The organism is Ruegeria sp. AF5, assembly GCF_056541905.1.
On record NZ_JBQFYZ010000003.1, the window covers coordinates 226,291 to 337,920 of the forward strand.

Below are 111,630 nucleotides of genomic sequence, written 5' to 3' on the forward strand. Positions count from 1 at the left end.
ACATCGCCGCGTTTGGCTGGGCCAGCCAGCAGGACATGGACGACATCCTCAGCCTAGCGCTGCGCGTGAACGATTTCCTGAGCGGCGTGATGCTGGCGGTGGGTATCCGTCTGGTTGACTTCAAGATCGAAATCGGGCGCGTGTTTGAAGGCGATTATCAGCGGCTGGTTGTTGCGGATGAAATCAGCCCGGACAGCTGCCGCCTGTGGGATATCAAGACCGGTCAGAAACTGGACAAGGATGTATTCCGCCGCGATCTGGGCAGCCTGACAGATGCCTATTCCGAGGTCGCCCGAAGACTGGGTGTGCTGCCTGCCAGCAATGTCACCAAGCCGACGCTGATCAACTAAAAACTCCTTCTTAGCAGCGCCGCCCCCTCAGGGCGGCGTTTTGCCTTTGCCAAGTTATTGGCAGAGCAGGGTGTTTGCGTGTGGCCGGGCCGTTTGATCAGATGACTATTCCGAAGTTTCCAGCCGCCGTGCCAGCACAACTACTCAGGTCCATCTGACGGCGCAGGATCGTCACTCGCCTGCGGCAAACTGCGTTTGAAACAGGGTTGTCGAAACCCATCAGGCGCGCTATCCCCCGCGCAACGAAATGGGCCTTGTATGCGGCCCACAGTTGGAGTTGCCAAAATGAAAGCACGGGTTCATGTGATGCTCAAGAACGGGGTGCTGGACCCGCAGGGCGAAGCAGTACGGCACGCATTGGGTGCAATGGGCTTTGATCAGGTCGAAGGCGTACGTCAGGGCAAAGTCATCGATCTTGAGCTTGCCGATGGCGCGACCGAGGCAGACGTGACCGAGATGTGCGAAAAGCTTTTGGCCAACACCGTCATCGAACGCTACGAGATCGAACTGGTCTGATTGATGCAGGCCGCGCGTCTGATCACCTATCGTCAACCGCTTGAGGTGTCGACGATCCCCGACCCGGTTCCCACCGAAGACGGTGTTGTGGTGCGGGTGCTGGCCTGCGGCGTGTGCCGGTCCGACTGGCACGCCTGGTCGGGCTCAGACCCCGACGTTGTCCTGCCTATGACACCCGGTCACGAGTTTTGCGGTGAGGTGGTCTCGGTCGGTGCGCGCGTTAAGCGGTGGCGTGTCGGGGACCGGGTGATTGCGCCCTTTATCCTTGCCTGTGGGCATTGCCCGGACTGCGCGCAGGGTCATCAGACAATCTGTCCGAACCAGATCGTACCCGGCTTTACCTGTGACGGGGCCTTTGCTGAATATGTTGCCGTGGCTCATGCCGATGCCAACCTGACATCCTTGCCCGACAGCATCGCGCCTGAAATCGCCGCCGCATTGGGGTGCCGCGTAACCACGGCGTGGCAGGCGCTTGTTGGCCGGGCGCAGGTGCGGGGTGGTGAGTGGATCGCTGTCTTTGGCGGCGGCGGCGTCGGAATATCAACGCTTCTTCTGGGCAAGGCGCTCGGCGCGCGTGTTATCGTTGTCGATATCGCCGAGGACAAGCTGGCCTATGCCGAAACTCTGGGCGCCGATGCGGTGGTCAACGCTGCGACATGCGATGCCCCTCAGGCGGTGAAGGACATCACCGGTGGCGGCGCCGATGTTGCGATCGAGGCACTTGGCGTCCAAGCCACGACCGTTTCCGCCATGCGATCCCTGCGCAAAATGGGGCGCATGGTGCAAATCGGAATGCCCGCAGGGGACCATGCGCAGATGTCGCTGCCGATGGATGTGCTCTATTCTGGTCAGCTCTCCGTATTTGGCACCCGCGGGATGCCAAGCTGGCGCTATCCGTCGCTGTTGTCGCTGATCGCGGGTCAAGGGGTCGACCTGAGCCCGCTGGTGACCCGGAAAATAACCCTGAACCAGGTAAGCGCCGAGCTTGCCGCCTTTGACCATCCAACGCCTCCGGGTGTTGCGGTTGTCACAGATTTTGTCTCGTAGGAGGGCCCGCCATGCGTGCAGCCGTAATCGTATTCCCCGGATCCAACTGTGACCGAGATCTTGCCGTCGCCTTTGAGCAGGCCGGTTTTCAGGTCGATATGGTCTGGCACAAAGACGCGGCTTTGCCCAAAGGTATTGATATCGTGGGTGTGCCGGGCGGGTTCTCTTACGGAGATTACCTGCGTTGCGGCGCAATCGCGGCGCAATCGCCGATTTGCAAGGCCGTGGTCGAACACACGCAACGTGGCGGTTATGCCGTTGGAATTTGCAACGGTTTTCAGGTTCTGACCGAAACCGGCATTTTGCCGGGCGCCTTGCTGCGTAATGCCGGGCTGAAATACATCTGCAAGACCGTTGGCCTAAGGGTTGAAACCAGCGACAGCGTGTTTACCAGCGGTTACAACGCAGGCGATGTGATCGGTATTCCGATTGCGCACCACGATGGCAACTATTTTGCGGATGACACGACACTGGCCGCTTTGAAAGATCAGGACCGGATCGCGTTCACCTATGCCGAAAACCCGAACGGCTCGGTCGGGGATATCGCCGGGATCCTGTCGGAAAACCGCCGCGTGCTTGGAATGATGCCGCACCCCGAACGCGCAGCAGATCAGGGCCATGGCGGCACAGATGGGGTGGCGTTGTTCCGCGCATTGTCAGGTGTGTTTGAAGCGGCGTGACTTGAGGTCTCGCCCGCCGGGGCGTAACCTTTCGCCATGAACCCCGAAGTTCGATCTGGCTGGTCAAATATGTTGAAACCGTTTCGTGGTGCACCGCTGGGCTGGCGGTTGCGGCTGGCGGTTCTTGTTCTGCTGGTCGCGACAATTGCAACGGTGTGGGTCACGAACCGGCTGTTGACCGACAGGTTCACCGAATCCACGCGCAACCGGGCGGAACTGCGGCTGACGCTGTATTCGGGCAACTTGCTGAGTGAACTGCGCCGCAACTCGATTGTTCCGCAATTGCTTGCCCGCGACCCGACGTTGATTTCGGCATTGCAGTCAGGCGATTACACCCTGTCGACACAGCGCCTTATTTCATTCGTGGAAGAGATCGGCGCGGCCTCACTGGTATTGCTGGACAGCGACGGGCGCACAGTTGCCGCGACCGACCGGAACAGGTTGGGCGAGGGGCACCGGAACACACCCTATTTTGTGGATGCGATCCGCTCGAACGCGACGATATTTTCCGTTATTCCCAAGGATGCAGGCGGATACAGCTTTGTGTATTCGCGCCGGTTGGAGAACGGGGCGGAGTTTCTGGGGGTGATCGTCGTCGAGGTTGACCTGCAGAAGTTCGAACGCGCCTGGGCCGGTATCTCGGATGCAGTGATGGTTACCGACAGCACCGGCAACATCATTCTGTCTACTGAACCCCGGTGGCGCGGGCTGGATGAGAACACGGCGATGCTGCGCCAACCGCCACAAGGTGCGATCCAGCGCGCCATCCGGGCAACAACCGATTGGACCGCGCTGCCGCCTGATGCCTATCTTCAGGGCGAAGCGGTGATGCGGATCGAGACGCGTATTCCTTTCCGCGGCTGGCAGATGACCTCGTTCACGACCTATGCCTCGATCCGGGAAAAGGTGAACAGTGTTCTGGCGCTGGAAATCATGGGGTTTGCGATTCTTCTGGCGCTTGCGTTCTATGCGTTGAGCCGCCGTGCCACGTTGCGCATGACCCTGTTCCAGCGCGAGTCGGCAGAGCTTCGCGCATTGAATGCACGGCTACAGCGGGAAATCGCTGAACGTGAACGGGTTGAAAAGACGCTGGATTTGGCCGAACAGACGCTTGCGCAAAGCTCGAAACTGGCCGCCCTGGGCGAGATGTCGGCGGCGGTCAGTCACGAGTTGAACCAGCCTCTGGCGGCAATGAAAACCTATCTGGCCGGGGCCCGTCTGCTGCTGCGCCGCAACCGGCCGGAAGAGGCCCTTGCCAGCTTTGGTCGCATCGATGGTCTGATCGAACGGATGGGCGCAATTACCCGGCAGCTCAAGTCTTATGCACGCAAGGGCGCGGATGCGTTTTCACCAGTAAATCTTGGTGAAGCGCTGGCCTCGTCCCTGTCGATGATGGAGCCTCAGCTGCGTCAGCGTCACGTCAAAATCACGCAGATCGTGCCAGAGGAACCCGTGATCGTGATGGGGGATCGAATGCGCATCGAGCAGGTCATGGTCAACCTCTTGCGAAACGCGCTGGACGCCACCAAATCAGTGGCGGAGCCGGATGTGGAAATCATCCTGGCAGCTGGTGACACGGCTGTGCTGACCGTACGCGACAACGGGCACGGAATCGAGGATATCGAAAACCTGTTCGAGCCGTTCTACACAACCAAACAGCCCGGAGACGGTGTTGGTCTGGGGCTTGCCATCTCGTCGGGGATCGTGAACGACCATGGGGGACGGCTGACTGCACGCAACGGCCAATATGGCGGTGCGGTGTTTGAAATGCAGTTGCCTGCACTGGGAAGCGACGGCCTTGAAGCCGCGGAATAACGAGGAATGACTATGGCACAAGCCATGAAAATTGCCATTGTTGACGATGAACAGGACATGCGCCAATCGATCAGCCAGTGGCTCGCTTTGTCCGGCTATGACACGGAAACCTTCGCCAGCGCGGAAGATGCGCTCAAGGTGTTGGGTCCGGATTATCCGGGGATAGTGATTTCGGACATCAAGATGCCCGGAATGGACGGCATTCAGCTTCTCAAAAAGCTGATGGGCGCTGACAGCACCTTGCCCGTGATCATGATCACCGGTCACGGCGATGTTCCGATGGCTGTCGAGGCGATGCGTGTCGGTGCATTCGATTTCCTTGAAAAACCCTTCAACCCCGACCGCATGTCTGAACTGGCCAAACGGGCCAGCAATGCGCGGCGTCTGACGCTGGACAACCGCGCGCTGCGCCGGGAATTGTCCGGCGGCACCCAGATCATGAACAAACTGATCGGTGCCAGCCCGGTTATGGAACGCCTGCGCGAGGATATCCTCGATCTGGGCCAGGCGGATGGCCATGTGCTGATCGACGGAGAGACAGGGACCGGAAAGACGCTTGTCGCACACGCCCTGCATGCGGTTGGAAGCCGTGCCGGCAAGAAATTCGTGCTGGTGTCCTGCGCGGCGCACGAGGAAGACGCGTTGGCCAAACGTCTGTTTGGGCCGATGATGCCTGAAGACGCCCAATTGCCCGCCATCGAAGAGGCGCGGGGCGGAACGCTGGTTCTGGAAGATGTCGAAGCGCTCAACGATTCCCTGCAAGCCAAGCTGCTCAGCGTGATGAACGAGCAGGGCACGCCGGCCGAGACACGCATCGTTGCGATCTCGAACCTGCAAGAGGCGGGAAAAACCTCCGAAGATGTCTTACGGCCGGACCTGTTCTACCGACTGGCCGCCTTGCGCATCACCATGCCGCCCCTGCGCCAGAGGGGCGAGGATATTCTGACCCTGTTTACCCGTCTGAGCGAGCAGTTCGCCGAAGAATACGGCTGTGATGCGCCTCAGGTAAGTGCTCAGGAAGCGGCGCAGCTATTACAGGCACCCTGGCCGGGGAACGTACGTCAGTTGATCAATATTGCCGAACGCGCGGTGCTGCAATCGCGCCGCGGGTCCGGAACAATCGCCTCGCTGTTGATGTCAGATCACGAGGAAATGCAGCCGGTCATGACCACCGAAGGCAAGCCGCTGAAGGAATATGTCGAAGCCTTTGAACGGATGCTGATCGACAACACGATGCGGCGGCACAAAGGCTCGATCGCGTCTGTGATGGATGAGCTGTGCCTGCCGCGCCGGACGCTGAATGAAAAGATGGCCAAATACGGCCTCCAGCGGTCGGACTATCTGTAAACTTTGTGGCGGGGGCTCTGCCCCCGTCGCCTTTGGCGACTCCCCCGGGATATTTTTGGCCAGATGAAGGCGATCCCGCACGCCGTCGCAGGGGCGGTGCAGTTTGCCCATTGTCTTTTCCACAGGACTGCTTTTATTGTGTCCGGACGGGCCGGGCCAGTTTTGTGTCCATAAGCCCCGAATCATTGAGTTTCGCTGCTTTGCTGATGGTGATGACGGATTGTTCGCCGCAAAGCAGACCGATTGTGCCTCATTTGGGGCAATGTAGTACCTGAGTCCGACATGTCGGGCGAAAGGAATAATGGGCAGGCTGCGGCTAACGCGCCTGTCGGAGAAGAACCGCGATGACGCGCGCGCAACGATTGAGTGACCGGGCAGGGGGCCACAGCGCCAGACCCTGCCGCGCGCCGTCCAATATCGCCCTGACAAGACACCTCCCCAAATGTGCCTGTCCACCTGGACGGGTCAGGACAACGCGTTTGGCGCGGTGCACCAAGGACACATGGCTAAGAAAATGCTTATCGATGCCACCCACGCGGAGGAAACCCGCGTCGTGGTGGTCGACGGAAACAAGGTCGAGGAGTTCGATTTTGAATCCGAAAACAAGCGCCAGCTTGCTGGCAACATCTATCTTGCAAAAGTAACACGGGTTGAGCCGTCGCTTCAGGCGGCCTTTGTGGATTATGGCGGGAACCGGCACGGCTTCCTGGCGTTTTCGGAAATTCACCCGGACTATTACCAGATCCCCATCGCCGACCGCGAGGCGTTGATGGAGGAAGAGCGCGCTTATGCCGAGGCCATGAAGGCGCGGGATGAGGCCGACGAGGGCAAGCCGAAAAAGCGGCGTTCTCGGTCCCGATCAAAGGCCGCGGATCTGAAGTCGGACGATTTGGTCGAAACGATGGAAGTTTCGACCGAGCCGACCGGTATGGAAACCATCGATTTTGACGACAGTGACGAAGCGGACATGGAGGTGCCCGAGGGGACATCGCCAATGGAAGTCGTCGCTGAGACCCCTGTTGAGGAGCCTGAGGACAACGAAGCGCCGGAAGCTGTGTCAGATGAAACTGTAGAGGGAACGGCTTCGGAAGACGAGGCAGAGGCTGAAACAGTTGAGTCTTCACAAGACGACGCAGCAGGGGATTCTGATGACGCGGCGGATGTTTCAAGCGCTGACGATGGCGATGAAGCGTCTGAATTGTCTGAAGATGACCAGGACGCAGATGATGGCGACGCGGATGAAGAACACGCTGACGCTGCCGCGAAAGATGACACGATTGAATCCGTGGCCGAGGAAGACGACAGCGAAGACATCCGCCCTCCGCGCAAGCCACGCCCGCGCCGGTACAAGATTCAGGAAGTGATCAAAGTACGCCAGGTGTTGCTGGTGCAGGTCGTCAAGGAAGAGCGCGGCAACAAAGGGGCGGCCCTGACGACATATCTGTCGCTGGCCGGTCGCTATTGTGTTCTGATGCCAAACACCGCGCGTGGCGGTGGGATCAGCCGCAAGATCACCAACGCGGTTGACCGCAAGAAACTGAAGGAAATCGCCGCGGATATTGATGTGCCCACGGGGGCGGGTTTGATTATCCGGACTGCGGGCGCCAAGCGCACCAAATCGGAAATCAAGCGCGACTATGAATACCTGCAACGCCTGTGGGAGCAGATCCGGGCATTGACCCTGGAATCCATCGCACCTGCGAAGATCTATGAAGAAGGCGATCTGATCAAACGGTCGATCCGGGACCTTTATAACCGCGATATCGATGAGGTTTTGGTCGAGGGCGAGGGCGGATACCGCATCGCCAAAGACTTCATGAAGATGATCATGCCGTCGCACGCCAAGAATGTGAAACGGTACGAGGACGCGCTGCCGCTGTTTGCACGCTATCAGGTGGAAAGCTACCTGGCGGGGATGTTCAACCCGACTGTTCAGCTGAAATCTGGCGGGTATATCGTGATCGGCGTGACCGAAGCGCTGGTGGCGATCGACGTGAACTCGGGCCGGGCCACGAAAGAAGGCTCGATCGAGGAAACGGCGCTGAAAACCAACCTGGAGGCTGCGGAAGAAGTGGCCCGCCAGTTGCGTCTGCGTGACCTTGCCGGTCTGATTGTCATCGATTTCATCGACATGGACGAGCGCAAGAACAATGCGTCCGTTGAAAAGCGTCTGAAGGACAAGTTGAAAACCGACCGTGCCCGCATTCAGGTCGGCCGGATTTCAGGTTTTGGCCTGCTCGAGATGAGCCGTCAGAGGCTGCGCCCCGGTATGATCGAGGCGACCACGCAGCCATGCCCGGCATGCCACGGCACCGGCCTGATCCGTTCGGACGACAACATGGCACTGTCGATCCTGCGTCAGATCGAAGAGGAAGGCACCCGCCGCCGCTCACGCGAGGTTCTGGTGCGCTGCCCGGTCAGTATCGCGAACTTCCTGATGAACCAGAAGCGCGAGCATATTGCACAGATCGAATCGCGCTATGGCCTGTCTGTACGGATCGAAGGCGATGTGCATCTGGTCAGCCCGGATTTCTCGATGGAGAAATTCAAGACCGCCAGCCGCATCGTTCCCGAAGCGACAGCACCTGTCGTGTCGGTCGATGCCTCGCTGATGGATCTGGTCGATTCTTCGGAAGATGACGAAACCGAAGAGGATATCGCGCCGACCGAAGATGACACCAAACCCAAGCGCAAGCGCCGCCGTCGTCGTCGCAAGAAGGGCGGGGGCAATGGTGACGCGCCGGAACAGGGCGCGGATGACGGTGAAGGGGCAGAGCAGGAGGATGCCGCAGGCGAATCCGCTGAAACCGAGACCGCTGTCGAGGCAACCGAAGCCGAAGCGACGGAAGAGGAAAAACCCGCCAAGCCCAAACGCAAGCGCGCTCCGCGCCGTCGTAAGAAAGATGCGGTGGCAGAAGAGGCTTCGGAACAGACAGAAGCAACTGATGCCGATGCCGGGGCTGATGCACCGACGGTTGAAGAGGCGGCCTCAGACGCTGAATCCGAACCTGCCGAGGCGACTGTCGCCGAGCAAAGCGAAGCCGCTGAGGCCGCTGATGCTGCGCCTGAAGCAACAGAGGTTGCCGAGCAGACTGAGGAAGTCGCCCAAGCTGAAGCGATCGTTGCGGTGGAAGAACCTGAAGTTCAATCTGCCGATGAGCCGGTCGAAGACGCGCCCGTGGAAGAAACACCCGTGGCAGCAGAACCTGAACCGGTGCTTGAAACTGTGGCAGATGAACCTGAGCCAGAATCCGACAGGCCCAAACGGCGCGGATGGTGGTCGTTGGGCAACTGATGAAAGGGCGGGCAGATTTGCCCGCCTTTCTTATTTCATTAAGTCAGTCGGATTTTCGGATCAGATAGACCTGATGTTCACCATCCAAATCCTGAGACAGCAATGTGTGGCCAGCTTCGGCGCAAAAATGCGGGACATCGATGATGGCTGCCGGGTCATCAGCCAGTACACGCAACACAGAACCTTGCGGCATGGATTTCAGCCGTTTGCGGGCCTTGAGGACGGGCAGGGGGCAAAGAAGGCCCAGCGCATCCAGCGTATCTGTAATCTCTGACATGATTTTCGGGATAGGGCGTAGTTGTAATATTGTCCAGATTCCAAGCACGAGGATGTGACTCATTGGCCCCGTGACGGACCGCCAATCATCACTTATGTGCTTAGACATGTTCGGAATAGAAATCATAGACGCGGGGCTGCTGCCCGCCATGTTTGTTGCCCTGCTGGGTGGCCTGATCAGCTTTCTGTCGCCTTGTGTGCTGCCCATCGTGCCGCCCTATCTGGCATATATGAGCGGCGTCACGATCAACGAAATGCAGGATGAGACCCGCGCCCGGCGCAAGGCAACCATGTCAGCGCTGTTCTTTGTGCTGGGCCTGTCGACGGTTTTTCTGCTGTTGGGCTTTACCGCATCTGCTTTTGGAGTGTTCGTGCTGCAAAATCAGGTACTTTTTGCCAAGCTGTCGGGGGCCGTTGTCATTGTCTTTGGCCTGCATTTCCTGAATGTCTTCCGCATCCCCTTTCTGGACCGCGAAGCCCGGATCGAAACCGGTGATTCCGGTGGCTCGGTCTTTGGTGCTTATATTCTTGGATTGGCCTTCGCATTCGGCTGGACGCCCTGTATCGGGCCCCAACTGGGCGCGATCCTGTCCCTTGCGGCGACCGAAGCCTCGGTGGCGCGGGGCACGCTGTTGCTGGGTGTCTATGCGGCTGGATTGGGTATTCCGTTCCTGCTCGCAGCCATGTTCCTAAACCGCTCTATGACGGTGATGAACCGGATCAAGCCCTATATGGGTGTGATCGAAAAGGTCATGGGCGGGCTGCTTCTGTTCGTGGGCATCATGCTGGTGACAGGCCTGTTCACCCGCTTCAGCTGGTGGTTGCTGGAAACCTTCCCGGCACTTGCGAATTTCGGCTGAGCGTCTGCCCCCCTTACCTTGACCTAAAGCCTGCGTTAACCTGCGCGGCAGAAGGTAAAGGCATGAGCAGTCAGAGAAATCAGTCACAGGTGCGCAAACGCCGGGTGTTCTACATCCCCGGTTATGACCCGATGCCGCCGCGACGATATCGCGAGCTTTACCGAACCGAGTCGCAAGCGCAGGCCCGGATTTCGGGATATGAGATCGCCATGGCTCCCAAGTCCGCGGAGGGTCTGTTCGGCTGGTCCGTGACGTCCATTCAGGACGGTGCGTCCGTCGAGACGGAGATCGAAGTTCTGGTCTGGTCAGACATCGTGCGCGACAGCATGTCCGCGTCGATCCCTGCAACCTATGCGCAATTGGCCCACACGGCGTGGATATACATTTCGACCGGCGCTTTATGGCGCCTGATGCGGTTGCGCAAAGGCCCGGTGATTGCGGCGCTCTATCCGGTGGCGATGTTGGTGTCTCAGCTGCTGGTTGCGTTTGCAGTCGTGTGGGCATGTGTGGCGATGGCTGGCAGGTGGGGTCTGTTTCCGGGTATCGCCGTTGGGGTTGCGCTGATGCTGTGGTTCCGCAAGATCGACAACCGGTTGTTTGCCTACTACCTGATGCATGATTACGCCTATTCCGCACAGTTAAAGGGGGAAACTCCGCTAAAACTGAAGGACAGGCTGGCCGCATTCCGCAAAGCGATTGAAGCCGCGCTGATATCCGGTGTGGATGAGGTTCTGGTGGTGGGCCACAGTTCGGGTGCGCATCTGGGGGTGTCTGTTCTGGCCGACCTGATCCGCGACAGGGCCGTGCCGCAACAGGGGGCAGAGTTGTCGTTCCTCAGCCTGGGGCAGGTGATGCCTATGGTGTCCTTTCTGCCAAATGCGCATGGCCTTCGGTCCGACCTTCAACTCCTGTCTTCCAGTCCGGACATCACGTGGGTCGATGTCTCGGCCCCCGGGGATGGCTGCGCATTTGCGCTGTGTGATCCGGTGGCCGTTACAGGGGTGGCCGGGCCGGACAAACGCTGGCCCCTTGTCCTGTCGGCGGCCTTTACGCAAACTCTGGCGCCTGAACGTTGGAAAGCCCTGCGCTGGCGGTTCTTCCGGCTGCATTTTCAGTACCTTTGCGTATTCGATACGCCGGGTGTTTACGACTATTTCCGAATTACGGCAGGCCCTTTGACGCTGAAACAGCGGTTCCTTGGGCGCACACCTTCGCGCAGCCGGATTGAGACGCCTGTGTCCAAATACACGTCGGTTCGCCCATGAACCCGCCCAAGCCCCAGCCGCGCGCAGACAAGGTTTCCCTATTGCGTTACCTGAAACTGTTTCGTCAGGATCTGCTGTCTGCACAGCCAGCGCGCCTTTATCGCGCGTGGATGGCCGAATTCAGGACACCCTTCTTCCGGTCCTTCCTGGTCAATGAACCGGACCTGATTGACATCGTCCTCAGGAAAAGCCCCGAAGATTTTCCTAAATCGGGCCGGATCAGCGAAGGCCTGCGCCCCTTGCTTGGAAATTCGGTGTTTCTAACCAATGGAGAGACGTGGAAACGTCAGCGACGCATCATTGACCCGGCATTTGAGGGCGGGCGGCTGAAAGACACGTTTCCCGCCATGCTGGCCGCAGCAGACGCTTGTGTTGAGCGGTTGCGCCCCCATGTCGGCAAACAGATCGAAGTCGAAGAACAGACAAGCCACGCCGCAGCAGATGTGATTTTTCGCACCTTGTTTTCGGTGCCGATCGACCACGCCATAGCCAGCAAGGTGTTTGAAAAGTTCCGCAACTACCAGCGCGAACAACCTCTGCTGAACCTTGCAGCTTTCGTTCCGCTGCCCAAATGGATGCCTCGGTTCCACTCCCGGACGACACGGAAAAACGCCGAAGACATTCGTAACCTGATCACTGACCTGACCCATGAGCGGGCAGAGGCGATCAAGGCCGGAACCGCCCCCGATGATCTGGCAACCAAGATCATGACAACCGCTGACCCTGAAACCGGTCAGTTTTTCGGGCCCAAAGAAATGGTTGATCAGGTCGCGATCTTCTTTCTGGCAGGCCATGAAACCAGCGCATCGGCCCTGGCGTGGACATTGTATCTGCTGGCGCTTTATCCCGAATGGCAGGAAAGGATTACTGACGAAGCTGCCGCTCTGGACGACCCGACCTTTGCCTCGGTTTCCAAACTCAAGATCAGCCGCGACGTGTTTCGCGAGGCACTGCGCCTGTACCCACCGGTTCCCATGATGGTGCGAGAGGCCAAGTGCCCACACCAGTTCCGAAACAGAGACGTTCCCAACGGGTCACAAATCGTAATCAGCCCCTGGCACCTGCACCGTCACGAACGGTTATGGGACAATCCCGATGGCTTTGACCCGACCCGCTGGAACAGTGAAAACGGCAGAACATGCCAGCGTAAGGCATATATCCCGTTTTCCGCAGGTCCCCGCGTCTGTACCGGGGCCGGGTTTGCCATGGTCGAAGGGCCGCTGATCCTGTCGATGCTGGTGCGGAATTTCAAATTCGAAACAATCAGCGGCAAAACGCCGGTTCCGGTGGCCCATCTGACCGTTCGATCCAGGGATGGCATATGGTTGCGGCTGGTTGAGCGCTAACAAACTACCATCGGTCCTGACTGTGATGTATGCGGGGGAAGACATCGGAATCATCATTGAACGGGAAAACATTATGGCCAAAGCAGAACAGCGCGCGCAGATGATCAACGGCGCAGGCTTTATCGCGGCATTGGATCAAAGCGGCGGCTCGACCCCGAAAGCTCTGGCGTTGTACGGCGTTGACGCGTCGACCTACGGCTCGGACGCTGAGATGTTCGGCGAAATTCAAAAGATGCGCGCGCGGATCATTCTGGCAAATGACTTCACCAAAGACAAAGTCATCGGTGCGATCCTGTTCGAACGCACCCTTGGTGAAGAGATCGAGGGCCGCAAAGTCGCTGATTACCTCTGGTCGGTCAAAGGAATCGTGCCATTCCTGAAAATCGACAAGGGCCTTGAGGATCAGGCCAACGGTGTTCAGTTGATGAAACCGATCCCCGGTCTGGCCGACACGCTGGCTAAGGCAGAAGGCGTGTTCGGTACCAAAGAACGTTCGGTCATCCACGAGGCCAATGCCGAAGGCATCGCGGCCGTGGTTGCCCAGCAATTCGACGTTGCCCGTGAAGTGACTGACGCCGGAATGGTTCCGATCGTCGAGCCTGAGGTCAACATTCATTCAGAAACCAAGGCTGAGGCCGAGGAGATTCTGAAAGCTGAAATCCTGAAGAACCTCGACCAGCTGGGTGAGGGGCAGGAGGTCATGCTGAAGCTGACGATCCCGACACAGGCAAACCTGTATGACGAACTGGCCGACCATCCGCGTGTTCTGCGCGTTGTCGCGCTGTCAGGCGGGTATTCGACCGAAGAGGCCTGCAACCTGTTGGAACAGAACGGCAAAATGATCGCGTCTTTCTCGCGCGCACTGACCGAAGGTCTGTCGAAACAGCAATCGGACGCCGAATTCAACACCGCTTTGGGCGGCAATATCGACAAGATATTCAAAGCCTCTGTCTGATCCTCAGACAGGTTTCGTGAAAGAGCGGCGCAACTGTGCCGCTTTTTTTCTGCTGATACAGCCTTCGGCATGGTCATTGACCAGCCCCATGGCCTGCATGAACGCAAACACCGTCGTGGGACCAACAAATTTCCAGCCCCGTTTCTTGAGGTCCTTCGACATTGCCACCGACTCGGGCGATGTGGATGTCGATTGTGGCGGCGGCGGGGTTTCCGCCTCATACCGCCAGACAAAAGCCGCCAGCGATCCTTCCGATGCCACCAGTTCCTGCACGCGGCGGGCGTTGTTGATCACCGCCTCGATCTTGCCCCGGTGGCGAATGATCCCATCATTTTGCAGCAGACGTTCAACATCGGCTTCAGAGAACTCGGCCATCTTGTTGAAATCAAACCCGTAAAACGCTTCTCGGAAATTCTCGCGCTTGTTCAGGATCGTGCGCCAGCTAAGACCCGACTGAAAGCTTTCCAGGCACAGTTTCTCGAACAGTCGCTGGTCATCCGAGACCGGAAAGCCCCATTCGGTGTCATGATAGTCAAAAAATTCCGGCGCCGCCTGGCACCAGGAACACCGAGGTTGACCGTCAGGTCCCAATACCGTGTTTCCCATGAGTGTACCCCTTTTGTTCCTTGGGGACGTTACACCCAACAGCCAAGATCTGACAAGCGTTAAACCTTGTCTCGGTACCAGTTCAGAATAAACACGCGAATAGCCGAGGCCAATCCGGTTTCCGGGTCGCGGTCAACATCAATTTGCGCGGCCAGTGCATTGATTGGCTGATCTTTTTCTTTCGCAATGTCGCGAAATGCCCGCCAAAACTCATCTTCAAGCGAGACAGATGTCCGGTGTCCTTTGAGGGTCAATGAACGTTTTACCGGGCGGCCGCTCATTCATCCATCTCGTGATTGTCAAGGTCACGCCTCTGCTTGTCCTGCTGAAGCCTGACGATTGTTTTCTCGGACTTGGTGCGCCCAAAGGCGACGGCATTCTGGTCTGCGCGGGCCTTCTTTTCGGCCCGCGCCTTTTCTTTTCGATACCGGTTCAGGTTGACCGGCTTGCCCATCAGTCTTTCGGGCCGATCATCTGTTCGGGGCGCACAACGGCATCAAAGGTTGCCTCGTCCACAAACCCCAGCGCAATGGCTTCTTCCTTGAGGGTTGTGCCGTTCTTATGCGCGGTCTTGGCGACCGTGGTGGCGTTGTCATAGCCGATGGTCGGGGCCAGCGCCGTCACCAGCATCAGCGATTCCTTCATCAGCTTGTCGATGCGCGGCTCATTGGCCTTGATGCCCAGCAACATCCGCTCGGTAAAGCTGTCGGCAGCGTCGCCCAGCAACTGGATGGATTGCAACAGGTTGTAGGACATCATCGGGTTATAGACGTTCAGCTCGAAATGGCCCTGACTGCCTGCAAAATTCATCGCGGCGTTGTTGCCCATCACGTGCGCAGCAACCTGTGTCAGAGCCTCGGCCTGGGTCGGGTTCACCTTGCCGGGCATGATGGACGAGCCGGGCTCGTTCTCGGGCAGGATCAGTTCTCCAAGCCCCGAACGCGGGCCAGAGCCCAGGAAACGGATGTCGTTGGCGATCTTATAGCAGCTGCCCGCGATGGTCGCCAAAGCCCCGGACATAAAGACCATGGCGTCATGGGCGGCCAGCGCTTCGAACTTGTTCGGCGCGGTCACGAAGGGCAGGCCGGTGATCTGCGCCATATGGCCCGCAACCGCTTCGCCCCAACCGTTTTGGGTGTTCAGGCCGGTGCCTACGGCGGTGCCGCCTTGCGCCAGTTCGTAGATGCCGGGCAGCGCTGCGTGAACGCGTGCAATCCCCTGACGAATCTGGTGGGCATAACCGCTGAATTCCTGCCCCAGTGTCAGAGGCGTTGCATCCTGCGTATGAGTCCGGCCGATCTTGATGATGTCCTTGAACTCATCAGCCTTCTGCTCAAGACCAGAGGCCAGTTTTTCAAGCCCAGGCAAAAGGACGTCACGAACACTCATCGCTGTGGCGATGTGCATCGCGGTGGGAAAGGTGTCATTCGACGACTGACCCATGTTGCAGTGATCGTTCGGATGCACGGGGTCTTTTGAACCGATGACACCGCCCAGAATTTCGATGGCGCGGTTCGCGATGACCTCGTTCGAGTTCATGTTCGACTGGGTGCCGGAACCCGTCTGCCAGACGACCAGCGGAAAGTTGTCGTCAAACTTGCCTTCGATCACCTCACCCGCGGCCTGAATGATGGCATCGGCAATCCTGGCATCCAGTTTTCCGGTCGCCTTGTTCTCCATCGCGCAGGCTTGCTTGATCACGCCCAGCGCACGCACAATGGCAATGGGTTGTTTCTCCCAACCGATCGGGAAGTTCATGATCGAACGCTGCGTTTGCGCGCCCCAATACTTGTCGACAGGAACCTCGAGCGGGCCAAAGCTGTCGGATTCGGTGCGGGTCTGAGACATCTGTCACTCCGTCTGGTATGCTGTTGTATGCCGTTTAGCCGCAGCCAAGCTGTGACGCAATCGGCCAGTTGCGCGCACCTTAAACCCAAGGGCGTCAAAGGTATAGGCGCGGGGTGCGTCACTTTTATTGTTATCGTCGGGGAATGTGCCATTGTGCGCGGCCCCCTCTCAGCTACAATAGGTTCGTAGCCGCCTTGGAGGACAAGATGTCGAATTTCCATCGCATTACGCTTGAAAAAGCGATCGTGTTATTTGCTGTCTGTGCTTTGTGGCTGTCTGTTCTGGGCGCATCTGCGCGCGCCGCGGACATTACCCCGTTCCTGGGGGATTATGTGGGCTCGGCAAATGTCGTGGATGCGGACGGAACCTCAACCCCGCGGGATATGAGCGTTTCCATTTTCGAGACCAAAAACGGGTTCAACGTCAGCTGGCAAACCACGACCTACAAGCTGGACGGGCGGGTAAAAGAACAGCAGTTTTCCATCGACTTCGTGCCCTCGGACCGCCCGGATGTATTTTCGGCCGCAATGAAACGCAACGTGTTCGGTCATGAGGTTCCGCTGGATCCGATGAAAGGTGAACCCTTCGTCTGGGGGCGTATCGAAGGCGAAACGCTGACGGTGTTTTCATTGTTCATTGACGTGGACGGCGGATATGAATTGCAGCAGTTCGACCGAACCCTGGCCGAAGACGGGCTGAACCTGTCATTCTCGCGCTTCATAGACGGTCAGAAATCCCGATCTGTCGAAACATTTCTGATGAAACGCTGAACCCCGCGCAGGGCGGGGCTCAAAGACTTATTTGCGGAAGCTGTCCAGCGACACGACATCGGCGTCGTGATGCGCCTGTTCTTCCTCTTCGACTTCGATCAAGTCCTCTGCAACATAATCGTCCTCATCTTCGTCGTCCGGGCTTTCGAACCGCAGTCCAAATTCCACCGATGGATCGACAAAGGTCTTGATCGCGCCATAGGGGATGTAAAGCGGTTCCGGCGCGTCTCCGAAATTAAGGGTAATGGCGAATCCGTTCTCTCCGACCTCGAGGTTTTCAAACCAGTGCTGCATGACGATTGTCATTTCTTCCGGATACCGGTCGCGCAGCCAATCGGCGATATCCACGCCAACTTCGCGTGTGTCGAAGGTAATGAAAAAGTGATGCGCTCCGGGCAGACCGGATTTCGATACATCCGTCAGCACAGTCTTGATAAGCCCGCGCATGGCGGTGTGCATCAGGTTGCCATAGTCGATGCCTTGCGACATGTGTCATCCTCAAAAGTGGTTAAGCTCAGCATAGGGGTTTTGTTCGGAAACGAAAGGGCGGGTATGATCGGATTGATCAGATATTATGCGCAACCAGCCCTGCCAGTGACATCAGAACAAACACTGTTCCGATCCCCAATTTTAGTCGAAATATCAATATGCCAGCGATAAAGGTTAATGCAAGAGCCGGAATGTTCAGCGAAGACACTTGGGGCACGGGTATTGCCGCCGGACCCAAATTCATGTCTGGCACCGATTCGAAAAGAACGTTCAGGGCAAACCACACGGAAAGGTTGAGAATCACTCCGACAACAGCGGCGGTAATGCCGTGAAGGGCGGCAGACAGGCGGGGACGTGTGGCCAGACGGTCAAGGTAAGGGGCCGTCAGGAAAATCCACAGAAAGCAGGGCACAAACGTTGCCCATAGCGCAACAGCGCCCGCAGCAAGCGCCAGTGAGAATCCACCGTTGATCTGTCCTGCCAGCATGGCGACAAACTGTGTAACCAGTATCAATGGCCCAGGGGTGGTTTCAGCGAGCCCCAATCCATCGATCATCTGGTCTGCACTGATCCAGTGATACTGATCCACAACGGTTTGCGACATATAGGCCAGAACGGCATAGGCGCCGCCAAAGGTCACAACAGCCAGACGGGCAAAGAACCACCCCAGATCGCTGAGCAATTGATGGCCGCTGAGTGTTAACGCAACAAGCGGCCCCAGCCAAAGCGGCAACCAGACCGCTATCGTCCGGGTCGAACGGGCAAGGTGCGGCGTGTCCTGAACAGCGGTTGCCCCAATGGATCCATTATAACGCAAATACCCCCACAGGGCCGCGATCAGAATGATCAGCGGGAAGGGCAGGTTGAACAGAAAGATTGACAGAAACGACAGGCCTGCGATGACACGATGTTCCGTATCCGTCAGCGCCTTACCTGACAGCTTGCGCAGGGCTTGCAGGACGATCACGATGACGGTCGCCTTGATGCCAGTAAATGCGGATTGCACCAGTGGAATGTCGCCAAATGCTGAATAAAGCGCGACCAGAACAGTAATGACAAACGCCCCTGGCAAAACGAACAGGCTGCCCGCAATCAGCCCGCCCGCGACACCGCGCAAGCGCCAGCCTGCGTAGGTTGCCAATTGCATTGCCTCGGGACCGGGCAGCAACATGCACAAGGAAAGCGCGCGCAGATAGGTCTGTTCATCCAGCCAGGGCCTGCGCTCGACCAGTTCCTGATGCATCAGCGAGATCTGGGCAGCCGGGCCCCCAAATGACAACAGGCTGATCCGTCCGAATACCTTGAAAAGGTCCAGTGCCGTAGGTCTCATGCGCCATGACCCGATGGCCAGTCATGCTTTTCATCAAACCCGTTGCGTGCCCAGCGGAACAGGGCATCATAAAGGTGCAACCCGGCTTCAAGCTGAGCATGATCATCGCGATACTGGCGGGACAAACCGACCGAGAACGCCAGCAACCCAGCGGCTTCCGGGGCCAGATCATGCTGGTCGGTATCTGCAGCGCGAATGATCCGGGCCATACGCTCAAGCGCCTCGGTTCGCAGGTCAAATGCCCGGATCATCGTGTCAAATGTGCAGCCGCTGTCCTGATGCGTCCAAAATGTATCCGGAACGTCAAAGGGGGTGGCACCAAAGTGATCAACGACTCCCTGAACTTCTTCCGACGCGACGAAAAGGAACCGTGCATTGCGATCGACAAACCGGCGGATCAGCCAGGGGCAGGCGATACGGTCAATTTTGGGCCTTTGACGCGTAACCCACAATGTGCTGCCGTCAATGCGCGCCGGCAGAATCGACTGTGGGACCAACGGCGCCTCGCGCTGTTCGTGCCACCCTTCAAACCCGCCTTCCAGATGTTCGGTGTTTTTGCCCATCCCGCGCAGCCAGGACGCCACCCCTTGGCTGAGCTTTTTGCCCTTGTGGCAGATAATTACACAAGGGTCGTCGCCAATCAGACGACTCATCGCGTCAAGTTCCGTGTGCGGGCAGCGAGTTGATCCCGGTATCAGCCGCGGATCCTCACTGAAATCCGCGTCGGTGCGTATGTCGATCAGAACCGGCGCCCGAGGCGTTCCGATCAATCGGCTCAATTGGGTTGGTGTGATGGCGTTAAGAGCAGCCATAGCATGTCTCCTTTAGTCAGTCGGATCCATGCGAAGCTTGGGCTGACGCCTCACGGGGTGTTCGCAAGCTGACCCCCTGCGTCAGTGCTACCGCGCAAGAACGTAGGGGGTCAAGTTTGCGGTTTGAACCGTCAGGCCCAGTCGAGCCGCTGACCGGTCATGCACACGGGAAGGGTGTCGGCGGGAAACTGACCCATCTCTTCAAAAAACGAGATGAAATCGAAATGATTATATGCCTCGACCATCTTGTTGTTTTTGAACCGGGCCATGACCTGACCGGTCACCTCCAAAGGGGCACCATTATCGGCCCGGCACGTCTGCACATGCAGGATTGCGGATACCCAATCGCCATTCTCGATGATCTTGGGCAAATCCACCTTGATATCCCCCAAGACATGGCGAAACGCCGTGACGAGATCCCGAAAATCGTCCGCACCCACCTGCATTTCGGGGATCAGCCCCTCGGCCATGGTTTCTGGCGCAAAGAACTGATCGATTGCCTCGGTGTTTCCGTTTTCCCAAACCTCAGAATACCAGGATCTGAGTATCTCTGAATTCGTCATCCCAACGCTCCTGTCCAACTGCGAACACGATGGCAAAAAGGAATGAACAAACTCTGAATCTGCGCAAAGGCGGCGTAAATCTCAGACATATTGGGGGGAAGTGCAGGTTTCTGTTGCCAGGTACCTGCGAACCCCGCCTTACGCGGCTAGGCGCAAGGACTTAAGTTTCGGTCTTGTTACTGCTTACGCAGCAACTGCAACCGGAGCACGATTGTCGTTTGCAATTGTACTGTTTTCGCCGGTAACGGTGGCAGACAGCCGAGACAAAGCTTACCCCTTTAGACGTTCGTCGATCCTGTTTCGGCCCCGTGATCCTCAAACGAAGGATTTTGGTGGAGCCGCCGGGTACCGCCCCCGGGTCCGATCCGCTTATTACGAGCGCGTTTATGTCCATAGTCCCGAAGGACACCTCATATATAGGTGAGGAGAGCTGCGGATGCAAACCCGGATTACACATCTTTGTTGGCTTTAATTACAGAGCGTTACGCGGCCCTATTGAAGTTTGCGGCGATCAACCATATCGCCAGAACCAGTTCGATTCCTCCAAAAGTCGCTGCCTTCAAAAAAGGCGGGTTATCCAGCGCCAGTGACAGGAAGCGGCCCAGTGCGGCACCGGCATAGGCAATGCCCAGCATCGTGTAGGCCATCGGAGCATTCAGCCAGATGACAGCAATGCCCGAGACGACAAACAGCCCTCCGACCGAAGCGCGCAGTTCGCTCAGACCCATGGTGCTGTTGGTGGGTGCCAGATCCAGCGCGTTGGCGGTATGAACTGGCGCCAGAAAGCCGAACAGGCCAAAACCGATTGTCAGCAACGCGGCAATGACATTCAGGGTCGTGATCATCCGGGCCTCATTGAATTGTAATATCAGCACCTAAAGATAGTGTGTTACGGCCCAAAGGAAAGCGATTAAACCGCCGACCACAGCCCCAAAAGACCAACCAAAACAAGGCTGAGAGCCCAGATGAGTTCAAGGTTGAACCAGCTGCGGGACAGGAAACGCAGCCCCAGCCAACGATAAACAGCGAAGGCCAGAAACCCTCCGCCCAGAACCATGGCGGCGGTGTGCAAGGCCGCAACTCCCAGAACCAGCAGACCGTTTGTTGTCATGATTTTGGAGATCGCCTGATGACCGGCATCCAGTTCATCCAACTGGCACAGACCAAGATAGATCGGAACCAGCATAAGGGCGGCCCCGTGGGCAAGCGCCACGAGAAACGACCACAGCGCCAGTTTGCTGGGTGGTATGCGCGACAGAAAACGGGGGTGACGGCGGGTGATCGCACCGTAAAGCCCCATCGCGATGACAATCAACGCAGCCCCGATGCGGATTTCCCGTTGATTGTCGACCAGAACGGCCATCAGCGCAAAAGGCAGAAGGACACCCAGCATGGCAACAAAATGCCCGCCGGCCAAAGCCGCCAGCGCGCGCCAGAGAGCGGATTGGCGCTGCTCCATCAGGGCCGAGGAAACCGCCAGCGGCCAGCCCATCCCGGGGTTCAGCCCGTGATACGCGCCGCTCAGAACAACGGCCAGCCAAAGGCCAGCCGTTGATGTCATCAGAATCTCCAATTCAGACCGAGGGGTAGCAGAAACTGTCGGTTGAACAATCTCCGCCCTCCAGCCGGATTTGGTGGCTGCGATATCCTTTGGGGAAATCGACCCAGAACTTCGGGTCCAAAACCAGCCCGCCATTGTCGCCGACATCCGCCTTGACCATGGCCGCGCCGCCTTCTTCGGGATAGAACTGATCATCCCACGTGGAATAAAGCGAATTGGTCCAATAGACGCGTTTACCATCGCGGCTGATCTCGACCATTTGCGGGCCATAGCCAAAGGTCTGACCGTTCGGATGTTTGGTCTTTTTGACAATCCCTCCGATTTCGACCTTCCCGGCAAGGGTCGGGTTCATCGGATCGGACACATCATATTGATGCATCTCACCGGTGCCCCAGCAGGCGACATAAAGGTATTTGTCATCCAGGCTCAGGTCGATATCGGTGACCAGTGGCGGTACAGCGGCAAACCCCTTGAGAAGATCAGGAAGATCATCAGGATCAGCGGGTTGCGGGTCGATGGTGATCGTTTTCTTGGCTTCGAACGTGCCATCGTCGTTGCGCCACCACGTAAAGATTGCGCCTTGCAGGTTGGTTGTATCAACGACAACGCCGCAGAACCCGTATTGTTTAACCGGGTCATGCGCGGGCCGGATTTCCAGCGCCATCTGGTGGTTTTCGCCCAGATCGATGGTCTGAATATTGGTCCGGTTGCGCAGGTTCCAGAAATGGATTCGATGACCGTATTTGTTCGAAAGCAGATCCTCGGCCACCAGCCCGTTTTCAAATTGCGGGGGAAGGCCCCATTCGGAACTGACCATGTAATCGCGCGGCAGATTCCACCAGAAATCATAGTGCTTGTCCTGCACGCCGCGCTCGATCTCATAGCGCCCGATGATCTCGAAGGTTTCACAATCCATGATGAAAATACCTGGAGGGCCATCGGTGCCGTCCGCGCCGCCGCCGCCCAGCGTGCTGACATAGATGCCTTCCGGCCCGCAATGAATCGTGTGCGGTCGTGAATACCCGGTTTTGTCAAAGACTTCCTCGGGCTCGATGATCTTATGAATCTTCGCCTCAAGCGGGTTCTTTACATCGATGATATATATCCGGCTGGAACGGATGCCGGGGATAATCAGATAGCGTCGTTCCAGAAAGGCATGACCGCTGAGCGGAGACAGCGACGAGGAACAGGCATTCCAACCGAAATGGTGAAACTCGTCGCCTTTTTCGGGCATGATCACCTGGTGCACGATCTTCCCGAAATCGGCCGAGGTCGGATCGACATTCACAACTGCCAGCCCGTCAGGTTGCGAAAAATCGGGGCTGAGCATCAGCGTGAATGCAAGCGTTTCAGCGGGGCCTTCCATCGCCAGCTTGGCCGACGGATAAAAGGTTGGGTCCGGTCTTTTGTTCATAACGTCCTCCCGTAAATCATTGTCATTCAATTCTTATTGAGAGTTCCGGTCTTGGCGCCGGATGACATTCTGCCTGCTCGTACCTCTGCCTTTGAAAGTATGTTTCCGTCTAAGCCTTCAGGCCGGTTTGCGTTTGCGTTCGGCCACATCGTGGGCCAGTTGCTGTGTGTAATGCTCCAGGTCGACCAACGCCGTGTCGACAATATCTGCGTCTCTGGCTTCAAGCGCGTCCGCAATTCTGGTGTGCAATGCGATGATTTCTTCGCGCGACCGAGCTGTGAAGGTAATCATGTTCATCAAAGGTTGCATCGCCTCGACCGCGCCAGCCAGTTGATAGGACAGGACCGGGTTGTCGGCCCCGTCTACCAGGGCCCTGTGAAAGGTGACGTCTGAGGCACAAAACGCCTCATCCGTCAGACCGGGCTGGGACTGGCGAAAGATTTCCGCCCGCATCGTGGCAAGCTGATCCGCCGTTCGTCTTTGGGCAGACAGGGGGGCACAGGCCCGTTCCAGCGCATAGCGGGCCTCGCAGGCCGTATCAAAGCTGACCGCGTTCATCGACAGCAGCAGGGTCGAGGTCGTGATCTGCTGCGAATAGGCATCTTCGAAACTCAGACGGTTTACGAACGCACCTCCGGTTGCGCCACGCTGCGTGCGGATCAGGGATTGCGCCGCCAGTCGTTTCAAAGCCTCACGCACAGTTGGGCGCGAGACTTGAAATTGCTCGGAAAGTTCCGCTTCCGAGGGTAGGCGCGCATCCACGATCAACTCGCCTGAGACAATCGCGTCCCGGATGGCTTGTGCAATCTGGGCAGACAGGTCGGCGGTTTTCCGAGGCGCTATTTTCATATTCAGAAGACCCTGAGTAAATTTTTATTTGTCTGACATTTAAAAGTCTGACATTTGAAAAGCAAGAGAGTTGAGTCGGGAGGCCGAAGTGAGTCGTACTTGGCTGCGCAGCGGAATGTGGCTGGGCTTTTATGTCCTGATCCTGTGGGCATGGTGGGTCATGTTCGCGATGGGCCGCGACATGGACTTGGACCTGATCGGTCGTCCGGGGCCTATGGGGCAGGCGATGGCTGCGATGGACCCGCGCATGGACATGTACATGCCGATGGCCGAGTTTGGCACGCTGTTCTGGATGTGGGCGATCATGATGGCCGCCATGATGCTGCCGACGCTTGTGCCAACCCTGCGCAGTTATGACGACCTGATCCGCAGTGCCAATGGCACCCGTGCCGGGTGGCTGGGTGTGCTTGCAGGGTATTCCTTGGTTTGGGTCGGGTTTGCGGCTGTGATCGCGGGAACGCAACTGGCTTTGCTGTTTGGTGGCGTGATCGACATGCTGGGCATTGCCAGATCCGGCTGGGTTGCGGGCGGGTTGATGATCGCGGTTGGCGCGTTTCAGTTCTCGCGCGCCAAAGAGGTCTGCCATGGCGTGTGCCACGCCCCGATGACCTATTTCCTGGGCCATTGGAAAACCGGATTTGCGGGCGGCGTTCGCATGGGACTGGGCCTTGGTACCTTCTGCGTCGGATGCTGCTGGGGTTTCATGGCGCTGGGTTTTGTAGGCGGCGTCATGAGCCTGTTGTGGATGGGTCTTGCGACCCTGTTCATGGTTTTGGAAAAACTTCCCCAGATCGGGCATGCTGTAACCCGACCGGTGGGAGTTGCATTGATTGCGGGCGGTCTTTTCCTGCTCGTCTACCCTATTAGCTACGGAGGATAAGCCAATGGCTAAGAACAGAAAACCAGATGCCGACCGGTTGCCCGTCAGCCAGCGTATCGACAGCCGGATGCCCAATCCCAAGCGGCGCGAGATGAGCCCGACGGACTGGGCCATCAAGGGGGAGTTGATCCTGAACTGCTCGTGCGATGTGTTCTGTCCCTGCGTCGTTTCACTGGGCGCGCACCCTCCGACCGAAGGGCATTGTCATGCCTGGATGGGTATTATCGTTGATGAGGGCCATTACGAGGGCGAGGACCTGTCGGGTCTGAATGTCGGCCTGCTGGTCGATATTCCCGGCCGGATGGGTGAAGGCCAGTGGAAAGTGGCGGCTTACGTAGATGAACGCGCCAGCGGCAAAGCCTATAACGGGCTGCTGCAAATCTTCAGCGGGCAGGCGGGCGGCACCACCGGTCTGTTCACCATGCTCGTCAGTGAAATCATCGGGGCCGAACGGGCGCCGGTTCAGATCGAGCGTGACGGCACCAAACGTCGCATCATGATAGGTCGCAAGATTCAGGGTGAGATCGAGATGCTGGCAGGCAAAGACCCCGAGCATCCCGTGATGGTTTCAAACTCAAAATACTGGATGGGTCCTGACATCATCGTGGCGCGTGGCACCAAGTCGAAAGTGCGCGACTACGGGCGCGTTTGGGATTTTGGCGGCAAGTCCGCTGAGATTTGCCCGATTGATTGGCACGGGCCCAAATGATGATCACAGGCGCGTTTGCGCAAGATGTGGCGCGCCAAAAACACTGGCAAAACTCGCAGTTGGCCGAGTTTCTGCATTAGCTGTCGCATCAGGAACTGACCTGTTTATCGGGCCAATCTCCTGTTGCTTAGTCGTAAAAGAGGTCGATGTCACAATGCCTTACGAAAACTATGTGATCCATTTCTTCAACCATCAGACCCACCACCGGGGTCAAATGCGCAAGATGCTGACCGAAGTTGGGTCGCAAGCGCCCGTCAGCGATATCGTCTTTATGCCCAAGGAGGTTTGAATGCCGCAGATTTCCGCCTCTCGCCGCTTGCGGCGCACACCGTTTTCAGAAGGGGTCGAGGCCGCAGGGGTCAAAGGATACACGGTTTATAACCGTATGCTGTTGCCCACGGTCTTCGAAAGCGTCGAAGCCGATTACCGGCATCTGAAATCCCATGTGCAGGTCTGGGATGTCGCGTGCGAGCGGCAGATCGAGCTGCGCGGACCGGACGCCGCGCGCCTGATGCAGATGCTGACCCCGCGCGATTTGCGGGGAATGCTGCCGGGGCAATGTTTCTATGTCCCCATCGTGGATGAAACCGGCGGTATGCTGAATGACCCGGTTGCGGTAAAACTGTCCGAAGACCGCTGGTGGATTTCAATCGCTGACAGCGATCTGTTGTTGTGGGTCAAGGGAATCGCCGTTGGATATCGTCTGGATGTGCTGGTGGACGAACCGGATGTGTCACCTCTTGCTGTTCAGGGTCCCAAAGCTGACGATCTGATGGCGCGTGTCTTTGGCGACCGGGTGCGCGACATCCGGTTCTTCAAATTCGATATGTTCCAGTTTGAAGGTCGCGATCTGGCTGTGGCGCGATCCGGTTATTCCAAACAGGGCGGGTTCGAGATTTATGTGGAAGGCAGCGATATCGGCATGCCCCTGTGGAACGCTCTGTTTGCGGCAGGGGAAGATTTGCAGGTGCGCGCCGGATGCCCGAACCTGATCGAACGGATTGAAGGCGGTCTGCTGTCCTATGGCAATGACATGACCGACGACAACACCCCGCATGAGTGCGGTCTGGGCAAGTTCTGCAACACACATACCGCGATTGGCTGTATCGGCAGGGACGCGTTGCTGCGTGTGGCCAAGGAGGGGCCCGTTCAGCAAATCCGCCCCATCGCCATTGCGGGCGATCCGGTGCCTGGCTGCGACCGTCCATGGGACCTTTACGGCGACGGCAAGCGTGTGGGGCAGGTGACCTCGGCCGCGTGGTCACCCGATTTCAACACCAACGTAGCCATTGGCATGGTACGCCTGAGCCATTGGGATGCGGGAACGGAGCTGGACGTGGAAACGCCAGATGGGATGCGCCGCGCGACCGTGCAGTCGCATTTCTGGATTTAAAGGGGGGTTTTGGGGGCGCTGCCCCCGTCGCTGCGCGACTCCCCCGGGATATTTGGGGCCAGGTGAAGCAGCGGGCCGGTTACAGAAACACGAAAGGAATTGAGAGATGTTCAATGCACTTGTGATGGACAAGGACGAAGAAAGCGGTTTGGCGAGCGCGTCGGTCAGGCAGCTTACGCTGGATGATCTGCCGCATGGCGACGTCACGGTCGCGGTTGAATATTCCACAGTGAACTACAAGGACGGTCTGTGTCTGTCCCCCAAGGGGGGCGGTTTGGTGCGGGCGTATCCGCATGTCCCCGGAATTGATTATGCCGGTACTGTCGAGGCATCGACCGATGCGCGTTACAAGCCGGGTGACAAGGTTGTTCTGACCGGGTGGCGGGTAGGCGAGGCGCATTGGGGTGGTTATTCGCAGAAAGCCAGTGCCAAGGCGGACTGGCTGGTTCCTCTGCCGGATGGGCTTGATACCCGGCAGGCGATGGCTGTTGGTACCGCCGGGTTTACCGCGATGCTGTCCGTGATGGCGTTGGAGGATCACGGGCTGACCCCCGATCGCGGCCCGGTTCTGGTAACCGGGGCGGCCGGTGGTGTCGGGTCGGTGGCCACTGCCATTCTGGGTCATCTCGGCTATCAGGTGGCTGCCGTGACCGGGCGACCCGAAACCGGAGATTATCTGAAATCGCTGGGTGCAACGACAATAGTGCCCCGTGATGAGCTGAATGAGACTACCAAGCGCCCGTTGGAAAGTGAAACCTGGGCAGGCTGCGTGGATGCCGTGGGCGGTGCGATGCTGGCGCGTGTGCTTGGGCAAATGAAATACGGCTGCTCGGTCGCGGCCGTGGGTCTGGCGGGCGGTGCGGCGTTGCCTGCAACGGTGATTCCCTTCCTGCTGCGCGGTGTGAATCTTTTGGGCATCGACAGCGTGATGCAGCCCTATGAAAACCGGGTTCGTGCCTGGAAAAGAATCGCCACCGACCTGCCCATGGACAAGCTTGAGTCGATGGTTCAACCGGCGGCCTTGTCTGATCTTCCGCAACTGGGTGCCGATATCCTGAAAGGGCAGGTCAAAGGGCGCGTTGTTGTCGATGTGAATGCCTGAGCGCAGATGACAGCCTAAACCCGATACGATGCCGTGTCGGGTTTTGCGAAGGCGTGTTTGGTACAAAATGATCGCAACACCTCTGGCCATTGGTACAAAACCGCCTCATGATTGCTATACATCCCAAATGTGATGGCGTAAGACCCATCCAAAGAGTACCTGAATACGGGGAGTGAGCAGCATGTCTGACGACTTCGAACTGGACACCGATGACCTGAAACGCCGTATGGATGGCGCAATGGCCAATCTGAGAACCGAATTTGCCTCGCTGAGAACCGGGCGCGCCTCGGCCTCGATGCTGGAACCTGTCATGGTCGACGCGTATGGCTCGATGACACCGATCAACCAGGTGGGCACCGTCAACGTGCCAGAGCCGCGCATGGTCACTATAAATGTGTGGGATAAGTCATTGGTAGGAAAGGTTGAAAAGGCCATTCGCGAAAGCGGATTGGGCATCAACCCACAGCTGAACGGCACAATCATAATGCTGCCGATTCCCGAGTTGAACGAAGAGCGTCGCCGTGAACTGGGCAAGGTCGCTGGCCAATATGCGGAAAGCGCCCGGATCGCGATCCGCAATGTGCGCCGGGACGGCATGGATCAGATCAAGAAGGCAAAAGCGGATGGTATGTCTGAAGACGACCAGAAGCTTTGGGAAAGCGAAGTGCAGGATCTCACGGATGCGATGATCAAGGCGGTCGATGCGGCGCTTGAAACCAAGCAAACTGAAATCATGCAGGTCTGATCTGGTCTGATGCCGAAAGATCCCCAAACCGATCCGGTCTGCGGCCCGCGCCATGTCGCTATCATCATGGATGGCAATGGCCGTTGGGCGCAGGCGCGTGGTCGCCCCAGGTTGTTTGGGCACCATGCCGGTGCGCGGCGTGTTCGCGAGGTTGTCGAGGCCTGCCCGCATCTGGGGATCAAGTATCTGACAGTGTTTGCATTCTCGACCGAGAACTGGAAACGAACGCAGGTTGAGGTAGCCGGGTTGATGAGCCTGTTTCGGCGCTACATCATCAAGGAGACACGGACCCTGGCGGACAATGGCATCCGGGTTCGGTTCATAGGTGATCGGGTACGGTTGGATTCGAAACTGATCGAATTGATGGATTCACTGGAAGAGGAAACCAAGGACAACGACCTTGTTCATCTGACGGTCGCCCTGAACTATGGCGGTCGGGACGAGGTGGCGCGCGCCACCAAACGTCTCGCGCGGGATGTGGCCGACGGGCGGCTTAAACCCGAGGATGTGGATGAAGAAACGTTACCTAAGTACCTGGACACGCGCGTTCTTCCGGATCCTGACCTTGTCATTCGCACCAGTGGAGAAGCACGGATTTCGAACTTTCTGCTGTGGCAGTCCGCCTATTCCGAGTACGAATTCATAGATACCTTGTGGCCGGATTTCACTGCCGCAGAACTCGAAAGGCTTTGTCGCAACTATGGGGCCAGAGAGCGTCGGTACGGGGCGGTTCTGGCATGAGTGATGGCCGGTGGTCTGATCTGACGAGCCGGGTCCTTTCTGCCGCCGTTCTGGTTGCAATAGGGGCCATCGAAGTCTGGCTTGGCGGTCTCTGGTTCGAGGTCTTCATTGCGGCTGCTTGTGGCCTGATGACCTGGGAACTGGTTCGGATGATTGACCCTGAAAGCCAGGGTGTGGCCGTCCAGTTGGGCGTTCTGACTGCGTTTGCCGTTATCCTCAGCTACCACCTGCCAGCGCTGTACACGCTCCCGGTCGTGCTTGCGCCGGCTTTGGTGGGTATGGGACAGATCAGCCGCTCGAAACCCCTGTACGGAATGTTCGCGGTCTGGATTGTTGCGGCTGGTCTGGGTTTCATTTCCATTCGCGAAAACTCGGGTTTTGGCTGGATGGTCTGGCTGATCGCGGTGGTGGTTGCCACCGATGTGGCGGGCTATTTTGTGGGTAAAATGGTCGGTGGACCCAAGTTCTGGCCAAAGGTCAGCCCCAAGAAAACATGGTCGGGAACGGCAGGCGGATGGGCTGCCGCGGCCTGTGTCGGTATCGTCTTCGCAAGCCACGCGGGTTTCGGGTTTGCCTTTGTTGTTGTTTCCGTTCTCGCATCAATGGCCAGTCAGGCGGGTGACATAATCGAAAGCGCGATCAAACGTAAATTCGGGGTCAAGGACAGTTCAAATCTGATCCCCGGCCATGGCGGCTTTCTGGATCGGTTCGACGGCATGATGGGGGCTGCGGTGTTTGTTCTGATCGCAGGGCTTTTGTACACGCCGGGTGAGATGTAATGCGACGGATTTCCGTTCTTGGGGCCACGGGTTCGATCGGGCAAAACACGCTTGATCTGATTTCGCGTAAACCCGAAGACTATGATGTGGTGGCCCTTACAGGCGGCGCAAATATTCGACAACTTGCCGATGACGCTCGTCGGTTGCGCGCTGATCTGGCTGTCACGGCACACGAAGACAGGTTGGAGGATTTGCGTGCCGCACTGGCCGGAAGTGGGGTCGAAGCGGCGGCCGGGCCGCGTGCGATCGCCGAGGCCGCAGCGCGCCCGGCGGACTGGGTCATGTCAGCCATCGTCGGAGCAGCGGGCCTTGCGCCTGGGATCGAAGCCCTGAAACAAGGAACAACACTGGCCTTGGCCAACAAGGAAACATTGGTCTGCGCAGGATCATTGGTTCTGGACACTGCAAAAAACCATGGCGCGCGTTTGCTTCCTGTCGACAGTGAACATTCGGCGGTGTTTCAGGCATTGGTTGGTGAAGATATCGACGCTGTCGAGAGGGTGATTATCACCGCAAGTGGCGGAGCGTTCCGCGATTGGCCGCTGAAGGATTTGGCAAACGCCACCGTCGAACAAGCGTCCAGCCATCCGAATTGGGATATGGGCCAGCGGATCACAATCGACAGTGCCTCGATGTTCAACAAGGCGCTGGAAGTCATAGAAACAAAAGAATATTTCGGAGTTTCCCCGGATCAGATCGAAGTTTTGGTTCATCCCGAATCCATTGTCCATGCAATGGTCGGGTTTCGGGATGGCGCGATGATGGCACATATGGGCGCCCCCGATATGCGCCACGCCATTGGGTATGCGTTGCACTGGCCCGACAGGCAGGAGCTGCCGGTTCAGCGGCTGGACCTCGCAAAGCTGGGACAGCTGCGCTTTAACGAACCGGATCTGACACGCTATCCAGCCCTGAAACTCGCCTGGGACGTGATGCAGCGTGGTGGGCTGGCTGGCGCAGTATTCAATGCCGCCAAGGAACGCGCGCTGGATCACTTCATTGCGGGCCGGATCGGCTTTCTTGATATGGCGGATACCGTTTCTGCCGTATTGGACAGGTTTGACGCAACGGGTGGCCTTATTGATGCCCCGATGACACTTGATAACGTGCAGCAAACCGACCATCTGGCACGTCAGTGGGTCGATAACACTGTGATGGAACGAGCAGGATAGAAATTTGGACGTACTTTCGCTGATCCCGCAATTCGGCAATCTGCTGTGGACGATTGTTGCCTTTGTTATTGCGCTGTCGGTCATTGTGGCCGTGCATGAATATGGCCATTACATTGTGGGCCGGTGGTCTGGTATCCATGCCGAAGTCTTTTCACTCGGGTTTGGGCCGGTGCTCTGGAGCCGCAAAGATAAACGCGGAACCAAGTGGCAGATCGCAGCGTTGCCTTTTGGTGGATACGTGAAATTTCTGGGCGATGCCAATGCGGCCTCGGGCAAGGATGAAGAGGCGATGGAAGACATCGCGACCCAAAATCCTGAGGAGTTGCGCCGCACCATGCACGGCGCCCCGCTATGGGCACGGGCAGCAACTGTCGCGGCTGGCCCGGTCTTTAATTTCGCCATGTCCATTCTGGTTTTTGGCCTGATCTTCTGGTCACAGGGCGTGTCGCGTGAACCCCTGACCGTTGGCGCGTTGCAGCCTTTGCCAGGCACCGTGCAGGAATTGCGCGAGGGAGATGTGATTACGGCTATCGCCGGTCGTCCGACACCGGACTATGACGAAGAAGTCGCATGGAAGGAGTTCATCGATCAGCTGCCTGTTCAACCGGTTCTGGATTATTCCGTGATCCGCGATGGCCAACCCCTTGAGGTTCAGGCCCCCTGGATGCTTCCGCCGCTGATCCGTCAGGTTGCTCCGCGTAGCGCGGCTATGGATATCCAACTGAAGCAAGGGGATGTCATCACCTCGGTCAATGGTGAACCGATCTTTGCCTTCGAACAGCTAAAGGATCATGTCGAAGGATCGGACGGCCGCGTCTTGCTGCTTGAAGTCTGGCGGGATGGGTCCGAGTTGGAATTTGCCCTGGCGCCCCGGCGCACGGATGAACCGCAGCCTGATGGTGGTTTTGTCACCCATTGGCGCATCGGAATCGTCGGCGGCATGATGCTTGAGCCTGCAACCGTACCGGCTGGTCTTTTCGATTCCCTAAAGGGCGGTGTCATCCAGACTGGACGCATCATCGAAGGGTCCTTATCCGGCATGTGGCACATGGTGACGGGTGCAATCAGCACCTGCAACATCTCGGGGCCAATCGGAATTGCCGAAACCTCGGGGGCGATGGCCAGCCAGGGGGCACAGAATTTTATCTTCTTCATTGCTGTCCTGTCGACGGCGGTCGGGTTGTTGAACCTGTTTCCCATTCCGGCGCTGGATGGCGGACATCTCGTCTTCTACGCCTACGAGGCCATTGCCGGGAAACCGCCCAGCGACCGGGCGATGCGCATACTCATGGGCATTGGAATTTCGATCATTCTGACCCTGATGCTGTTTTCGGTCAGCAACGACCTGTTCTGCTGAATGTGGCGGCTGGAGCAGATTCCAGCCGCATTACCGCCATATTTCAGCGCTACAATATTCCCGTCTAAAGGGAACAGTCATGTCCAAAACGCTGAAAAAATCGTATCAAAGCTTTAGCTTCCTCTTCATGTTGAATTGGGATGTTATGTTGAGTTTTGCCGTTACAGCGTTGGCGATGGCTGGGGCCGCCTATCTGGCGGGAATGTGATTCTCGGGAAAATCGTAGGTCTGTTGTCGCGAAGCCGTCTGCCTAACTGCTTCGATATCGCCTTTTGACAAGCTCATTCAATCCCGTTACTCAGCATTAAAGTCTCAAAATTCTGGGTAGAGCATAAAATGACTGACAGGCGAGACGCAGGCACATCCTGCGGGGGGCATATGCCGACAAACAATATTTTGTGGCAGGCGCTAACGGTTTTTTTCCTTTTTGTTGCGGTAAGTTTACTGGCGTTTCCGCATGCGGCATCGGCGCAAAACTACACAATCAACTCGTTCGATGTTGAGGGGAACCGCCGGATCGAAACCGGAACAATTATCGCTCGGACCGGAATCGAACCGGGCCAGACTGTAACTGCCGGGCAGCTTAATGATGCCTATCAGCGTTTGCTTGACAGTGGTGTATTTGAGACAGTTGAACTGACGCCGCGCGGCACGACTCTGGTCATTCAGGTCCAGGAATATCCAACGATCAACCAGATCAGCATCGAAGGGAACGCTCGCGTCAAAGACGACGTTCTTCTGGACGTGATCTCGTCGCAACCCCGCCGGGTCTTTACGCCACAGGCGGCCGAAGCAGACGCCGACACCATTGCCGAAGTGTATTCCGCCCAGGGTCGCGTCGCGGCAACCGTTATTCCTCGCATTATCCGTCGCAGCGACAACCGGGTTGATCTGGTCTTTGAAGTGGCAGAAGGCACGACCATTGAGGTCGAGCGCGTCAGCTTTGTCGGCAACCGCGCCTATTCGGACCGCCGGTTGCGCCGGGTTCTGGAAACCAAGCAGGCAACCTTCCTGCGGACATTCTTCCGCAACGACACGTTTATCGGCGACCGCATTGAATTCGACAAACAGGTCATTCGCGATTTCTACCTTTCGCGGGGCTATATCGATTTCCGTGTGAACAGCGCCAACGTCGAATTTACCCGCGAACGGGATGCGTTCTTTCTGGTGATGAACGTCACCGAAGGTCAGAAGTTCTCGTTTGGAAAGATCACGACGGTTAGTGAAATCGCCGGCGTTGATGCAGCGCCTTATCAGGATGTGCTGAAAATCAAACCGGGCGTGACGTATACGCCGACGCTGGTGGAAAACTCGATCGCGCGGCAAGAACGCCTTGGGTTGAAACAGGGTGTCGATTTCCTGCGGGTTGAACCGCGTGTGACGCGCAATGACCGTGATCTTACCCTGGACATTGAATTTGTTCTGACGAAAGGTCCGCGGATTTTTGTTGAACGGATCGATATCGAAGGCAACACCACCACGCTGGACCGTGTGATCCGCCGCCAGTTTGACACTGTAGAAGGTGACCCCTTCAACCCGCGTGAAATCCGTCAGGCCGCGGAACGCATCAATGCGCTTGGGTTCTTTGCAGTTGCGGAGGTCGAGCCTCGGGAAGGATCGTCACCCAGCCAGGTCATTCTGGATGTGGATGTCGAGGAACAGCCTACAGGTTCGCTGAGCCTTGGCGGCAGCTACTCGGTCACAGACGGCTTCGGGATTGCAATCGGCCTGAACGAGGCAAACTTCCTGGGACGCGGTCAGAATCTTGGTGTTTCGATCTCGACAGCACAGGATTCAGAACAGTACACGATTAACTTTACCGAACCCTATTTGCTGGGCCGAAAGCTGCGTTTCGATCTTGGACTGGGACTGTCGGCAACCAATTCCGGCTTTGCCAGCTACGACACGAGCTCGTTGTTCTTCACACCTCAGCTGACCTATGCAATCGGTGAACTGTCCGCTCTTCGTCTGCGCTATGGCTGGGACCGCAGCGAGATGACGCAACAAAGCAATCAGACCAATGGCGCAGTGATCGCATCCGAGATCGCACAAGGCAAACGGACGTCCAGTTCACTGGGACTGTCCTACATTTATGACAGCCGGATTGGTGGTCTGGACCCGAATTCTGGTGTTCTGTTCGAGGTAGGCGTCGACGCGGCGGGCCTTGGCGGTGATAACAAGTATTTCAAAACCACTGCGCGCGGTATCGCTCAAACGCGGGTCTGGAATGAAGAAGTGGTACTACGGGCCACATTGGAGCTGGGTGCGTTGAATTGGAGTGGAAATGACTTCAGCCGCACCGTCGACCGTTTTGTGTTGGGGCCTCGTACTTTCCGCGGTTTTGAGCCTGCGGGTCTTGGCCCGCGTGATTTGTCCAATGGTCAGGACGATGCCATCGGCGGCAACTATTACTGGGTCGCGCGTTTTGAAACCGATTTCCCCTTGGGTCTGCCCGAGGAACTGGGCCTGCGGGGCGGTCTGTTCTATGACGTTGGAAACCTTTACAACATCAACGATGTGAACACCGCTGGCGCAAATATCGTTGGTGCAGACGGGTCCATTCGTCACGTAATCGGCATCTCGGTCTTGTGGGAAACGCCGTTTGGACCTTTGCAGTTCAACTTCTCGAAGGCTCTGAAAAAGGAGACGTTCGACAAGGAACAGAACTTTGACCTGACCATTCAGGCCCGGTTCTGATCTGCGATGACGAACAGGTTCTTTACCTTGATACAGGGCCCGCTTTGGGCCCTGTGTGCATTTATGATGCTGTTTCAGGCCCCTTCGGCTGATGCGCAGCAGCTAGGTGTTCCGCAAGCCAGCGTGGTTACGTTGTCCGGTGAGCAGCTGTTCAAGAATTCCGCATTTGGGCAACGTGTATTGCGCGAGATCGAAAAAGAAAGCGCGATGCTTGCGGAAGAAAATGAACGGATTGTCGCGGAACTCAGCCGAGAAGAAAAAGACCTGACCGAAAAGCGTGCGACCATGCCAGCGGAGGAGTTTCGCCCGCTGGCCGAAGCGTTCGATGTCAAGGTTCAGTCCCATCGAGACGGACAAAGGGCAAAGCTGGACGCGCTGGCACGTCGTAGCGAGGAAGCGCAGCAAACGTTTTTTGAAATTGTTCGCCCGATCCTTGTTGATTTGCTACGCGAATTCGGGGCCAGCGTGATCATCGAACGCTCCAATGTCGTTGTAAGCACGTCAGATATCACCGAGGCCGCGATAATCCGCGTGAACACGGCAATTGGCGATGGCAGCGGGTTGCAAAAGGACACAAGCGAATAGGTTCGCTTGCCCTTGCGAGGCTGTATTGCTAACCACGCTGAAAAAGAAACATTCAGAACGGGATACCTGAATCATGACAACGGAACCCAAAAGCGCCGATATTCAGTTGATCCAAAGGATCCTGCCGCATCGTTATCCGTTTTTGCTGGTCGACAAGGTGGTGGACATCTCTGGCTATCAATCAGCCCGAGGTATCAAGAACGTCACCATGAACGAGCCGCATTTCCAGGGCCACTTCCCGGGAACACCGATCATGCCGGGTGTTACCATCGTCGAGGCGATGGCGCAGACAGCAGGCGTAATGCTGGGCGTGGGTATGGATGTCATCGACACCGAGTTGCTGATCTATTTCATGAGCATCGACAAATGCAAATTCCGCAGGAAAGTTGTTCCTGGCGACGTCCTGGAAATGCATGTCGAAACGGTTCGCGGCAAGAAAGGTGGCAAGCTTTTCAAATTCAACGGCCGCGCAACTGTTGAAGGTGAAGTGGCCGCCGAGGCAGAATTCTCGGCCTATGTCGATTGGGATATGGAAAAAACAACATGAGCGGTATCCACCCCAGCGCGATTATCGAAGACGGGGCGCAGATCGGGCAGGATTGCGTCATCGGTCCTTTTAGCTATGTGGGCGCCAATGTAAAACTGGCTGATCGGGTCGAACTGAAGTCTCATGTCGTTGTGACCGGTGACACATCGATTGGCGAAGACACCGTGATCTTTAATTTTTCGGTGATCGGTGAGATTCCGCAGGACCTGAAATTTGGCGGTGAAAACACGCGCCTTGAAATCGGTCAGCGCAACCGCATTCGCGAGCACGTGACGATCAATACCGGGACCGAAGGTGGCGGCGGTGTAACCCGGATCGGGGATGATTGCCTGCTGATGGCAGGTGTTCATGTGGCCCATGACGTGCAGATCGGCAACCGGGTTATCATGGTGAACCACGCAGGGGCAGCTGGTCACTGCATCGTCGAGGATGATGTGATCGTCGGTGGCATTTCGGGCCTGCACCAGTGGGTGCGTGTTGGTCGCGGGGCGATCATCGGTGCGCTCACCATGGTGCCAAAGGACGTCATTCCCTACGGTTTGGTACAAGCCTCCCGGGGTGAGCTTGAAGGTCTGAACCTCGTGGGTCTCAAGCGTAAAGGTGTTTCGCGCGAAGACATCTCGGCGTTGCGTGCCGCGTTCAAGGAGCTGTCTGAAGGCGATGGAACATTCATGGATCGCGCCTACCGTCTTGGTCAGGGTAACGACAGCGACTATGTGCAGCGGATCGTTGATTTTGTCACCGGACACAGCGATCGGTCGTTCCTGACACCGAGGAAATAGGAACATGCTTGCGTTGATTGCGGGAACCGGGGCACTGCCGACCGAATTGGTTGCCCAACTGGCGGAACGTCCGCTGATCTGCGCGATGGAAGGGTTCCTGCCGGATGATCTGGTCGCAGATATCGTGTTTCCGCTTGAACAGCTTGGCAGTTTTATTGCCGGGCTTCAGGCGAAGGGCGTGACCGAGATTTGTATGGCCGGCGCAGTTCGGCGCCCGAAGGTTGATCCTAAACGTATTGACGCGGCGACGATGCCATTGGTTCCGGTGATCCAGCAGGCCATGCTGTCGGGTGATGACGGAGCATTGCGGGCTGTCATTGGCCTGTTGGAAGGCGCAGGATTGCGGGTGTGCGCCGCGCATGAAATCGCCCCTGGCCTGTTGCCGCCTTTGGGCTGTCTGACTGATGTGCACCCATCCGAGAGTGATATGGCAGATGCAGACCGCGCTGCCGGAATTCTGCGGGCCATGGGGGCTGTGGATATTGGTCAGGCCTGTGCAGTCTCAAAAGGGCAGGTGTTGGCAATCGAAGGCATCTTTGGAACCGCCTGGATGCTTCAATCCCTGACGCAACGCCCGGACGCGGGGGGCGGCATACTGTTCAAAGGCCCAAAGCCCGATCAAGATCGGCGTGCTGATCTGCCGGCCATCGGGCCAGATACCGTCACGGATGCGGTCGCGGCAGGCTTGTCTGGCATCGTTCTGGAAAAGGGCGGTGTGTTGGTTTTGGACAAAGAACAGGTCATCGCCGAATGTAACCGCCTTGGGCTGTTCCTGTATATTCGCGAGCGGGCGGTCTGATGCGCGTCTTTCTGGTCGCCGGTGAACCTTCGGGCGACCGGCTGGGCGGCGCGTTGATGGAGGGGCTGAAAACACTGATCCCCGATATTGAATTCGACGGCGTGGGCGGACCATTGATGGCGGCTCAGGGGCTGACCAGCCGGTTTCCGATGTCGGAACTTTCGGTGATGGGTTTGATCGAGGTTCTGCCGAAGTTTTTCCACCTCAAGCGTCGAATCTCGGAGACCGCGCAAGCAGTGTTGGACACGCGGCCGGACGTTCTGATCACCATCGACAGCCCCGATTTCAGCCTGCGTGTCGCCAAAATCGTCAAAGTCGCCAGTGATATCCGCACCGTGCATTACGTCGCGCCCAGTGTCTGGGCCTGGCGTCCGGGGCGAGCGGACAAAATGGCAAAGGTCATCGACCATGTGCTGGCACTGCTTCCGTTTGAGCCGCCATACATGGAGCGGGCAGGGATGGAGTGCGACTTTGTCGGCCACCCTGTTGCCAGCGAACCGACGGCAACACAGGCCGAGATTGCGGCCTTCCGGAGCAGGTACGACCTAGGGGATGCACCTGTCCTGCTGGCTCTGCCCGGATCGCGCCGGGGTGAGATCGAACGTCTGGCAGACACGTTCGGTGAGGCATTGCGGCTGTTTTTGACGGACCATCCCAGTTATCGTGTCGTGGTTCCAACCGTGGGTGCGACAACTGACCTGGTCAACGCTCTGACGCAAAGCTGGCCGGGCGCACCAATAGTGCTCGACCCGCGACAAATGGGGGCCGGGCAAGCCACGGTCGAAAAACGCGCGGCTTTTGGCACGGCATGTATCGCGCTGGCCGCTTCGGGTACGGTTTCTTTGGAACTGGCGGCGCAGAATACACCTATGGTGATCGCCTACAAACTCAATTGGCTGACCCAGAAAATGGCCGAACGCATGGTCAAGCTGGACACTGTTACATTGGTCAATCTGGTATCTGAAACACGCGCCGTGCCTGAATGCCTGCTGAACGATTGCCAGCCAGACAAGATCGCCAAAGCCCTGCATGATGTGACCAATGCCCCTGACGCTCAGCAACTCGCGATGAACCTGACAATGGAACGGTTGGGGCGCGGAGGAGAAGCTCCGGGGTTGCGGGCGGCACGAGCTGTGCTGGACAGAATGCAGATTAAGCATGCTTGATCACACGCTGTTCGCCGCTTCAGCCGGGGTTGCCATGATATCCACCAATCTGGACAATTTCGCCGTCCTACTGGGTTTGATATTGGTGATTGAGCAACGCCGCGCCATCATTGGCTTTGCCGTCGCGCAGACAATTGTTCTGACATTGGCCATGACTGTCGCATTGGGTGTTGACCAGAGCGGCGCACCGTTTTGGATCGGGTTTCTGGGTCTTGTACCACTGGCCTTTGGTTCGCGCGGAATCTGGCGGCAGTTTTTCGGGGCCAATTCTGAAGGAACCGAGGTAAAAGGGGCCGTAACATCGGTGGTTACCCTGTTCCTGAGCCTGTCGATTGACAGTTTCGCAGTCATGACACCGCTATTGGCGGAGTCTGCCCCTTCATACCGTGTTGCCGCCTTGATCGGCGCAGCACTGGCCGCTTCAGTTCTGGTCGTAGTTGCCGCCTGGGGCGCACCTCGGGCTAAAAGCCTTGGGCCACGCGTCGCCCGTATGGATCGGATCGCCCCATATATCATGGTCTGCGTCGGGCTTTACATCCTCTTCAATTCGCCCACGGATGCCCTGTAACAGGCCTGTTTCGGCATTCCGTCTCGGGTTTGTTATCCGAGACCGTCTGTTGCAGCGGTGCGGACTTAAGATATCCTCGCTGAAAAGGAGATTTCATCATGACCCGCATCCCCCCTTTGTCAGACCCTGAGATGGCAGACGAGACACGCGCGTCACATGCGGCTTTGGGTGCTTATGGCCCGTTCGACAATTGGGCCCGGGTTGCCGCACATTGCCCACCGGTTCTGGAACATGTCGCAGGGATGTTGACGGCGTTGCGGGAGCAGCAAACCTTGCCGCGTCGGGCGCTGGAACTAGCCATGGTGACGGTTTCCAAACTAAACGCCTGTGAATACTGTGTCTCGCATCATACTCCGCTGTTGACGGTTGCAGGTCTCAGCCCCGAAGGCGCGGCGCGCCTGCCAGATGTCGAAAACCACCCCGAACTGGACGCGTGCGACAAGGCTGTCGTGCGATACGCCGAGGCGGTGACGACACGATCAGGCCGCATGCGCGACGCTGAGGTTTCCGACCTGCGGGACTGGTTCAGCGATGCCCAGATTGTCGAGTTAACCTGGCGCATCGCATTGTGCGGTGCATTCAACCGGTTCAACGATGCGCTTCAGATCCAGATCGAACCCGAGGTTGAACCTGTTTCAGCCTAGTACCCGCGCCAGATCCAGCCACCGCCAAAGATGCGGCTGCCTTCCGAGGCATAGAAGACGCAGGCCTGACCGGGCGAGATGCCTTCTTCGGGTGTCAGCAATTCCACCTCAGCAGTGGTGTCGGACAGCGGTCGAATAATGGCCTCGCGCGGGGGGCGGGTCGAACGGACCTTGACTGACAGGTGCCATTCTTCGCGCGATGTGAAGGCTTCATCGCCCAGCCAGTTGATCTCACGCACGGGAACGACACGCGTTGCCAGCATCTCTTTGGGGCCGACAACGACCTGTTTTTTGTCCACGTCCAGCTTGACCACATAAAGCGGCTCGCTCAGGCCGCCGATGCCCAAGCCGCGCCTTTGGCCGATCGTGTAATGGATCACCCCGTTATGCTGTGCCAGAACGCGGCCATCGGCATGAACAATCTCACCCGGTTCCGCAGCACCGGGGCGCAGCTTTTCAATGACGCTGGCATAATTGCCGTCGGGCACAAAGCAGATGTCCTGACTGTCGGGTTTGTCCGCCACAGACAACCCATATTGAGCCGCCATTTCGCGGGTCGCGTCTTTTGAGGGCAGGTGACCCAACGGGAAGCGCAGGAAATCAAGCTGTTCCGGCGTCGTCGAAAACAGGAAATAGGATTGGTCCCGGTTGGCATCTTCGGCGCTGTGCAGTTCCGGGCCGTTTGGCCCCATCTTGCGTTGGATATAGTGCCCGGTGGCCATACAGTCGGCCTCAAGATCCTTGGCGGTTTCCAGAAGGTCCTTGAATTTTACGCGCTCGTTGCAGCGAATGCAGGGGACGGGTGTTGCGCCTGCCAGATAGCTTTCCGCAAATTCATCGATCACCGCGTCCTTGAAGATGTTTTCATAGTCCAGAACATAATGGGGAAATCCACGCTCTTCCGCTACGCGGCGCGCATCGTGGATATCGATCCCGGCACAGCACGCCCCTTTCTTGGCCAAAGCCGCGCCATGGTCATAGAGTTGCAGTGTCACCCCCACCACATCATAGCCCTGATCGGCCAAGTAAGCCGCGACGACGGAGCTATCGACGCCCCCTGACATGGCCACAACCACCCGCGTTTCCGAGGGCGGTTTGGCAAAGCCAAGCGAGTTCAGCGGGGTCTCGGTGTCGAGGGCCATTGGCGGTTCCTGTCCGGGTTAAGAAAGACCGGCAGAATATAGGAAAATTCTACACACTCTCAAGGGGCGGTTTCATACGACCTTAAGTAGGCTGGTGCCAGCTTTGATGCAGCAAAAAGGGTAAAGCGATGTATTTGCACAAAGTGGAAGGGCCAAGGTCTGTTTCTCTGCCGGATGGATCCATACTGACGCGCGCCGATCTGCCGCCGACAAGCACTAGGCGGTGGGTAGCTTCACGCAAGATTCTGGTCGTGCGTGGGGTACTTTACGGGCTGATCAGCCTGTCTGAGGCAAAACAGAAATACGGCATCAGCGACGAAGAATTCAACGGCTGGGTTTCCCTGGTCGCGGAACACGGTGCCGAGGCTTTGAAAGCCACGGCCTTAAAAAAGTATCGACAACCTAAAGGCGAGCGAGAATAAATGATTCAACGGTAACGTCAGATTAACCATTCTTGGTCAGGTTTGATTTTAATTGGAATTATTGACCCGAATTGGAGCAGTGAAAATGCGTATACTTCTTGTCGAGGATGATCCGACCACGTCTAAAAGCATCGAACTGATGCTGACGCATGCGAACCTAAACGTTTATGCAACGGATCTTGGCGAAGAAGGTATCGATCTGGCAAAGCTCTACGATTACGACCTGATCTTGCTGGACCTGAACCTGCCGGACATGAACGGGCATGAAGTGTTGCGCCAGCTACGGATTGCCCGTGTGGAAACACCGATCCTGATCCTTTCGGGCGCAGATGATACGGACAGCAAGATCAAAGGTTTCGGGTTTGGCGCGGATGACTATCTGACCAAACCCTTCCACCGCGAAGAACTGGTGGCCCGCATTCATGCCATAATTCGCCGGTCGAAAGGGCATTCGCAGTCCATCATCCACACAGGTCGCGTGGCTGTAAATCTGGACGCCAAGACCGTTGAGGTGGACGGAAAAACCGTGCACCTGACAGGAAAAGAATACCAGATGCTGGAATTGCTCAGCTTGCGTAAGGGTACGACTCTGACCAAGGAAATGTTTCTGAATCACTTATACGGCGGCATGGATGAACCCGAGCTGAAAATCATCGACGTCTTCATCTGCAAACTGCGCAAAAAGCTCAGCAATGCAACCGGTGGCGAGAATTATATCGAAACCGTTTGGGGGCGGGGCTACGTGTTGCGCGACCCGCAAAGCAACACTCTGGACGAGACGCGAATGGCGGTCGGCCTCTGATTTGAACCGTTTGTGTTGCTGGTGGTCCACGGCGGCACATTGCACTCACGGCTCAGCACATCTGGACCTGGCCATGGCCTCGCCCTATCACTGAGGTCCAAGAACGCGTGACAGGGCGAGGCCATGAGCAATTCCATTCCCATATCAGACCTGACCGATGATGAGGCGCGTGCCGAACTGGCGCGGTTGGCGGACATACTGTCCCGAGCCAACACGCTGTATCACGCAGAAGATGCGCCCGAGTTGTCGGATGCGGATTATGATGCCCTCAAACGCAGAAATGCCGAGATCGAGGCGCTTTTTCCCCACCTGAAACGTGCTGACAGCCCAACAGAACAAGTCGGGGCCAAACCGTCGGACGGGTTTTCAAAAGTTACTCATGCCGTCCGAATGATGTCACTGGGAAATGCGTTCGACGATGGGGACATTGCCGATTTCGACAGCTCGATTCGCAAATATCTGGGCCTTGATGCAGGCGCGCCGCTGGCTTTCACAGCTGAACCCAAGATTGATGGCCTGTCTTTGTCCTTGCGTTATGAGAACGGACAGCTGGTTCAGGCCGCAACGCGGGGCGACGGTGAAGTTGGCGAGAACGTAACGGCCAACGCCTGCACAGTCTCTGATATTCCACAGCAGATTGAAAACGCGCCTGACGTTCTTGAGGTTCGGGGTGAGATTTACATGTCCCACTCTGATTTCGAAGCCTTGAACACGCGACAAGGCGAACGGGGGGGCAAACCCTTTGCCAACCCGCGCAATGCAGCGGCAGGGTCACTGCGTCAGCTGGATTCGGAAATTACCCGATCCCGCCCATTGCGTTTCTTCGCCTATACCTGGGGTGAACTGTCAGAGCCTTTGGCGGATACCCAGATGGGAGCGATTGAGCGTCTTGCGACGCTTGGGTTCCCCACGAATTCCTTGACGCGCCTATGTGCCACGACTGAGGACATGATTGCTCATTACCGGGATATCGAAGCGCAGCGTGCGACTTTGGGGTATGATATCGATGGGGTCGTCTACAAGGTAAACGATCTGTCATTGCAGGCACGTTTGGGTTTCCGTTCGACGACGCCAAGATGGGCAATCGCACATAAGTTCCCAGCCGAACTGGCCTGGACCAGATTGGAGGCGATTGACATTCAGGTTGGTCGTACAGGGGCGCTCAGCCCTGTGGCACGGTTGCATCCTGTAACGGTTGGCGGGGTGGTCGTCTCCAATGCCACTTTGCACAACGAGGATTATATCGCTGGGCGCGACGCCAAAGGCGGCACGATCCGTGATGGAAAAGATATCCGAGTGGGCGATTGGGTTCAGGTCTATCGCGCGGGCGACGTGATCCCCAAACTGTCGGATGTCGACTTGTCCAAACGCCCCGCCGATGCACGCCCCTTTGCCTTTCCGACACATTGCCCCGAATGCGAGAGCGATGCGATCCGCGAAGAAGGCGACGCGGTTCGACGGTGCACCGGCGGCCTGATCTGTCCTGCGCAGGCCGTTGAAAAGCTGAAACATTTCGTGTCGCGCAAAGCCTTTGATATAGAAGGGCTGGGTGCAAAACAGATTGAAATGTTCTATGGTGATCCAACCCTTCCGATCAATGCGCCAGCTGATATCTTCACGCTGGAACAGCGGGACTCAGCTAGTCTGACGCGGTTGAAAAACCGGGACGGGTGGGGCGAAACATCCGCCAGGAACCTGTTCGAAGCCATTGATGAAAAACGGAAGATTCCCTTTGCGCGCTTGTTGTTCGCACTGGGCATTCGACATGTTGGTGAAGTGGGCGCGCGTGATCTGGCACTTTTTTACCGCGACTGGGATGCAATGGCGCTGGCGTTAGACACTGCACGCCCGGCTGCGCTGGCCCAAAGGCGGGCGGATGAGGCGGAAGATGCCGAGCGTGCGGCAGCGCAGCTTGAAGGGCGTCGCGCACGCGTGAAAGAAGTGCGGGACGCAGCCATCGCGGATGCCAATGTCGGTGCCGATGCCAATGCCGCCTGGACAGAGCTGATCGGCATCGACGGTATTGGCGCAACACTTGGCCTTTCATTGTCGGACGCATTTGCCAATGAAGAGGAAAGACGGGCTTTCGACACGCTGCGCAGCGAATTGACGGTTATCGCCCCCGACGCGCCAGCCTCGGACAGTCCGGTCGCGGGTAAAACCGTAGTGTTCACCGGAACGCTGGAAAAGATGACCCGCGCCGAGGCGAAAGCGCGGGCCGAGGCGTTGGGCGCCAAGGTTTCCGGCTCTGTCAGCAAGAAAACCGATATTCTGGTCGCGGGTCCCGGGGCCGGGTCAAAGGCGAAAAAGGCAGCGGAACTTGGGATCGAAACTTTGGACGAGGATGGCTGGCTTCAGCTGATAGAAGGCGCATGAGCGGACGGCCCGAACAGCTTTTCCCGCTATTTGCGGGGCTGGAAACGTTGGATGGCGTCGGCCCCAAGACCGCACAAGCCATGGCGCAGACCGGGGTGGAATCCCCGCGCGATGTTCTGTTCAGCCTGCCTTATGCCGTGGTGGATCGGCGCAGGCGGGATTCAATACAGGGGGTGGACCTGCCGGCCACTCTGACCGTGGAAGTGACAGTTGGCCCGCACAGACCGCCCCGCAGCAAGGGGGGGGCCTACCGCGTTCATGTCGAAGACAGTCAGGCCGATTTCCAGCTGGTCTTCTTCCACGCACGTGGTGAGTATCTGAAGAAAGTGTTGCCACAAGGATCACGCCGCGTGGTTTCCGGCAAGTTGGAACTGTTCGACGGTATGGCGCAGATGGTGCATCCGGACCACATGCTGCCCGTTGAACAAGCAGGAGATATCCCGGAATTCGAACCGGTTTACCACCTGACGCAAGGGCTGACGCAGAAAACAGCGTTCAAGGCCAGCCGCAGCGCATTGGCACGCGCACCCGAACTTGAGGAATGGATCGATCCGGCGCAGGTGTCGCAGCAAAACTGGCCGAACTGGTCCGCGGCCATTCACGCCGGTCACAATCCGCGCGGCGCGGATGATGTAGCGCCGTTTGCCCCTGCACGTCAGAGGTTGGCGTATGACGAGTTGTTTGCGCATCAGCTGACGCTCGCTCTGGCCCGGCAGCGAGAGCGCAAGTCGCGGGGGATCGTCAGCGTGGGAACCGGGGTACTGCAATCGAAAGTGCTGACAAGCCTTCCATATCGCCCGACTGGCGCACAAACGCGCGCCATTGATGAGATTTCAGCTGATATGGCGTCTGACGCCCGAATGAACCGGCTGTTACAGGGCGACGTCGGCGCCGGTAAGACGCTGGTGGCCTTCATGGCCCTTCTGATCGCGGTTGAGGCAGGCGGGCAGGGCGTGATGATGGCCCCAACCGAAATTCTGGCGCGCCAGCATCTGGAAGGATTGCGCCCCCTGGCCGAACAGGCCGGAGTGGTTCTGGAACTGCTCACCGGGCGTGATAAGGGCGCGGAGCGGCGTGCCAAGCTTGAGGCGCTTAAACAAGGCGATATTCACATTCTGGTTGGCACACATGCAGTGTTTCAAAGCGATGTTGAATTCAAGGCGCTGAGATTGGCCATCGTCGACGAACAGCACCGGTTTGGCGTGCGGCAGAGGATGGAGTTGTCGGAAAAAGGCAAGGGGGCAGATGTTCTGGTAATGACTGCCACCCCCATCCCGCGCAGTCTGGCGCTGGCGCAATATGGCGACATGGATGTTTCGGTGCTGGATGAAAAGCCTCCGGGGCGAAAACCGATCAAAACGGCGATTGTCAACACACAGCGCATGGACGAAGTCATAGCCCACCTGCGGCGTGCGATTGATGAGGGGCGACAGTGTTACTGGGTGTGCCCTCTGGTCGACGAATCCGAAGTTTCGGACCTGACAGCGGCCGAGGAACGCTTCAAACGCCTGCGGGCCATTTTGGGTGAGGGCGTTGTGGGGCTGGTTCATGGTCAGATGCCACCAGCCGACAAAGACGCCGCGATGAGCGCATTTCATAATGGGAAAACAAAGGTCCTTGTTGCCACGACGGTGATCGAGGTTGGCGTGAACGTACCCAACGCAACGATCATGGTCATTGAACGGGCCGAGATCTTTGGGCTGGCGCAATTGCACCAGTTGCGGGGGCGCGTCGGGCGCGGGGATGCGGAATCCACCTGTTTGCTGATGTATCAACCACCGCTCAGCGAGGGAGGGCGCAAGCGGCTGGAGGTTCTGCGCGAGACAGAGGATGGCTTCCGAATCTCGGAAACTGACCTTGAGATGCGAGGCGCGGGCGATCTGATCGGAACTGCGCAATCCGGGTTGCCAAAATTCCATATCGCGGATCTGGAACGTCAGGCAGGATTGATGGCCGTCGCCCAATCCGATGCGCGGGCGCTGCTAACGACCGATCCCAAACTGACTTCGGACAGGGGACGGGCCGCACGTGTACTTTTGTGGCTGATGAAACAGGATCAGGCGATCCGTTTGATTTCAGTGGGTTAGCTGTAACGCTCCCTAAAGTTCACAAATGTTCTCAAAAAGTTCTTTACCTGTGCTTGGAAATATGAGAACAAAAGGTCAACAAAGGATTAAAACTCTGACTGGAGGTGACCCTATGCTGACCCAGATCAAGACCGCTTTCAGCCGCGCGCAATCGACCATCCTGCAGGATGCCGTTGGCGTGTTGTCTTTGGTCGTGATGCTGATGGTGGCCCTTCACCTGCCGGTTGGTTTCTAAGCCTTTCTGCCTGCGATCTCGTGCCGAAAAATCCGCGCTGTCATCCCCATTTCAGTCAAGGGTGACCTGCCTGTCCCAAACCCCTTGAGGGGCCATGCCTCGGCCCCGCGCGGTACACCGGACCCCACACGAGACACGCAATACCTGCCGCCGCCCTTTCGCCCGGAAAGCGCGGCGGCTTTTTTTACAATTGGCCGGTTTTGAAGATTTCCAACAGCGCGGACAGGACTGAGTTGGCAGCAACCGAGGCCAAGATCATGCCCATGACACGGCTGATGATTGCCGCGCCTGAATGACCGATCAGCCGGATGATGGGCTCGGCCAAAAGCATCAGTACAAACGCAACCAGCAATACGGAAAGCATGACAAGCGCTGTGATACCCTGATCCGCGATGCTGTAACGGTGGTTGTCAGTCAGGATAACGATTGCCAGCATTGCGCCGGGGGATGCCAGTGAAGGCACGGCAAGCGGGAAAATCGCCGGGTTCTGCTGGTGATACGCGTCTTCACGATCTTCTTCGGCTTGCCGTTGTTCGATCTCTTGTTTGCTTTCACCAAAGATCATCGTCAGGGCAAACAGAAACAGGATAATGCCGCCAGCGACCTGAAACGAATTCAACCCGATATCCAGCGCTTCGATCAGCACCTGACCAAATACAAGGAAGAACAGCAATACGGCAGCACTTATCACGGCTGCTAACATCGCTGTCCGCCGCCGGCCTGCCGCGTCCAATCCGGCCGTAACTGCAATGAAAACGGGAATTGTTCCAATCGGGTCGATAACGACCCAAAGCGTCACGAAATGCTCGAGCAAATTATTCAAACCCATCCCTCCTGAAATCTGGGCAGAGGGTAAACGGGTTTACGCCAAATAGCTATAATCAGGCGCAGTTTGCCTGTTCAGCCTGCGCCATGGCCTCAGCCGTGGCATCCAGAACCAGCAGGATCGACGCGTGGCGGTTTTTATAATCCCGTGCGGGCATAAGCACCTCAAGCCCATCAAACGGCGCATCAGGTGCAGGGCCGCCAGTCTTGAGCATGGCCGCCAACTGATCGCGCGCAGCTTCGACCTGCGCCCGCGACGCGCCAATTATCGCTTCCCCAACGACCGAGGCGGACGCTTGCCCCAAAGCGCAGGCTTTGACGTCCTGACCAAAGGCACTGATCTGACCATCGCGAACCTTGATGTCCACAGTTACAGTCGATCCGCATAAAGGTGAGCGTTTCTTGACGGTTGCATCGGGATCTTCCAGTCGCTCAAGATGCGGAATATCCGCAGCCAGCGCCAGAATGCGCCCAGAGTACAGCTTAATCAGGTCGTTCTCGCCGCTCATGGCTTTCCCTCGTCGTGTGTTACCCATACATAGTGGCGAGCCCACCGGATGCAAAAGGTTTTTGAGATGTCTGACCCAGTCGTGTTTGATCCTTCTACTTTGAGATTTAATGAGGCGGGTCTGATCCCGGCGATTGCGCAGGATGAAACATCAGGCGAGGTTCTGATGATGGCATGGATGAATGTACAGGCGGTTGAAAAGACCCTCGAAACCGGGCGGGTGACCTATTGGTCACGCTCGCGGCAGGCTTTCTGGATCAAGGGCGAAACCTCGGGCCATGTGCAGGAATTGGTGGATTTCCGGATCGATTGCGACCGGGACTGCCTATTGGTTCTCGTCCGTCAAACCGGAGCAGCCTGTCATACCAACCGACGAACCTGTTTTTTTACCGCCGTTCGGGGTGGGGTGGAAACTGAACTGATGGCGCCAATGGAATAGGGGGTCAAAGCCCAACCATTCGGCGTATGTCATCTGGGCTAGCTCCGTCGGCCCGGTACTTTGCAATTGCGCGGGCATCGTCGCGTTTGGCCAGCCGTTTGCCGGCATCATCGCGGATCAGATCATGATGGAAATACTCGGGTGTCGGTAGGTTCAACAACGCCTGCAAAAGAACGTGGATGCGGGTTGCTTCGAACAAGTCCCGCCCTCGAACCACCTGTGTTACGCCCTGAGCGGCATCGTCAAGCACAACGGACAAGTGATACGACGTCCCCATGTCGCGGCGGGACAGAACTACATCACCTATGGTGGTAACTACCTCATCAGGCGTGAAAGTGATAATGCCGGTTTCGCCGTCCGGACCCGATCCCAACTCAAGAAATTGGTACCTGTCCAGGTTGCAGACCGCCTGACACGCCTTGACCACGTCCAATCGCAAGGGGTCCTGAGTTGGACGAGGAAGGTTCGATAAATCTTTGCCAGCAAACCTTTTTCGACAGGTCCCGGGATAAACAAGCCCGTCGGGTCCAAGCATGGGTGCGCCTTCCTGCGGCGCACCGGCTGCTGCTGCGATATCTTTGCGATTACACGTGCACGGATACAAAAGCCCCTGCGCCCATAGCTGGTCCAGCGCCTTATGGTAAACGACCATACGATCAGATTGGCGCATCACGGGTTCTGGCCATGTCAGCCCCAGCCATCTGAGGTCTCTGTATATCTGATCCTCCCATAGCTGTCGTGAGCGGGATCGATCGATATCCTCAATTCGCAGCAGGAACCGGCCGCTTTCAGAAGCAGCCCGATCGCTGGCAACCAGCGCAGAATATGCGTGCCCAAGGTGAAGGGGGCCTGTTGGGGATGGCGCGAAGCGCGTTACGAGAGTCACGCTTTTTCTAATACATACACGTCAGAGTTAAGGTTGATACCGGGCAGGTGGGGGCCGTGTTCACGAAATAACAAACGTGCGGCCCCCATGTCGACCCAATCCGTCAGACGGCAGGTGAATTTATGGTCCGCCAACGCATGATCGTTCAGCGAAAAGCCAAGCAAACCACCCTTGGGCAACGCGTGCATCAACAAATCCAGTGTCTCGGGCGGGGCAGCACCTTTTCCGATCACTCCTATGGCTGTGATCATCGTGTACTCCCCACGCTTCAACGGCGCGGGCTTGGCGATATCGAATCCGGTCAGTGTTCGATAAACGCCCTTGCTGGCGGCTTCCTGAAGCATGTTCTCTGTTGGGTCCATCCCATCGATGACCTCGAAGCCAACAGCGCGCAGGGCAAGCCCCGACAACCCGGTGCCGCAGCCGTAGTCCAGAATTGGGGTCTGCGGCTTCGGTGCGAAAGACCACAAAGCCGCTGCTACACGGCCCGGCGTGGCGTAACCGTGTTCACCGACTTCCTTTTCATAGGTTGCAGCCCAGTTCTGATAGTGCGCTTCAGTCGCTTCAGGCGTGCCGAGGTTGTATGTGCTGTTCAGAAACGTGTCGTTCATTCCAGCATGCTAGGCCGAGTCCGCATTACGCGTCCAGTCAGCAATGTTCCAACCAGGTACTCCATTCAGCTTTGGCCCGGTCGGTATAGGCCTTGTACCGGTCTTTACGACCCCGACGCCCGCCTTTCAGGCCATCCACGGGGCGAAACAGGCCGAAATTCACGTTCATCGGCTGAAAGGTCTTAGCCTCGGCACCACCCGTAATGTGGTGAATCAAAGCACCCATTGCGCTGTCTTGCGGAACAGCGGGCAGGTCACGCCCCAAAATCTGAGCAGCGGCAAACCGACCAGCCAGCAACCCCATCGCGGCGCTTTCTACATAGCCTTCCACACCCGTGATCTGTCCAGCAAACCGAATGTTGGGTTTGGATTTCAACCGCATTTGCGAATCCAGAAGCGTGGGAGAGTTGATGAACGTATTGCGGTGAATGCCGCCCAACCGGGCAAAGCTGGCATTTTCCAAGCCAGGGATCATACGGAACACGTCGGTCTGGGCGCCGTATTTCATCTTTGTCTGGAAACCCACGATGTTAAACAAGGTGCCCAATGCGTTATCGCGGCGCAACTGCACCACTGCATGTGGTTTCACGCCGGGCTCATGCGGGTTGGTCAGCCCGACCGGTTTCATCGGACCATGGCGCAGCGTTTCGCGACCGCGTTCGGCCATAACCTCGATGGGTAGACAGCCGTCGAAGTAACCTGTTGTCTCTCCTTCGTGAAATTCAGTTTTTTCTGCTGCCAGAAGCGCGTCTATGAAGGCTTCATACTGATCCCGGTCCATCGGACAGTTCAGATAGGCTGTGCGTTCTTCTTCGGTCTCGCCCTTGTCGTAGCGTGATTGCATCCACGCTTTGCTCATGTCGATGCTCTCGGCATAGACGATCGGTGCGATGGCGTCGAAAAAGGCAAGTGCGTCAGACCCTGTCTCGGTCTGGATGGCCTGGCCCAGCGCGGGCGACGTCAGGGGGCCGGTCGCAAAGATCCACTGGCCTTCGTCGGGCAGGGTCGTCACTTCTTCGTCGGTTACCGTCACGCGCGGGTGGGCGCGAAGTTTTGCGGTCACGCTTTCTGCAAACGGGTCACGATCCACAGCCAGCGCTCCACCGGCTGGCAGGCGGTGTTCATCGGCCGTTGTCATGATCAACCCATTGGCGGCGCGCATTTCCCAATGCAGCAGGCCCACGGCATTCTGCTCATCATCATCCGAGCGGAACGAGTTCGAACACACCATTTCCGCCAGATTGCCGGTCTGGTGTGCAAAGGTGCCGATGGTCGGACGCATTTCGTGGATCACAACATCCACGTCCATTTCAGCAGCTTGCCAGGCCGCTTCTGACCCGGCCATGCCGCCGCCTACAATATGCAAAACTTGTGTCATGCGATGCCACATAGGGCAGACCACAATCGGGCGCAACTGAGGCAAAGCGGTTTCGCGAATTTTATGAAAGGGGTCTTGGGGTCGCCGCTGCGGGATTGTCAGCGCTGGTGAGAGAGACCAGCTGGAGGGACCTTCCGCCCACGGCGACCCAAAAGTGTCCTGAGGCCTTGGCCTCGACCCAGCTTTGCCACAGTGTCGCCCTTTTGAAAAGTGCAAAATTCAAAACAGTGGCGAAAAATGTGCAAAACAATTGCATTATTGGGACCAATTTGGGGGACGTTTTTCGATAAAAGCTGAAATGCCTTCTTCTGTATCCCGGTACAGCATGTTTTGCGCCATTACGTCGCCGGTATAGGCATAGGCCTGATCCAGCGGCATCAGAAGCTGTTGATAAAAAGCCTCTTTACCGATTTTGACAGCGACTCCCAGCTTGGAGGCAACCTGTTCTGCAAGCGCATTGGCTTCGTGTTCAAGCCGCGTCTCGGGGACAACGCGGTTGACCAAACCCAAATCGGCAGCACGTTCGGCTGATATGAAGTCTCCTGTTGTCAGCATCTCAAATGCCTGCTTTCTGGGGATATTGCGGCTGAGGGCCACCATTGGGGTGGAGCAGAATAAGCCGATATTAACCCCGTTCACTCCAAACCGCGTGTCTTCGGCGGCGACGGCCATGTCACAGGTTGCCACCAACTGACACCCGGCGGCGGTTGCAATGCCGTGGACCTGTGCGATGACGGGCTGGGGCAGGGACTGGATTGACATCATCACCTTCGCGCAGCGCGAAAACAGGTCATTGAAATAAGCTTTGCCGCCATCTTCGGACTGGCGTCCGGCCGTCATCTGTTTCAGATCGTGGCCAGCGCAAAATGCCTTGCCCTGACCCGCCAGGATCACTGCCCGGATCGATGTGTCTTCACGCAACGTGTCCAGTTCAGCCTGAAGCGCCGACAGCATCTCGTCACTCAGCGCGTTCAGCCGCTCTGGGGCGTTCATTGTAAGCCGCGCAACAGCGCCGGTGTCGTTACGTTCCAGAATTGCCATCTTGCCCTCCGATCCCATGTTGGGCCAACTCTAGGTCGGTATGAGCAGGAGGGAAAGCATGGCTTTGGCAATGAACCGGGACGAACTGTCACAATACCTTAAGCAGGTTTTCCCGCAGGTGCACAAAGACTTTGTTGTCGAGGACCTGACCGAAGATACAATCACAATGCGCCTTGTTGTGCAGGATCAGCATTTGCGGCCGGGGGGCACGGTTTCGGGGCCATCCATGTTTGGGTTGGCCGATGTTTGTGTATACGCAATGGTTCTGGCGCGAAAAGGGCGTCAATCCCTGGCGGTCACAACGAACAGTTCCTTGGATTTTTTGCGCAAACCAGAAGGCAACACGGACATGATCGCCAAATGTCGCCTGCTGAAACTGGGCCGGACTTTGGCCGTCGGTGACGTGCTTATGTATTCCGATGGCGCAGAAGACCCAGTTGCCAGAGCGACGATGACCTATTCCCTGCCACCTGCAGGGTCTGCAGCCGCGAAATTCGGATAAAAAAGACCGGGGACAAGCCCCGGCCCAGGAAGAGGTCCCAATAATGGGACTGGGGATCAGTTAAATCTGCCAAAAATGGCGCTTTACTTCGCGGCGCGCATCATGACGGGTCAGACCGACGTCTTTCAGCAAGCGGTCATCCAGATAACTAAGATTGACGCGGCTGCGGCGACGACGCTCCCATTGAGTGACCGCTGCCGCAAACCGCACGGCCAGTGCAGCGGCCAGAGGCAGCCGGGGGCTGTCGGTCAGCAGCAGAAGGGCGGGGGTGTGCATTGTGCGTGTCATCTCGGAATTCCTTTCAAATTGTATTGACACAAATTAGCTGTACTTGGTACACATGACTGATACATTCGAAATTGTGTCAAAAGCAAAGGAAGAATTGTAATGGATACAATTTGGCCAGAGGCGCTGTCAAAAGCTAAAGGACCGAAATACACTCTGGTTGCCGACACAATTCGAAAAGCCATAGATAACAAATCTTTGGAAGTCGGTGTCAAACTCCCTCCGGTGCGCGAACTGGCGTATCGACTGCAAATAACACCAGGTACAGTCGCGCGCGCCTATACAATCCTGACAGATGAGGGGTTGTTACAAGCCGAAGTCGGACGTGGTACATTTGTTGCGCCGCCGAAATCGCCCATTCTTGACGACGTTTGGGCGCGGCAACTGCATCTTCGCGACGACAAGTACAACGCCAATGTAAGCCTGTTTAGCCCAAGGTTGGCGGATATGGGGCAGGTGTCCCTGATCCGTGAATGTTTGAAAAAAGTGTCGCAAGCCGATCCGGGTTTGTTTCTGAATTACCCGACGCGCGATGCGTACCAGCCCGTACGACAGGCGGTTGTGGACTGGTTGTCAGATCTTCCGCTGGGTGCACTGACCCATGATGATATTGTGTTGACACATGGTGGCCAGAACGGGCTTTGCGTTGTGTTTCAGACGATCCTGCGCGGGCCCAAACCTATCGTTCTGGTCGAGGACCTGTCGTATGCCGGGTTCCGTCGCGCAGGCGAACTGATGCGCGCGGAAGTGGTCGGTGTGAAGATGGACAAATGGGGTGTCGATCCCGCAGCGTTGGAGCATGTTCTGCGCCAGACCACAGCGCAGGCCGTCTGTGTGTCACCAGAAGTTCAGAACCCAACGGGCGCGCACACACCGTTGGAGCGGAGGAAAGAGATCGTTGAGATTGCCCGTCGCTTTGATTTGCAGATCATTGAAGATGACTGCTATCGCATGGGCGACGCCCGAGAGCCCAGCTTTCGGGCGCTGGCGCCTGAACGGGGATGGCATGTGTCATCAATCTCAAAGATTCTGACACCGGCATTGCGTGTGGGTTTTGCTATCGCCCCCAGAGAAAGAAGTGTGGATTTGCGCCGGTCCGCTGAATACGGATATTTCGGACTGGCCCAACCGTTGGCGGAATTAACCCGTCATTTGCTGTCCGATCCGCGGACGCGTCAGATCGCCAAGGATGTGCGCACGCGGATGGGGGATTATCTACGCGTCGCCGTCAACACCCTGGGTGGGTTTGATTTGAACTGGGGCCCGGACGTTCCCTTTGTCTGGCTGAGCCTTCCGTCTGGCTGGCGGTCGGCTGCATTCAGTCGCGCGGCCGAGCGGGAAGGGATACAGCTCCGATCCGCCGACGAATTCGCGCTACGCGATGGGCGCGCGCCGAACGCTGTACGTATTGCCATGAATGGCCATGTGTCGCTGGAACGGTTCGAGGACGCGATGCAACGCCTGCGCGTACTATTGGACAATCCACCTGAACAAATCAGCGTTTGAAGATGGGGTAAAATAATACCTATTTTTTAAGTCTTTGTTTTTACGTATATAAATAAGACAAGTGTTGCTTGACCTGCGTGCAGGCACCTCATAAAACCCGTCCATCGAATTCGGGCCGCTCCGCTGGGGCGGTCTTTCACATCAAACAGGACTATCCTGCCATGAAAACCTTTTCTGCAACACCTGCAGACATCGACAAGAAGTGGATCCTGATCGACGCCGAAGGCGTTGTTCTGGGCCGTCTTGCTTCGATCGTCGCCATGCGCCTGCGTGGCAAGCACAAAGCGTCGTTCACCCCGAACATGGACATGGGCGACAACGTCATCGTGATCAACGCTGACAAAATCCAGATGACCGGCAAGAAGCGCGAAGAAAACTTCTATTGGCACACTGGCCACCCGGGCGGCATCAAGTCGCGCACCAAACAGCAGATTTTGGAAGGTGCGCACCCCGAGCGCGTGGTCTTCCAGGCCGTCAAGCGCATGCTGCCAGGCAACCGCCTGTCGCGCCAGCAGATGACCAACCTGCGTATCTATGCCGGTGCCGAGCACCCGCACGAGGCCCAGGCCCCCGAAGTTCTGGACGTCAAGTCCATGAACAAGAAAAACACCCGGAGCTAATGACCGATGGTTGATCAGATCAATACTCTCGAAGAGCTGAGCGCCGTCGCAGGCGTTGAAACCGTGGCCGAAGAAGTCATCGTGCGTGAACCCGTACGTGACGAGCTGGGCCGCTCCTATGCCACCGGCAAGCGTAAAGACGCTGTTGCCCGCGTCTGGATCAAGCCGGGTTCCGGCAAGGTCACCGTGAACGGCAAAGATCAGGACGTCTATTTTGCACGCCCCGTTCTGCAGCTGATCCTGCGCCAGCCGTTCCAGGTTGCCGGCGTAGAAGGTGAATTCGACGTTGTTGCAACCGTCAAAGGCGGTGGCCTGACCGGTCAGGCCGGTGCGGTTAAGCACGGCATCTCGAAAGCGCTGCAACTCTATGATCCGAACCTGCGTGGCGCACTGAAAGCCGCTGGCTTCCTGACCCGCGACAGCCGCGTTGTGGAACGTAAGAAATTCGGTAAGCGCAAAGCCCGCCGTTCGTTCCAGTTCTCGAAGCGTTAATTCGCCGGGAATACCAAAAAGAAAGGGCTCGCACTTGCGAGCCCTTTTGCTTTGCGCGGGTCAGGGATTCATTCTTCGTGAACGAGTTTCCACGCACCGTTTTCAACAACGTTGACGAACACAGTATCCGCGCCCTGATGATCCTCAGGACCATAGGTGATGTGGTTGCCAACCAGATCGTCCTGATAATCCAGCGTTTCCATCGCTGCGATGAAACTGTCCTGCGTCAGATCAGGGCCTGCGGCCTCCAACGCCTTAACCATCATTTCAGCCGCCGAATAACCCAGCATGGCAAATCCGACCGGATCTTCGCCTGTGGCTGCCTTGTATTCCTCGATAAATGCGGCCGGGGCAGGTTGATCCGCACGCGCCCAAAGATCCTGCCACGAAGCTGCCGCGTAGAATCCATCAGTCACGCCACCGGGCACCTGCGCCACGACCGTTAGGAAACTGGCCGAGGTGCCGAGAAATTTCATATCAGTCAGGCCCATTTTCTTTGCGGTGCCCACGACGGTGATTGCCTGCCGCACCCCAAGCGCCATGGTGACGATATCGCAACCCTCTTCCTTGAGCTTGCTCAGCGATCCGACAAAGTCCGTTTCATCCGGTTTATGGGTGGTTTCTGATCCAAAAGTGATCCCGGCCTCTTCGGCTCCGGCCTTGCTGCCTTCTAGAATTTCCTCACCAAAATCTGTCGGCAGGTACATGGTGCAGACCGTCTTTGAGCCAAACTCGCCTGCCAGATAGTTCACGCCAACGCGCGCCTGATCGAAATAGGTCGAGAAGGAGGTGAACTTGTTCCGCATGGGTTCCTGCAACATCTGACGCGCAGCTGTAAGAGGCGCTACGTTGGGAATGCCTTTGGGATCCAACAGCTTGAACCCTGCCATGTTCATCGGCGTGCCAAGCGATTGCAGCATGGCGAATACTTTGTCGCGATTCAGCAGTTTGTTATAGCCCTGCATGGCTCGCGGCATCTGATAGCCGTTGTCTTCGACCACGTAACGAATTTTGCGCCCGTGCACGCCGCCAGCCGCATTCACCCGATCAAAGACGACATTTGCACCTTTGGTTGCCGGAACACCAACCGCGGCAAAAATCCCGCTCAGGTCGTTGACCGAACCAATGACAATCTCATCATCGGTCACGCCCTGTGTTTGCGCCCAACCAAGTGTTGCCGATGCTGTCAGCAGTGATGCAGCCACCAGCCTGTTGCGTAATTTCTTCATCTCTTTCCTCCCGTTAATCTTTTGGTCAAGTGTACATGTCTTCGATCAGATGCCCGTGTTTCTTTTCAACCAATCCGCGTTTCAGTTTCATCGTGGCTGTAAGCTCGTCGTCTTCAGCGGTCAGCAGGACATCAATCAGACGGAAATCCTTGATCTGCTCGACCCGCGCAAATTCTGCATTCACAGCGGCAATTTCCGAACTGATCAACTGCCTGATTTCCGGTGCCGCGCATAGCGAGGCAAAATTCGAGAAGGGGATTTTATGGCCCTGCGCGTATTTTTCGACATTTTCCTGATCAATCATGATCAGTGCCGTCAGAAATTTACGCCTGTCCCCGATGATGATTGCGTCCGCGACATAATGACTGAACTTAAGGCGGCTTTCGATCTCGGCTGGGGTGATGTTCTTACCACCTGCGGTGATGATAATGTCCTTCAGGCGGCCCGTGATGGTGACATAGCCATCCTTATCTAATGTCCCCATATCTCCGGTACGCAGCCAGCCGTCGGCGGTAAAGGTTTCTGCCGTTTTCGCGTTGTTGCGCCAGTATCCCTGAAAAATGTTCAGGCCCTTCAGTTGGATTTCGCCATCGCCCGAGATACGGATGTCGCACCCTTCGACGGCTTTGCCTATGGTTCCGATCTTATTACTGTCTGTGGTGTTGAGTGTGGCAAGGCCCGAAGTTTCGGTCATCCCGAACCCTTCCACCAACGGCACGCCGATGGACCAGTACCATTTCAGCAGATCAGTCGAGATTGGGGCGGCACCTGTTCCGCCTCGTCGCAGTTTGTCCAGACCCAGCATCCGGCGCAGGTTTTTCAAAACCAGCTGATCCCAGAACCAGAATCTGGTGGCGACGCCGGATGGAACTGGTTGGCCTGCGCTCAGATATCCGGCACGGCGCGCACCAGCTTTCAATGCCAAACCGAATGCCAGCCGCCCCAAAGGCGTGGCTTCCTGTGTTAGGATCTGGACATGTGAGTAGATCTTTTCCCAAACCCTTGGCACCGCTGTGAAGGTTGTCGGCGAAACCTCCTGAAGGTTTGCAAAAACAGTTTCAGGGCTTTCGGCAAAATTGACAGTGCAGCGGGCCGCCAATGGAAAATAGACCGAGACATTACGTTCCAGAATGTGACACAGAGGCAGGAAACACAGCTGTTCATCGCTGGGCAGCGCTGGCAGCGCCCGTGCCGCGGATTCGATGGCCGCCAGAATATTTTCATGGCTAAGCATTGCGCCTTTCGGCTGACCCGTTGTTCCCGACGTATAGACCAGCAAGGCAGTGTCCTGCGGTTTGGCCAATGCAATTTCCGCTTCGAAGCGCCCGGGCTCGGCCAACTCGGCCTTGTGGCCCAAGGCGAACAGCTCGTCGATCATCATGCAGCGCGGATGGTTCAGGTCATGCAATCCTTCGTCCTCAAGGATGATTACCTTGATCAGATCGGGAACCTCGGTCTCAATTCCCAGAAACTTGTCCAGATGTTCTTCATCCTCGACAATCAGAAACCGGCTGCCGCTGTCGTTGATCAGATACTGCAACTGACTGGCGGAATCCGTGGTGTAGACGCCGGAAGCGATACCGCCAACGCCCTGAATACCCATGTCGAGCCAGGCCCATTCCTTGCGATCTTCGGACAGGATTGAAACCACATCGCCGCGTTCCAGTCCCAGCTTGCGCAAGGCCAGCCCGATCCATTTGGCATGCTGCCAGTAATCGGCCCAGGAATAGGATTTCCAGATACCCAGGTCCTTTTCGCGATGCGCCGTTCGGCTGCCCAGTTCGGCACATCGGCTTTGGAACAACTCGGCAATGGTGATGCAGCCATCAACTCGTACCGGGCGCTGTCCTGCTGTTGCGTTGAACTGAACGCCGTTTATCACGACCTGAGGGGGGAGGGGCGTGGCGTCCATCCGTTTTACCTCCACGTCTTTTTCCGCTTCCAGCGGCGGCTTTCGCGCGCGCCTTCTTCTTGTTTTCCAAGATAGAAGCTTTGAATATCCTCGGATCGCAAAAGCGCATCCGCGGCCCCGTCCATGACGATGCGACCCACCTCCATGACATAGCCGTGATGCGCCAGTTCCAGCGCCGCATTGGCATTCTGTTCAACCAGCAACATCGTCATATTCTGTTCTTCGTTCAGACGTTTGAGAATGCCAAAGATCTCTTGCACCAGCAGAGGGGACAGGCCCAATGACGGCTCATCCAGCAACATGATACGAGGTCTGGCCATCAATCCGCGCCCTATGGCCAGCATCTGTTGCTGCCCACCCGAAAGGGTTCCGGCCTCTTGCGACCGACGGCTTTTCAGAACCGGAAAATAACGAAAGACCAGCTCACGATCCTGTTCGATCTGGTCTTTGTCTTTGCGGGTGTAGGCGCCGAGGCTCAGGTTATCATCAACCGTCAGAAGTGGAAAAACTTCGCGCCCTTCCGGGATGTGAACCACCCCGCGCTGGACAACCTTGTGCGGTTCCCAGCCCTGAATGTCACCGCCGTCAAAGGTGATCGTTCCCTTTTCCGGGTCCATCACGCCAGAGATGGTTTTCATCAAGGTGGTCTTGCCCGCGCCGTTTGCGCCAAGGATCGACACGATTTTTCCTTCGTGAACATCCAGCGAAACGCCCCGAATGGCCATGATTGGGCCATAGAAACTTTCGATATTGCGGACTTGCAAGATCGGAGCGTTCATGAGGCTTTCCCCAGATAGGCCTCGATCACGGCCGGGTGCGATTGCACGTCTGCCGGTGGCCCGAGGGCCAGCTTTGCCCCATCTGCCATGGCCAGGACCCGGTCGGACACGCCCGATACCAATCCCATGTCGTGTTCGACCATCAGCACGGTAATGCCCATTTGCCGCCGGATATCGTCGATCCACCAACGCATATCGGTCGTCTCTTCCACTGACAGTCCCGAGGCCGGTTCATCCAGCAGCAGCAACTTGGGATCGGTCGCCAGGGCACGTGCAACTTCGACCACTTTGCGCACGCCGTAAGGCAGCCCGGAAATCAACTTGTCGCGATAGGCCTGCAGGTCGAGGAAATCGATGATCTGTTCAACTTTTTCCCGGTTCTCCAGCTCTTGCCGTCGGACTGAAGGGGTGAACAAAAGTTCCGAAATCAGGTTCGTCTTGCGGTGCCGATGCCGTCCAACCAAAAGGTTTTGCAGGACAGTTGCGTGTTCGAAGAGCTCAATGTTCTGGAAGGTCCGCGCCACACCAAAGGCCGCCACGCCTGACGGTTTGACCCGAAGCAGATCGTGACCATCAAACCGAATCGACCCTGAAAACGGTTCGTAAAAGCGCGAGATCAGATTGAAGACCGTCGATTTGCCCGCGCCATTCGGCCCGACTATGGCAAAGACTTCGCCCTGCTGAACTTCGAAGGACAAATTGTCCACGGCCGTCAGGCCACCAAATTTCAGGGTAACGTTTTCAAATTCAAGCAAGCTCATCTCAGACGCTCCGTCTTGAGATAGGATTTCTGCCGTTTGAACATGTCCTTGCGATAGAAGGGAAACAGTTCGAACCAGGTGCGGATTTTCAGCCAGCGGCCATAGATGCCCATGGGTTCGAAAAGGATGAAGCCGATCAGGATCATGCCAAAGATGCCGAACTCCAGCCCCGGAATGGCAACGGTGTTTCCGCCGATGATCGCGCCGACATATTCCTTTGAAATCGATAGAAACTGCGGCAAAAAACCGATGACAATCGCGCCCAGAAACGCGCCGTGGATCGAGCCCAGCCCGCCGATAACGATCATCATCAGCAATTGGATCGAGATCAGGACGCTGAAGGTTTCATTGTTAAACGCACCAGCAAACAGACCCATCAACGCGCCGGCCCAACCTGTAACCGCACAGGACAAGGCGAATGAAATCATCTTTGTTCGCGCGATATCGACACCCATCGCCTGCGCCGAAACCTCGGAGTCGCGAACGGCGATGAAGCTACGTCCTAGCGGGGCCCGCAGCAGGTTTATATATCCCAACGTGACCAGAACGGTGACGAACAAAACCAGCCAGTAAAAAAGATCAGGCGTCCCCCAGCGGTCAACCGTAAGGCCAAAGATCTCGACCCCGCCGATATATTTACCCGCGACACCACCAGTGATCGGCTCGGACAATACGATGATGTCATCCATCAGGATGGAAAGCGCCATGGTAAAGATCGCCAGGTAGATACCGTGAAGCCTCAGGGCAGGGACTGCGACGGTCACGCCCGCGATCCCGGTCAGAATTCCGGCCAGCGGAAACGCGACCAGAAACGGCACGCCTGCCTCAATCAGGGCCACGTTGGCGTAACAGCCAAAGGCCAGAAAGGCCGCATGACCCAGACTGACTTGCCCTGTATGTCCGGTCAGGATCATCAGACCCAGCCCGGCGATGGCCCAGATCAGAACGTTTGTCAGTTCACCCAGATAGAAATCGTCCAGTGCGAAAGGCGCGGCCGCGACGACAAACAGTAGAAGCAGATAAAGGCGCAGCTGGAACCCGTCTTTCCAGGGGCGGATATCCTGCATGTAGTCGGTTTTGAAAACGATCCGCATGGCTCAGACCTTCTTGACCCGGACCTGACTGAACAGCCCGTTTGGTCGGAAGATCAGGACGGCAAGCAGCAAAGCGTATGGCGCGACCTGGCTGTAACCTGCCGCAATGTACCGGCTGGCGAAGGGTTCGATAATGCCGACAATCAGCCCTCCGGCCAATGCACCCGGCAAACTGCCGAATCCGCCGATAACGGCGGCGGCAAACGCCTTGATGCCCAGCAGTCCGGTTGTCGGATCCACAGCGCCTTTTGCAGCAAAGAGAATTCCGGCAATTCCTGCAACGCCTCCGGCCAAAGCCCAGACCCATCCCTGAACACGCCTGACGGGAATGCCCATGTAATAAGCTGCCAGCTGGTTTTGCGAGGCACCCTGCATCGCCAGACCCAGCTTGGTGCGGCTGAAGAAAACATAGAGTGCCCATGTCAGCAGCACCGTAACAACGATTATCGCGACATCCTCCATCCCCAGTACAAGACCGCCCATTCGCACTTCTTTGCCCGCAAGCGGGTTTTGCAGCGTTTGCGGCTCGTGCCCCCAGATCAGACCGGCAACGAAACGGATCACAAAGCCCAAAGCAATGGTCAGTATGACAACGGCGGTCTGGCTTTCACCGAACAAGCGGCGAATGATCAGGCGATCCAGAAGAAAACCGAGCGCGCCCATTATTCCCAATGAAACAGGCAGAGCGAGCCAGAACGGCAACCCCATGTATTCGGTATTTGTCAGGCCGATGGTCACAAATGCGCCCAGCATCATGAAATCGCCCTGCGCAAAGTTCACCGCTTCGGTAGCCTTGTAGATCAGTACAAAGCCAAGCGCGATCAGGCCGTAGACACACCCGTTCGCCAGCCCGCTAATCAGCAGCTGCGCGTTATCCACACTGTCCTCCCTCCACCGGTTTTCCAGCGTCTTCGTCCGCCCGCGTGTATCCTCCGGTAACGCAGGTGAGTTCTACTATGGGGTGATAATCACCTTTCCGTCACTCTTTTTCAGCGCATCGGCAAGATTCGACACAAGATTTTCGAGAGTAAGGTGTTCGGAAACATCCGTTTTCCAGCGTCCATCGGCAAAGCGGGCCTGAACTTCGGCCACAACCCGCATTTGGTCAGCGGGCGGTGTCGACATCATCCATTGCGTCAGCCAGAAACCTTCGATCCGTTTGCCCATGAAGATCAGCTGGCCGGTCTGAGAAAGCGTTGGCGCTTCGGTCGAAAGTTTGCCGTAGCTGACCCAGCGCGCCCGGTTGGGCATGGTGCAGAACAGTTTCTCGGACAGTTGATCCGTCAACGCATCAAGGAAGACCCGAGGTTTCAGCGTGGTGCTTATCGCGGCAAATTTCTCGACAATTTCAGGATCGGAAGTCACAAGCACTTCGGCTGCTCCAAGACTTTTCAGCGTATCGACTGTCTCGGCCCGGCGCACCAGCGCGATGGGTTTCAACCCCAGATCACGCCCGAGGCTGCACATCAGTTTTCCCAATTGGCTGGACGCAGCGGATATCACAAATGCGTCACCGTCTTCCCTTGCCATGTCCACCATCGCCATCGCGGTGAGAGGGTTGACGATTTGCGCGGCACCGTCATCATCTGAAATATCCGGACGCAAGGGAATACACATTTGCATCTGCGTCACGATGTATTCCGCCCAGGCGCCGGAACCTGCGGCCACGAAAGCGACGCGCTGTCCCTTCAGAGCCTCGGCACCTTTTCCGGTTGCAACGACGTCGCCACAGCCTTCGAATCCGGCCGCCGCACCTTTGACGCGCGGCTGGCCGTATTCACCCTTGATGAAGTGGAGGTCGGACGGATTGACCGACGACGTGCGCAGGCGGATCAAAACCTGACCGGGGCCGGGTTTGGGAACGGGCAGTTCTGCTGCTTCAAGCCAGTCTGCTGCATCCTCGATAACCGGTCCGGTCGAAGTGGCCGAGTACCCGCCGTGTTTCAGGATGGCAGCTTTCATTGTTTGGGGCAGGTCAGTCATGGGATCATCCTCAAGATGGCTTGTTCAATGCGCACACCCCCTTAAACAGGAGATTGCCAACGGGCGACCCCGGGGCGAGGATGTGTTGTCGGGGCAGCCAATCAAAAGCCGCACACTGGGTCAATTCAGAGAAACGATAACGTAAGGGCACGACTGGAAAATTGGCGTGCGGGGTAGGGGCCGGGAACGGGCTACCGGCCCCTTTTTTGTTATTGCTGCGTCAACAGCGCGGTCAGTTCTTGAATCTTCAAGGCGATGGTTTCAGGCGACTCTTTAATGTCATTTACGATCTTGATCGCCTGTTCTTTCAGATCCGTGGCCAATGTGCTGTCCTGAATCGAGGTCATGATACCTTCATAGTCGAAATTGGTGGGGTCCAGCTTGCCTTCCTGAATCCAGGAGCTCAGCAATTCCTGTCCCTGACCCGCCAGCGCCGCCACCTGATCACCGGCTTGCTGTGCTGCCTCGGATGCTTGCTCCGCGACAGACGAAGCTGCCTCACTGGCTTGATCGGCAACCGACGATGCGGCTTCCTGCGCCTGTTCGGTCAAGGATGAAGCTGCCTCGCTGGCCTGTTCTGTTGCGTCTTCAAGCGCGTCAGTCGCAGCTTCCTGAGCAGTTGACGCGGCATCAGCCACTGCATCGCCCGCCTCCTGCGCTGCGGATTGCACTTGTTCAGCCGGAGTTTGTTCGGACTGGTTGAGATAGTAGTAACCACCAACACCGACAGCGGCGATGATGATCAGGATAAGAATACGCGACATGTGTGTCTCCTTTGGAAAATGTGTCGCCGGGATGCGTTAAATGTAGCGGAGATACAAAGGGGAATTCCTGTGAATTCTCAGCAGAATACAGGTTTGGGCCGTGCTACGCTGATTGCACCAGATTTCACGGCAAGAACACGCCGGGTGACCCAGGCCACTATAGTTTCTGACAGCGGACCACTTGCAATTTTGTTGAGAACCCAAATCAGACCGGAAGACGTTTTCTGACAGCCTTCGATATTGGGAATGTGGCGGAGAGACAGGGATTCGAACCCTGGGTGGGCTTGCACCCACAACGGTTTTCGAGACCGCCCCGTTCGACCACTCCGGCACCTCTCCGCGGGGGTCTGTGAGGGGGGGATTTAGTCAGGAACGAACGGGGGCGCAAGCAGAAAATTCCGGAAATCGTGATTGCCGGGATTTTCCGTTGCCTGCCGGCGCAAAACACCTACTCTGAAAGGTATGACACAGTTTGCACACCGCATCGCCTTTTGGTTTCTCGCCCCGTTTCTGGCGCTGGTTCTGGTTCCTCTGGAGCTTTCTGCGGCGAACCGGGATCGGATTGAGGCTTTTCTGACGACGACCGGTTTTGACGTAGCTCTTGAAAGCATCGCCCTGAGCTCACGGTCCGCGCCGCAGATGTTAGGTGTTGACCCAGAGGGTTTCGGCTCGGACTGGACCCGTTTGACGGACGAGGTTTTTGAAGTCGGTGCAATGCACGACACCGCAGTTTCCATTCTGGAACAGACCCTAAGTGACGAAGCCCTGGCACACGCGGTGGAGTTTTATGCGTCTGACCTTGGTCAACGTCTGGTCGTGGCCGAAAATGCCTCACACATGCAGGAGGACGATGACGTCAAGCAATTGGCTGGTCAAAGGATTATCTCTGACCTGATCAAGAGCGGATCGAAACGGGTCGAAAGTTTTAAACGCATGAACAACGCGATTGATTCCACAGGCACGGCACTGCGTGCCTTGCAGGAAATTCAGGTGCGTTTCCTTCTGGCGGCCAGCGCATCGGGGGTCATCGAGCTGCAGTTGGGCGGGGATGAACTGCGCGAATTGATGAAGCAAAATGAACCGGCAATGCGCCAGTCGCTGCAACTGTCTAATCTGGCCGGTGCGGCTTACACCTATCAAGGTTTTTCCGACGCCGATGTGGATACATATGTTGACGCGCTGGAACAGCCGCTGATGCAGGAAGTCTACGAGTTGTTGAACGCCATCCAATATGAGATCATGGCCATGAGGTTCGAGGTTCTGGCCGCGCGGATGGCCGAGTTGCACCCGGCACAGGACATTTGATGCAGCGCGCTATTCTGGCATTTGTGGTCGCCCTGTGTTGGGCACTGCCGCTGTATGCCGATGGAAAAGTCGATCGGCTGGCACAAGCCATGCGTCTGACACAGGTGATGGAAATCCTTGTTTACGAGGGGCAGGGCCATCGCGAGACTCTTGACGATACTTTTTTGGATAACAAGGGTGGCGCTTTTTTCGAGTCGCAGGTCAATCGTATCTACGATCCCCTTTGGATGCGGGAACATCTGACGGACGCCTTCAAAGAAGGTATGTCCGATGTTCAGCTTGATCAGGCCATCTTGTTTTTTGAAAGCGATCTTGGCCAGACCATCGTAACACTGGAAAACTCGGCCCGGCGCGCCATGTCGGATCAGGCAATCGAAGACATGGCCCGAGAAGCCTACAAATCCGCAGAACGCAGCACCGCTCAGTTTGCTTTGGTCAAGGAATATATCGAGGCAAATGACCTGATCGAAAAGAATGTTCAGGGGGCATTGACGTCTGACTACAGCTTCTTTCAGGGGCTTGATGTTGATGCGCGGACCGATGATCAGGAACTTCTGGCCGAGCTTTTATTGCAGAAAGATAGCCGGGCCGAGGACACTGAGGAGTGGCTTTTCTCGTTTCTTCTTATGGCCTACCGCCCGTTGGACGAGGCTCAGATGCGCGAAAATATCGCGTTTTCCAGAACCGAGACGGGACAGGCCTTGAATGAGGCCGTGTTTGACGGCTTTGATCGCATGTTCAATGATATTTCCTATCGCTTGGGGCAGGCGGTTGGACAGGCGCTGAGGGCGTCCGATCTTTGACGCCGCTTTGGTGTTGACTTTTACCTGTAATCTATGGATAAGCGCGCATCCCGGCAGGTTTTCCGCGCCGGGTATCGTTATTATTTGGCCCTCATGACGTTGTCAGGGGCCATTCACACAGCCCGAAAAGGGGCGCGCTGTTCGAGGTGGCTTTCAAGTTTCTTGGGGCCAAAACACCCAGCCGGGGACCACAGAACGCGGGTTAGAAAAGGAAAGACGCATGTTTGCGGTCCTCAAGACTGGCGGCAAGCAGTACAAGGTTCAGGCGGGCGATATCCTCCGCGTTGAAAAACTGGCTGCCGACGCAGGTGAAAAAGTTCAATTCAACGATGTTCTGATGCTGGGCGGTGACGCTCCGGTCGTTGGCGCACCTTTCGTTGCAGGCGCAGGCGTTCAGGCCGAAGTGATCGAACAGATCAAAGGTGACAAGGTCATCAAGTTCGTCAAACGCCGTCGTAAGCACAGCTCGAAGCGTACCGTTGGCCACCGTCAGAAACTGACACTGGTCAAAATCACCGACATTCTTGCGTCGGGCGCCGACAAATCGGGCATCAAAGCTGCAACCGGTTCCGCTCCGGCTGGCGAGGCGGCACCCGCTGCAAAGCCTGCCAAGAAAGCCGAAGCCAAGGCTGAAGCACCCGCTGCTGCCGCTGCTGACGATCTGACCCAACTGAACGGTGTCGGCCCTGCCGCCGCCAAGAAGCTGGTTGAGGCCGGTATCGAGAGCTTTGCCGCTCTGGCCGCCTTGTCGGATGAGCAGATTGCTGCTATCGAAACGGTCAAAGTGAAACCCGAATGGGTTGAGCAAGCCAAAGAATTGGCTAAAGGCTAAGGAGAGAGAGAATGGCACATAAAAAAGCTGGCGGTTCCTCCCGTAACGGTCGCGACTCAGCTGGTCGTCGCCTTGGCGTAAAACTGTATGGTGGCCAGGCCGCTATCGCAGGCAACATCATCGTGCGTCAGCGCGGCACCAAGTTCTGGCCGGGTGAAGGCGTAGGCATTGGCAAAGATCACACCATCTTTGCAACTGTCGATGGCGCCGTGAAGTTCCACAAGGGACTTAAAAACCGCACCTTTATTTCGGTCCTGCCAGTGGCGGAGGCCGCAGAGTAAGCCGAGACCCAGAAGGTTTAAGAAAAATTCATGGGGGACCGGCACAAAGTGCCGGTCCCCTTTCTCGTTTTAACGCAGTCGTGACCGAAAGAACCGATGACAGTCGCAACCACCAGTTTCCTGATCTTTGCCGCCTCTCAGGTCGGTACGCCGGGGCCGGCCAACATGGTCCTGCTGGGAACGGGTGCGCGCTATGGGTTTCGTGCCGCATTACCTTTTGTGGCCGGTGTCGTGCTTGGTAAGCAGCTGATTATCTGGCCCGTGGGCTTTGGCTTGCTGCAACTGGCGGAACAGGTTCCGACGGCCTTTGCGGCGCTGAAATATGCTTCGGCTGCATATATTTGCTGGCTGGCGTGGAAGATCGCGAATTTGCGATTGTCGCGCGAAAATGCGGTCGGTGATGTTCCGGGATTCTGGGCGGGGTTGATCGTGCATCCGCTGAACCCAAAAGCCTGGGCCATGATTGTTGCGGGTTTTACCGGCTTTGTCGCGGCGGGGACGTCCAGCTTTGATGCAACGCTCACGATCGCTCTTAGTTTGTTGATCTGCCAGATCGTTTTGCACCCGATTTGGACTTTTGCCGGGGATAGAATCGCGCATGCGGTTGAAGGTCGCCCGGCGGAAAAATATCTGATGTGGACGTTGGCGGGTCTTACGGTCGCGTCCGTACTATTCGTGTTGTTCGGAGGAGGAACACACCAATGAAGCTTGAGACAATAATTAATCAGCCGGTCATTGAAACCGAGCGGTTCGATCTGCGCCCCCTGCGCCGGTCGGACATGGGCCTTATCGAGCATTATGCAGGTGATGAGCGCGTGGCGCGGATGACCACCAGTATCGCACATCCACTGGCCCCCGGATCGATCGAAGCCTTTGTAACCCGTTCGATGGCCGACAACCGGGATGAAGACGTCTGGGTCATGGATGCCACCAAGGACGGAGGTCCGGAACTGATCGGTGTGATTTCGCTGAAACGACTTGACCGGAATCAGTCCGAAGTCGGCTATTGGGTCGCGCCGATCTATTGGAACACGGGCATTGCCTCGATGGCTGTCGAAGCACTTGTTAACGCCAACCCGCTGGAGAACGCGACGATGTTCGCCAGTGTGTTTCAGGATAATCCGGCCTCGGCCCGGGTCCTGACCCATTGTGGGTTCCAGTATCTGGGCGATGCGGAAAGCTATTCGGTGGCACGCGATGCGAATGTGCCCACCTGGACTTACAGTAAAAAACTCTGACTTGTGGCCGATGGGGCCTTTGCAGTAGGGGACACACATGAAATTTCTCGATCTCGCAAAGGTCTACATCCGGTCCGGGGCCGGCGGTAGCGGCTGCGTCAGCTTCAGACGCGAAAAGTTTATAGAATACGGCGGCCCCGATGGCGGGGACGGCGGCAAAGGCGGGTCTGTCTGGGCCGAAGTTGTGGATGGGCTAAACACCCTGATCGACTTCCGCTATCAGCAGCACTTCTTCGCCAAAAACGGGCAACCGGGCCGGGGGCAGCAACGCACCGGCAAGGATGGGGACGATATCGTTCTGCGTGTGCCGGTTGGCACTGAAATCCTGGACGAAGACGAAGAAACCGTCATCTGCGACCTGACCGAAGTCGGGCAACGTGTTCTGCTGGCCAAGGGCGGCAATGGCGGGTTTGGCAACCTGCATTTCAAATCTGCCACAAATCAGGCCCCGCGCCGCGCCAATTCGGGGCAGGCGGGGATTGACCGCACAATCTGGCTGCGGCTCAAGCTGATCGCCGATGTGGGTCTTTTGGGTATGCCGAATGCAGGCAAGTCGACCTTTCTGGCGGCCACGTCGAATGCGCGGCCCAAGATTGCCGACTATCCGTTTACCACGCTGCACCCCAATCTTGGCGTTGTCGGCGTGGACAACGTCGAATTTGTTGTGGCCGATATCCCGGGCCTGATCGAAGGTGCTCATGAAGGCCGTGGCATTGGTGACCGTTTTCTGGGTCACGTGGAACGCTGTGCCGTGTTGTTGCATCTGGTCGACGGCACCTCTGCGACGGTCGCCGATGATTACCGCACGATCATTCACGAGTTGGAAGCCTATGGCGGCGAGCTGGCTGAAAAGCCCCGGATCACTGTTCTGAACAAGATCGACGCGCTGGATGACGAAGAACGTGCCCTTGCCGTCGCAGAGCTTGAGGAGGCCGTGGGCGGCCCCGTCATGACGATGTCCGGTGTGGCGCATCTGGGTGTAACCGAAGTTCTGCGGGCGCTGCGCAGCCAGATTGACGACAACCGTGTGCGTCAGAAACCCGCTGAGGAGGCACAGCCTTGGCAACCCTGACCTCGGCACGCCGTCTGGTGGTAAAAATCGGGTCGGCTTTGCTGGTTGATCGCGACACTGGCCTGCTGCGGTCTGACTGGCTGCTGTCGTTGGCGCAAGATGTTTCCTGGCTCAAGGGGCAGGGGAAAGATGTGATCCTTGTTTCATCCGGTTCGATTGCACTTGGCCGCGGAGTATTGGGCCTGCCGATGGCGGCACTGCCTTTGGAACAGTCGCAGGCTGCTGCTGCGGTTGGGCAAATCCGGCTTGCACGCGCCTACGAAGAGGCGTTGGCACCCCATGGGATCACTACAGCGCAGGTTCTGGTGACGCTTGAAGACAGCGAAGATCGCCGCAGGTATCTGAACTCACGCGCAACCTTGGAAACTCTGCTTGGGTTGGGCGTCGTTCCGATCGTCAATGAAAACGACACGGTTGCAACGGACGAAATCCGGTATGGCGACAATGACCGTCTGGCCGCGCAAATCGCCGTGACAGTAGGGGCCGACCAACTGATTCTGCTGTCGGATGTGGATGGCTTCTATTCGGGCAATCCTAAGGAAGACACTTCGGCGAAGCGCTTCGAGACAATCGACAGGATCACACCCCAGATTGAAGCCATGGCCGGTGATGCGGGCTCGGGCCTGTCAAAAGGCGGGATGAAAACAAAACTGTTGGCGGCCAAGATGGCAACCGCGGGCGGTTGCGCCATGGCGATTACCGAAGGGTCGGTTCTGAACCCTCTGAAAACGCTTGAAAACGGTGCCAATTCCACATGGTTTACCGCGACATTGGATCCACACGCAGCCCGCAAACGATGGATTTCGGCGATGAAACCTCGGGGTGAGATTACCGTGGACGAGGGGGCGGCCAAGGCACTGGCCAATGGCAAAAGCCTGCTCCCTGCCGGGATTGTGGAAGTGACCGGAGATTTCGGTCGCGGCGATCCTGTCGCCGTCCTTGATCTGGAATCCCGCCGTCTGGCTCAGGGGATAAGCCGGTATACGGCGCAGGAAGCCGATGCGATCAAGGGGCGTAAGTCTTCTGAGATTGAAGCGACGCTGGGCTATCCCGGCCGCGCAGCCCTCATCCACCGGGACGACCTCGCCCTTTAACCTTCAATAAGATGATCTGAAAGGCACGCGATATGAAAGACTTCGATAGCATTCCTGCTCTGATGGAAGATCTTGGGAAACGTGCCAAAGCCGCTTCGCGTGAACTGGCTTTCGCAACAGCTGAACGAAAGCACGCAGCGCTGATTGCAGCCGCAGACGCGGTTTGGGCCAATCGGGCACGGATCATCGAAGCCAATCAAAAAGATCTGGAATTCGGCCGCGACAAGGGACTGAGCCCCGCAATGATGGATCGCCTGATGCTGGATGAGGCGCGTGTTCAGGACATGGTGGACGGGCTGAGAACCGTCGCGGAGCAGGCCGACCCGGTAGGTGAGGTTCTGTCTGAATGGAATATGCCCACGGGCCTTAACATCCAGCGCGTCCGGACACCGTTGGGGGTTATTGGCGTGATCTACGAAAGCCGACCCAACGTGACTGCGGATGCCGGGGCGCTGTGCCTGAAATCGGGCAATGCGGTAATCCTGCGTGGCGGATCCGAAGGCTTTCATTCCTCAACCGCGATCCATGCCTGTCTGGTCGAAGGGCTGAAGGCCGCGAACCTGCCCGAAGACGCCATTCAACTTGTGCCCACACGCGACCGCGCCGCGGTGCAGGAGCTGCTGACGCTGACCGACTATGTCGACGTCATCGTTCCACGCGGAGGCAAGGGACTGGTAGGCCTTGTACAACGAGAGGCCCGTGTGCCGGTCTTTGCCCATCTCGAAGGCATCGTGCACATTTACATCGACAAGGCTGCTGATCCGCAGAAAACGCTGGAAGTTGTGCTGAATGCCAAGACCCGCCGCACTGGTATTTGCGGAGCCGCTGAATGCTTGCTGGTTCATCAGGATATCGCCGACACACTGGGGCGTGACGTGGTTGCGGCACTGGTCCAGTCAGGCGTCGAGGTTCACGCCGACGGTGTCCTCGCTGGGGAGGGTACAGTTGCTGCTACGGCGGAAGACTGGGGAAAAGAGTTCCTCGACAGCGTGATCGCGGCGAAGCCCGTTGCCGATATTGATGCCGCGATTGCTCATATTCAGCAATACGGCTCGAACCACACCGATTGCATCATGACCGAGAATGACACGGCTGCGGCCCGTTTCTTTGAGCGTCTGGACAGCGCAATCCTGATGCACAATGCCTCGACTCAGTTTGCGGATGGTGGCGAGTTTGGCATGGGGGCAGAAATCGGAATCGCGACGGGCAAGATGCACGCGCGCGGACCGGTTGGGGCGGCGCAATTGACCAGTTTCAAATATCTCGTGCGCGGGAACGGAACGATCCGGGCTTAAAACCGAAGTGACACGCGGGTTGCCGAGGTTTCAACGGCAATCCGCCGGCCCATCGCAGCTGCCGTTTCAGGCAACAACGCGAACTGAACGTGCGCGGGCGTGATCTTGGTGGGAAACCGACCTGTCACGACGTTCTTCCAAAGATCACTATCGACATTCAACCGGTCTGCAACCCCGGTCACTATCCAATTGTTGCCCTGATTGACGATCTCGACTGCGCCGCCCAGCGGCATGGCACTTTCGCAGCACATAAGCGCCAGAAAGGCCAGTTTGACCTGATTACGCGGCACAGGCCCGGTCAGGTTCCAGTTGACCCGTATCCGCCCGGCACGCTCGATATCTTTCAGCAGTTCGGTTACTTCGGTCCGACCAAGCGGCTGATCACTGGCCGAGCCAAAGGCAACGCGGAAAAAGCGTATACGTGCCCCGGCACTTCCGACACTGCCCGAGATCAGTTCCATCTCGGGGCCCTGTACGGCGCCCACCATATCCAACAGCTCAAGCCCGTTGGTGATCGCGCCGATCGGGCTGATCAGATCATGGCAAATCCGCGAACCGATCAATTCGGCCAGGTTGACGTTGCTCTCGCCCATGCGTACCTCCGACTGTATCTGCCGCACGTCCCGGAGGCCCCTATGACAGACATGAATGCTATACTTGCACCGGGCATGTTTGTCCGCCACCCGGATTTTCCCGAATGGGGCGTCGGACAGGTTCAGTCCAACATTGCAGGCAAGATCACCGTGAACTTTCGCGAGCAGGGAAAAGTGGTGATCGACGGAACGCGCATCGCCCTGATGCCGGTCTTTGATCTGTGAAAGTGGTTTAGGAAAGGTTAACAACGCTGACCGAAGCGGGGCTTGTTGCCTTTGGCTGAAAAACTGCGGTATCAGCAGCCAAAAGAACACGGATCACCCCATATGCCGGATACTGGCCCTTCTTTCACCGTAAAACTGGCCGAGACCGAAGCCGACCTGCAAGCAGCTCAACGCCTGCGCTATGACGTCTTCGTGCGTGAGTTGGGGGGCGGCGGAGAGATGGTTGATCACGATGCTGGCCTCGAGAAAGATCGTTTCGACCCGTATTTCGATCATATGTTGGCCTATGATGATCACACCGGCGAAATTATTGGCGTCTACAGGATGTTACCGGGCGAACGTGCTGCGGAACTGGGACAATTCTATTCCGAAGATGAATATGACCTGACCGTTCTCAAGAACAGTGGGCGCAAACTGCTGGAGTTGGGACGGTCGTGCCTACACCCCGACTACCGTGGGGGTACGGCAATGTACCACCTGTGGAACGGTTTGGCCGCTTATGTAGCGGAACGTGACATTGAGGTGCTGTTCGGCGTTGCGAGTTTTCACGGAACAGACGTGGCCACATTGGCGCAGCCCTTGTCGATGCTTCACCACAACCATCTGGCTCCGCCAGAGTTGCGCGTACGGGCGCAGCCCGATGTTTTTCAGTCGATGGACCTTGTGAAACCAGAGGCTTTGGACCGCCGCGCCGCCATGGTTCAGGTGCCAGCATTGATCAAAGCCTACCTTCGCTTGGGTGGTTTCGTGGGCGAGGGCGCCTTTATCGACCACACCTTCAACACAACGGATGTGTGCCTGATCCTCGACACGACGCGCATGAATGAACGGCAGCGTCGAATTTATGGCGGGGCGTGACGCTGTGAACGACCCGCTCTGGAATAGTGAAGACGCGCCCGATCCGATCGAGCTGGGCGTTACCGGATGGGTTCTGGTCATTCTGCGCGGAGTCCCGCTGGCGGCCCTTGTCTTTGGTGGCCTGATCATCCTTCTGGCCGTTCGCCTGATCGAGTATCCGATTTTCGGCGTCCGGCGACCTGTGACGCCGTTCATCACACAGTTTGTCTGCCGCAACGCGTTTCGAATTCTTGGCATCGGATTCCGCACATCAGGCGCGCTGATGAAAGAGAGGGGGGCGGTGGTGGCAAACCACACGTCCTGGCTGGATATCTTTGCTCTGAACGCGCGCAAGCGGGTCTATTTTGTCTCCAAGGCAGAAGTTGCCAAATGGCCCGGTATCGGCTGGCTGGCCCGTGCGACCGGGACGCTGTTCATCGAACGGGATCGCAAGAAAGCCAAGGAACAAACCAAGCTGTTTGAAACCCGCCTGAAAGTGGGTCACAAACTGTTGTTTTTCCCCGAAGGCACCTCAACCGACGGGCTTCGCATTTTACCTTTCAAAACAACGCTTTTCGCCGCGTTCTTTGCAGATGAGTTGCGTGATTTCATGTATATCCAACCCGTTTCTGTGGTGTTTCACGCGCCCAAAGGCCAGCCAAAACGCTTTTATGGCTGGTGGGGGGATATGGAGTTCGGGCCGCATTTGCTGAAGACCCTTGGCGCACGTCGGCAAGGAACTGTTGAACTAATATATCATGCGCCAGCGCGGGTCAGCGACTTTGAAAACCGCAAGGCTCTGGCCGCCCATTGTGAAGACGCCGTCAGGCATGCGCACGCATTGGCGCAGCTTGAAAAATAGGGGCGATTGGCCCTTGCGTAGCGCGCAAACCTGCCTTATACGCGCGCCATTCAAACCCGCAGGCGGGGTTTGGCCTTTTTGAGGGAGACATCCTCATCAAGACCGCCGGTTGGAGCGTCCGCTTCTTTCACCCCCGCCCAGGCGTAAACCGGAAAAGGAAAATTGCATGGCTCTTCCCGAGTTCACCATGCGTCAGCTGCTGGAAGCTGGCGTTCACTTTGGTCACCAGACACAGCGTTGGAACCCCCGCATGGGCCCGTTCATCTACGGCTCGCGCAATGGCATCCACATCATGGACCTGACCCAGACCGTTCCGATGCTGGATCAGGCTCTGCAGGCTGTTCGTGACACCGTCGCAAAAGGTGGCCGCATTCTGTTCGTTGGTACTAAGCGCCAGGCAGCTGGCCCGATCGCTGAAGCGGCTGAAAAGTCGGCTCAGTACTACATGAACCACCGCTGGCTGGGCGGCACGCTGACCAACTGGAAAACCGTTTCCCAGTCGATCAACCGTCTGAACCAGATCGACGAAGCCATGGAATCGGGCGCAGAAGGCCTGACCAAGAAAGAGCGTCTGGGCATGGAACGTGACCAAGGCAAACTTCAGGCGTCGCTGGGTGGTATCCGCGAAATGGGCGGCGTTCCGGACCTGCTGTTCGTCATCGACGTCAAGAAAGAAGCACTGGCCATCGCAGAAGCCAACAAACTGGGTATCCCGGTTGTGGCTGTAGTCGACACCAACTGCTCGCCCGATGGCGTTGACTACATCATTCCCGGCAACGACGACGCGGCACGCGCAATCGCTCTGTACTGTGATCTGGCCGCACGCGCCGCTCTGGACGGTATGACCGCGCAGATGGGCGCAGCAGGCGTTGATCTGGGCGCATTCGAAGAAGCTCCGGTTGAAGAAGCTCTTGCGGAAGAAGCCGCAGAAGCCCCTGCCGAAGCGTAAGCTGCCCGTCACGTAAATGACATATGGGGCAGGGTATGACCTGCCCCAATTCCGTTTGAATTGAGGAGAGCCAAAAGATGGCAATCACAGCAGCAATGGTTAAAGAACTGCGCGACTCGACCGGCGCAGGCATGATGGACGCAAAAAAAGCGCTGACCGAAACCGGCGGCAACATGGACGACGCCGTTGACTGGCTGCGTACCAAAGGCCTGGCCAAAGCGGCCAAGAAATCAGGCCGTACCGCAGCAGAAGGTCTGGTTGCTGTTCACGTCAACGGTGGCAACGGTGTTGCTGTCGAAGTGAACTCGGAAACCGATTTCGTTGCGAAAAACGCTGAGTTCCAGGAAATGGTCAGCAAGATTGCAAACGCTGCTGAAGGTGTGGACGACATCGAAGCACTGCTGGCCGCTGATCTGGGCGGAAAAAGCGTTGCCGACACGCTGACCGACAAGATCGCCACCATTGGCGAAAACATGTCGGTGCGCCGCATGGCCAAACTGTCAGGTGAAACAGTTGTGTCTTATGTGCACAACGCTGCGACCAGCGGCATGGGCAAAATCGGTGTGCTGGTTGCACTGTCGGGTGGTGATGAAGCTATCGGCAAGCAGGTTGCGATGCACATCGCCGCTGTGAACCCGGCTGCCCTATCCGAGGCCGACATGGACCCGGCAATTGTCGAGAAGGAAAAGCAGGTTCAGATGGACATCGCCCGCGAATCCGGCAAGCCGGAGCAGGTGATCGAAAAGATGATCGAAGGTCGCATGAAAAAATTCGTCGCCGAATCGACATTGCTGAGCCAGCAATTCGTTGTGAACCCTGATCTGACCGTTGAAGCCGCTGCAAAAGAAGCCGGCGCAACCATCACCGGCTTTGTTCGCCTGGAAGTTGGCGAAGGAATCGTTGTGGAAAAAGAAGACTTCGCTGCCGAAGTCGCAAAAGCTGCTCAGGGCTAAAGAAAGGCTCCGACAGGGGCCTTGCTGAACAAAGTGAAAGGGTTACGCGTCGCGTAGCCCTTTTTTGTTGGTGGCACATCAGAGAATTGGCAAAGAAGTGAAGGATTGGAGGGCCCCGCATGATGGGGATGGTCGAGGCCCCCCAAAATTCCGACACAGGTACGCGGACGAATAGGCGCCCCCTTGTCAGAGTGATTGGAGAGCTTTGAAATCGCAAAGATCCAACCGAATGTTCCCTGGCTAAAGCCACCACTCACGGAACACTCTCACTTTGCAACTTTTAGGTTAGATTTGAAAAGTAGTGATTTCCTTACCTAGGGTAAACTGACGCGGGATGGCGTCATAAAAACACTCCTAAACTTCCATAATGAACATCTGATTATGCAAAGATGCCTTCAAAACAGCCTGAGCCGTCGTTTCAACCGACAACGCCTCACGGGCGAGTCGAAGATGCTTTTCGACAGTTGCCGCTGTCAGGCCCATCAGCAAGGCTATGTCCTGCGTGGTTTTTCCGTCACCAACCCATTGCAACGCCTCGCGCTGACGCTTTGTCAGGGCCCGGTTCGGTGGGTTGAAAGGCAATGTCAGGATCTTCAGATGCGCAACGTTGTTCATCAAAAGAATGTCTTCACCATGCTCTTGCCAGATCGCGTCAATGTCTTCCTGGCTCATCCCTTCCTTGGCGGATAGGGAAATCGCCCCTTTCGAGCGCACAGAGACCGAGTTGAAACTGATGGTGTAACCAGAAACGACGCCCATGGACTTGTTGAACTCGAAAACCTCACGCTCTTTATCGGTCATCGACCCGCGAGAATGCATGTCCAGCAACATTTTCCAGCTGGCGGCACCTTCATTGTCCAGCGCCCATTTCAACATGGGGGCGTGAAAATACAAACCGTCCTTGATGAAGCCATCCACATAGGCACGGTTATGGTTAGTCAGAATGACAAAGTCCTCTGGATCACCCAATGAGGTTGCCGTCCTGTATTGCGTGTGGCCGTAGATAAGACGATCGAACCCGAATTCCGCCATCTGTCGGCAATGCGCATCCCACAGGTCTTCCAGGGTCTTGGCATAGCTGACAAACCGCAGATATTCCCTGAGGGTCATGCCGTGCCACCTGCTTTCAAATGCGCGGCCAGCGCGTCCAGAGCAAGAACATAGCTTTGGGCGCCAAAGCCACAGATCTGCCCCAGAGCAACAGGCGCAATATAGGACTTGTGCCGGAATGCTTCCCTTGCATGGATGTTGGACAGGTGAACTTCGACAACCGGCAGGTCAACTGACGCGATGGCATCCATCAGCGCAACCGACGTGTGTGTGAACGCCCCCGCATTGATCACAAGGCCATCTTGCACACCGCGTGCGCCGTGGATCGCATCAATTAACACACCCTCATGGTTGGATTGCAGATGCGAGACTTCAAGGCCAATGGACGCGCCATGGCGCTGGCACTCCTCCTCGATCATCTTCAGAGTGGTGCTGCCGTAAACCTCGGGCTGCCGTGTGCCAAGCAGGTTGAGGTTTGGGCCGTTCAATACCAAAACGTTGTGCATGTCTTCACGATCCCCATTAATGGTACATAGACGCCTAAAGGTTGGGTTGTCTACCTGCCTTTGCCGGATCGAGTACAGTCGAAAAACCGGTGTACGAAGCGGGTCGCTATTTTGTTAAGGGCTTCAACTTTCCGCCATGGTGACAACGATTTTTCCGAGAACGGATCGCTGCGACAATTGTTCAAGCGCCTCGTGCGCGCGGGCAAGCGGGAACCGGGCGCTAATTCGGGGTTTGATTTTGCCGGCTGTGTACAGATCGAACAGGTTCTTGACGTTGTCAGCATGGCCGATTGGATCGCGGAAAACTGACGCGCCCCAAAACACACCAACGATCTGACATCCTTTCAAAAGGGCCAAATTCAAGGGAATCCGCGGAATGCCCGCTGGAAAACCGACGACAAGGTAACGACCTTTCCAGGCCATGCTGCGCAGGGACGGTTCGGCCAGCGTACCGCCAACAGCGTCGTAGACGATGTCTACGCCTTCAGGACCGGCAAGTTTCTTAACTTCGGCTGAGAAGGCTTTTTGCGCATCCTTGTCCATGTCGCGCGGGTAAATCACCACGTCATCGGCACCAATCTGGCTACAGAATTCGGCCTTTTCAGGTGATGAAACGGCTGCGATCACCCTGGCACCCATGGCTTTGCCCAGTTCAATGGCGGCTGACCCCACACCTCCGGCGGCACCCAGTACCAACAGGGTTTCACCGGGTTGAATCTCCGCCCGATCCTTCAACGCGTGGCAGGACGTGCCGTAGGTGAAAATGAAACAGGCGGCATCTTCATAGGGCATCGCATCAGGAATTCGGATTGCAGTGTCCGCCTTGAGCGTGACATGGGTCGAAAACCCACCATGCCCGGTTAGGGCCAAAACACGGTCGCCTGGCTTCAATCCATTGACGCCTTCGCCCACAGCCAGAACTTCACCCGCAATTTCACCGCCCGGAGCAAAGGGCCGTGGCGGCTTCATCTGGTACAGATCGCGGATAATCAACGTGTCCGGAAAATTCACACCCGCTGCTTTCACACCGATCAAAAGTTGGCCTTTGCCCGGCTGCGGATCTGGTAGGGTCGTAAGCTCCAGGGTTTCGGGACCGCCCGGTGCGACGCTGAGTAATGCTTGCATACCGCCTCTGATCTGCCTGTACTTTGTGTCGAGGAAGTTTTGGTGCAGCATGGTTTTTTGTCAACGCTACGGTCCAACGCCTGCCGCGACGGCAAGAGGAACGCAATTTGTATCACGATGAACTGGTGACAAAGAAACTGAGGAGCACAAAATGACCCCCGACACCCTCTTTTCGCTTCACGGCAAAACCGCTTTGGTAACAGGTGGGGCGACAGGTATTGGCCGCATGGCAGCCGAGGCGCTGGTTCGTGCGGGCGCGCGCGTGCTCATTGCCTCAAGAAAAGGAGACGCCTGTGCCACGGTCGCCGCAGAACTGAACGCGCTGGACGCGCCGGGCAGCGCCGAAGGCTTTGCCGGTGACATTGGCAGCGCAGCCGGTATAGGCAAGCTGGTCTCTGACATTCAGGCGCGTACGGACAAACTAGACATCTTGATGAACAATTCGGGGGTGTCCTGGGGTGCTCCCATGGGGCAGTTTCCCTACAATGCATGGGAAAAGGTCATGTCTGTCAACGTGACAGGGATATTTGAACTGACCCAGCGGCTTTTGCCAATGCTAATGAAATCAGGCACCGCCGAAGACCCGGCGCGCATTGTCAATGTGGGGTCAGTCATGGGTGAAGTCCCAATGGGCGATGGGGCCTACAGCTATTCGGCCTCAAAGGCTGCTGTTTTGCACCTGACCAAGGTCTTGGCCAAGGAACTTTCGCCGCACCACATTACGGTTAACGCACTCGCTCCGGGGCCGTTTGTGTCGCGCATGACTGCCTTTGCGACAGCCGATGAGGATATCAGAGAACGGGTTGGCAAGTCTGTACCTCTGGGTCGCGTCGGACGGGACGAGGATATTGCAGGCTGTATGTTGTTCCTGTGCGGTCGCGGCGGCAGCTATGTGACAGGCGCAGTGATCCCGGTTTCGGGTGGGATCAACGTGGTGACCGCCGGAAACATCTTTGCCGAGGCCCTGTGACGGGAAGACAGCCGATGAAAACCGAAACCAATCTGGATCTGGCGGCGGTAGATGCGTATCTGAGCGCGCATCTTTCCGGCTACAACGGGCCATTGGAGGCGAGGAAATTTGATGTCGGGCAATCCAACCCGACGTTTGAGTTACGCACACCAGAGAAGGAATACGTACTGCGCCGAAAACCCGCCGGAATATTGCTGAAATCGGCACATGCCGTTGATCGCGAATTTCGGGTTCAAAGCGCCCTTGCCGGGAGCGAGGTTCCGGTGCCCACGATGTATCTGCTGTGTGAAGACGACAGCGTCATCGGCTCGGCCTTCTATGTGATGAAACGCTTGCAGGGCAGGGTGTTTCCGGACCCAACCCTGCCCAAAGAAAGCAACGAAACCCGCGCCGCCATCATTGACGAAATGAACAGGGTTCTTGCCCAATTGCACATGGTGGATATCGATGCCGTTGGCCTGTCTGACTATGGGCCGATTGGCAACTATTACGAGCGTCAGATCGCGCGCTGGACCAAGCAATACCGCGCGTCCGAGACCTCGGCCATTGCGGATATGGATGCGCTGGCTTCAGCGCTAGAGACCTCGGTACCGGCCGATGACGGACAGCGCACGCTGGTGCATGGGGATTACCGCATCGACAACCTGATGTTTGCGCCGAACCGGGCGGAATGTATCGGGGTGTTGGATTGGGAACTGTCGACGATCGGTCACCCTTATGCGGATCTGGCCGCAGTAATCATGCAATGGCAGTTGCCGCCGGGAAAACAGGGCCGGGGGCTGGCGGGTGTGGATCGAAACAGCCTGGGCCTGCCCAGCGATGAGGCATTCATTGCCCAATACTGCAAACGTCGAGGCCTGGATGGCATAGACAATTTCGGCTTTTATTTGGGCTTCAATTTCTTTCGCATGGCGGGCATTCTACAGGGTGTCTACAAACGCGCGCTGAATGGGAACGCGTCAGACCCCGACCGCGCAAAGGCTTTTGGCGCATATGTTCCTATATTCGCCCAGCACGGCCTGAAAGCTCTTGAGTCCACATTAGAGTGACGACCTATCAAGCTGTTTTTATGTCACTATCTTGCCTTGAAAGTTCAACTTCAAGATTTGGCAGACTGTTCTTTCCAAAAAACAGCTCAGCCCCGGTGAACATGCTGGGAACCCCAAACACACCTCGCCGAACCGACGACTTGGTTATCTCTTTCAGTTTCAGTTTAACGTCGGGGCTCGACATGGCTTCGCGAATTTTGCGAACGGGCAAGTCGTTTTCATGCAGGATATCCGTTAAGACACCGATCTCGTCCGCCTTCTGACCATGCACCCAAATTGCATCAAAAATCGCGTTTATATATTTGACTTCCCAAGGTTTTCCATTGGCAAAGCACGCACCGCGCATGGCAAGTTTGGTATTGATCGGAAAATGCGGGCTCATATGAAAGCTCAGCCCACGACGGCGGGCAAACCTATGCAGATCATGCGTCAAATAGGCCGTTTTCTGGCGGTTTTCGGAGTATGCCTGAAACGGGCTTTGGTTATGCGTCGCCTTGAACACCGCAGGTAGAAGGACAGGCACATATGTAATGCTTGCGTTATGGCGCTCGGCAAGTTGGGGAAGGATCTTATGGGCGAGAAACGCGTTCGGGCTGCAAAAATCGTAAATGAAGTCTATGGTCTGCGTCATAGGGTTCCTCCGTTTCGGTCCCTTGAAATCTTGTTCATTGAACTTCAGGCGAATCTGCGTCGAAATCAGTCTAACATTTCATTGTGAGACACGCTGATGAAGTCTGTTCACGAATTTCTCTGCAACACGCAGCTTTTTGCTGTTATTTCAGGTCACAAGCTTAAACAGTCGCAATTCAGAACCTCACGGAAGCTCGCGAATGTCCCACAGGCAATCCATGTTTGATCAAACCCGGCTGGATCGGCTTAGCCATTGGATGGAGAGCTATGTTGAGCAGCGCAAATATGCTGGATCATCCTTTTTGCTGCGCCAAAAAGGGAATGAGGCCTTTTTTCATGCCTGTGGTCTCAGCAGCCTGGAGACTGGCCGGCCCTTCCAACGGGACACGTTGGTGCGCATTTATTCCATGACCAAACCGGTCACATCGGTCGCGTTGATGACATTGGTCGAACGCGGGCTTGTTCACCTGAACGTGCCTGTGTCTGAGTTTCTGCCTGAATTCAAAGATATGCACGCGCTGGTCCCAGGGGCGGAGAGACTGGATCAGACCGAGGCTGCACCGCCTCCCACTCTGCATCAGTTACTGACGCATACCAGTGGGCTAAGCTATCCGTTCAACTCCGGGCTTTTGCCCCAAGCGATGGATGAACGGGACCTTATTTTCAAACCTAATCAGGGACTTCTGGAACACCTTGTGCGCGATCTGGCAGGGCTGCCACTGGCGTTCCGACCCGGTGCACGCTGGGAATACTCGGTCGGGATTGACGTGCTGGGTCGAGTGATCGAGGTGGTCTCGGGCCAGTCATTGGAGCAGTTCTTTCGAAGCGAAATCCTTGAGCCGCTGGACATGCGCGAAACAGGTTTTTCCGCACCCGCTGGGGCAGGGGATCGTTTCGCATCGCTCTATACCCCATTGGCTGGCGACGCGATGGCGCTGAATTCCGCGGATCACGGTAGCGAAAGCCTGCGACTGTTCGATTCCCACATAGGATCCCCGTTCGAAAACACGACGACCTTTTCCGGCGGTGGCGGTCTGATCTCGACAATCGATGATTATGCCAAATTTGCGGACATGCTTCGAAATCGGGGGGCCGGGAACGGGTGCCGCATACTTGGTCCGAAAACAGTCGATTTCATGATGCGCAATCACCTTCCCGGCGACATTGCGTCAATGGGTCCGCAGAGTTTTGCAGAGCAACCGATGGACGGAATGGGCTTTGGGCTGGCCGGAGCCGTCGTCCTGAACCCCGGTCTGGTAAAAGTTCCCGGCTCAATCGGAGATTTCAGCTGGGGTGGCATGGCCTCGACTTATTTCTGGATTGACTGGCAGAATGACCTGACGGCGATTTTCTTTACCCAATTGTCCCCGTCAAGTTCGTACCCATCCCGTGCCGAACTCAAGGCGCTGGTCCATGCGGCCATGATTGAATGATTTCCCCTGTACTGATACCCGGTGCCGGACGACACAACTTGCGAGCAGACGATGACCGAAGCGGAACGTATCTTACTGGATCTTCTGGATATTGAACGTCTTGAGGTCGATCTGTTTCGCGGGACAGGGTCGGGCGGTGAAACGCCCACACGCATCTTTGGCGGACAGGTCATCGCGCAGGCGCTGGCTGCGGCGTATCGGACTGTTGAAGAACGGTTATGCCATTCGCTACACGCCTATTTCATTCGCCCGGGCGATCCGGAGAAACCCGTTATTTATCAAGTTGATCGCGCGCGAGACGGAGGTTCTTTCACAACCCGCCGCGTGGTTGCGATTCAGCACGGAAAGCAAATCCTGAACATGTCTGCATCGTTTCATGTCCAAGATGAAGGCTGGGACCATCAGCATCCGATGCCCGTCGTGAACGCACCGGAAGCATACCCGTCCCGATCTGAATTGCGTAAAACATACGTTGAACGTGTTCCAGAAAGGTTGAGGGGCGAATTGCTGCGCGAACGCCCGATCGAGGTTCGGGAAGTCGATCATCTGGACCCATTCACACCGAAAGTCTCTGATGATCGAAACCAGACTTGGTTCCGTATGCCTGCAGCCGCTTCCGTTGACGCCAGAACGCAGCACTTACTGCTGGCTTATGCGTCTGACATGAACCTGATGTCCTCTGGATTGCGGCCACACGGTCTGAGCTGGTTTAGCGGAGAGTTCAACGGCGCAAGTCTGGACCACGCGCTATGGTTTCACGCACCGGTAAATTTTCAGAACTGGCATCTGTACGTAATGGACTCGCCGTGGACGGGGCAGGGACGCAGTTTTAACCGTGGATCGATCTATTCCGAGGACGGTACCCTTGTTGCATCTGTCGCACAGGAAGGATTGATGCGCAGAATTCGCGCACGACCTTAAGTATTGCCAATAAACTTTTGATTTAACTTCTGCATTCCGCTAAGCCACCGATCGTAATCAGCCGCTTTGAATTGCAAATAATCAGCGACTTGTGGATGAGGCAGAATCAAAAACCGTTCATTTCGAATAGCTTGCACACAGGATTCAGCCACATCTCTGGGCTCAAGCATCCCATCAATCGAAGCTACTGAGATTTCATGGCCTTCGGTCATTTTCGAACGTACCGCCTGCGGACACAGGACCGAGACTTTCAATCCTTCAGCGCCATATGTCAGCGAAAGCCATTCGGCAAATCCTACAGCCGCGTGTTTGGTAACCCCATATGGGGCTGCACCAGGTTGGTTCAGCAAACCTGCCGCAGACGCAGTTATCATTATATATCCGCCGCCGCGACGAACCATGCGTGGAACCAGATGGCGAGCAGTCCAGACATGGGACATGACATTGATCTTCCAGATCCGATCCCAATCTTCGTCCGCAACATCGAGACCGCCAAGCGTCAGAATTCCGGCATTTGCGCAAAACAGGTCAATTGGACCGACAGTTTCTTCAACAAAATCAATCAGAGCCTTGATCTGCGCTTCGCTGGAAACGTCGCAGGGATACGCCTGACCACCAATTTGCTCTGCGACCAAATTTGCGCCAGCGATGTCGACATCCGAGCAGATTACACGTGCACCTTCTTGGGAACACCGTTCTGCAAGACCACGACCAATACCTTGGGCAGCGCCGGTGACAACGACAGTTTTGTTCTTAAGCTCCATGCGTATTCCGGACAGGTTCGTTACAGTGTTTTCAATGTGTTGGCTTGCGTTCTGTAATACAAGCACCCATAATTAATCATAATACCAATTATACGTTATATGGCATGGCGGAGAAATACTCAGATACAACCGCAATCAGCGATCAGATAAATGCGATCAACACAGGTCTGATGCGTGTTATCCCAACGCGTAACCGGCACCTCGGACTGTGCGGACCGGGTCTTCGCCGCCATGTTGCGTCAAGGCTTTGCGCAGGCGTCCAATGTGAACATCAACCGTACGCGTATCGACATAGATATCGCGTCCCCAAACCCGATCAAGCAATTGTTCACGGCTCCAGACCCTGCCCGGCTTTTCCATGAACGTGCTAAGAAGCCGGAATTCGGTTGGACCCAGTTTCAAGGGCTTGCTGTCGCGGCTGACCTTGTGGGTTTCCGAATCCAGAATGATGTCATCGTACTCCAGTCGCAAGCCAACAGTTGCCGGTCGGACGCGGCGTAGTTGTGTTCGGACACGCGCCATCAGTTCGACGATCGAATATGGCTTGACCACATAATCGTCGGCACCAGTTTCCAGCCCGCGAACCTTGTCTACCTCTTCTGATCGGGCCGACAGCATGATTATCGGGATCGAGCGTGTGTCCGGACGGCTTTTGAGCCGGCGGCAAACCTCAATCCCGCTGAGGTTGGGCATCATCCAGTCCAGAACAATGATATCCGGGCAGTCTTCGTCGACCAGCAGCATAGCTTCGTCACCGTTGGCCGCCTTTGAGACGCGAAAACCTTCGGCTTCAAGGTTGTAGGCCAGCACCTCGCGTTGGGCCAACTCATCCTCGACCACCAGAACCGTCGGTTGATCTGCGGACATCTCAAGCCTCTCCTACGCTGTTTGCGACGTTATATCGGCCTTGGGCCGAGCCTCGGTCGGGCGGTCGCCTGTAACCAGATACACCACCTGCTCGGCAATCGAGGTTACATGGTCGCCCATACGCTCGATGTTCTTGGCGATGAAATGCAGGTGCATACAGGCCGAAATATTGCGCGGATCTTCAGCCATGAAGGTCAGGAATTCGCGGAACAGGCCGTTATACATCTGGTCGACCTCTTCATCGCGGTTGATGACGTCGGTGGCCAGTTCCGCGTCGCGTTGAATATAGGCGTCCAACGCGTCGCGCAGCATACGTTCAACCTCGCGCGCCATGCGGCGCAAGGCAGCTGCGCTGCCGCTGATCTCGCCTGCATTAGCCAGAACGGTCGTACGCTTGGCGATGTTCTTCGCGTAATCGCCAATCCGCTCGAGATTACCGGATACTTTCAGGACTGAAAGAACCAGTCGCAGGTCACTGGCCGTGGGCGCGCGCAATGCAATCAGACGCGCGGTTTCCTCGTCAATCAGGTCTTCCAACGCGTCGATGGCCTTGTCACCTTGTCGTACTTCCTGGGCCAGCTCAACGTCACGGCTTTCAAGCGAGCGCGCCGCGCCCATGATAGCGGCCTCAACCAGACCGCCCATCTTCATGATATGCGCCTGGATTGTTTCGAGGTCGCGGTCAAAAGCAGATGCAATATGTTGTTCGCTCATTGTTTGATACCTGTGCTCAGCCGATACGGCCTGTAATGTAGCTTTCCGTGCGCGGATCGACCGGATTGGTAAAAATCTGACCGGTTTCACCGAATTCCACCAGATTACCCAGGTGGAAAAAGGCCGTTTTCTGACTGACGCGCGCGGCCTGCTGCATCGAGTGTGTGACGATCACAACCGAATATCGGGAACGCAATTCGTCGATCAACTCTTCGACCTGTGCGGTTGCAATCGGGTCCAGCGCCGAGCACGGCTCGTCCATCAACAGGACTTCCGGTTCGGTTGCCACGGCGCGCGCGATACACAAACGTTGCTGTTGCCCCCCTGACAAACCCGTGCCAGGCGCATCCAGACGGTCCTTGACCTCATCCCAGATTGCGCCTCGACGCAGGGATTTCTCAACGATCTCATCCAGTTCCGCCTTATTCTTGGCCAAGCCGTGGATGCGCGGACCATAGGCCACGTTGTCGTAGATCGACTTGGGGAACGGGTTCGGTTTTTGGAACACCATGCCGACTTTGGCGCGCAACTGAACGGGGTCGACCCGCTTGTCATAAATGTCTTCGCCGTCCAACAGGATATCACCTTCGACACGGCAGATATCGATGGTGTCGTTCATCCGGTTCAGACACCGCAGGAAGGTCGATTTTCCACAACCCGAAGGGCCGATAAAGGCCGTGACGGTCTTGTCTTCGATCTCAACACTCACGTCCTTGATGGCGTGGGTATCACCGTAATAAACCTGAACCTTCTTCGCGTTGATCTTGATGTCTTTGGAGTCCACGGTTCTCTCCACTCGTGTCATGTCATTCATTGTTGCCCCCAATTACCAGCGGCGTTCAAAGCGGCGGCGCAGGATGATAGCGATGATATTCATGGTCAGCAGGAACATCAAAAGGATGATGATTCCGCCCCAGGCCTTTTCGTAGAACCCGACATCAGCGCGTGCGGCCCAAGTGTAAATCTGGGCGGGCATTGCCGAGTTCGGCTCGGTAAAGCCGGCAAGGAACCCGTCGGGATATCCCCGCGCCACAAAGCCTACCATGCCGATCAGCAACAACGGTGCAGTTTCACCCAAGGCTTGTGCCAGACCGATGATGGTGCCGGTCAGAATGCCCGGCGCGGCCAAAGGCAGCACGTGGTGGAACACAGCCTGCATTTTCGAGGCCCCTACCCCCAACGCTGCATCACGGATCGACGGTGGAACCGCTTTCAGCGAGGCGCGGGTCGAGATGATGATCGTCGGCAATGTCATGAGGGTCAGAACCAGACCACCTACCAGCGGTGCCGATTGTGGCAGGTGCATGAACTGGATGAACACGGCCAGACCCAGAATACCGAACACAATCGACGGCACGGCTGCAAGGTTCGAGATGTTCACTTCAATCAGGTCGGTGAACCTGTTCTGCGGGGCGAATTCTTCAAGATAGATCGACGCTGCCACACCAATGGGCAGTGACAGGCCCAAAACCACCAGCATCATGAAAAACGACCCAATGACCGAGGCGCCGATGCCAGCACCGCCCGGGTTGTCAACGCCAGAATCCGCGCCGGTGATGAACGGCCAGTTGAAAGCCTGCTTGATGATGCCCGCCTGTTCCAGCGCATCAACCAGATCCAGATCGCTTAGCTGTAGAAACCGGCTGTCCTGCAAGGTGTCACGGGACACGCGGCCTTTGAAATACCCGTCGACCCGGCTGGAGGCGGCCAGATCAAACTTGACCGGATCACCCAGCTTGCCGGGGTTGTCGGCATAGTAAGTTCGGATTGTACCGCCGATTTTGCCAAGAAGACGTTCGATGGCCGCTTCGTCGAAATCAACGCTGATCCCTTGGTCCTCCAGTTCTTTGCTCAGCTGAGCGATGAACAGGTTGGAATAGGCCTTGGTCTTGAACAACGTACTTTCCGCCTCGTCTCGCTGCGCAGCGGACAAGGTGAAATCCACGCTGACAACAGTGCGCTGAAAGGCCGGAATACCTTGCGACAGGATCGAGGCGAACAGAACGATCAGGAAGAACAGGCCCGTTGCAATAGCGACAATCCCGTAGGCCCGAAATCGTTTCTCTGCATTTGCACGTTTTTTGGTATGTGCATCCGCTACAGTCAGAGAGACAGAGCGATGACCTGTTTCAGGGCTTTGCATACTGGCGTCGGTCATTCGTATTGCTCCCGATACTTACGCACGATGTAGAGGGCAAAGATGTTCAGCCCAAGCGTGAGGGTGAAAAGGGTCATGCCCAGTGCAAAGGCCACAAGCGCTTCGGGCGAAGCGAAATCCGCGTCTCCGGTTAGCTGGCTCACGATTTTTGCGGTGACCGTCGTCATGGCTTCAAACGGGTTCAGGCTCAGCCGTGCTGCCGCCCCTGCCCCAAGAACCACGATCATAGTCTCACCGATGGCGCGCGATGCGGCCAGCAGGATCGCCCCCACGATACCCGGAAGCGCAGCTGGCAGAACGACCTGACGGATGGTTTCCGATTGCGTTGCGCCCAATCCGTAAGAGCCGTCGCGCATGGCCTGCGGCACCGCATTGATGATGTCATCGGACAAAGAGGACACAAACGGGATCAGCATGATGCCCATGACCAACCCAGCGGTCATGACTGCCGTGCCAGCTTTCATCCAGCCAAGCCCCTCATCCCCGAACAGGCCAAGCAAAAGCGGACCAACGGTCAGCAGCGCAAATAGGCCGTAAACGATGGTCGGGATACCGGCCAGAATCTCGAGCAGCGGTTTTGCTACGGCGCGGACACGGGGGGAGGCGTATTCGCTGAGGTAAATCGCGGCGAACAAACCGATCGGGACGGCCACCAGCAGCGCAACGAGCGAGATATAGAATGTCCCCCACAACAAGGGAATAATACCAAGCTCAGACGACCCGCCGCGCCCCGAAAAGCTGGGGGCCCATGTCGTGCCGAAAAAGAAATCGGTAGCAGGGTAGAGCTTGAAGAATTCCCAAGTGTTGAAAACCAGGGACAGGACAATCCCGACAGTGGTCAGAATTGCGATGGATGCGGCCGCCAGCAACAGGATACGCACCCCCTGCTCGACCACATTACGCGCGCGGTATTCCGCGCGAGTTTGAAACCAGCTGACCGCAGCACCGGCGAGTGCGGTCAGTATGACGGCGACTGCCATGATCGAATAGCCGGTCGCATTCATGATCCGATAGGTTTGCGCCGCGCGCAGCACAGGTTGCGTGATATCCGACGTCACCACCTGCCCGGCATCCTTCAGACGCTGGGTCATGTCGATTACATCCGCGCGCGCGTTGCGCGCCAGTTCCTCGGGTATCTGCCCGGCGGCAACCGCGTTATCCAGACCGTAAGCGGTGCGACGGACCTCGGCCATGACCAGATTTAGGGACGAGCCGTCTTGGATGGCGGAACCCGAGATCGTTTCAGAAACCTGAGAGTTCACGTAAAGCGGTTGTACCAGCAACCAGAGGATCATAAGGCCAAATGCGGGTACGATCGTCTTGAGAGCGACATTTGCGCCATAATACGACGGCAGCGAGTGCAAAGCCCGGATATCTCCTGTGACGCTTTGCAGGGCGCGTGTGCGCCCCAACACGTAACCGACTGAAGCAATCGCAAGCACGATCAGAACGAGCCATACTATCGGCATGAAACCCCCATTTGGTCTTGGCCGGGAAAGCTGAAAAATGTGGGGGCGACATAAATGCCGCCCCCGGTATTTCGAACCAAAGGCGGGATTAGCTGCCCGAACCCATGGTTACTTCGTTGGCGATTGCATCCTGAGTTTTTGCCAGCTCAGGGTCCGCAACCAGACCATAGTTTGCCAGAGGACCCGAAGCGCCTGCGATTTCGTCGTGGGTAAAGAACTGGGCGTATTCTTTCAGGCCGGGGATCACGCCAATATGGGCTTTCTTCACGTAGAAGAACAGCGGGCGCGAAACCGGATATTCACCGGTCGAGATGGTTTCGGTCGAAGGAGCGATACCCGACATGGTTGCCACTTTCAGCTTGTCGGTGTTGTTCTCGTAGAACGCCAGGCCGAAGATGCCGATGCCATTGGGGTTGGTGTCGATACGCGCCAGCGTTTCGGTGTAGTCACCATCGATGTCGACCGCCTTGCCGTCGGTACGTACAGCCAGACATGCATCTTCTGCGTCGTCTTCGCTCATGCCGCCAGCAATCATGGCTTCCATCGCGCCGGTCGCTTCACAACCGATCAGCAGAACTTTTTCTTCGAACACTTCACGGGTGCCGTGTTTTGTACCCGGAATAAAGCCCGCGATTTCTACATCAGGCAGTTCGGGGTTGAATTCAGCCCAGGTGGTGTAAGGGTTATCAACCACTTCACCGTCTTTCAGAACTTTTGCGCCCAAAGCGTTAAAGATGTCGGCAGGTTCAAAAGCGGTGAAGGCAGGACCGGTCTGCTGGCTTGCAAAAACGATACCATCATAACCGATGCGGACTTCCATGATGTCAGTCACACCGTTTTCGGCGCAGGCTTTGATTTCTTTTTCACGGATCGCGCGCGATGCGTTTGCAATGTCGATGGTGTTTTCACCAACACCTTCACAGAAACGCTTCAGACCAGCTGACGAACCGCCCGATTCAACAACCGGGGTCGGGAAATCGGTGTTCTCACCAAACAGTTCCGCAACGATCGAGGCATATGGCAGAACGGTCGACGAACCGGCAACCTGAACGTTGTCACGGGCAGCAGCGGTGGTTGCCGAGACGGCGGCGATTGCCAGCGCAGAAGCCGACAGTTTCACAAAGGACATTTCAGTCTCCTTGAAAAGGTATGATTGATCACCCCCATGATGATCCTGCGTGCACCCCTAGGGGTCGTGCGTAAGCCTTTTGTGACAAGTGTGTAACGCTTTTATGACAACTCTCGAATATCCTGAGATTTCGAGTCAGAAAATCGTAACGAGGCAGATTTCGTAGGGTGGTAATGCGGGAAGGGCTACCGTGGTAAGATGACCGTAAACACGGAACCTTTTCCCAACTCACTTTCCACGCGCAACCGTCCGCGGTGGCGATTGACGATGTGCTTGACGATGGCCAGCCCCAGCCCCGTTCCACCCAACTGGCGGGACCTGTGGTTGTCGGCGCGATAGAATCGCTCGGTCAGGCGTGGCAGGTGTACGGAATCAATTCCTGGCCCCTTGTCGATGACCTTCACCCGCACCCCTGGCCCACGCATCGCCGCGTCACGCTCTGATGACAGAACGCGGACTGTGACGCTACCACCGCTGGCACCGTATTTTATTCCGTTTTCGATCAGGTTGGTGAATACCTGCCGTAACTGATCGCTGTCTCCGGTAACGGAAAGCGGGCCGTCCTGTGCGTCAAGCGTCAGCGTCACGCCCGCCTCTTCCGCAAGGGGGCGCAACGAGTTCATGGTGGATTGCAGCAGCCCTGTCAGCTCCAGCTGTTTATTTGGGCGAACTCTTTCTTCGCTTTCCACGCGGTTCAGGGACAAAAGATCGCCAACCAGCCGGTTCATCCTGTTGGCTTCATCGGCCATGATTTGCAGGAACCGGTCACGCGCAGCCGGATCGTTACGTGCAGGGCCGCGCAAGGTTTCAATGAAGCCCATCAGCGCCGTCAAAGGCGTCCGCAACTCGTGACTGACATTGGCAACAAAGTCGCGGCGCATCTGACTTGCCTGCTCCAGATGCGTGACATCTTGAAAAGTGGTCAGAACGGCCCCGCCCGACACAGCTCCGACCCCGTTCATATACCGGCATTGCACATCAAATGTTGTGTCCTGCGCGCCATCATTGGAAAGATGACGCGCTGCCTTGCTTCCTTTGGACTGGAGGCTTTGCTCAATCGCTTCAAGAACCTGTGGCTGCCGCAGGATGGTCGCGAAATGCCGCCCCTCGATATTCTGCCCCAGAAGGGTTTTCGCATCCGTATTGGCGGCAATGATCCGTTCGGTCTGATCCACTATCAGCGCGGGCATTGGGATGGCCTGAACAAATCCGTCTAGAAGGTCATCTGACATGCTTCAAACCCCGATCAATCCGCGCGCTTTATTGAACAGGTCTCAGAGTGTCCCGAAACCTGCGCATGTTTTCCTGATAATGCAGCGCGCTTAGGGTAATCCGTTTTGCTGCGGCCTCGTCCAGTTGGCGCACCACTTTGCCCGGAGCCCCCATCACAAGGGAGTTATCCGGAATCTCCTTGCCTTCCGTGATCAGGGCCCCTGCCCCGATCAGGCAATTCCGTCCGATCCGGGCACCATTCAGAACAATCGCGCCCATTCCGATCAGAGTATTTTGTCCGATCGTACATCCGTGCAGCATCACTTTGTGTCCGATGGTGCAATTCGGACCAATCCACAAAGGATACCCGGCATCGATGTGCATGACGCAGTTTTCCTGAACGTTGCTACCTGCACCAACGCGGATTTCCTCGTGATCTGCGCGTATCGTGCAGCCGAACCAAACCGAGGCACCCTTTTCCAGCACAACCTTGCCGATCAGGTTGGCATCGGGCGCAACCCACGTGTCCTCGTGAATATCCGGCATGTGCTCACCTAAAGCGTAGATCGTCATGACAGCCCCTCGAATTCGTTTTGAAGTTTGCGCACGTGTTGTTGCAGATTTGGCTGTTGAATACGGCGCATCCGTTCGGCGCTGACGATGGTCTTGAGCTTCTTTTCGGTCGCCTCAAGATCGTCATTGATCAGGACATAATCGTAATAGCCCCAGTGGCTGATCTCATCCCAGCTTTTGAGCATCCGCCTTGCGATAACTTCATCGCTATCTTGTCCACGCGATTCCAGACGGCGGCGCAGTTCAGGGATCGATGGCGGCAGGATGAAGATCGACAACGCATGCTTACCCAGATCCGAGTTGCGGATCTGAACCTCGCCTTGCCAGTCCACGTCGAACAGCACGTCCTTACCCGCGTGGATCGAACTACGCACCGGATCAGCGGGTGAGCCATAGAAATTACCGAAGACATGCGCATGTTCCAACATCTGGCCATCGGCGACCTTCTGCTTGAACTCGTCTTCAGAAAGAAAATAGTAATCCCGCCCATGTTCTTCCCCCGGACGCGGGGCACGGGTTGTGGCCGAGACCGAAAACTCAAGGTCCTTGTCCCAGTCCATCAGCCGCTTTGCCAGGGTAGATTTGCCTGCCCCGGACGGGGAAGACAGGATGATTAAAAGGCCTCGGCGATCCGCCATATCAGTCGTTCCCATCGTTATTCCACGTTTTGCACTTGTTCGCGCATCTGATCGATCACCGCCTTCAATTCCAGCCCGACAGCCGTCAGATCCGTACTCTGAGCCTTGGAACACAGCGTGTTGGTTTCGCGGTTGAACTCTTGCATCAGGAAATCAAGCTTGCGTCCGACAGCCCCTTCCTGCCCAAGCAACTCTCGCGCTGCGGCCACATGTGCAGACAGGCGGTCGATCTCTTCGGTAATGTCGGCTTTGACCGCGATCAAAGCCAGTTCCTGCGCGACGCGATCCGGGTCCGCGCCCTGCGCATTGTCCAGTACGTGCGCCAGATTGTCCCGAAGTGCCGCGGCCATCTTGTCCTTGCGTTGCACGGCCAGATCGGCTGCCTGCGCTGTCAGCGCCGCAACTTGGTCCAGCTGAGTGTTCAGCACGGCCGCCAACGCTTCGCCTTCGGTCTGGCGCATTCCGACAAAAGCGGCCAACAGGTCGTTGAAATCTTCGGTCAGGCGCGCCACCAGCGGAGCGGGATCATCCGCATCTGCGGTTGCATCCAACATGCCTTTCAGTGCCAAAAGGTCCGAGGCGCGCGCCGGTTCCAGAGCAATACCGCGCGCAGCTGCCATCTTGTGTGTTTGTTCCAAAGCGCTCAGGGCAGCGGCCATAGCGACCTCGTTCAATGCCAGTTCCGAGGCAGAGTCCTCGCGGGTCAGACGCATTGAAAGGGTCACATTCCCACGGCTCAGGGATTTTGACAGCGTGGCCCTAAGGACCACCTCAAGCCCGGTCAGCCAATCAGGGACGCGCAAGCGCATATCAAGGCCTTTGCCGTTGACACTGCGCAACTCCCACGTCCAGCTGTGCGGTCCGTATTCCCCCTTCCCCGAGGCAAACCCGGTCATGGATCTGATCATGACTGTCCTTTCCTGTGACCTCACCCATTTGGATGTGTGCCGCACCTAATGCGATTGGCCGGTGCAGAGCAAGAGTTTGCTGAGGCCGCATTTGTTTGGCGTAAGTTAACCATTCGTTAAAGAATTGCTCCAAAATTGAATAAACCCGAGTCAAACTACCCCTGGTAATGGCTTGCAGGCCACAAATGCTCCGGTTGTGTTGCATTTTATGAAAATGGCGGCCAATTGACGTAAGGGTGAAGAAAATGAAAACCTTTTTCGGGACTGGTTCCGGGTCAGAATTTGGAAAGATCGTCGCAATGGATCGCTTTGACAGTGGGCGCAGCCTTACGCCGATCCGCCAGGCCGAGGCGTATTGGACTGCATTGCTGAGCGGTGACGGTGTTCCGATGCGGTCTCAGGTCGACCCGCGTGGACTGGAAAACATACTTGAATATACTTTCATTCTTGAACGGATCGCCCCCGGACTGGCCCGGTTTCGCCTTGCCGGAAGCCACTTGAACGCGCTTGCGGGGATGGAGGTTCGCGGCATGCCTGTGACGGCCTTTTTTCAACCTGATGACCGCGCCAGTCTTAAGGACGTTCTGGAGCAGGTTTTCGCAGCACCCGCCGTTGCCGAACTGGGGTTGGATTCGAGCGGGATACTGGGACGTACCCGGATGCAGGCCTGCATGATCCTTTTGCCGCTCAAAAGCGATCTGGGCGACGTCAGCCGGGTTCTGGGCGTCATGGTTGCGGATGGTGCGATTGGTAAAACCCCACGCAGATTTTCGATTACGGATACGCGGATCAAATCGTTTTCGGAAGTTCAGGCACCAGTTCCTGCTGTGCCTCAAACCGTTGACGGTTTTGCCGAAGACCAAACGGATTTCAAACGCGCGGCCAAACACCTTCGTCTGGTCGTGTCGCGCGATGACTGAACCAGTTTGAACACCCGGAACAAAAAAAACAGCGGACCGTTGGCCCGCTGTTTTTCCTTCTTTTCGCACGCTTAACTTGCGGCGCGTTTTGATCCGTTACGGCGCAGGTTGGTCAGTTCTTCCGCCACAAGGAACGCCAGTTCCAGTGACTGAGACGCGTTCAGGCGTGGGTCGCAGGCGGTGTGGTAACGATCCGACAGATCCTCTTCGGTCACGGCCCGCACACCACCGGTGCATTCGGTAACGTCGAGACCGGTCATCTCGAAATGGACACCGCCAGGGATCGTGCCCTCGGATTGATGCACACCAAAGAAATCGCGCACCTCACGCAGGACAGAATCGAACGGGCGGGTTTTGTAGCCCGTGGCCGATTTGATCGTATTGCCGTGCATCGGGTCGCAGACCCAAGTAACCTTAGCGCCTTCTTCCTTCACGGCCTTGACCAGACGCGGAAGGTGTTCACCCGCCTTACCCGCACCAAAGCGCGCGATCAGGGTCAGGCGGCCCTCTTCATTTTCAGGGTTCAGCTTCGACATGAGAACCTTGAGGTCTTCTGCCGTCGTCGTCGGACCACATTTCAATCCGATCGGGTTCAGAACGCCACGACAAAACTCGACATGTGCGCCGTCAGGCTGGCGTGTACGGTCGCCAATCCAGATCATATGGCCAGACCCGGCCAGCCAGTTGCCCGAGGTCGAATCCAGACGGGTCAGCGCCTCTTCATATTCCAGTAACAGACCTTCGTGACTGGTGTAGAATTCAACGGTCGAGAATTCGTGCGTCGTGTCTGCCGTGATACCAGCCGCTTCCATGAAGTCGATGGTGTCCTGAATGCGGTCCGCAACTTCGGAATACTTCTGAACGTCCTGTTCGTCGGTAAAGCCCAGCGTCCACGAATGAACACGGCTCATGTCGGCGAAGCCACCGGTTGAGAAGGCACGCAGCAGGTTCAACGTGGCCGCCGCCTGCGTGTAGGCCTGCAACATCTTTCCGGGATTCGGAATCCGCGCTTCGGGCGTGAACGCCAGTTCGTTGATGATGTCACCCCGGTAGCTGGGCAGTTCTACACCATTCACAACCTCTGTCGGGGCGCTGCGCGGCTTTGCAAATTGACCGGCCATGCGACCGACCTTTACCACGGGCACCTTGGCACCGTAGGTCAGAACCATCGCCATTTGCAGCATCACCTTGAAGGTGTCACGGATCGCATCGGCGCTGAATTGTTCAAAGCTTTCAGCACAATCCCCGCCCTGAAGCAGGAAGGCCTCGCCGCGACCGGCGGCACCAAGATGTTGCTTGAGGCGCCGCGCTTCACCGGCAAAGACCAGCGGGGGATACTGCGAAAGCTGGGCCTCGACCTTGGCCAATGCGGCCGCGTCGGTATAGTCTGGCATCTGAACCCGGGGCTTGTTGCGCCAGTTCGACTTTTGCCATTCGGTCATAGCTTTGATCTCCGCTGAAGTGTTCAGGTCGCCTCTATACAAAAAGCAATGAAGAGTGACCATATCCCATTTGCGCCTCTTGACGCCGCAAACAAGCTTTGATCATGGTGACTGCCAAATACGTCGCCGGATACCAGGTTTTCCCGCGCAGAATTAAGGACATTTTGTCATGCAAGTGCAACGCCAAGCAGTCACGGTGGAAAATGCTGGGGCCACACCCCGCCATTTCGTTTTTGTCCTGCTGGACAAGTTTTCGCTGCTGTCTTTTGCGTCGGCGCTCGACAGCCTGCGCATCGCAAACCGCATGGCCGACAAACAACTTTATACATGGACGCTTTCAGGTGAAGGCGGAGATTCGATTTCATGTTCAGCCGGAACCGAATTCAAACTGGATCGTGACCTGGACGAACTGCAACGCGACGATGTCGTTCTGATTTGCGGGGGCGTTGACGTACAAGCCGCGACCACCAAACGCATTCTGAACTGGTTGCGGCGCGAGGCACGGCGCGGATTGCGGATCGGCGGTCTGTGCACGGCTGCTTATACCTTGGCCAAGGCCGGTCTGCTGGACAACAAGCGGGCGACGATACATTGGGAAAACTCCGACAGTTTCATCGAAGAATTCGATGAGGTCGAGTTGACGAAAGCAGTCTTTCAGATTGACGGCAGTCGTATGACGACGGCTGGGGGGACCTCTTCTATCGATCTGATGCTCAAGTTGATTGCAGACGATTTCGGCGAAGACCTGGCAAATGCGGTGGCGGATCAGATGATCTATTCGTCTATCCGGACAGATCAGGACACGCAGCGCCTGTCTACACCGACGCGTATTGGCGTACGTCACCCCAAGTTGAGTCAGGTCATCCTGATGATGGAAAAGAACATAGAAGAGCCGATCTCACCTTCGATTCTGGCCAAGGAAGTCGGCATGTCGACCCGCCAACTTGAGCGACTGTTCCGGCGTTATCTCAGCCGCTCGCCCAAGCGGTACTATATGGAGCTTCGTTTGCACAAGGCGCGGAACCTGCTGATGCAAACCGATATGAGCGTCATCAACGTAGCCCTGGCCTGTGGGTTCGCCTCGCCTAGCCATTTCTCGAAATGCTACCGCGCGCATTACAACACCACGCCCTATCGCGAGCGTGGTGCGCAGAGCGGGCGGCTATCGGTCTGAGCGCCTAGAATTTCTCCAGAATGGGCGTAACATTGGTGTTGAGGGAAAAACTGAGAACCATCAGACCGTCGTCACGTTCGTGCAATACCGTGTAGATGAAAACATAGCTGTTCTTGTCATTCCAATACACCCGCATCTCCTGCGTGAAGCCGTTTTCAAGCTCGACCCGCTTGGCCACGTTGGCGTGGGTCAGGTAATATGGAACAAGGTCGCGCAGTTGGCCCTGAAGAACCTCCATCTCCTGCGGCGTGTATTCATCAGCGCCTCCCAACCGTTTGACGACGTTCGAAAATTCGCGGTTCTTCATCTTGGTATCGACGAAGGTTTCATAATCGGCATAGGTCGGAAAAACCTCGTCCGCCGCAGCGGGAACCGCCAAAAGGCACAAGATTATCGTTGCGAGAATGCGGAACATATCAATCCTCTATGAAGTGCATTCCGACACTCCTAGGACGAACGGGCGAGCCTGTAAACCGCCCCTTTCCCGACCGAGATGAACCAGATTGCCCCATCAGGGGCCTGCACGATGTCGCGGACCCGTTCGGTTTCGGGTCCCCTGATCTGCTCGACCTCGCGCAGTGGATCCCCAGACAGCCGCGCGATATAGTCGAATTTCAGCGAGCCCACGAAAATGTCGCCCCGCCATTCGGGAAACATGCCGCCGGAATAGACCATCAACCCCGACGGCGCGATGGACGGGTCCCAGTACAGGCGCGGCTGCTCCATGCCAGGCTTGCTGGTGCCCTCGCCGATTTTTTCACCCGAATAATGTGTGCCGTACGAGATAACAGGCCAGCCGTAATTGGCACCTGCGCGGGGTTGGTTGATTTCATCTCCACCCCGCGCCCCGTGTTCCGAGATCCAAAGTCGGCCAAGCGCGTCCAAATCCGCGCCCTGTGGATTTCGATGACCGTATGACCATATCTCGGGTTCGATATTCGATTGCCCGACAAAGGGGTTATCTGCCGGAACCGTCCCATCGCGGTTGATATGAATGACCGAGCCCAAAGGATTGGACCGATCCTGTGCATTCTCCGCCTGTCCCCGCTCGCCCAAGGTCACGAACAATGTCTCATCATGCGCTTCGACCACACGGCTGCCAAAATGCCGACCACCCGTACCACCTGGCGATGCCTCGAAAATTACTCGAAGGTTCTGAAGGTTTTTGCCAGTCTCGGACAGGCGCGCAACCGCAACCGCAGTCCCTGCACCGTCGCCCTGAGGTTTTGCGAAGGTCAGAAAGACCTCTCGACTTTGATTGAAATCGCGTGAGATCGTGACGTCCAGCAATCCGCCCTGCCCCAAAGCCGCAACCATTGGAACGCCTGAAACATCCCCAACTTGTCCATTTCGCACATACAGCAACCTTCCATCCCGTTCCGTGACGAGGAAGCTTTCATCGGGTAAAATGCCAACCGCCCATGGGGTCTCCAACCCGCCGACCATTTCTTCCAGCTGGACCATCCCGGCTGAAACCGACAACGTTTGGGCTGCGGCATTCCAGGCGCAGAGTGAGAAAGACAGAATCATCGCCGTTCTGAGCATTCTGGTCCCTTTCGGTGACAATCAGGGGTGAGTCCCAACAAAACAGATAGGATTTCAAACGAAAAAGACAGGTTTGCGTTAGGACTTTTCTTTTCCGAACAGCTTGCCTAGGGTCGTCGCCAGAACGAATACGTTCACAACTGGGAGTAACCATATGAAAAAGCTGCTTACTGCAACTGCAGCAACTGCATTGCTGGCCGGCGCAGCCATGGCCGAAGATGTCAAACTGGGGATTTTGATCGGCTTTACCGGCCCGATTGAATCGCTGGCCCCTGCCATGGGATCGGGCGCGGAACTGGCAATCGCCGAAGTCAACGAATCCGGCAAGTTCATGAACGGTGCCAGCGTGGCTGGTGTACGTGCTGATACCGGCTGTATCGACAATGGTCTGTCCACCTCGAACGGCGAGCGTATGATCGCTGACGGCGTTGCAGGCATCATCGGCGGCGACTGTTCGGGTGTAACCGGCGCGATTCTGCAAAACGTTGCCATTCCAAACGGCATGGTCATGATCTCGCCTTCGGCGACCTCGCCCGGCCTGTCGACCATGGAGGACAACGGCCTTTTCTTCCGCACCGCACCGTCGGATGCGCGCGAAGGTCAGGTTATGGCTGATATCCTCAAGGATCGCGGCATCAACTCGATCGCGCTGACCTATACCAACAACGACTATGGCAAAGGTCTGGCCGATGCGATCCAGACGTCCTTCGAAGCGGTTGGCGGTGAAGTGACCATCGTTACGGCGCATGAAGACGGCAAGGCCGACTATTCGGCTGAAGTTGGCGCGCTGGCCTCGGCCGGTGGAGACATTCTGGTTGTCGCGGGTTATCTGGACCAGGGTGGTCTGGGCATCATCCAGTCGTCGCTGGACAGCGGTGCGTTTGACACCTTTGGTCTGCCCGGTGGCATGATTGGCGACTCACTGCCCGCAAATGTCGGCCCCGACCTGAACGGCTCGTTCGGTCAGATCGCCGGGTCGGGTGGTGAAGGTGCAGAAAAGTACTTTGCACTGGCCGAAGCAGCCGGATTTGACGGTTCGTCGCCCTATTCGCCCGAATCCTATGACGCGGCAGCGCTGTTCATGTTCGCCATGCAAGCCGCCGGTTCGACCAATCCGGCAGATTACGCGGGCAAAGTAATGGACGTCGCCAATGCGCCGGGTGAAAAGATTTATCCCGGTGAACTGGCGAAAGGTCTGGAACTGCTGGCCGCCGGTCAGGACATCGACTATGTCGGCGCGTCCGGTGTCGAGTTGATCGGCCCCGGCGAAAGCGCAGGGTCTTACCGCGAGATCGAAGTGACCGACGGCGAAAACAAGACCGTCAACTTCCGTTGATCCCGCATATCAAACCATAAAATCAAACAGCCCGGGCCTTGTGCCCGGGCTGTTTCAATGACAAAAGGCTGCACCTCGTTTCACGGGGACAAGGCAAGGGGATACCATGATCGTCGTCGAGGACGTGCATAAGCATTTCGGCGGGTTTCACGCGGTGGACGGGGCGTCGCTGGAAATCCAAAAAGGGTCGATCACCGGCCTGATCGGGCCCAACGGGGCCGGAAAAACCACTCTGTTCAATGTAATCGCCGGTGTTTTGCCCCCGACCAGCGGCAAGGTGGTTATGGATGGTGAAGATATCACCGGCCTGCCCCCGCATGAGCTGTTTCACAAGGGTTTGCTGCGCACGTTCCAGATCGCGCATGAGTTTTCGTCGATGACCTGCCGCGAAAACCTGATGATGGTGCCCGGTGCGCAATCGGGTGAGGCGCTATGGAATACCTGGTTCGGACGCAAGCGCATCGCTGATGAAGAACGCGCGCTGAAAGCCAAGGCAGACGAGGTGCTGGAGTTTCTGACCATCGAACATCTGGCCGATCACAAGGCCGGTCAGGTTTCGGGCGGTCAAAAGAAACTGCTGGAACTTGGTCGTACCATGATGGTGGACGCCAAGATCGTATTTCTGGACGAGGTCGGAGCAGGCGTGAACCGCACCCTGCTGATGACCATCGCTGATACGATCCTGCGCCTGAACAAAGAGCGTGGTTATACATTTGTTGTCATCGAGCACGACATGGATTTCATCGGCAAGATCTGCGACCCGGTCATCTGCATGGCCGAGGGCAAGGTTTTGGCCGAGGGTACTCTGGATGAGATCAAGGCAAACGAGCACGTGATCGAAGCCTATCTTGGCACCGGCCTCAAAAACAAAGACAAGCTGGAGGCCCAGACATGACCGCTGGCATGAGCGACAACCCCTATCAGGACGACAAGGGCAACAAGGACGCATCGATTACCAACACGCAAGGTATCGGAACAATGACGCCTGCCCATCGTAAAAGCGGGACGACTCATCGCGTTGAAGGCGGCCCGTTTCTGATCGGCGACACCATGACCGGCGGTTATGGCAAAGGCCCGGATATCCTGCATGACTGCACCATTGCCGTGGACAAGGGTGAGATCGCCGTTATCGTCGGCCCCAACGGTGCGGGCAAGTCAACGGCGATGAAGGCCGTGTTTGGGATGCTGGATGTGCGCGCCGGCTCTGTACGTCTAGACGGCGAGGATATCACCAGCCTCACCCCACAAGATCGCGTGATCCGCGGTATGGGCTTTGTTCCTCAGACATCGAACATTTTCACCTCGATGACTGTCGAGGAAAATCTGGAAATGGGTGCCTTTATCCGTCACGACGATTTCTCGGACACGATGGAGCAGGTCTATGATCTGTTCCCAATTCTGCGTGACAAACGCAACCAACCTGCCGGCGAACTGTCTGGCGGTCAGCGCCAACAGGTTGCCGTGGGTCGCGCGCTGATGACGCAACCCAAGGTCCTGATGCTGGACGAGCCCACCGCAGGTGTCTCACCCATCGTGATGGATGAGCTTTTTGACCGCATCATCGAGGTCGCACGCACCGGCCTGCCGATCCTGATGGTTGAACAAAACGCCCGCCAGGCACTGGAGATTGCCGATAAGGGATATGTGCTGGTTCAGGGGCGAAACGCCTATACCGGTACGGGCAAGGAATTGCTGGCTGATCCGGAAGTGAGAAAGAGTTTCTTGGGCGGTTGAGGATGAGACGGCGCACAAACTCCCATTTGGTGCGCACCGTCCTCCTCATTCTAGCAGTGGGTTCGCAGAAACACGTTGCTTCAAGGAAAACAGTGTAGAAAATCACTGCATAACTAAGTGCAACCGCCTTCCTAATTCTCACCCCGCCGGATTGCTACAATATCCGGAGTCATTCGCGGCATGTGGACCTTTGACCGACATGTCATAGTGCAGGTTATCGAAATCCACCACAAAGGTCACCACGTCCTGATCCATGATATGCAGGAAGGTGAGCGAGTTCAGACCGGGAATAATCTGCGCCTCGCCCTTGATGTTTTCGGCCACGATGAACCCCTTGTCCGTCTCACCCGACCGCGCCAGAGTCACCGATCCCCCGTTTTTGTCGGAGAGGCAATTGACGACAAAATCCGCGCCATTCAGCGGGTCGTCGATTGCAGCTTGTACGAATGTGGGCATCAACAGGCCAGCCGTGATCAGCGCGGTAAATCTCATGAGTTTCTTCCTTCGGTTACTTATGCCTGCCCTCGCGCGCTATTACGCTCGCGAGATCAGCCTTATATTTCGGTACTGGCTGCGCTCGACAATCACATCTTCCGCAGCTCAACGAAGTGAACTTAGGAAAAACCCTTTCGTATCATAGACCTGAACCAGCTATTTCACCGGAACTTGAGGCCAGGTGAGGTGGTGTGCGCTCAGCTTGAGACAAAAACAATCTGGGGCCCTAGATTGGCAGACAAAACGGCCCGGCGCGGGTCACTTTGAACCTGAATCGCTCAACCCATGTCTGATTGTGTTTTCAATATGTCAGGATAATGGTGCGTTAAATTTGAGGACGTTAAACATGACTATTATTTATTTGTTTTAATGGCTCTTTCACGAGACCAAATCGGTTATTTTCACGCGTGATTCAAAGGGCAAAAAACACGCTTAAGTTCAATTTGTGACATAATGGAGCTTTAGGCGGGCCATCCACGCCGGTCGGGCCATATTACTGAACCAATGGCTCGACAGTTCGAAGGCGAATGCAAAATCGAAGACAAGGACCCGCAGACTATGAAACTCTGGATCGCTTTGCCGCTTGCCCTATTTTCGGCCACTCAGGCAGTAGCCGAAGAACGCCACCTATTGTGCACCTCCGACCGCGACGGCAGCGAAATCCGCCTTAGCCGTGCCGCGGACGGTGACAAAGGTAACATTGAAACCCCAATAGCCGCAGGCGATGCTGTGATCCTCAAAGGCGTGGGAAGCATGACGTTCATGTATATCGAAGGTCAGAACGTGATGACGCTGGTGGTTCAACTTGACGACATGTCCTATGATCTGTCTGTCAAAGGTCCCCATGCCGACGAAGATTTCGGCAAATGCCAAGACGTTCAGGCGTGACTTTGCATCCAAGCAATACTGCCGGGTGGCCACGCTGACCTCAAAAGTCGCGCGGCTTCACCTGCGCGTTTGGTTCTCGGAAACTCACAAGCCTTGCTGGTTCCGCGTTACCCTGGCAAAAAACGTTCGCCCAATTCGTTGAAAACCATAGCCGTGTGTTGAATTACCAATGGTACACATGCCATAAAGCCGCACCCGGACAGTGAGAAGAATTCATGGATTTACTGAACGCGTTGGTCACACTGGCCAACTTTGTCATCGTGCCTGCGATTGCCTATGGCAGCCAGCTGGCATTGGGAGCGCTTGGCGTGACCCTGATCTACGGCATCCTGCGGTTTTCGAACTTTGCCCATGGTGACACCATGGCCTTTGGGGCGATGATCGCTGTGCTTGTCACTTGGGGCTTACAGGCCGCTGGTGTCAGCTTTGGGCCGTTGCCGACTGCCCTGCTCGCCCTGCCCTTTGCCATCCTTGGCTGCATCCTGCTGGTGTTGGTCACGGACAGGCTGGTCTACCGCTTTTACCGCGAACAAAAGGCCAAGCCGGTTATCCTTGTGATCGTATCAATGGGTGTAATGTTCATCATGAACGGTTTGGTGCGCTTTATCATCGGGCCGGATGACCAAAAGTTTTCGGACGGTGCAAGATTCCTGATATCCGCGCGGGACTTCAAATCCATGACAGGCCTACAAGAGGGGCTGGCTATCAAGACCTCGCAAGGGATTACACTGATAGTGGCCGTTATTGCCGTGGCCTTGTTGTTCTGGTTCCTCAATAAAACACGAACCGGGAAATCGATGCGCGCCTATTCCGACAACGAGGATCTGGCGCTTTTGTCCGGCATCAACCCTGAACGTGTTGTGATGATCACCTGGATCATCGTGGCCGCCTTGGCGACCACAGCGGGTGTTCTTTACGGGTTGGACAAGAGCTTTAAACCCTTCGTCTATTTCCAGCTTCTGCTGCCGATATTCGCTTCGGCCATCGTGGGTGGCCTTGGTAACCCACTGGGCGCAATTGCCGGCGGGTTCATCATCGCGTTTTCCGAGGTGACGATCACCTATGCCTGGAAAAAAGTACTGACCTATGTGGCCCCCGAAAACCTGGAGCCGTCCGGATTGGTCCAGCTCCTGTCCACCGATTACAAATTCGCTGTCAGCTTTGTCATCCTGCTGATCGTGCTTCTGTTTAAGCCCACGGGCCTGTTCAAGGGAAAAGCAGTATGACCGAATCTGTCAAAAACACTCTGCTTTTCATAGCTGTTGGCAGTCTGATTCTGCTGACCGGTTTCACGCAAAGTTGGAACACTGCCGTTCTGATCCTGAACATGGGGCTGATCTCGGCCATCATGGCGATCGGTGTGAACCTGCAGTGGGGCTTTGCGGGCCTGTTTAACGTAGGGGTTATGGGCTTCGTCGCGCTGGGTGGTCTGGCCGTGGTTCTGGTTTCGACAGAGCCTACTCCGGGCGCCTGGGGCGCAGGCGGTTATGGTATCGTTCTGTCCTTGCTACTGGGGGCTGCCACCGTTGTTGCAGCCGTACTGGTGGCAACAAGAATACCCAAAGGCCGGGTGCAAACGCTCACAATAATCACTGTCCTTATCGTCGGCTTCTTCCTCTACCGGGCCGTGTTCGACCCCAATGTTGCTGCGGTCGAGGCCATTGACCCGGCGATTGCCGGTAACATCGGTGGACTGAACCTGCCCGTTCTGCTGGCCTGGCCTGCCGGAGGTCTGCTGGCTGCCGGGGCGGCGTGGCTGATTGGCAAAACCGCGCTAGGGCTGCGGTCAGATTATCTGGCAATTGCCACACTGGGTATCGCCGAGATTATCATCGCCGTCATGAAGAACGAGGACTGGTTGGCCCGCGGCGTGAAGAACGTCTATGGCATCCCGCGTCCCTCCCCGGTTGTCGGGTATGAAGTTGACTTGCAGCAAGATCCGGCTTTTCTTGCCCGCGCCGAATGGCTGGGGCTGGATCCGGTCACTGCATCCACCCTCTCGGTGAAACTTGGGTATTCGCTGCTGTTCATGCTGGTTCTTCTGGTGCTGCTCTGGATGGCGCAAATGGCGCTGAAAAGCCCGTGGGGCCGTATGATGCGCGCAATCCGCGACAATGAAATTGCAGCCGAAGCGATGGGCAAGGACGTCACCCGTCGCCACTTGCAGATTTTCGTATTAGGGTCGGCCATTTGCGGCATCGCAGGCGCGATGATGACCACTCTGGACGGACAGCTGACGCCGGGCACTTACAATCCGCTGCGCTTTACCTTCCTGGTTTGGGTCATGGTGATCGTTGGCGGTTCGGGCAACAACTTCGGGGCCGTTTTGGGTGCGTTCCTGATATGGTTCTTGTGGGTTCAGGTCGAACCGATTGGCTTGTGGTTGATGAGTGTTATCACTGCAGGCTTGCCGGATGGCAGCGCGCTGAAGGCACATCTTATTGATAGTGCCGCACATATGCGCCTGTTCACGATGGGCCTGATCCTGTTGATTGTTCTCAGATTCAGCCCAAGGGGTCTGATCCCCGAGAAATAGGTCCGCGCCACGTTCCAATGCGCAAAACCGCGCCACTTATCTGGCGCGGTTTCTTGATTCTTAAGGTTTTTCTGAATAAACGAACCCACCACAGTGTTTTCGATTTGCGGCAGGTTGCTGGCACTCACCCTCGCCTATGCCGTTTCAATCGATCAACAAGACGAGTAGACAAGAGTAGAAAATGAAAGCACCACATCTGAAATCACTCATTCTGTTTCCGGCTATTGCGGTTGCGGTATCCGCTTGTGTCCCCAGCCCCGAAGATCTTGAGACGACGCCCGTCAAGGTTCAGACACCTAAAGGTGTCGTGACCTGTCAGTTGTATCGTCAGGATCGCGTGACCTGGGACCGTGCAATCGACTTCCCAGCCACGAAGATGTCTGTTCCCGAGGCTGACGCCTATTGTCGCCAGGAAGGCCAACGCCGACTGAAGTAAACGCTGTAGCGCCCACCAAGGACGCTACGTTTTTACCTGTTGCGAAACAATCCGCCGAGGATACCGCGCACGATCCGGCGCCCGGTTGTGCCCTTAAGCTCTTTGATCACCGCTTCGGTCATTGCCGTGGCAAACGTGTCCTGCTTGCGCTCAACCCGGGAGGAGGACCGGCCGACCCGGCTGCCCGAATATCTGCGGGCCGAAGAATATTCGCGTTCGATCGGCGATTGCGCTTCAAGAACTTCGTCGGATTCGGCCAGTTCTGCGGCATTGGCCGCAGCTTGGGCCCGCGCCTGAAGAATCTCGAAGGCAGATTTTCGATCTACGCTCTTGTCGTATTTTCCTGCCATCGCCGAGGCGGCAAGGATATCCCGGCGTTCGGCATCTGAAATTGGCCCCAGCTGAGATCCCGGCGGACGAATAAGCGTACGCTCGACCACGCCCGGAACACCTTTCTTTTGCAGCATTGAGGTGACGGCCTCCCCCACACCGACTTCGCGAATTGCCGTTTCCGTGTTAAAAGTCGGGTTCTCGCGATAGGTTTCAGCGGCCAGCCGCAGGTTCTTTCGGTCCCGCGCCGTGAATGCCCTTAATGCGTGCTGAATACGGTTGCCCAGCTGTCCAAGAATATCTTCCGGGATATCGGCGGGGCTTTGAGTAATGAAGTATACACCCACACCCTTTGAACGGATCAGGCGGGCGACCTGTTCGACCTTGTCCACCAGAACCTTTGGCGCATCGTCGAACAACAGATGGGCTTCGTCAAAAAAGAACACCAGCTTTGGTTTTTCGGGGTCTCCGACCTCTGGCAGCTCTTCGAACAGTTCACTCAACAGCCACAACAGGAACGTTGCATATAGCCGTGGGGCTGCCATCAGCTGGTCTGATGCCAGAATGTTCACCATTCCGTGCCCGTTTTCGTCAGTTCGCATCAGATCGGCCAGATCCAGTGCAGGCTCGCCAAACAGCTTTGTACCACCCTGATTCTCGAGGACCAGCAGACGTCGCTGAATCGCCCCAATCGAGGACGTGGATACATTGCCGTATCGCAATGACAGTCGCGCCCGATTCTCTCCGATCCAGACCAGCAGCGCCTGTAGGTCCTTAAGGTCCAGCAACGGCATCCCTTCTTCGTCGGCCACGCGGAATGCGATATTCAGGATACCTTCCTGCGCCTCGCTCAACTCCAGTAACCGCGACAGCAACAGCGGACCCATTTCCGTCACCGTCGTGCGCACTGGATGGCCCTGTTCACCGAACAGATCCCAGAATGTCACCGGGCAGGCAGAATAGGCAAATTCCTCGAACCCGATCCGACTGGCCCGGTCCTGAAAGGCCTGATGCAGTTTGTGGGCCTCGCTTCCGGGAAGGGCCAGACCAGACAGATCCCCTTTCACATCCGAGAGGAATACCGGGACACCCGCCTGAGAAAAACCTTCTGCAAGAATCTGCAACGTCACGGTTTTGCCGGTACCGGTTGCCCCGGCAATCAACCCGTGGCGGTTGGCATATTTCAACGCCAGTTCCTGCGGCTGGCCATAGTTTTCACCGCCACCGCCCAAAAAGATATTCGTGCCCATTAACATTGCCTTATTGTTCACCGATCTGCCGCCAGCATACAAAGTTAACCTTTGACTGCGATAGTCTATTTGCCTTGCATTGCGAGGCAGACTTCCTCCCTGTCGACTGGCCGTGCCTGCTGGCACGGCCTTTTTGGTTTGGCCATCGGATTATTATTCTGGCGCATAGATTAAAAAATGAGGATAGCTGTTGACCCGTGTGCGCCCCTTCCGTAGGGTTTGCGCATAAATAAGTCGGCCAGTCCGACGGGGAGAAACTTATGGGGAAGGGAGCTGGTCGAACAGCTCCCTTTTTCTAATCTCCGAAGGTGCGGTTCCAGGCCTCAGGCAAGAATCCGTTCACGTTCGCAAAGGCTGTTCTGTTAGTGCCTGACACTGGTTCAGAAGAGTGTTAAACGAAGCAAAAAGATCAATCATCAACCCGAGGCATTCATGTTCAAGAAAATCCTCTCGTTCAACACGGTCGCCGCTGTTCTGCTATCCGGCGCAGCGTATGCACAAGACACAACCACAACCGCGCCAGACGCCGGTCTGGACCTTGGTCAGGAAGGCCCCCGGGTCGGAGAACAGTTCGTAAAGGAAGAATTCGGCGATTGGGACGTATCCTGTATCAAGGCACAGGAAGGCGAGGATCCTTGCGCCATCGTTCAGGTTCTGGAGGGCAAAAATGGTGATCCGATCGCAGAAGTATCCATCGGGAAACTGCCAGAAGGTGGGGCAGCCGTTGCTTGGGCAAATGTGATCGTACCCCTCGAAACTCTGCTGCAAGCGCAACTGGCCCTGTCAATCGATGGCGCGCCGCGTAAATTGTACAACTATCACCAATGCGTTCCCGTGGGCTGCATCGCGCAACTGGGTCTTAGCCAAGGGGATATCGACGCGATGAAAGCTGGAACCAAAGCGACGTTTTCACTGGTTCCCGCCCGTTTCCCGGATCAGGTTCTTGAAATGGACATGTCGCTCTCCGGCTTCACATCGGGCTTTGACGCTCTGAACGTCAACACAAACTAAGAAAAAACATCCGTGGAAGCCGCCGTTTTATTAACGGCGGCTTTTTCACTAAACCCGCTTCAGGGCCAGTACGGCATTCAACCCACCAAAGGCGAATGCGTTGCTAAGCGCGACGTCGACCTTTGCTTCGCGTGCTTCGTTCGGTACCACGTCCAACGCGCATTCCGGGTCCGGTTCCTCATATCCAATCGTCGGTGCAATGACACCGTCCCGCAGTGCCATGATGCAGGCCAGCAGCTCAACAGCTCCGGTCCCGCCTATCAGGTGGCCGTGCATGGACTTCGTGGACGATATCATCAGATCGTCTGCGTGCGGCCCAAACACGTCGGCCACGGCTGCGCATTCGGTCTTGTCATTTGCAGCTGTTCCGGTGCCATGCGCGTTGATATAACCCACATCTTTTGCGTTCAACTTCGCATCGGCCAAGGCACCGGCCATGGCACGCGCGGCCCCTTGTTTGCTGGGCATCACAATGTCCGAGGCATCCGATGACATGGCAAAGCCGACAACTTCGCACAGTATTTCGGCCCCTCGGTCGCGGGCGTGTTCGTATTCCTCAAAGACAAAGACGCCAGCCCCTTCGCCCTGCACCATTCCGTTGCGGTTGGCACTGAACGGGCGGCACGCGTCTTTCGACATCACGCGCAGACCTTCCCAGGCTTTTACACCGCCGAAACACAACATCGATTCGGACCCGCCCGTAACCATGACCGGAGCCGCGCCGCTGCGCACCATCTGA

General features: G+C 56.7%; 120 protein-coding genes, 1 tRNA gene and 1 other RNA gene (2 of these 122 cut by a window edge). 69 read left to right on the forward strand and 53 right to left on the reverse strand.

The window, feature by feature from the left end; genetic code table 11:
* The 7 genes from purC to ACR0DS_RS07345 form a co-directional block, all read left to right on the forward strand.
* Positions 1-350 carry the 3' portion of a phosphoribosylaminoimidazolesuccinocarboxamide synthase gene (purC, locus tag ACR0DS_RS07315; RefSeq protein WP_209504015.1) on the forward strand. The gene continues 406 nt to the left of window position 1, outside the view, so only the last 350 of its 756 coding nucleotides appear in the window; its start codon lies off the left edge, out of view; the stop codon is at positions 348-350.
* Positions 351-635: 285 nt separating this feature from the next.
* Positions 636-866 (forward strand): phosphoribosylformylglycinamidine synthase subunit PurS, encoded by a 231-nt coding sequence (gene purS, locus ACR0DS_RS07320; protein WP_117872765.1) that lies wholly within the window; start codon positions 636-638, stop codon positions 864-866.
* 3 nt (positions 867-869) lie between these two features.
* Positions 870-1,913, forward strand: a complete 1,044-nt coding sequence (locus ACR0DS_RS07325; protein ID WP_480558473.1) for a zinc-dependent alcohol dehydrogenase family protein — start codon at positions 870-872, stop codon at positions 1,911-1,913.
* 11 nt (positions 1,914-1,924) lie between these two features.
* Positions 1,925-2,593 (forward strand): phosphoribosylformylglycinamidine synthase subunit PurQ, encoded by a 669-nt coding sequence (purQ, locus tag ACR0DS_RS07330; RefSeq protein ID WP_480558471.1) that lies wholly within the window; start codon positions 1,925-1,927, stop codon positions 2,591-2,593.
* A 69-nt stretch (positions 2,594-2,662) separates the two neighbouring features.
* The gene (locus tag ACR0DS_RS07335) at positions 2,663-4,408 is read left to right on the forward strand and encodes a sensor histidine kinase (protein ID WP_480481076.1); all 1,746 of its coding nucleotides are present in this window, start codon (positions 2,663-2,665) and stop codon (positions 4,406-4,408) included.
* A 12-nt stretch (positions 4,409-4,420) separates the two neighbouring features.
* Positions 4,421-5,755 (forward strand): sigma-54-dependent transcriptional regulator, encoded by a 1,335-nt coding sequence (locus tag ACR0DS_RS07340; RefSeq protein WP_480476731.1) that lies wholly within the window; start codon positions 4,421-4,423, stop codon positions 5,753-5,755.
* A gap of 502 nt (positions 5,756-6,257) precedes the next feature.
* Complete coding sequence (locus ACR0DS_RS07345; protein WP_480558469.1) at positions 6,258-9,050, forward strand: Rne/Rng family ribonuclease; 2,793 nt, start codon at positions 6,258-6,260, stop codon at positions 9,048-9,050.
* Between the two features lie 43 nt (positions 9,051-9,093).
* Here the strand turns inward: ACR0DS_RS07345 and ACR0DS_RS07350 are convergent, their stop codons facing one another.
* Positions 9,094-9,327 (reverse strand): sulfurtransferase TusA family protein, encoded by a 234-nt coding sequence (locus tag ACR0DS_RS07350; RefSeq protein WP_480558467.1) that lies wholly within the window; start codon positions 9,325-9,327, stop codon positions 9,094-9,096.
* A gap of 106 nt (positions 9,328-9,433) precedes the next feature.
* On the opposite strand from ACR0DS_RS07350, the gene ACR0DS_RS07355 reads away from it, so the two are divergent.
* The 4 genes from ACR0DS_RS07355 to ACR0DS_RS07370 all read left to right on the forward strand — a co-directional run bounded on the left by ACR0DS_RS07355 (position 9,434) and on the right by ACR0DS_RS07370 (position 13,752).
* A complete protein-coding gene (locus ACR0DS_RS07355; protein ID WP_267364596.1) occupies positions 9,434-10,186 on the forward strand; it encodes a cytochrome c biogenesis CcdA family protein in 753 nt (250 codons plus the stop codon).
* A 62-nt stretch (positions 10,187-10,248) separates the two neighbouring features.
* Positions 10,249-11,451: a hypothetical protein gene (locus tag ACR0DS_RS07360; RefSeq protein WP_480558465.1), complete on the forward strand. Its 1,203-nt coding sequence runs from the start codon at positions 10,249-10,251 to the stop codon at positions 11,449-11,451.
* Positions 11,448-12,797: a cytochrome P450 gene (locus ACR0DS_RS07365; protein WP_480558463.1), complete on the forward strand. Its 1,350-nt coding sequence runs from the start codon at positions 11,448-11,450 to the stop codon at positions 12,795-12,797. The genes ACR0DS_RS07360 and ACR0DS_RS07365 overlap by 4 nt, the downstream gene beginning before the upstream one ends.
* Before the next feature lie 73 nt (positions 12,798-12,870).
* Complete coding sequence (locus tag ACR0DS_RS07370) at positions 12,871-13,752, forward strand: fructose bisphosphate aldolase (protein WP_480545602.1); 882 nt, start codon at positions 12,871-12,873, stop codon at positions 13,750-13,752.
* Positions 13,753-13,755: 3 nt separating this feature from the next.
* On the opposite strand, the gene ACR0DS_RS07375 is transcribed toward ACR0DS_RS07370, so the two are convergent.
* Genes ACR0DS_RS07375 through fumC form a run of 4 tightly spaced genes read right to left on the reverse strand, consistent with a single transcriptional unit; the run spans position 13,756 to position 16,206 of the window.
* Positions 13,756-14,358, reverse strand: a complete 603-nt coding sequence (locus ACR0DS_RS07375; protein WP_480545601.1) for a DNA-3-methyladenine glycosylase I — start codon at positions 14,356-14,358, stop codon at positions 13,756-13,758.
* Positions 14,359-14,417: 59 nt separating this feature from the next.
* Positions 14,418-14,639: a ribbon-helix-helix domain-containing protein gene (locus ACR0DS_RS07380; RefSeq protein WP_209504003.1), complete on the reverse strand. Its 222-nt coding sequence runs from the start codon at positions 14,637-14,639 to the stop codon at positions 14,418-14,420.
* Entirely contained in the window at positions 14,636-14,812 is a 177-nt protein-coding gene (locus ACR0DS_RS07385; RefSeq protein ID WP_480558461.1) for a DUF4169 family protein, read from the reverse strand. The genes ACR0DS_RS07380 and ACR0DS_RS07385 overlap by 4 nt, the downstream gene beginning before the upstream one ends.
* Complete coding sequence (gene fumC, locus ACR0DS_RS07390; protein WP_480481058.1) at positions 14,812-16,206, reverse strand: class II fumarate hydratase; 1,395 nt, start codon at positions 16,204-16,206, stop codon at positions 14,812-14,814. The genes ACR0DS_RS07385 and fumC overlap by 1 nt, the downstream gene beginning before the upstream one ends.
* Before the next feature lie 206 nt (positions 16,207-16,412).
* Here fumC and ACR0DS_RS07395 point away from each other — a divergent pair, with 206 nt between their 5' ends.
* Positions 16,413-16,976, forward strand: a complete 564-nt coding sequence (locus ACR0DS_RS07395) for a hypothetical protein (protein ID WP_480481056.1) — start codon at positions 16,413-16,415, stop codon at positions 16,974-16,976.
* A 27-nt stretch (positions 16,977-17,003) separates the two neighbouring features.
* Here ACR0DS_RS07395 and ACR0DS_RS07400 read toward each other — a convergent pair whose 3' ends face one another.
* From ACR0DS_RS07400 to ACR0DS_RS07440, 9 genes are all read right to left on the reverse strand, one after another.
* Positions 17,004-17,465: an SspB family protein gene (locus ACR0DS_RS07400; RefSeq protein ID WP_480558460.1), complete on the reverse strand. Its 462-nt coding sequence runs from the start codon at positions 17,463-17,465 to the stop codon at positions 17,004-17,006.
* A gap of 76 nt (positions 17,466-17,541) precedes the next feature.
* Positions 17,542-18,795 (reverse strand): chromate efflux transporter, encoded by a 1,254-nt coding sequence (gene chrA / locus ACR0DS_RS07405; RefSeq protein WP_480558458.1) that lies wholly within the window; start codon positions 18,793-18,795, stop codon positions 17,542-17,544.
* On the reverse strand, positions 18,792-19,607 hold the full coding sequence (locus tag ACR0DS_RS07410) for a chromate resistance protein ChrB domain-containing protein (RefSeq protein ID WP_480558456.1): 816 nt from the start codon (positions 19,605-19,607) through the stop codon (positions 18,792-18,794). Before ACR0DS_RS07410 ends, chrA begins: the two co-directional genes overlap by 4 nt.
* 131 nt (positions 19,608-19,738) lie before the next feature.
* Entirely contained in the window at positions 19,739-20,170 is a 432-nt protein-coding gene (locus tag ACR0DS_RS07415; protein ID WP_209503996.1) for an ester cyclase, read from the reverse strand.
* Between the two features lie 99 nt (positions 20,171-20,269).
* Positions 20,270-20,616, reverse strand: a transfer-messenger RNA (tmRNA) gene (gene ssrA, locus ACR0DS_RS07420).
* A gap of 36 nt (positions 20,617-20,652) precedes the next feature.
* Positions 20,653-21,015 (reverse strand): DUF4345 family protein, encoded by a 363-nt coding sequence (locus ACR0DS_RS07425; protein WP_480558454.1) that lies wholly within the window; start codon positions 21,013-21,015, stop codon positions 20,653-20,655.
* A gap of 65 nt (positions 21,016-21,080) precedes the next feature.
* Positions 21,081-21,731 (reverse strand): hypothetical protein, encoded by a 651-nt coding sequence (locus tag ACR0DS_RS07430; RefSeq protein WP_480558452.1) that lies wholly within the window; start codon positions 21,729-21,731, stop codon positions 21,081-21,083.
* A gap of 13 nt (positions 21,732-21,744) precedes the next feature.
* Positions 21,745-23,145 carry a selenium-binding protein SBP56-related protein gene (locus ACR0DS_RS07435; protein WP_480485705.1) on the reverse strand — a complete coding sequence of 467 codons (1,401 nt, stop codon included), beginning with the start codon at positions 23,143-23,145 and terminating at the stop codon, positions 21,745-21,747.
* A gap of 117 nt (positions 23,146-23,262) precedes the next feature.
* Positions 23,263-23,994 carry a FadR/GntR family transcriptional regulator gene (locus tag ACR0DS_RS07440; protein ID WP_480485703.1) on the reverse strand — a complete coding sequence of 244 codons (732 nt, stop codon included), beginning with the start codon at positions 23,992-23,994 and terminating at the stop codon, positions 23,263-23,265.
* Positions 23,995-24,109: 115 nt separating this feature from the next.
* Here ACR0DS_RS07440 and ACR0DS_RS07445 point away from each other — a divergent pair, with 115 nt between their 5' ends.
* From ACR0DS_RS07445 to ACR0DS_RS07535, 19 genes are all read left to right on the forward strand, one after another.
* Positions 24,110-24,874, forward strand: a complete 765-nt coding sequence (locus tag ACR0DS_RS07445) for a DUF2182 domain-containing protein (protein WP_480558671.1) — start codon at positions 24,110-24,112, stop codon at positions 24,872-24,874.
* A 4-nt stretch (positions 24,875-24,878) separates the two neighbouring features.
* Entirely contained in the window at positions 24,879-25,583 is a 705-nt protein-coding gene (locus ACR0DS_RS07450) for a DUF1326 domain-containing protein (RefSeq protein ID WP_209596177.1), read from the forward strand.
* Positions 25,584-25,737: 154 nt separating this feature from the next.
* Positions 25,738-25,872, forward strand: coding sequence for a DinB family protein (locus tag ACR0DS_RS07455; protein ID WP_480505256.1), 135 nt, complete (start codon positions 25,738-25,740; stop codon positions 25,870-25,872).
* Positions 25,873-26,976 carry a dimethylsulfoniopropionate demethylase gene (locus ACR0DS_RS07460; RefSeq protein ID WP_480558450.1) on the forward strand — a complete coding sequence of 368 codons (1,104 nt, stop codon included), beginning with the start codon at positions 25,873-25,875 and terminating at the stop codon, positions 26,974-26,976.
* A 106-nt stretch (positions 26,977-27,082) separates the two neighbouring features.
* On the forward strand, positions 27,083-28,078 hold the full coding sequence (acuI, locus tag ACR0DS_RS07465; protein ID WP_480558448.1) for an acryloyl-CoA reductase: 996 nt from the start codon (positions 27,083-27,085) through the stop codon (positions 28,076-28,078).
* Positions 28,079-28,259: 181 nt separating this feature from the next.
* On the forward strand, positions 28,260-28,823 hold the full coding sequence (frr, locus tag ACR0DS_RS07470) for a ribosome recycling factor (RefSeq protein WP_480481034.1): 564 nt from the start codon (positions 28,260-28,262) through the stop codon (positions 28,821-28,823).
* Positions 28,824-28,832: 9 nt separating this feature from the next.
* Entirely contained in the window at positions 28,833-29,564 is a 732-nt protein-coding gene (locus ACR0DS_RS07475; protein WP_480472659.1) for an isoprenyl transferase, read from the forward strand.
* Entirely contained in the window at positions 29,561-30,343 is a 783-nt protein-coding gene (locus ACR0DS_RS07480) for a phosphatidate cytidylyltransferase (RefSeq protein ID WP_480481032.1), read from the forward strand. The genes ACR0DS_RS07475 and ACR0DS_RS07480 overlap by 4 nt, the downstream gene beginning before the upstream one ends.
* On the forward strand, positions 30,343-31,515 hold the full coding sequence (dxr, locus tag ACR0DS_RS07485; RefSeq protein WP_480481030.1) for a 1-deoxy-D-xylulose-5-phosphate reductoisomerase: 1,173 nt from the start codon (positions 30,343-30,345) through the stop codon (positions 31,513-31,515). The genes ACR0DS_RS07480 and dxr overlap by 1 nt, the downstream gene beginning before the upstream one ends.
* Before the next feature lie 4 nt (positions 31,516-31,519).
* Positions 31,520-32,872, forward strand: a complete 1,353-nt coding sequence (gene rseP, locus ACR0DS_RS07490) for an RIP metalloprotease RseP (RefSeq protein ID WP_480558446.1) — start codon at positions 31,520-31,522, stop codon at positions 32,870-32,872.
* Between the two features lie 79 nt (positions 32,873-32,951).
* Entirely contained in the window at positions 32,952-33,080 is a 129-nt protein-coding gene (locus ACR0DS_RS07495) for a hypothetical protein (RefSeq protein ID WP_267364732.1), read from the forward strand.
* A 128-nt stretch (positions 33,081-33,208) separates the two neighbouring features.
* Positions 33,209-35,569 carry an outer membrane protein assembly factor BamA gene (gene bamA / locus ACR0DS_RS07500; RefSeq protein WP_267364733.1) on the forward strand — a complete coding sequence of 787 codons (2,361 nt, stop codon included), beginning with the start codon at positions 33,209-33,211 and terminating at the stop codon, positions 35,567-35,569.
* 6 nt (positions 35,570-35,575) lie between these two features.
* Positions 35,576-36,154 carry an OmpH/Skp family outer membrane protein gene (locus ACR0DS_RS07505; RefSeq protein WP_480616718.1) on the forward strand — a complete coding sequence of 193 codons (579 nt, stop codon included), beginning with the start codon at positions 35,576-35,578 and terminating at the stop codon, positions 36,152-36,154.
* A 73-nt stretch (positions 36,155-36,227) separates the two neighbouring features.
* Positions 36,228-36,701 carry a 3-hydroxyacyl-ACP dehydratase FabZ gene (gene fabZ, locus ACR0DS_RS07510; protein WP_480558444.1) on the forward strand — a complete coding sequence of 158 codons (474 nt, stop codon included), beginning with the start codon at positions 36,228-36,230 and terminating at the stop codon, positions 36,699-36,701.
* Entirely contained in the window at positions 36,698-37,483 is a 786-nt protein-coding gene (gene lpxA / locus ACR0DS_RS07515) for an acyl-ACP--UDP-N-acetylglucosamine O-acyltransferase (RefSeq protein WP_480558442.1), read from the forward strand. Before fabZ ends, lpxA begins: the two co-directional genes overlap by 4 nt.
* A gap of 4 nt (positions 37,484-37,487) precedes the next feature.
* Positions 37,488-38,282 (forward strand): LpxI family protein, encoded by a 795-nt coding sequence (locus ACR0DS_RS07520; RefSeq protein ID WP_480558440.1) that lies wholly within the window; start codon positions 37,488-37,490, stop codon positions 38,280-38,282.
* Complete coding sequence (gene lpxB / locus ACR0DS_RS07525) at positions 38,282-39,448, forward strand: lipid-A-disaccharide synthase (protein WP_480558438.1); 1,167 nt, start codon at positions 38,282-38,284, stop codon at positions 39,446-39,448. The genes ACR0DS_RS07520 and lpxB overlap by 1 nt, the downstream gene beginning before the upstream one ends.
* Positions 39,441-40,016, forward strand: a complete 576-nt coding sequence (locus ACR0DS_RS07530) for a hypothetical protein (protein WP_480558436.1) — start codon at positions 39,441-39,443, stop codon at positions 40,014-40,016. Before lpxB ends, ACR0DS_RS07530 begins: the two co-directional genes overlap by 8 nt.
* Positions 40,017-40,114: 98 nt before the next feature.
* On the forward strand, positions 40,115-40,660 hold the full coding sequence (locus ACR0DS_RS07535) for a carboxymuconolactone decarboxylase family protein (RefSeq protein WP_480558434.1): 546 nt from the start codon (positions 40,115-40,117) through the stop codon (positions 40,658-40,660).
* Here ACR0DS_RS07535 and mnmA read toward each other — a convergent pair.
* Positions 40,657-41,802, reverse strand: coding sequence for a tRNA 2-thiouridine(34) synthase MnmA (mnmA, locus tag ACR0DS_RS07540; protein WP_480481014.1), 1,146 nt, complete (start codon positions 41,800-41,802; stop codon positions 40,657-40,659). The genes ACR0DS_RS07535 and mnmA overlap by 4 nt on opposite strands.
* Before the next feature lie 128 nt (positions 41,803-41,930).
* Between mnmA and sciP the strand changes: the two genes are divergently transcribed.
* From sciP to ACR0DS_RS07565, 5 genes are all read left to right on the forward strand, one after another.
* Entirely contained in the window at positions 41,931-42,224 is a 294-nt protein-coding gene (gene sciP, locus ACR0DS_RS07545) for a CtrA inhibitor SciP (RefSeq protein ID WP_480558432.1), read from the forward strand.
* 85 nt (positions 42,225-42,309) lie between these two features.
* Positions 42,310-43,026: a response regulator transcription factor CtrA gene (gene ctrA, locus ACR0DS_RS07550; RefSeq protein WP_267364745.1), complete on the forward strand. Its 717-nt coding sequence runs from the start codon at positions 42,310-42,312 to the stop codon at positions 43,024-43,026.
* A 123-nt stretch (positions 43,027-43,149) separates the two neighbouring features.
* Positions 43,150-45,402, forward strand: a complete 2,253-nt coding sequence (ligA, locus tag ACR0DS_RS07555) for an NAD-dependent DNA ligase LigA (RefSeq protein WP_480558430.1) — start codon at positions 43,150-43,152, stop codon at positions 45,400-45,402.
* The gene (recG, locus tag ACR0DS_RS07560; protein WP_480545589.1) at positions 45,399-47,489 is read left to right on the forward strand and encodes an ATP-dependent DNA helicase RecG; all 2,091 of its coding nucleotides are present in this window, start codon (positions 45,399-45,401) and stop codon (positions 47,487-47,489) included. Before ligA ends, recG begins: the two co-directional genes overlap by 4 nt.
* A gap of 112 nt (positions 47,490-47,601) precedes the next feature.
* Positions 47,602-47,724 carry a hypothetical protein gene (locus tag ACR0DS_RS07565; protein WP_267366389.1) on the forward strand — a complete coding sequence of 41 codons (123 nt, stop codon included), beginning with the start codon at positions 47,602-47,604 and terminating at the stop codon, positions 47,722-47,724.
* A gap of 184 nt (positions 47,725-47,908) precedes the next feature.
* Here ACR0DS_RS07565 and ACR0DS_RS07570 read toward each other — a convergent pair whose 3' ends face one another.
* Complete coding sequence (locus ACR0DS_RS07570; RefSeq protein ID WP_267366387.1) at positions 47,909-48,547, reverse strand: MarC family protein; 639 nt, start codon at positions 48,545-48,547, stop codon at positions 47,909-47,911.
* A 58-nt stretch (positions 48,548-48,605) separates the two neighbouring features.
* Entirely contained in the window at positions 48,606-49,058 is a 453-nt protein-coding gene (locus ACR0DS_RS07575; RefSeq protein ID WP_267366385.1) for an iron-sulfur cluster assembly scaffold protein, read from the reverse strand.
* A gap of 48 nt (positions 49,059-49,106) precedes the next feature.
* Here ACR0DS_RS07575 and hisI point away from each other — a divergent pair, with 48 nt between their 5' ends.
* Positions 49,107-49,496, forward strand: a complete 390-nt coding sequence (hisI, locus tag ACR0DS_RS07580) for a phosphoribosyl-AMP cyclohydrolase (protein WP_480481004.1) — start codon at positions 49,107-49,109, stop codon at positions 49,494-49,496.
* A 4-nt stretch (positions 49,497-49,500) separates the two neighbouring features.
* Here hisI and gluQRS read toward each other — a convergent pair whose 3' ends face one another.
* From gluQRS to ACR0DS_RS07600, 4 genes are all read right to left on the reverse strand, one after another.
* Positions 49,501-50,382, reverse strand: coding sequence for a tRNA glutamyl-Q(34) synthetase GluQRS (gluQRS, locus tag ACR0DS_RS07585; protein WP_480558428.1), 882 nt, complete (start codon positions 50,380-50,382; stop codon positions 49,501-49,503).
* On the reverse strand, positions 50,379-50,993 hold the full coding sequence (locus ACR0DS_RS07590) for a class I SAM-dependent DNA methyltransferase (RefSeq protein ID WP_480505215.1): 615 nt from the start codon (positions 50,991-50,993) through the stop codon (positions 50,379-50,381). The genes gluQRS and ACR0DS_RS07590 overlap by 4 nt, the downstream gene beginning before the upstream one ends.
* A gap of 37 nt (positions 50,994-51,030) precedes the next feature.
* Positions 51,031-52,371, reverse strand: a complete 1,341-nt coding sequence (trmFO, locus tag ACR0DS_RS07595; RefSeq protein ID WP_480558426.1) for a methylenetetrahydrofolate--tRNA-(uracil(54)-C(5))-methyltransferase (FADH(2)-oxidizing) TrmFO — start codon at positions 52,369-52,371, stop codon at positions 51,031-51,033.
* A 255-nt stretch (positions 52,372-52,626) separates the two neighbouring features.
* Entirely contained in the window at positions 52,627-53,412 is a 786-nt protein-coding gene (locus ACR0DS_RS07600) for an enoyl-CoA hydratase (RefSeq protein WP_480558424.1), read from the reverse strand.
* A 58-nt stretch (positions 53,413-53,470) separates the two neighbouring features.
* Between ACR0DS_RS07600 and ACR0DS_RS07605 the strand changes: the two genes are divergently transcribed.
* The gene (locus ACR0DS_RS07605; RefSeq protein WP_480558422.1) at positions 53,471-53,914 is read left to right on the forward strand and encodes a PaaI family thioesterase; all 444 of its coding nucleotides are present in this window, start codon (positions 53,471-53,473) and stop codon (positions 53,912-53,914) included.
* Positions 53,915-53,974: 60 nt separating this feature from the next.
* On the opposite strand, the gene ACR0DS_RS07610 is transcribed toward ACR0DS_RS07605, so the two are convergent.
* On the reverse strand, positions 53,975-54,202 hold the full coding sequence (locus tag ACR0DS_RS07610) for a DUF1127 domain-containing protein (RefSeq protein ID WP_480472702.1): 228 nt from the start codon (positions 54,200-54,202) through the stop codon (positions 53,975-53,977).
* Between the two features lie 99 nt (positions 54,203-54,301).
* On the opposite strand from ACR0DS_RS07610, the gene ACR0DS_RS07615 reads away from it, so the two are divergent.
* The 3 genes from ACR0DS_RS07615 (at position 54,302) to rpsI (ending at position 56,817) form a co-directional block, all read left to right on the forward strand.
* Positions 54,302-55,705, forward strand: coding sequence for an aminotransferase-like domain-containing protein (locus ACR0DS_RS07615; RefSeq protein ID WP_480558420.1), 1,404 nt, complete (start codon positions 54,302-54,304; stop codon positions 55,703-55,705).
* A gap of 161 nt (positions 55,706-55,866) precedes the next feature.
* Entirely contained in the window at positions 55,867-56,325 is a 459-nt protein-coding gene (gene rplM, locus ACR0DS_RS07620) for a 50S ribosomal protein L13 (RefSeq protein WP_209503960.1), read from the forward strand.
* Between the two features lie 6 nt (positions 56,326-56,331).
* Complete coding sequence (rpsI, locus tag ACR0DS_RS07625) at positions 56,332-56,817, forward strand: 30S ribosomal protein S9 (protein ID WP_209503959.1); 486 nt, start codon at positions 56,332-56,334, stop codon at positions 56,815-56,817.
* Positions 56,818-56,885: 68 nt separating this feature from the next.
* On the opposite strand, the gene ACR0DS_RS07630 is transcribed toward rpsI, so the two are convergent.
* The 9 genes from ACR0DS_RS07630 to ACR0DS_RS07670 all read right to left on the reverse strand — a co-directional run bounded on the left by ACR0DS_RS07630 (position 56,886) and on the right by ACR0DS_RS07670 (position 65,678).
* Positions 56,886-58,046 (reverse strand): ABC transporter substrate-binding protein, encoded by a 1,161-nt coding sequence (locus ACR0DS_RS07630; protein WP_480558418.1) that lies wholly within the window; start codon positions 58,044-58,046, stop codon positions 56,886-56,888.
* Positions 58,047-58,071: 25 nt separating this feature from the next.
* The gene (locus ACR0DS_RS07635; RefSeq protein WP_480558416.1) at positions 58,072-59,958 is read right to left on the reverse strand and encodes an AMP-dependent synthetase/ligase; all 1,887 of its coding nucleotides are present in this window, start codon (positions 59,956-59,958) and stop codon (positions 58,072-58,074) included.
* A 5-nt stretch (positions 59,959-59,963) separates the two neighbouring features.
* Positions 59,964-60,737, reverse strand: a complete 774-nt coding sequence (locus ACR0DS_RS07640) for an ABC transporter ATP-binding protein (RefSeq protein ID WP_480558414.1) — start codon at positions 60,735-60,737, stop codon at positions 59,964-59,966.
* Entirely contained in the window at positions 60,734-61,498 is a 765-nt protein-coding gene (locus tag ACR0DS_RS07645) for an ABC transporter ATP-binding protein (protein ID WP_480558412.1), read from the reverse strand. The genes ACR0DS_RS07640 and ACR0DS_RS07645 overlap by 4 nt, the downstream gene beginning before the upstream one ends.
* Positions 61,495-62,592 carry a branched-chain amino acid ABC transporter permease gene (locus tag ACR0DS_RS07650; RefSeq protein WP_480558410.1) on the reverse strand — a complete coding sequence of 366 codons (1,098 nt, stop codon included), beginning with the start codon at positions 62,590-62,592 and terminating at the stop codon, positions 61,495-61,497. The genes ACR0DS_RS07645 and ACR0DS_RS07650 overlap by 4 nt, the downstream gene beginning before the upstream one ends.
* Positions 62,593-62,595: 3 nt before the next feature.
* Positions 62,596-63,471, reverse strand: a complete 876-nt coding sequence (locus tag ACR0DS_RS07655) for a branched-chain amino acid ABC transporter permease (RefSeq protein WP_480485668.1) — start codon at positions 63,469-63,471, stop codon at positions 62,596-62,598.
* Between the two features lie 75 nt (positions 63,472-63,546).
* Positions 63,547-64,575, reverse strand: coding sequence for an alcohol dehydrogenase catalytic domain-containing protein (locus ACR0DS_RS07660; protein ID WP_480558408.1), 1,029 nt, complete (start codon positions 64,573-64,575; stop codon positions 63,547-63,549).
* A gap of 209 nt (positions 64,576-64,784) precedes the next feature.
* Entirely contained in the window at positions 64,785-65,339 is a 555-nt protein-coding gene (locus tag ACR0DS_RS07665; RefSeq protein WP_480558406.1) for a hypothetical protein, read from the reverse strand.
* A gap of 249 nt (positions 65,340-65,588) precedes the next feature.
* Positions 65,589-65,678 (reverse strand) — tRNA-Ser (locus ACR0DS_RS07670).
* 123 nt (positions 65,679-65,801) lie between these two features.
* On the opposite strand from ACR0DS_RS07670, the gene ACR0DS_RS07675 reads away from it, so the two are divergent.
* The 9 genes from ACR0DS_RS07675 (at position 65,802) to ACR0DS_RS07715 (ending at position 73,259) form a co-directional block, all read left to right on the forward strand.
* Positions 65,802-66,644 carry a DUF2059 domain-containing protein gene (locus tag ACR0DS_RS07675; protein ID WP_480558404.1) on the forward strand — a complete coding sequence of 281 codons (843 nt, stop codon included), beginning with the start codon at positions 65,802-65,804 and terminating at the stop codon, positions 66,642-66,644.
* Positions 66,644-67,447, forward strand: coding sequence for a DUF2059 domain-containing protein (locus ACR0DS_RS07680; protein ID WP_480558402.1), 804 nt, complete (start codon positions 66,644-66,646; stop codon positions 67,445-67,447). Before ACR0DS_RS07675 ends, ACR0DS_RS07680 begins: the two co-directional genes overlap by 1 nt.
* A gap of 220 nt (positions 67,448-67,667) precedes the next feature.
* On the forward strand, positions 67,668-68,279 hold the full coding sequence (locus ACR0DS_RS07685) for a 50S ribosomal protein L21 (protein WP_480480969.1): 612 nt from the start codon (positions 67,668-67,670) through the stop codon (positions 68,277-68,279).
* Between the two features lie 11 nt (positions 68,280-68,290).
* Positions 68,291-68,560, forward strand: coding sequence for a 50S ribosomal protein L27 (rpmA, locus tag ACR0DS_RS07690; protein ID WP_050602452.1), 270 nt, complete (start codon positions 68,291-68,293; stop codon positions 68,558-68,560).
* Positions 68,561-68,656: 96 nt separating this feature from the next.
* Positions 68,657-69,265, forward strand: coding sequence for a LysE family translocator (locus ACR0DS_RS07695; protein ID WP_480558400.1), 609 nt, complete (start codon positions 68,657-68,659; stop codon positions 69,263-69,265).
* Positions 69,262-69,798 carry a GNAT family N-acetyltransferase gene (locus ACR0DS_RS07700; RefSeq protein WP_480472732.1) on the forward strand — a complete coding sequence of 179 codons (537 nt, stop codon included), beginning with the start codon at positions 69,262-69,264 and terminating at the stop codon, positions 69,796-69,798. The genes ACR0DS_RS07695 and ACR0DS_RS07700 overlap by 4 nt, the downstream gene beginning before the upstream one ends.
* A 37-nt stretch (positions 69,799-69,835) precedes the next feature.
* A complete protein-coding gene (gene obgE, locus ACR0DS_RS07705; protein WP_209596239.1) occupies positions 69,836-70,870 on the forward strand; it encodes a GTPase ObgE in 1,035 nt (344 codons plus the stop codon).
* Positions 70,858-71,964, forward strand: coding sequence for a glutamate 5-kinase (gene proB, locus ACR0DS_RS07710; protein WP_480505190.1), 1,107 nt, complete (start codon positions 70,858-70,860; stop codon positions 71,962-71,964). Before obgE ends, proB begins: the two co-directional genes overlap by 13 nt.
* A gap of 32 nt (positions 71,965-71,996) precedes the next feature.
* Entirely contained in the window at positions 71,997-73,259 is a 1,263-nt protein-coding gene (locus ACR0DS_RS07715) for a glutamate-5-semialdehyde dehydrogenase (protein ID WP_480558398.1), read from the forward strand.
* On the opposite strand, the gene ACR0DS_RS07720 is transcribed toward ACR0DS_RS07715, so the two are convergent.
* Positions 73,256-73,852 (reverse strand): histidine phosphotransferase family protein, encoded by a 597-nt coding sequence (locus tag ACR0DS_RS07720; protein WP_480480960.1) that lies wholly within the window; start codon positions 73,850-73,852, stop codon positions 73,256-73,258. The two genes, ACR0DS_RS07715 and ACR0DS_RS07720, sit on opposite strands and share 4 nt — an antisense overlap.
* Positions 73,853-73,894: 42 nt before the next feature.
* Between ACR0DS_RS07720 and ACR0DS_RS07725 the strand changes: the two genes are divergently transcribed.
* The 5 genes from ACR0DS_RS07725 (at position 73,895) to tsf (ending at position 77,678) form a co-directional block, all read left to right on the forward strand.
* On the forward strand, positions 73,895-74,077 hold the full coding sequence (locus tag ACR0DS_RS07725; RefSeq protein WP_267364751.1) for a DUF3553 domain-containing protein: 183 nt from the start codon (positions 73,895-73,897) through the stop codon (positions 74,075-74,077).
* A 102-nt stretch (positions 74,078-74,179) separates the two neighbouring features.
* Positions 74,180-74,935, forward strand: coding sequence for an L-ornithine N(alpha)-acyltransferase (olsB, locus tag ACR0DS_RS07730; RefSeq protein ID WP_480480957.1), 756 nt, complete (start codon positions 74,180-74,182; stop codon positions 74,933-74,935).
* Entirely contained in the window at positions 74,901-75,776 is an 876-nt protein-coding gene (gene olsA, locus ACR0DS_RS07735) for a lyso-ornithine lipid O-acyltransferase (RefSeq protein WP_480485654.1), read from the forward strand. The genes olsB and olsA overlap by 35 nt, the downstream gene beginning before the upstream one ends.
* A 166-nt stretch (positions 75,777-75,942) precedes the next feature.
* Complete coding sequence (rpsB, locus tag ACR0DS_RS07740; protein WP_209503940.1) at positions 75,943-76,725, forward strand: 30S ribosomal protein S2; 783 nt, start codon at positions 75,943-75,945, stop codon at positions 76,723-76,725.
* 77 nt (positions 76,726-76,802) lie between these two features.
* The gene (tsf, locus tag ACR0DS_RS07745; RefSeq protein WP_480480953.1) at positions 76,803-77,678 is read left to right on the forward strand and encodes a translation elongation factor Ts; all 876 of its coding nucleotides are present in this window, start codon (positions 76,803-76,805) and stop codon (positions 77,676-77,678) included.
* Between the two features lie 354 nt (positions 77,679-78,032).
* On the opposite strand, the gene ACR0DS_RS07750 is transcribed toward tsf, so the two are convergent.
* The 3 genes from ACR0DS_RS07750 to ACR0DS_RS07760 all read right to left on the reverse strand — a co-directional run bounded on the left by ACR0DS_RS07750 (position 78,033) and on the right by ACR0DS_RS07760 (position 80,359).
* Positions 78,033-78,788: an autoinducer binding domain-containing protein gene (locus ACR0DS_RS07750; RefSeq protein WP_480480951.1), complete on the reverse strand. Its 756-nt coding sequence runs from the start codon at positions 78,786-78,788 to the stop codon at positions 78,033-78,035.
* The gene (aroQ, locus tag ACR0DS_RS07755; RefSeq protein ID WP_480485650.1) at positions 78,785-79,234 is read right to left on the reverse strand and encodes a type II 3-dehydroquinate dehydratase; all 450 of its coding nucleotides are present in this window, start codon (positions 79,232-79,234) and stop codon (positions 78,785-78,787) included. The genes ACR0DS_RS07750 and aroQ overlap by 4 nt, the downstream gene beginning before the upstream one ends.
* Positions 79,235-79,357: 123 nt before the next feature.
* On the reverse strand, positions 79,358-80,359 hold the full coding sequence (locus ACR0DS_RS07760; protein ID WP_480537860.1) for an NADPH:quinone oxidoreductase family protein: 1,002 nt from the start codon (positions 80,357-80,359) through the stop codon (positions 79,358-79,360).
* 151 nt (positions 80,360-80,510) lie between these two features.
* On the opposite strand from ACR0DS_RS07760, the gene ACR0DS_RS07765 reads away from it, so the two are divergent.
* On the forward strand, positions 80,511-81,329 hold the full coding sequence (locus ACR0DS_RS07765) for an SDR family NAD(P)-dependent oxidoreductase (RefSeq protein WP_480558396.1): 819 nt from the start codon (positions 80,511-80,513) through the stop codon (positions 81,327-81,329).
* Between the two features lie 14 nt (positions 81,330-81,343).
* Positions 81,344-82,378: a phosphotransferase family protein gene (locus ACR0DS_RS07770; protein WP_480558394.1), complete on the forward strand. Its 1,035-nt coding sequence runs from the start codon at positions 81,344-81,346 to the stop codon at positions 82,376-82,378.
* Positions 82,379-82,385: 7 nt separating this feature from the next.
* Here ACR0DS_RS07770 and ACR0DS_RS07775 read toward each other — a convergent pair whose 3' ends face one another.
* Positions 82,386-83,009, reverse strand: a complete 624-nt coding sequence (locus ACR0DS_RS07775; RefSeq protein ID WP_480537865.1) for a DsbA family protein — start codon at positions 83,007-83,009, stop codon at positions 82,386-82,388.
* 217 nt (positions 83,010-83,226) lie between these two features.
* On the opposite strand from ACR0DS_RS07775, the gene ACR0DS_RS07780 reads away from it, so the two are divergent.
* Both ACR0DS_RS07780 and ACR0DS_RS07785 read left to right on the forward strand, forming a co-directional pair.
* A complete protein-coding gene (locus ACR0DS_RS07780) occupies positions 83,227-84,441 on the forward strand; it encodes a serine hydrolase domain-containing protein (protein ID WP_480558392.1) in 1,215 nt (404 codons plus the stop codon).
* A gap of 51 nt (positions 84,442-84,492) precedes the next feature.
* Positions 84,493-85,362 carry an acyl-CoA thioesterase gene (locus ACR0DS_RS07785; RefSeq protein WP_480558669.1) on the forward strand — a complete coding sequence of 290 codons (870 nt, stop codon included), beginning with the start codon at positions 84,493-84,495 and terminating at the stop codon, positions 85,360-85,362.
* On the opposite strand, the gene ACR0DS_RS07790 is transcribed toward ACR0DS_RS07785, so the two are convergent.
* The 11 genes from ACR0DS_RS07790 to ACR0DS_RS07840 form a co-directional block, all read right to left on the reverse strand.
* On the reverse strand, positions 85,359-86,126 hold the full coding sequence (locus ACR0DS_RS07790; RefSeq protein ID WP_480558390.1) for an SDR family oxidoreductase: 768 nt from the start codon (positions 86,124-86,126) through the stop codon (positions 85,359-85,361). The genes ACR0DS_RS07785 and ACR0DS_RS07790 overlap by 4 nt on opposite strands.
* A 177-nt stretch (positions 86,127-86,303) precedes the next feature.
* Entirely contained in the window at positions 86,304-86,993 is a 690-nt protein-coding gene (gene phoB / locus ACR0DS_RS07795; protein ID WP_209503930.1) for a phosphate regulon transcriptional regulator PhoB, read from the reverse strand.
* 12 nt (positions 86,994-87,005) lie between these two features.
* Positions 87,006-87,707, reverse strand: a complete 702-nt coding sequence (gene phoU / locus ACR0DS_RS07800; RefSeq protein ID WP_267366515.1) for a phosphate signaling complex protein PhoU — start codon at positions 87,705-87,707, stop codon at positions 87,006-87,008.
* Between the two features lie 16 nt (positions 87,708-87,723).
* Positions 87,724-88,521 carry a phosphate ABC transporter ATP-binding protein PstB gene (pstB, locus tag ACR0DS_RS07805; protein WP_480480931.1) on the reverse strand — a complete coding sequence of 266 codons (798 nt, stop codon included), beginning with the start codon at positions 88,519-88,521 and terminating at the stop codon, positions 87,724-87,726.
* A 12-nt stretch (positions 88,522-88,533) separates the two neighbouring features.
* Positions 88,534-89,865, reverse strand: a complete 1,332-nt coding sequence (pstA, locus tag ACR0DS_RS07810; RefSeq protein WP_267366511.1) for a phosphate ABC transporter permease PstA — start codon at positions 89,863-89,865, stop codon at positions 88,534-88,536.
* Positions 89,862-91,334: a phosphate ABC transporter permease subunit PstC gene (pstC, locus tag ACR0DS_RS07815; protein WP_480558387.1), complete on the reverse strand. Its 1,473-nt coding sequence runs from the start codon at positions 91,332-91,334 to the stop codon at positions 89,862-89,864. Before pstC ends, pstA begins: the two co-directional genes overlap by 4 nt.
* Before the next feature lie 88 nt (positions 91,335-91,422).
* Positions 91,423-92,463, reverse strand: a complete 1,041-nt coding sequence (locus tag ACR0DS_RS07820; RefSeq protein WP_209503925.1) for a substrate-binding domain-containing protein — start codon at positions 92,461-92,463, stop codon at positions 91,423-91,425.
* A 185-nt stretch (positions 92,464-92,648) separates the two neighbouring features.
* Positions 92,649-93,695: an ATP-binding protein gene (locus ACR0DS_RS07825; protein ID WP_480545576.1), complete on the reverse strand. Its 1,047-nt coding sequence runs from the start codon at positions 93,693-93,695 to the stop codon at positions 92,649-92,651.
* Positions 93,696-93,723: 28 nt separating this feature from the next.
* Positions 93,724-94,248 carry a gamma carbonic anhydrase family protein gene (locus ACR0DS_RS07830; RefSeq protein ID WP_480558385.1) on the reverse strand — a complete coding sequence of 175 codons (525 nt, stop codon included), beginning with the start codon at positions 94,246-94,248 and terminating at the stop codon, positions 93,724-93,726.
* Positions 94,245-94,886, reverse strand: coding sequence for a guanylate kinase (gmk, locus tag ACR0DS_RS07835; RefSeq protein WP_480493148.1), 642 nt, complete (start codon positions 94,884-94,886; stop codon positions 94,245-94,247). The genes ACR0DS_RS07830 and gmk overlap by 4 nt, the downstream gene beginning before the upstream one ends.
* Before the next feature lie 17 nt (positions 94,887-94,903).
* Complete coding sequence (locus ACR0DS_RS07840; RefSeq protein ID WP_480558383.1) at positions 94,904-95,794, reverse strand: YicC/YloC family endoribonuclease; 891 nt, start codon at positions 95,792-95,794, stop codon at positions 94,904-94,906.
* 245 nt (positions 95,795-96,039) lie between these two features.
* On the opposite strand from ACR0DS_RS07840, the gene ACR0DS_RS07845 reads away from it, so the two are divergent.
* Entirely contained in the window at positions 96,040-96,714 is a 675-nt protein-coding gene (locus ACR0DS_RS07845; protein WP_480480919.1) for a PAS domain-containing protein, read from the forward strand.
* 71 nt (positions 96,715-96,785) lie between these two features.
* Here ACR0DS_RS07845 and ACR0DS_RS07850 read toward each other — a convergent pair whose 3' ends face one another.
* Positions 96,786-98,156, reverse strand: a complete 1,371-nt coding sequence (locus ACR0DS_RS07850; protein ID WP_480480917.1) for a class II 3-deoxy-7-phosphoheptulonate synthase — start codon at positions 98,154-98,156, stop codon at positions 96,786-96,788.
* 169 nt (positions 98,157-98,325) lie between these two features.
* On the opposite strand from ACR0DS_RS07850, the gene ACR0DS_RS07855 reads away from it, so the two are divergent.
* Complete coding sequence (locus tag ACR0DS_RS07855) at positions 98,326-99,330, forward strand: GlxA family transcriptional regulator (protein ID WP_480480915.1); 1,005 nt, start codon at positions 98,326-98,328, stop codon at positions 99,328-99,330.
* Positions 99,331-99,334: 4 nt separating this feature from the next.
* Here the strand turns inward: ACR0DS_RS07855 and ACR0DS_RS07860 are convergent, their stop codons facing one another.
* Together ACR0DS_RS07860 and ACR0DS_RS07865 are read right to left on the reverse strand one after the other, a co-directional pair.
* Positions 99,335-99,745 carry a hypothetical protein gene (locus ACR0DS_RS07860; protein WP_480480913.1) on the reverse strand — a complete coding sequence of 137 codons (411 nt, stop codon included), beginning with the start codon at positions 99,743-99,745 and terminating at the stop codon, positions 99,335-99,337.
* A 32-nt stretch (positions 99,746-99,777) separates the two neighbouring features.
* Entirely contained in the window at positions 99,778-100,875 is a 1,098-nt protein-coding gene (locus ACR0DS_RS07865; protein WP_480616720.1) for a PQQ-dependent sugar dehydrogenase, read from the reverse strand.
* 154 nt (positions 100,876-101,029) lie between these two features.
* On the opposite strand from ACR0DS_RS07865, the gene ACR0DS_RS07870 reads away from it, so the two are divergent.
* From ACR0DS_RS07870 to ACR0DS_RS07880, 3 genes are all read left to right on the forward strand, one after another.
* Positions 101,030-102,211 (forward strand): ABC transporter substrate-binding protein, encoded by a 1,182-nt coding sequence (locus tag ACR0DS_RS07870; RefSeq protein WP_209503916.1) that lies wholly within the window; start codon positions 101,030-101,032, stop codon positions 102,209-102,211.
* A gap of 106 nt (positions 102,212-102,317) precedes the next feature.
* Positions 102,318-103,106: an ABC transporter ATP-binding protein gene (locus ACR0DS_RS07875; RefSeq protein WP_209596275.1), complete on the forward strand. Its 789-nt coding sequence runs from the start codon at positions 102,318-102,320 to the stop codon at positions 103,104-103,106.
* Between the two features lie 8 nt (positions 103,107-103,114).
* Positions 103,115-103,945 carry an ABC transporter ATP-binding protein gene (locus ACR0DS_RS07880; protein ID WP_267366696.1) on the forward strand — a complete coding sequence of 277 codons (831 nt, stop codon included), beginning with the start codon at positions 103,115-103,117 and terminating at the stop codon, positions 103,943-103,945.
* A 138-nt stretch (positions 103,946-104,083) separates the two neighbouring features.
* Here ACR0DS_RS07880 and ACR0DS_RS07885 read toward each other — a convergent pair whose 3' ends face one another.
* A complete protein-coding gene (locus tag ACR0DS_RS07885; RefSeq protein WP_480480909.1) occupies positions 104,084-104,437 on the reverse strand; it encodes a hypothetical protein in 354 nt (117 codons plus the stop codon).
* Between the two features lie 507 nt (positions 104,438-104,944).
* On the opposite strand from ACR0DS_RS07885, the gene ACR0DS_RS07890 reads away from it, so the two are divergent.
* The 4 genes from ACR0DS_RS07890 to ACR0DS_RS07905 all read left to right on the forward strand — a co-directional run bounded on the left by ACR0DS_RS07890 (position 104,945) and on the right by ACR0DS_RS07905 (position 108,300).
* Positions 104,945-105,328, forward strand: a complete 384-nt coding sequence (locus ACR0DS_RS07890) for a hypothetical protein (RefSeq protein ID WP_480514494.1) — start codon at positions 104,945-104,947, stop codon at positions 105,326-105,328.
* Positions 105,329-105,543: 215 nt separating this feature from the next.
* The gene (locus tag ACR0DS_RS07895) at positions 105,544-106,554 is read left to right on the forward strand and encodes a branched-chain amino acid ABC transporter permease (protein WP_267366195.1); all 1,011 of its coding nucleotides are present in this window, start codon (positions 105,544-105,546) and stop codon (positions 106,552-106,554) included.
* A complete protein-coding gene (locus ACR0DS_RS07900) occupies positions 106,551-107,864 on the forward strand; it encodes a branched-chain amino acid ABC transporter permease (protein WP_480480904.1) in 1,314 nt (437 codons plus the stop codon). The genes ACR0DS_RS07895 and ACR0DS_RS07900 overlap by 4 nt, the downstream gene beginning before the upstream one ends.
* A gap of 181 nt (positions 107,865-108,045) precedes the next feature.
* Positions 108,046-108,300, forward strand: a complete 255-nt coding sequence (locus tag ACR0DS_RS07905; protein WP_209503910.1) for a hypothetical protein — start codon at positions 108,046-108,048, stop codon at positions 108,298-108,300.
* A gap of 32 nt (positions 108,301-108,332) precedes the next feature.
* On the opposite strand, the gene ACR0DS_RS07910 is transcribed toward ACR0DS_RS07905, so the two are convergent.
* Positions 108,333-109,880: a helicase HerA-like domain-containing protein gene (locus ACR0DS_RS07910; RefSeq protein ID WP_480558379.1), complete on the reverse strand. Its 1,548-nt coding sequence runs from the start codon at positions 109,878-109,880 to the stop codon at positions 108,333-108,335.
* Positions 109,881-110,312: 432 nt separating this feature from the next.
* Between ACR0DS_RS07910 and ACR0DS_RS07915 the strand changes: the two genes are divergently transcribed.
* Positions 110,313-110,891: an invasion associated locus B family protein gene (locus tag ACR0DS_RS07915; RefSeq protein WP_480480900.1), complete on the forward strand. Its 579-nt coding sequence runs from the start codon at positions 110,313-110,315 to the stop codon at positions 110,889-110,891.
* 48 nt (positions 110,892-110,939) lie between these two features.
* On the opposite strand, the gene ACR0DS_RS07920 is transcribed toward ACR0DS_RS07915, so the two are convergent.
* A protein-coding gene (locus ACR0DS_RS07920; protein WP_480558377.1) for a beta-ketoacyl-[acyl-carrier-protein] synthase family protein crosses the window boundary here: on the reverse strand, positions 110,940-111,630 show its 3' portion. It continues 518 nt past the right edge of the window; only the last 691 of its 1,209 coding nucleotides appear in the window; its start codon lies beyond the right edge, outside the window — the gene reads right to left on this strand; the stop codon is at positions 110,940-110,942.

Coding starts and splice junctions, on each gene's coding strand:
- rpsB (WP_209503940.1), top strand. CDS start 75,943: ATGGCTCTTCCCGAGTTCACCATGCGTCAGCTGCTGGAAGCTGGCGTT.
- ACR0DS_RS07885 (WP_480480909.1), bottom strand. CDS start 104,437: ATGAGATTTACCGCGCTGATCACGGCTGGCCTGTTGATGCCCACATTC.
- phoB (WP_209503930.1), bottom strand. CDS start 86,993: ATGTCCGCAGATCAACCGACGGTTCTGGTGGTCGAGGATGAGTTGGCC.
- ACR0DS_RS07725 (WP_267364751.1), top strand. CDS start 73,895: ATGACAGACATGAATGCTATACTTGCACCGGGCATGTTTGTCCGCCAC.
- ACR0DS_RS07695 (WP_480558400.1), top strand. CDS start 68,657: ATGACAGTCGCAACCACCAGTTTCCTGATCTTTGCCGCCTCTCAGGTC.
- rplM (WP_209503960.1), top strand. CDS start 55,867: ATGAAAACCTTTTCTGCAACACCTGCAGACATCGACAAGAAGTGGATC.
- ACR0DS_RS07530 (WP_480558436.1), top strand. CDS start 39,441: ATGCTTGATCACACGCTGTTCGCCGCTTCAGCCGGGGTTGCCATGATA.
- ACR0DS_RS07365 (WP_480558463.1), top strand. CDS start 11,448: ATGAACCCGCCCAAGCCCCAGCCGCGCGCAGACAAGGTTTCCCTATTG.
- pstB (WP_480480931.1), bottom strand. CDS start 88,521: ATGAATGACATGACACGAGTGGAGAGAACCGTGGACTCCAAAGACATC.
- ligA (WP_480558430.1), top strand. CDS start 43,150: ATGAGCAATTCCATTCCCATATCAGACCTGACCGATGATGAGGCGCGT.
- ACR0DS_RS07905 (WP_209503910.1), top strand. CDS start 108,046: ATGAAAGCACCACATCTGAAATCACTCATTCTGTTTCCGGCTATTGCG.
- ACR0DS_RS07760 (WP_480537860.1), bottom strand. CDS start 80,359: ATGCAAGCATTACTCAGCGTCGCACCGGGCGGTCCCGAAACCCTGGAG.
- ACR0DS_RS07915 (WP_480480900.1), top strand. CDS start 110,313: ATGTTCAAGAAAATCCTCTCGTTCAACACGGTCGCCGCTGTTCTGCTA.
- ACR0DS_RS07400 (WP_480558460.1), bottom strand. CDS start 17,465: ATGTCGCAAGGCATCGACTATGGCAACCTGATGCACACCGCCATGCGC.
- ACR0DS_RS07720 (WP_480480960.1), bottom strand. CDS start 73,852: ATGGGCGAGAGCAACGTCAACCTGGCCGAATTGATCGGTTCGCGGATT.
- tsf (WP_480480953.1), top strand. CDS start 76,803: ATGGCAATCACAGCAGCAATGGTTAAAGAACTGCGCGACTCGACCGGC.
- ACR0DS_RS07675 (WP_480558404.1), top strand. CDS start 65,802: ATGACACAGTTTGCACACCGCATCGCCTTTTGGTTTCTCGCCCCGTTT.
- ACR0DS_RS07425 (WP_480558454.1), bottom strand. CDS start 21,015: ATGATCACGACCCTGAATGTCATTGCCGCGTTGCTGACAATCGGTTTT.
- ACR0DS_RS07665 (WP_480558406.1), bottom strand. CDS start 65,339: ATGTCGCGTATTCTTATCCTGATCATCATCGCCGCTGTCGGTGTTGGT.
- ACR0DS_RS07600 (WP_480558424.1), bottom strand. CDS start 53,412: ATGGCAATTCTGGAACGTAACGACACCGGCGCTGTTGCGCGGCTTACA.
- ACR0DS_RS07660 (WP_480558408.1), bottom strand. CDS start 64,575: ATGACTGACCTGCCCCAAACAATGAAAGCTGCCATCCTGAAACACGGC.
- ACR0DS_RS07680 (WP_480558402.1), top strand. CDS start 66,644: ATGCAGCGCGCTATTCTGGCATTTGTGGTCGCCCTGTGTTGGGCACTG.
- ACR0DS_RS07880 (WP_267366696.1), top strand. CDS start 103,115: ATGAGCGACAACCCCTATCAGGACGACAAGGGCAACAAGGACGCATCG.
- ACR0DS_RS07790 (WP_480558390.1), bottom strand. CDS start 86,126: ATGGAGCTTAAGAACAAAACTGTCGTTGTCACCGGCGCTGCCCAAGGT.
- ACR0DS_RS07345 (WP_480558469.1), top strand. CDS start 6,258: ATGGCTAAGAAAATGCTTATCGATGCCACCCACGCGGAGGAAACCCGC.
- ACR0DS_RS07350 (WP_480558467.1), bottom strand. CDS start 9,327: ATGTCAGAGATTACAGATACGCTGGATGCGCTGGGCCTTCTTTGCCCC.
- frr (WP_480481034.1), top strand. CDS start 28,260: ATGTCTGACGACTTCGAACTGGACACCGATGACCTGAAACGCCGTATG.
- ctrA (WP_267364745.1), top strand. CDS start 42,310: ATGCGTATACTTCTTGTCGAGGATGATCCGACCACGTCTAAAAGCATC.
- purQ (WP_480558471.1), top strand. CDS start 1,925: ATGCGTGCAGCCGTAATCGTATTCCCCGGATCCAACTGTGACCGAGAT.
- chrA (WP_480558458.1), bottom strand. CDS start 18,795: ATGAGACCTACGGCACTGGACCTTTTCAAGGTATTCGGACGGATCAGC.
- ACR0DS_RS07845 (WP_480480919.1), top strand. CDS start 96,040: ATGAAAACCTTTTTCGGGACTGGTTCCGGGTCAGAATTTGGAAAGATC.
- ACR0DS_RS07435 (WP_480485705.1), bottom strand. CDS start 23,145: ATGAACAAAAGACCGGACCCAACCTTTTATCCGTCGGCCAAGCTGGCG.
- ACR0DS_RS07440 (WP_480485703.1), bottom strand. CDS start 23,994: ATGAAAATAGCGCCTCGGAAAACCGCCGACCTGTCTGCCCAGATTGCA.
- ACR0DS_RS07475 (WP_480472659.1), top strand. CDS start 28,833: ATGCCGAAAGATCCCCAAACCGATCCGGTCTGCGGCCCGCGCCATGTC.
- ACR0DS_RS07590 (WP_480505215.1), bottom strand. CDS start 50,993: ATGAACGACACGTTTCTGAACAGCACATACAACCTCGGCACGCCTGAA.
- ACR0DS_RS07355 (WP_267364596.1), top strand. CDS start 9,434: ATGTTCGGAATAGAAATCATAGACGCGGGGCTGCTGCCCGCCATGTTT.
- purS (WP_117872765.1), top strand. CDS start 636: ATGAAAGCACGGGTTCATGTGATGCTCAAGAACGGGGTGCTGGACCCG.
- obgE (WP_209596239.1), top strand. CDS start 69,836: ATGAAATTTCTCGATCTCGCAAAGGTCTACATCCGGTCCGGGGCCGGC.
- ACR0DS_RS07370 (WP_480545602.1), top strand. CDS start 12,871: ATGGCCAAAGCAGAACAGCGCGCGCAGATGATCAACGGCGCAGGCTTT.
- ACR0DS_RS07870 (WP_209503916.1), top strand. CDS start 101,030: ATGAAAAAGCTGCTTACTGCAACTGCAGCAACTGCATTGCTGGCCGGC.
- olsA (WP_480485654.1), top strand. CDS start 74,901: ATGAACGGCAGCGTCGAATTTATGGCGGGGCGTGACGCTGTGAACGAC.
- ACR0DS_RS07645 (WP_480558412.1), bottom strand. CDS start 61,498: ATGAGCTTGCTTGAATTTGAAAACGTTACCCTGAAATTTGGTGGCCTG.
- ACR0DS_RS07565 (WP_267366389.1), top strand. CDS start 47,602: ATGCTGACCCAGATCAAGACCGCTTTCAGCCGCGCGCAATCGACCATC.
- ACR0DS_RS07865 (WP_480616720.1), bottom strand. CDS start 100,875: ATGCTCAGAACGGCGATGATTCTGTCTTTCTCACTCTGCGCCTGGAAT.
- ACR0DS_RS07840 (WP_480558383.1), bottom strand. CDS start 95,794: ATGATCAGATCCATGACCGGGTTTGCCTCGGGGAAGGGGGAATACGGA.
- ACR0DS_RS07430 (WP_480558452.1), bottom strand. CDS start 21,731: ATGACATCAACGGCTGGCCTTTGGCTGGCCGTTGTTCTGAGCGGCGCG.
- ACR0DS_RS07520 (WP_480558440.1), top strand. CDS start 37,488: ATGCTTGCGTTGATTGCGGGAACCGGGGCACTGCCGACCGAATTGGTT.
- ACR0DS_RS07450 (WP_209596177.1), top strand. CDS start 24,879: ATGGCTAAGAACAGAAAACCAGATGCCGACCGGTTGCCCGTCAGCCAG.
- ACR0DS_RS07650 (WP_480558410.1), bottom strand. CDS start 62,592: ATGCGGATCGTTTTCAAAACCGACTACATGCAGGATATCCGCCCCTGG.
- recG (WP_480545589.1), top strand. CDS start 45,399: ATGAGCGGACGGCCCGAACAGCTTTTCCCGCTATTTGCGGGGCTGGAA.
- ACR0DS_RS07335 (WP_480481076.1), top strand. CDS start 2,663: ATGTTGAAACCGTTTCGTGGTGCACCGCTGGGCTGGCGGTTGCGGCTG.
- lpxB (WP_480558438.1), top strand. CDS start 38,282: ATGCGCGTCTTTCTGGTCGCCGGTGAACCTTCGGGCGACCGGCTGGGC.
- trmFO (WP_480558426.1), bottom strand. CDS start 52,371: ATGACACAAGTTTTGCATATTGTAGGCGGCGGCATGGCCGGGTCAGAA.
- sciP (WP_480558432.1), top strand. CDS start 41,931: ATGTATTTGCACAAAGTGGAAGGGCCAAGGTCTGTTTCTCTGCCGGAT.
- ACR0DS_RS07770 (WP_480558394.1), top strand. CDS start 81,344: ATGAAAACCGAAACCAATCTGGATCTGGCGGCGGTAGATGCGTATCTG.
- ACR0DS_RS07610 (WP_480472702.1), bottom strand. CDS start 54,202: ATGACACGCACAATGCACACCCCCGCCCTTCTGCTGCTGACCGACAGC.
- acuI (WP_480558448.1), top strand. CDS start 27,083: ATGTTCAATGCACTTGTGATGGACAAGGACGAAGAAAGCGGTTTGGCG.
- pstA (WP_267366511.1), bottom strand. CDS start 89,865: ATGACCGACGCCAGTATGCAAAGCCCTGAAACAGGTCATCGCTCTGTC.
- ACR0DS_RS07455 (WP_480505256.1), top strand. CDS start 25,738: ATGCCTTACGAAAACTATGTGATCCATTTCTTCAACCATCAGACCCAC.
- ACR0DS_RS07630 (WP_480558418.1), bottom strand. CDS start 58,046: ATGAAGAAATTACGCAACAGGCTGGTGGCTGCATCACTGCTGACAGCA.
- fabZ (WP_480558444.1), top strand. CDS start 36,228: ATGACAACGGAACCCAAAAGCGCCGATATTCAGTTGATCCAAAGGATC.
- hisI (WP_480481004.1), top strand. CDS start 49,107: ATGCAAAAGGTTTTTGAGATGTCTGACCCAGTCGTGTTTGATCCTTCT.
- ACR0DS_RS07535 (WP_480558434.1), top strand. CDS start 40,115: ATGACCCGCATCCCCCCTTTGTCAGACCCTGAGATGGCAGACGAGACA.
- phoU (WP_267366515.1), bottom strand. CDS start 87,707: ATGAGCGAACAACATATTGCATCTGCTTTTGACCGCGACCTCGAAACA.
- ACR0DS_RS07575 (WP_267366385.1), bottom strand. CDS start 49,058: ATGAGCGGCGAGAACGACCTGATTAAGCTGTACTCTGGGCGCATTCTG.
- ACR0DS_RS07325 (WP_480558473.1), top strand. CDS start 870: ATGCAGGCCGCGCGTCTGATCACCTATCGTCAACCGCTTGAGGTGTCG.
- dxr (WP_480481030.1), top strand. CDS start 30,343: ATGCGACGGATTTCCGTTCTTGGGGCCACGGGTTCGATCGGGCAAAAC.
- rpmA (WP_050602452.1), top strand. CDS start 68,291: ATGGCACATAAAAAAGCTGGCGGTTCCTCCCGTAACGGTCGCGACTCA.
- ACR0DS_RS07875 (WP_209596275.1), top strand. CDS start 102,318: ATGATCGTCGTCGAGGACGTGCATAAGCATTTCGGCGGGTTTCACGCG.
- ACR0DS_RS07910 (WP_480558379.1), bottom strand. CDS start 109,880: ATGGGCACGAATATCTTTTTGGGCGGTGGCGGTGAAAACTATGGCCAG.
- ACR0DS_RS07340 (WP_480476731.1), top strand. CDS start 4,421: ATGGCACAAGCCATGAAAATTGCCATTGTTGACGATGAACAGGACATG.
- ACR0DS_RS07385 (WP_480558461.1), bottom strand. CDS start 14,812: ATGGGCAAGCCGGTCAACCTGAACCGGTATCGAAAAGAAAAGGCGCGG.
- ACR0DS_RS07820 (WP_209503925.1), bottom strand. CDS start 92,463: ATGTCCTTTGTGAAACTGTCGGCTTCTGCGCTGGCAATCGCCGCCGTC.
- aroQ (WP_480485650.1), bottom strand. CDS start 79,234: ATGCACAACGTTTTGGTATTGAACGGCCCAAACCTCAACCTGCTTGGC.
- ACR0DS_RS07860 (WP_480480913.1), bottom strand. CDS start 99,745: ATGTTCCGCATTCTCGCAACGATAATCTTGTGCCTTTTGGCGGTTCCC.
- fumC (WP_480481058.1), bottom strand. CDS start 16,206: ATGTCTCAGACCCGCACCGAATCCGACAGCTTTGGCCCGCTCGAGGTT.
- gmk (WP_480493148.1), bottom strand. CDS start 94,886: ATGGCGGATCGCCGAGGCCTTTTAATCATCCTGTCTTCCCCGTCCGGG.
- ACR0DS_RS07895 (WP_267366195.1), top strand. CDS start 105,544: ATGGATTTACTGAACGCGTTGGTCACACTGGCCAACTTTGTCATCGTG.
- ACR0DS_RS07890 (WP_480514494.1), top strand. CDS start 104,945: ATGGCTCGACAGTTCGAAGGCGAATGCAAAATCGAAGACAAGGACCCG.
- ACR0DS_RS07495 (WP_267364732.1), top strand. CDS start 32,952: ATGTCCAAAACGCTGAAAAAATCGTATCAAAGCTTTAGCTTCCTCTTC.
- ACR0DS_RS07685 (WP_480480969.1), top strand. CDS start 67,668: ATGTTTGCGGTCCTCAAGACTGGCGGCAAGCAGTACAAGGTTCAGGCG.
- ACR0DS_RS07715 (WP_480558398.1), top strand. CDS start 71,997: ATGAAAGACTTCGATAGCATTCCTGCTCTGATGGAAGATCTTGGGAAA.
- ACR0DS_RS07765 (WP_480558396.1), top strand. CDS start 80,511: ATGACCCCCGACACCCTCTTTTCGCTTCACGGCAAAACCGCTTTGGTA.
- ACR0DS_RS07780 (WP_480558392.1), top strand. CDS start 83,227: ATGTTTGATCAAACCCGGCTGGATCGGCTTAGCCATTGGATGGAGAGC.
- ACR0DS_RS07415 (WP_209503996.1), bottom strand. CDS start 20,170: ATGACGAATTCAGAGATACTCAGATCCTGGTATTCTGAGGTTTGGGAA.
- ACR0DS_RS07830 (WP_480558385.1), bottom strand. CDS start 94,248: ATGACGATCTACGCTTTAGGTGAGCACATGCCGGATATTCACGAGGAC.
- ACR0DS_RS07375 (WP_480545601.1), bottom strand. CDS start 14,358: ATGGGAAACACGGTATTGGGACCTGACGGTCAACCTCGGTGTTCCTGG.
- ACR0DS_RS07640 (WP_480558414.1), bottom strand. CDS start 60,737: ATGAACGCTCCGATCTTGCAAGTCCGCAATATCGAAAGTTTCTATGGC.
- ACR0DS_RS07635 (WP_480558416.1), bottom strand. CDS start 59,958: ATGGACGCCACGCCCCTCCCCCCTCAGGTCGTGATAAACGGCGTTCAG.
- ACR0DS_RS07785 (WP_480558669.1), top strand. CDS start 84,493: ATGACCGAAGCGGAACGTATCTTACTGGATCTTCTGGATATTGAACGT.
- ACR0DS_RS07615 (WP_480558420.1), top strand. CDS start 54,302: ATGGATACAATTTGGCCAGAGGCGCTGTCAAAAGCTAAAGGACCGAAA.
- ACR0DS_RS07900 (WP_480480904.1), top strand. CDS start 106,551: ATGACCGAATCTGTCAAAAACACTCTGCTTTTCATAGCTGTTGGCAGT.
- bamA (WP_267364733.1), top strand. CDS start 33,209: ATGACTGACAGGCGAGACGCAGGCACATCCTGCGGGGGGCATATGCCG.
- ACR0DS_RS07395 (WP_480481056.1), top strand. CDS start 16,413: ATGTCGAATTTCCATCGCATTACGCTTGAAAAAGCGATCGTGTTATTT.
- ACR0DS_RS07445 (WP_480558671.1), top strand. CDS start 24,110: ATGTGGCTGGGCTTTTATGTCCTGATCCTGTGGGCATGGTGGGTCATG.
- rpsI (WP_209503959.1), top strand. CDS start 56,332: ATGGTTGATCAGATCAATACTCTCGAAGAGCTGAGCGCCGTCGCAGGC.
- ACR0DS_RS07410 (WP_480558456.1), bottom strand. CDS start 19,607: ATGGCTGCTCTTAACGCCATCACACCAACCCAATTGAGCCGATTGATC.
- ACR0DS_RS07505 (WP_480616718.1), top strand. CDS start 35,576: ATGACGAACAGGTTCTTTACCTTGATACAGGGCCCGCTTTGGGCCCTG.
- ACR0DS_RS07460 (WP_480558450.1), top strand. CDS start 25,873: ATGCCGCAGATTTCCGCCTCTCGCCGCTTGCGGCGCACACCGTTTTCA.
- ACR0DS_RS07775 (WP_480537865.1), bottom strand. CDS start 83,009: ATGACGCAGACCATAGACTTCATTTACGATTTTTGCAGCCCGAACGCG.
- ACR0DS_RS07605 (WP_480558422.1), top strand. CDS start 53,471: ATGGCTTTGGCAATGAACCGGGACGAACTGTCACAATACCTTAAGCAG.
- ACR0DS_RS07360 (WP_480558465.1), top strand. CDS start 10,249: ATGAGCAGTCAGAGAAATCAGTCACAGGTGCGCAAACGCCGGGTGTTC.
- pstC (WP_480558387.1), bottom strand. CDS start 91,334: ATGCCGATAGTATGGCTCGTTCTGATCGTGCTTGCGATTGCTTCAGTC.
- lpxA (WP_480558442.1), top strand. CDS start 36,698: ATGAGCGGTATCCACCCCAGCGCGATTATCGAAGACGGGGCGCAGATC.
- ACR0DS_RS07700 (WP_480472732.1), top strand. CDS start 69,262: ATGAAGCTTGAGACAATAATTAATCAGCCGGTCATTGAAACCGAGCGG.
- ACR0DS_RS07855 (WP_480480915.1), top strand. CDS start 98,326: ATGCAAGTGCAACGCCAAGCAGTCACGGTGGAAAATGCTGGGGCCACA.
- ACR0DS_RS07750 (WP_480480951.1), bottom strand. CDS start 78,788: ATGACCCTCAGGGAATATCTGCGGTTTGTCAGCTATGCCAAGACCCTG.
- ACR0DS_RS07850 (WP_480480917.1), bottom strand. CDS start 98,156: ATGACCGAATGGCAAAAGTCGAACTGGCGCAACAAGCCCCGGGTTCAG.
- ACR0DS_RS07480 (WP_480481032.1), top strand. CDS start 29,561: ATGAGTGATGGCCGGTGGTCTGATCTGACGAGCCGGGTCCTTTCTGCC.
- olsB (WP_480480957.1), top strand. CDS start 74,180: ATGCCGGATACTGGCCCTTCTTTCACCGTAAAACTGGCCGAGACCGAA.
- ACR0DS_RS07825 (WP_480545576.1), bottom strand. CDS start 93,695: ATGTCAGATGACCTTCTAGACGGATTTGTTCAGGCCATCCCAATGCCC.
- mnmA (WP_480481014.1), bottom strand. CDS start 41,802: ATGGCCCTCGACACCGAGACCCCGCTGAACTCGCTTGGCTTTGCCAAA.
- ACR0DS_RS07380 (WP_209504003.1), bottom strand. CDS start 14,639: ATGAGCGGCCGCCCGGTAAAACGTTCATTGACCCTCAAAGGACACCGG.